Annotated in this window: 110 protein-coding genes, 2 tRNA genes, 2 pseudogenes and 2 riboswitches; of the genes and pseudogenes, 45 read left to right on the forward strand and 69 right to left on the reverse strand. The window is 43.4% G+C overall.

Translation table 11 applies throughout. The annotated features are described in order from the left end of the window. Positions 1–80: 80 nt before the first annotated feature. The 3 genes from KKZ03_RS06100 to rsxB form a co-directional block, all read right to left on the reverse strand. Positions 81–824 carry a DUF1566 domain-containing protein gene (locus tag KKZ03_RS06100; protein WP_243220632.1) on the reverse strand — a complete coding sequence of 248 codons (744 nt, stop codon included), beginning with the start codon at positions 822–824 and terminating at the stop codon, positions 81–83. A gap of 31 nt (positions 825–855) precedes the next feature. After that, a riboswitch (cyclic di-GMP riboswitch) is annotated at positions 856–931 on the reverse strand. Positions 932–1437: 506 nt separating this feature from the next. Then, complete coding sequence (locus tag KKZ03_RS06105; RefSeq protein WP_243220633.1) at positions 1438–2037, reverse strand: DUF1566 domain-containing protein; 600 nt, start codon at positions 2035–2037, stop codon at positions 1438–1440. Positions 2038–2068: 31 nt separating this feature from the next. After that, positions 2069–2143, reverse strand: a riboswitch (cyclic di-GMP riboswitch). Positions 2144–2509: 366 nt separating this feature from the next. Continuing rightward, positions 2510–3151, reverse strand: coding sequence for an electron transport complex subunit RsxB (gene rsxB / locus KKZ03_RS06110; RefSeq protein WP_371744887.1), 642 nt, complete (start codon positions 3149–3151; stop codon positions 2510–2512). A gap of 430 nt (positions 3152–3581) precedes the next feature. On the opposite strand from rsxB, the gene KKZ03_RS06115 reads away from it, so the two are divergent. Then, the gene (locus tag KKZ03_RS06115; protein WP_243220635.1) at positions 3582–4214 is read left to right on the forward strand and encodes a DUF6781 family protein; all 633 of its coding nucleotides are present in this window, start codon (positions 3582–3584) and stop codon (positions 4212–4214) included. 15 nt (positions 4215–4229) lie between these two features. Beyond that, the gene (locus tag KKZ03_RS06120; RefSeq protein WP_243220636.1) at positions 4230–5906 is read left to right on the forward strand and encodes an AarF/ABC1/UbiB kinase family protein; all 1677 of its coding nucleotides are present in this window, start codon (positions 4230–4232) and stop codon (positions 5904–5906) included. Between the two features lie 59 nt (positions 5907–5965). Here the strand turns inward: KKZ03_RS06120 and KKZ03_RS06125 are convergent, their stop codons facing one another. Continuing rightward, positions 5966–6487: a MarR family winged helix-turn-helix transcriptional regulator gene (locus KKZ03_RS06125; protein WP_243220637.1), complete on the reverse strand. Its 522-nt coding sequence runs from the start codon at positions 6485–6487 to the stop codon at positions 5966–5968. A 537-nt stretch (positions 6488–7024) separates the two neighbouring features. On the opposite strand from KKZ03_RS06125, the gene KKZ03_RS06130 reads away from it, so the two are divergent. The 3 genes from KKZ03_RS06130 (at position 7025) to KKZ03_RS06140 (ending at position 9142) form a co-directional block, all read left to right on the forward strand. Then, on the forward strand, positions 7025–7414 hold the full coding sequence (locus KKZ03_RS06130; protein ID WP_243220638.1) for a hypothetical protein: 390 nt from the start codon (positions 7025–7027) through the stop codon (positions 7412–7414). Between the two features lie 61 nt (positions 7415–7475). Continuing rightward, positions 7476–7970, forward strand: a complete 495-nt coding sequence (locus tag KKZ03_RS06135) for a carboxymuconolactone decarboxylase family protein (protein WP_243220639.1) — start codon at positions 7476–7478, stop codon at positions 7968–7970. A 185-nt stretch (positions 7971–8155) separates the two neighbouring features. Beyond that, positions 8156–9142, forward strand: a complete 987-nt coding sequence (locus tag KKZ03_RS06140; RefSeq protein ID WP_243220640.1) for an MDR family oxidoreductase — start codon at positions 8156–8158, stop codon at positions 9140–9142. A 100-nt stretch (positions 9143–9242) separates the two neighbouring features. Here KKZ03_RS06140 and KKZ03_RS06145 read toward each other — a convergent pair whose 3' ends face one another. From KKZ03_RS06145 to KKZ03_RS06155, 3 genes are all read right to left on the reverse strand, one after another. Continuing rightward, positions 9243–9944 (reverse strand): pirin family protein, encoded by a 702-nt coding sequence (locus KKZ03_RS06145; RefSeq protein WP_243220641.1) that lies wholly within the window; start codon positions 9942–9944, stop codon positions 9243–9245. Positions 9945–9957: 13 nt separating this feature from the next. Beyond that, entirely contained in the window at positions 9958–10515 is a 558-nt protein-coding gene (locus KKZ03_RS06150; protein WP_243220642.1) for a flavodoxin family protein, read from the reverse strand. A 118-nt stretch (positions 10516–10633) separates the two neighbouring features. Continuing rightward, positions 10634–11200, reverse strand: coding sequence for a YceI family protein (locus tag KKZ03_RS06155; RefSeq protein WP_243220643.1), 567 nt, complete (start codon positions 11198–11200; stop codon positions 10634–10636). A 163-nt stretch (positions 11201–11363) separates the two neighbouring features. Here KKZ03_RS06155 and KKZ03_RS06160 point away from each other — a divergent pair, with 163 nt between their 5' ends. After that, positions 11364–12275: a LysR family transcriptional regulator gene (locus KKZ03_RS06160; protein ID WP_243220644.1), complete on the forward strand. Its 912-nt coding sequence runs from the start codon at positions 11364–11366 to the stop codon at positions 12273–12275. Between the two features lie 220 nt (positions 12276–12495). On the opposite strand, the gene KKZ03_RS06165 is transcribed toward KKZ03_RS06160, so the two are convergent. Beyond that, positions 12496–14103 carry a hypothetical protein gene (locus tag KKZ03_RS06165; protein WP_243220645.1) on the reverse strand — a complete coding sequence of 536 codons (1608 nt, stop codon included), beginning with the start codon at positions 14101–14103 and terminating at the stop codon, positions 12496–12498. Between the two features lie 190 nt (positions 14104–14293). Further along, positions 14294–14830: a cob(I)yrinic acid a,c-diamide adenosyltransferase gene (cobO, locus tag KKZ03_RS06170; protein WP_243220646.1), complete on the reverse strand. Its 537-nt coding sequence runs from the start codon at positions 14828–14830 to the stop codon at positions 14294–14296. Between the two features lie 132 nt (positions 14831–14962). On the opposite strand from cobO, the gene hemL reads away from it, so the two are divergent. Beyond that, positions 14963–16243 (forward strand): glutamate-1-semialdehyde 2,1-aminomutase, encoded by a 1281-nt coding sequence (gene hemL / locus KKZ03_RS06175; protein ID WP_243220647.1) that lies wholly within the window; start codon positions 14963–14965, stop codon positions 16241–16243. A gap of 350 nt (positions 16244–16593) precedes the next feature. Here hemL and KKZ03_RS06180 read toward each other — a convergent pair whose 3' ends face one another. Next, complete coding sequence (locus KKZ03_RS06180; RefSeq protein ID WP_243220648.1) at positions 16594–17454, reverse strand: exosortase/archaeosortase family protein; 861 nt, start codon at positions 17452–17454, stop codon at positions 16594–16596. A gap of 91 nt (positions 17455–17545) precedes the next feature. Between KKZ03_RS06180 and KKZ03_RS06185 the strand changes: the two genes are divergently transcribed. Both KKZ03_RS06185 and tnpB read left to right on the forward strand, forming a co-directional pair. Then, entirely contained in the window at positions 17546–17704 is a 159-nt protein-coding gene (locus KKZ03_RS06185) for a hypothetical protein (RefSeq protein WP_243220649.1), read from the forward strand. Positions 17705–17837: 133 nt separating this feature from the next. Further along, complete coding sequence (tnpB, locus tag KKZ03_RS06190) at positions 17838–18056, forward strand: IS66 family insertion sequence element accessory protein TnpB (protein ID WP_243220650.1); 219 nt, start codon at positions 17838–17840, stop codon at positions 18054–18056. Here tnpB and KKZ03_RS06195 read toward each other — a convergent pair whose 3' ends face one another. The 9 genes from KKZ03_RS06195 to KKZ03_RS06235 form a co-directional block, all read right to left on the reverse strand. Continuing rightward, the gene (locus KKZ03_RS06195; RefSeq protein WP_243220651.1) at positions 18057–19010 is read right to left on the reverse strand and encodes an IS1595 family transposase; all 954 of its coding nucleotides are present in this window, start codon (positions 19008–19010) and stop codon (positions 18057–18059) included. It abuts the gene before it with no gap. Between the two features lie 160 nt (positions 19011–19170). Further along, on the reverse strand, positions 19171–19689 hold the full coding sequence (locus KKZ03_RS06200) for a transposase (protein WP_371744889.1): 519 nt from the start codon (positions 19687–19689) through the stop codon (positions 19171–19173). Between the two features lie 841 nt (positions 19690–20530). Continuing rightward, positions 20531–20604, reverse strand: a tRNA-Cys gene (locus KKZ03_RS06205). Positions 20605–20657: 53 nt separating this feature from the next. Next, positions 20658–20732: transfer RNA gene (locus tag KKZ03_RS06210), tRNA-Gly, on the reverse strand. A gap of 54 nt (positions 20733–20786) precedes the next feature. Then, positions 20787–21320 (reverse strand): hypothetical protein, encoded by a 534-nt coding sequence (locus KKZ03_RS06215; RefSeq protein ID WP_243220653.1) that lies wholly within the window; start codon positions 21318–21320, stop codon positions 20787–20789. A gap of 336 nt (positions 21321–21656) precedes the next feature. Further along, positions 21657–22433 (reverse strand): ABC transporter permease, encoded by a 777-nt coding sequence (locus KKZ03_RS06220; RefSeq protein ID WP_243221547.1) that lies wholly within the window; start codon positions 22431–22433, stop codon positions 21657–21659. 86 nt (positions 22434–22519) lie between these two features. After that, on the reverse strand, positions 22520–23260 hold the full coding sequence (locus KKZ03_RS06225) for an ABC transporter ATP-binding protein (RefSeq protein ID WP_243220654.1): 741 nt from the start codon (positions 23258–23260) through the stop codon (positions 22520–22522). Next, complete coding sequence (locus KKZ03_RS06230) at positions 23257–24219, reverse strand: PQQ-dependent catabolism-associated beta-propeller protein (protein WP_243220655.1); 963 nt, start codon at positions 24217–24219, stop codon at positions 23257–23259. Before KKZ03_RS06230 ends, KKZ03_RS06225 begins: the two co-directional genes overlap by 4 nt. Before the next feature lie 6 nt (positions 24220–24225). Beyond that, on the reverse strand, positions 24226–25422 hold the full coding sequence (locus tag KKZ03_RS06235) for an ABC transporter substrate-binding protein (RefSeq protein WP_243220656.1): 1197 nt from the start codon (positions 25420–25422) through the stop codon (positions 24226–24228). A gap of 199 nt (positions 25423–25621) precedes the next feature. On the opposite strand from KKZ03_RS06235, the gene KKZ03_RS06240 reads away from it, so the two are divergent. Further along, complete coding sequence (locus tag KKZ03_RS06240; RefSeq protein ID WP_243220657.1) at positions 25622–26446, forward strand: MOSC domain-containing protein; 825 nt, start codon at positions 25622–25624, stop codon at positions 26444–26446. A gap of 38 nt (positions 26447–26484) precedes the next feature. On the opposite strand, the gene KKZ03_RS06245 is transcribed toward KKZ03_RS06240, so the two are convergent. After that, the gene (locus tag KKZ03_RS06245; protein ID WP_243220658.1) at positions 26485–27000 is read right to left on the reverse strand and encodes a DUF2380 domain-containing protein; all 516 of its coding nucleotides are present in this window, start codon (positions 26998–27000) and stop codon (positions 26485–26487) included. 286 nt (positions 27001–27286) lie between these two features. Here KKZ03_RS06245 and KKZ03_RS06250 point away from each other — a divergent pair, with 286 nt between their 5' ends. The 3 genes from KKZ03_RS06250 to KKZ03_RS06260 all read left to right on the forward strand — a co-directional run bounded on the left by KKZ03_RS06250 (position 27287) and on the right by KKZ03_RS06260 (position 30704). Next, positions 27287–27982, forward strand: coding sequence for a VIT family protein (locus tag KKZ03_RS06250; RefSeq protein ID WP_243220659.1), 696 nt, complete (start codon positions 27287–27289; stop codon positions 27980–27982). Between the two features lie 179 nt (positions 27983–28161). Then, positions 28162–29868, forward strand: coding sequence for a BatD family protein (locus tag KKZ03_RS06255; RefSeq protein ID WP_371744866.1), 1707 nt, complete (start codon positions 28162–28164; stop codon positions 29866–29868). Positions 29869–29990: 122 nt separating this feature from the next. Continuing rightward, entirely contained in the window at positions 29991–30704 is a 714-nt protein-coding gene (locus tag KKZ03_RS06260; RefSeq protein WP_243220660.1) for a tRNA1(Val) (adenine(37)-N6)-methyltransferase, read from the forward strand. A 158-nt stretch (positions 30705–30862) separates the two neighbouring features. Here KKZ03_RS06260 and KKZ03_RS06265 read toward each other — a convergent pair whose 3' ends face one another. From KKZ03_RS06265 to KKZ03_RS06275, 3 genes are all read right to left on the reverse strand, one after another. Further along, positions 30863–31258, reverse strand: a complete 396-nt coding sequence (locus KKZ03_RS06265; protein ID WP_243220661.1) for a glycine zipper family protein — start codon at positions 31256–31258, stop codon at positions 30863–30865. 70 nt (positions 31259–31328) lie between these two features. Continuing rightward, positions 31329–33812: an ABC transporter permease gene (locus KKZ03_RS06270; protein WP_243220662.1), complete on the reverse strand. Its 2484-nt coding sequence runs from the start codon at positions 33810–33812 to the stop codon at positions 31329–31331. Then, positions 33809–34477 (reverse strand): ABC transporter ATP-binding protein, encoded by a 669-nt coding sequence (locus KKZ03_RS06275; RefSeq protein ID WP_305852379.1) that lies wholly within the window; start codon positions 34475–34477, stop codon positions 33809–33811. The genes KKZ03_RS06270 and KKZ03_RS06275 overlap by 4 nt, the downstream gene beginning before the upstream one ends. 22 nt (positions 34478–34499) lie before the next feature. On the opposite strand from KKZ03_RS06275, the gene KKZ03_RS06280 reads away from it, so the two are divergent. Together KKZ03_RS06280 and KKZ03_RS06285 are read left to right on the forward strand one after the other, a co-directional pair. Continuing rightward, entirely contained in the window at positions 34500–35108 is a 609-nt protein-coding gene (locus KKZ03_RS06280) for an arylesterase (protein ID WP_243220664.1), read from the forward strand. Between the two features lie 13 nt (positions 35109–35121). Beyond that, entirely contained in the window at positions 35122–35550 is a 429-nt protein-coding gene (locus KKZ03_RS06285; RefSeq protein WP_243220665.1) for a heme-binding protein, read from the forward strand. Positions 35551–35716: 166 nt separating this feature from the next. On the opposite strand, the gene tatC is transcribed toward KKZ03_RS06285, so the two are convergent. From tatC to KKZ03_RS06350, 13 genes are all read right to left on the reverse strand, one after another. Beyond that, positions 35717–36523 carry a twin-arginine translocase subunit TatC gene (tatC, locus tag KKZ03_RS06290; protein WP_243220666.1) on the reverse strand — a complete coding sequence of 269 codons (807 nt, stop codon included), beginning with the start codon at positions 36521–36523 and terminating at the stop codon, positions 35717–35719. Continuing rightward, positions 36510–36836 carry a Sec-independent protein translocase protein TatB gene (gene tatB, locus KKZ03_RS06295; RefSeq protein WP_243220667.1) on the reverse strand — a complete coding sequence of 109 codons (327 nt, stop codon included), beginning with the start codon at positions 36834–36836 and terminating at the stop codon, positions 36510–36512. The genes tatC and tatB overlap by 14 nt, the downstream gene beginning before the upstream one ends. Before the next feature lies 1 nt (position 36837). Continuing rightward, positions 36838–37059, reverse strand: coding sequence for a twin-arginine translocase TatA/TatE family subunit (gene tatA, locus KKZ03_RS06300; protein WP_243220668.1), 222 nt, complete (start codon positions 37057–37059; stop codon positions 36838–36840). Between the two features lie 421 nt (positions 37060–37480). After that, the gene (locus tag KKZ03_RS06305; RefSeq protein WP_243220669.1) at positions 37481–37810 is read right to left on the reverse strand and encodes a phosphoribosyl-ATP diphosphatase; all 330 of its coding nucleotides are present in this window, start codon (positions 37808–37810) and stop codon (positions 37481–37483) included. Continuing rightward, the gene (hisI, locus tag KKZ03_RS06310; protein WP_243220670.1) at positions 37803–38198 is read right to left on the reverse strand and encodes a phosphoribosyl-AMP cyclohydrolase; all 396 of its coding nucleotides are present in this window, start codon (positions 38196–38198) and stop codon (positions 37803–37805) included. The genes KKZ03_RS06305 and hisI overlap by 8 nt, the downstream gene beginning before the upstream one ends. Continuing rightward, positions 38195–38968: an imidazole glycerol phosphate synthase subunit HisF gene (gene hisF / locus KKZ03_RS06315; protein ID WP_243220671.1), complete on the reverse strand. Its 774-nt coding sequence runs from the start codon at positions 38966–38968 to the stop codon at positions 38195–38197. Before hisF ends, hisI begins: the two co-directional genes overlap by 4 nt. Further along, positions 38965–39705 carry a 1-(5-phosphoribosyl)-5-[(5-phosphoribosylamino)methylideneamino]imidazole-4-carboxamide isomerase gene (gene hisA, locus KKZ03_RS06320; RefSeq protein WP_243220672.1) on the reverse strand — a complete coding sequence of 247 codons (741 nt, stop codon included), beginning with the start codon at positions 39703–39705 and terminating at the stop codon, positions 38965–38967. The genes hisF and hisA overlap by 4 nt, the downstream gene beginning before the upstream one ends. Positions 39706–39734: 29 nt before the next feature. Beyond that, positions 39735–40376 (reverse strand): imidazole glycerol phosphate synthase subunit HisH, encoded by a 642-nt coding sequence (gene hisH, locus KKZ03_RS06325; RefSeq protein ID WP_243220673.1) that lies wholly within the window; start codon positions 40374–40376, stop codon positions 39735–39737. 29 nt (positions 40377–40405) lie between these two features. Then, a complete protein-coding gene (hisB, locus tag KKZ03_RS06330) occupies positions 40406–40999 on the reverse strand; it encodes an imidazoleglycerol-phosphate dehydratase HisB (protein WP_243220674.1) in 594 nt (197 codons plus the stop codon). A gap of 378 nt (positions 41000–41377) precedes the next feature. Next, positions 41378–43189, reverse strand: coding sequence for a translational GTPase TypA (gene typA / locus KKZ03_RS06335; protein ID WP_243220675.1), 1812 nt, complete (start codon positions 43187–43189; stop codon positions 41378–41380). Between the two features lie 128 nt (positions 43190–43317). Continuing rightward, positions 43318–43710, reverse strand: coding sequence for a rhodanese-like domain-containing protein (locus tag KKZ03_RS06340; protein ID WP_243220676.1), 393 nt, complete (start codon positions 43708–43710; stop codon positions 43318–43320). A gap of 10 nt (positions 43711–43720) precedes the next feature. Continuing rightward, the gene (locus tag KKZ03_RS06345) at positions 43721–44299 is read right to left on the reverse strand and encodes a bifunctional 2-polyprenyl-6-hydroxyphenol methylase/3-demethylubiquinol 3-O-methyltransferase UbiG (protein WP_243220677.1); all 579 of its coding nucleotides are present in this window, start codon (positions 44297–44299) and stop codon (positions 43721–43723) included. Beyond that, entirely contained in the window at positions 44299–45189 is an 891-nt protein-coding gene (locus KKZ03_RS06350) for a LysR family transcriptional regulator (RefSeq protein WP_371744867.1), read from the reverse strand. The genes KKZ03_RS06345 and KKZ03_RS06350 overlap by 1 nt, the downstream gene beginning before the upstream one ends. A 264-nt stretch (positions 45190–45453) precedes the next feature. Here KKZ03_RS06350 and KKZ03_RS06355 point away from each other — a divergent pair, with 264 nt between their 5' ends. Beyond that, positions 45454–45606 (forward strand): hypothetical protein, encoded by a 153-nt coding sequence (locus KKZ03_RS06355; RefSeq protein ID WP_243220679.1) that lies wholly within the window; start codon positions 45454–45456, stop codon positions 45604–45606. A 122-nt stretch (positions 45607–45728) separates the two neighbouring features. Here KKZ03_RS06355 and KKZ03_RS06360 read toward each other — a convergent pair whose 3' ends face one another. The 11 genes from KKZ03_RS06360 to KKZ03_RS06410 form a co-directional block, all read right to left on the reverse strand. Then, positions 45729–47738 (reverse strand): nucleoside-diphosphate sugar epimerase/dehydratase, encoded by a 2010-nt coding sequence (locus KKZ03_RS06360; RefSeq protein WP_243220680.1) that lies wholly within the window; start codon positions 47736–47738, stop codon positions 45729–45731. A 79-nt stretch (positions 47739–47817) separates the two neighbouring features. Beyond that, the gene (locus KKZ03_RS06365) at positions 47818–48843 is read right to left on the reverse strand and encodes a glycosyltransferase family 4 protein (RefSeq protein ID WP_243220681.1); all 1026 of its coding nucleotides are present in this window, start codon (positions 48841–48843) and stop codon (positions 47818–47820) included. Between the two features lie 101 nt (positions 48844–48944). Next, the gene (locus KKZ03_RS06370; protein WP_243220682.1) at positions 48945–49910 is read right to left on the reverse strand and encodes an SDR family oxidoreductase; all 966 of its coding nucleotides are present in this window, start codon (positions 49908–49910) and stop codon (positions 48945–48947) included. Then, the gene (locus KKZ03_RS06375; protein ID WP_243220683.1) at positions 49907–51052 is read right to left on the reverse strand and encodes a glycosyltransferase family 4 protein; all 1146 of its coding nucleotides are present in this window, start codon (positions 51050–51052) and stop codon (positions 49907–49909) included. The genes KKZ03_RS06370 and KKZ03_RS06375 overlap by 4 nt, the downstream gene beginning before the upstream one ends. Next, positions 51049–51954 (reverse strand): glycosyltransferase family A protein, encoded by a 906-nt coding sequence (locus KKZ03_RS06380; protein ID WP_243220684.1) that lies wholly within the window; start codon positions 51952–51954, stop codon positions 51049–51051. The genes KKZ03_RS06375 and KKZ03_RS06380 overlap by 4 nt, the downstream gene beginning before the upstream one ends. Before the next feature lie 317 nt (positions 51955–52271). Continuing rightward, the gene (locus KKZ03_RS06385) at positions 52272–53390 is read right to left on the reverse strand and encodes a glycosyltransferase family 4 protein (protein WP_243220685.1); all 1119 of its coding nucleotides are present in this window, start codon (positions 53388–53390) and stop codon (positions 52272–52274) included. Between the two features lie 14 nt (positions 53391–53404). Then, positions 53405–54391, reverse strand: coding sequence for a glycosyltransferase (locus tag KKZ03_RS06390; protein WP_243220686.1), 987 nt, complete (start codon positions 54389–54391; stop codon positions 53405–53407). After that, positions 54388–55275: an alpha-1,2-fucosyltransferase gene (locus KKZ03_RS06395; protein ID WP_243220687.1), complete on the reverse strand. Its 888-nt coding sequence runs from the start codon at positions 55273–55275 to the stop codon at positions 54388–54390. Before KKZ03_RS06395 ends, KKZ03_RS06390 begins: the two co-directional genes overlap by 4 nt. A 10-nt stretch (positions 55276–55285) precedes the next feature. Further along, positions 55286–56581 carry a polysaccharide biosynthesis C-terminal domain-containing protein gene (locus KKZ03_RS06400; RefSeq protein ID WP_243220688.1) on the reverse strand — a complete coding sequence of 432 codons (1296 nt, stop codon included), beginning with the start codon at positions 56579–56581 and terminating at the stop codon, positions 55286–55288. 66 nt (positions 56582–56647) lie between these two features. Next, on the reverse strand, positions 56648–58228 hold the full coding sequence (locus tag KKZ03_RS06405) for a hypothetical protein (RefSeq protein ID WP_243220689.1): 1581 nt from the start codon (positions 58226–58228) through the stop codon (positions 56648–56650). A gap of 258 nt (positions 58229–58486) precedes the next feature. Continuing rightward, entirely contained in the window at positions 58487–58684 is a 198-nt protein-coding gene (locus tag KKZ03_RS06410) for a hypothetical protein (protein ID WP_243220690.1), read from the reverse strand. A gap of 79 nt (positions 58685–58763) precedes the next feature. Here KKZ03_RS06410 and KKZ03_RS06415 point away from each other — a divergent pair, with 79 nt between their 5' ends. The 3 genes and pseudogenes from KKZ03_RS06415 to KKZ03_RS06425 all read left to right on the forward strand — a co-directional run bounded on the left by KKZ03_RS06415 (position 58764) and on the right by KKZ03_RS06425 (position 61325). Then, positions 58764–58931 (forward strand): hypothetical protein, encoded by a 168-nt coding sequence (locus KKZ03_RS06415; protein ID WP_243220691.1) that lies wholly within the window; start codon positions 58764–58766, stop codon positions 58929–58931. 285 nt (positions 58932–59216) lie between these two features. Continuing rightward, a pseudogene (locus KKZ03_RS06420) lies at positions 59217–59756 on the forward strand (IS630 family transposase). Positions 59757–60119: 363 nt separating this feature from the next. Beyond that, positions 60120–61325: a cyanate transporter gene (locus tag KKZ03_RS06425; protein WP_243220692.1), complete on the forward strand. Its 1206-nt coding sequence runs from the start codon at positions 60120–60122 to the stop codon at positions 61323–61325. Between the two features lie 145 nt (positions 61326–61470). On the opposite strand, the gene KKZ03_RS06430 is transcribed toward KKZ03_RS06425, so the two are convergent. Continuing rightward, entirely contained in the window at positions 61471–62028 is a 558-nt protein-coding gene (locus tag KKZ03_RS06430) for a D-alanyl-D-alanine carboxypeptidase family protein (protein ID WP_243220693.1), read from the reverse strand. Between the two features lie 145 nt (positions 62029–62173). Here KKZ03_RS06430 and KKZ03_RS06435 point away from each other — a divergent pair, with 145 nt between their 5' ends. The 4 genes from KKZ03_RS06435 (at position 62174) to KKZ03_RS06450 (ending at position 68227) form a co-directional block, all read left to right on the forward strand. Further along, positions 62174–63472 carry a transposase gene (locus KKZ03_RS06435; protein ID WP_243220694.1) on the forward strand — a complete coding sequence of 433 codons (1299 nt, stop codon included), beginning with the start codon at positions 62174–62176 and terminating at the stop codon, positions 63470–63472. A gap of 91 nt (positions 63473–63563) precedes the next feature. Further along, the gene (gene djlA, locus KKZ03_RS06440) at positions 63564–64361 is read left to right on the forward strand and encodes a co-chaperone DjlA (protein WP_243220695.1); all 798 of its coding nucleotides are present in this window, start codon (positions 63564–63566) and stop codon (positions 64359–64361) included. Between the two features lie 165 nt (positions 64362–64526). Continuing rightward, the gene (locus tag KKZ03_RS06445; protein WP_243220696.1) at positions 64527–67178 is read left to right on the forward strand and encodes a UPF0182 family protein; all 2652 of its coding nucleotides are present in this window, start codon (positions 64527–64529) and stop codon (positions 67176–67178) included. A 233-nt stretch (positions 67179–67411) separates the two neighbouring features. Further along, on the forward strand, positions 67412–68227 hold the full coding sequence (locus tag KKZ03_RS06450) for a glycosyltransferase family A protein (RefSeq protein ID WP_256452011.1): 816 nt from the start codon (positions 67412–67414) through the stop codon (positions 68225–68227). Here the strand turns inward: KKZ03_RS06450 and KKZ03_RS06455 are convergent. After that, positions 68217–68888, reverse strand: coding sequence for a TetR/AcrR family transcriptional regulator (locus KKZ03_RS06455; RefSeq protein ID WP_243220698.1), 672 nt, complete (start codon positions 68886–68888; stop codon positions 68217–68219). The two genes, KKZ03_RS06450 and KKZ03_RS06455, sit on opposite strands and share 11 nt — an antisense overlap. Positions 68889–69401: 513 nt before the next feature. Between KKZ03_RS06455 and KKZ03_RS06460 the strand changes: the two genes are divergently transcribed. Genes KKZ03_RS06460 through KKZ03_RS06470 form a run of 3 tightly spaced genes read left to right on the forward strand, consistent with a single transcriptional unit; the run spans position 69402 to position 75295 of the window. After that, positions 69402–70628, forward strand: a complete 1227-nt coding sequence (locus KKZ03_RS06460; protein ID WP_243220699.1) for an efflux RND transporter periplasmic adaptor subunit — start codon at positions 69402–69404, stop codon at positions 70626–70628. Between the two features lie 3 nt (positions 70629–70631). Then, a complete protein-coding gene (locus tag KKZ03_RS06465) occupies positions 70632–73832 on the forward strand; it encodes an efflux RND transporter permease subunit (RefSeq protein WP_243220700.1) in 3201 nt (1066 codons plus the stop codon). Next, positions 73829–75295 (forward strand): efflux transporter outer membrane subunit, encoded by a 1467-nt coding sequence (locus KKZ03_RS06470; RefSeq protein ID WP_243220701.1) that lies wholly within the window; start codon positions 73829–73831, stop codon positions 75293–75295. Before KKZ03_RS06465 ends, KKZ03_RS06470 begins: the two co-directional genes overlap by 4 nt. A gap of 303 nt (positions 75296–75598) precedes the next feature. Here the strand turns inward: KKZ03_RS06470 and KKZ03_RS06475 are convergent. From KKZ03_RS06475 to KKZ03_RS06485, 3 genes and pseudogenes are all read right to left on the reverse strand, one after another. Beyond that, positions 75599–76486 (reverse strand): annotated as a pseudogene (locus KKZ03_RS06475) (IS3 family transposase); the annotation flags it as partial. 21 nt (positions 76487–76507) lie between these two features. After that, positions 76508–76795 (reverse strand): transposase, encoded by a 288-nt coding sequence (locus tag KKZ03_RS06480; RefSeq protein ID WP_243220702.1) that lies wholly within the window; start codon positions 76793–76795, stop codon positions 76508–76510. Positions 76796–76983: 188 nt separating this feature from the next. Then, the gene (locus KKZ03_RS06485) at positions 76984–77850 is read right to left on the reverse strand and encodes a YicC/YloC family endoribonuclease (RefSeq protein ID WP_243220703.1); all 867 of its coding nucleotides are present in this window, start codon (positions 77848–77850) and stop codon (positions 76984–76986) included. A 165-nt stretch (positions 77851–78015) separates the two neighbouring features. Between KKZ03_RS06485 and rph the strand changes: the two genes are divergently transcribed. From rph to KKZ03_RS06515, 6 genes are all read left to right on the forward strand, one after another. Beyond that, positions 78016–78744, forward strand: coding sequence for a ribonuclease PH (gene rph / locus KKZ03_RS06490; RefSeq protein ID WP_243220704.1), 729 nt, complete (start codon positions 78016–78018; stop codon positions 78742–78744). A gap of 131 nt (positions 78745–78875) precedes the next feature. After that, positions 78876–79484, forward strand: coding sequence for an RdgB/HAM1 family non-canonical purine NTP pyrophosphatase (gene rdgB, locus KKZ03_RS06495; RefSeq protein ID WP_243220705.1), 609 nt, complete (start codon positions 78876–78878; stop codon positions 79482–79484). A gap of 38 nt (positions 79485–79522) precedes the next feature. Then, complete coding sequence (locus KKZ03_RS06500) at positions 79523–80578, forward strand: phosphotransferase enzyme family protein (RefSeq protein WP_243220706.1); 1056 nt, start codon at positions 79523–79525, stop codon at positions 80576–80578. Continuing rightward, on the forward strand, positions 80571–81086 hold the full coding sequence (locus KKZ03_RS06505; RefSeq protein ID WP_243220707.1) for an MOSC domain-containing protein: 516 nt from the start codon (positions 80571–80573) through the stop codon (positions 81084–81086). Before KKZ03_RS06500 ends, KKZ03_RS06505 begins: the two co-directional genes overlap by 8 nt. Next, a complete protein-coding gene (locus KKZ03_RS06510; protein ID WP_243220708.1) occupies positions 81065–82015 on the forward strand; it encodes a DMT family transporter in 951 nt (316 codons plus the stop codon). The genes KKZ03_RS06505 and KKZ03_RS06510 overlap by 22 nt, the downstream gene beginning before the upstream one ends. 120 nt (positions 82016–82135) lie before the next feature. Continuing rightward, the gene (locus KKZ03_RS06515) at positions 82136–82597 is read left to right on the forward strand and encodes a hypothetical protein (RefSeq protein ID WP_243220709.1); all 462 of its coding nucleotides are present in this window, start codon (positions 82136–82138) and stop codon (positions 82595–82597) included. A 78-nt stretch (positions 82598–82675) separates the two neighbouring features. On the opposite strand, the gene KKZ03_RS06520 is transcribed toward KKZ03_RS06515, so the two are convergent. The 3 genes from KKZ03_RS06520 to KKZ03_RS06530 all read right to left on the reverse strand — a co-directional run bounded on the left by KKZ03_RS06520 (position 82676) and on the right by KKZ03_RS06530 (position 86231). Continuing rightward, complete coding sequence (locus KKZ03_RS06520) at positions 82676–82948, reverse strand: oxidative damage protection protein (RefSeq protein WP_243220710.1); 273 nt, start codon at positions 82946–82948, stop codon at positions 82676–82678. 2 nt (positions 82949–82950) lie between these two features. After that, a complete protein-coding gene (gene mutY, locus KKZ03_RS06525; protein ID WP_243220711.1) occupies positions 82951–83994 on the reverse strand; it encodes an A/G-specific adenine glycosylase in 1044 nt (347 codons plus the stop codon). 86 nt (positions 83995–84080) lie between these two features. Next, on the reverse strand, positions 84081–86231 hold the full coding sequence (locus KKZ03_RS06530) for an AsmA family protein (RefSeq protein WP_243220712.1): 2151 nt from the start codon (positions 86229–86231) through the stop codon (positions 84081–84083). A 133-nt stretch (positions 86232–86364) separates the two neighbouring features. On the opposite strand from KKZ03_RS06530, the gene KKZ03_RS06535 reads away from it, so the two are divergent. Beyond that, the gene (locus KKZ03_RS06535; RefSeq protein WP_243220713.1) at positions 86365–86658 is read left to right on the forward strand and encodes a hypothetical protein; all 294 of its coding nucleotides are present in this window, start codon (positions 86365–86367) and stop codon (positions 86656–86658) included. 64 nt (positions 86659–86722) lie between these two features. On the opposite strand, the gene KKZ03_RS06540 is transcribed toward KKZ03_RS06535, so the two are convergent. Further along, complete coding sequence (locus tag KKZ03_RS06540) at positions 86723–87325, reverse strand: peroxiredoxin (protein WP_243220714.1); 603 nt, start codon at positions 87323–87325, stop codon at positions 86723–86725. A gap of 273 nt (positions 87326–87598) precedes the next feature. On the opposite strand from KKZ03_RS06540, the gene KKZ03_RS06545 reads away from it, so the two are divergent. Continuing rightward, a complete protein-coding gene (locus KKZ03_RS06545) occupies positions 87599–88111 on the forward strand; it encodes a hypothetical protein (protein WP_243220715.1) in 513 nt (170 codons plus the stop codon). A 101-nt stretch (positions 88112–88212) separates the two neighbouring features. On the opposite strand, the gene KKZ03_RS06550 is transcribed toward KKZ03_RS06545, so the two are convergent. From KKZ03_RS06550 to KKZ03_RS06605, 12 genes are all read right to left on the reverse strand, one after another. Further along, complete coding sequence (locus KKZ03_RS06550) at positions 88213–89067, reverse strand: ParB/RepB/Spo0J family partition protein (RefSeq protein WP_243220716.1); 855 nt, start codon at positions 89065–89067, stop codon at positions 88213–88215. A 100-nt stretch (positions 89068–89167) separates the two neighbouring features. Continuing rightward, positions 89168–89545 carry a hypothetical protein gene (locus tag KKZ03_RS06555; protein ID WP_243220717.1) on the reverse strand — a complete coding sequence of 126 codons (378 nt, stop codon included), beginning with the start codon at positions 89543–89545 and terminating at the stop codon, positions 89168–89170. Then, the gene (locus KKZ03_RS06560) at positions 89542–90309 is read right to left on the reverse strand and encodes a ParA family protein (protein ID WP_243220718.1); all 768 of its coding nucleotides are present in this window, start codon (positions 90307–90309) and stop codon (positions 89542–89544) included. The genes KKZ03_RS06555 and KKZ03_RS06560 overlap by 4 nt, the downstream gene beginning before the upstream one ends. Beyond that, a complete protein-coding gene (rsmG, locus tag KKZ03_RS06565; RefSeq protein ID WP_243220719.1) occupies positions 90309–90941 on the reverse strand; it encodes a 16S rRNA (guanine(527)-N(7))-methyltransferase RsmG in 633 nt (210 codons plus the stop codon). The genes KKZ03_RS06560 and rsmG overlap by 1 nt, the downstream gene beginning before the upstream one ends. Further along, positions 90941–92812 (reverse strand): tRNA uridine-5-carboxymethylaminomethyl(34) synthesis enzyme MnmG, encoded by a 1872-nt coding sequence (gene mnmG, locus KKZ03_RS06570; protein WP_243220720.1) that lies wholly within the window; start codon positions 92810–92812, stop codon positions 90941–90943. Before mnmG ends, rsmG begins: the two co-directional genes overlap by 1 nt. 477 nt (positions 92813–93289) lie before the next feature. Continuing rightward, a complete protein-coding gene (gene radC / locus KKZ03_RS06575; protein WP_243220721.1) occupies positions 93290–93964 on the reverse strand; it encodes a DNA repair protein RadC in 675 nt (224 codons plus the stop codon). Positions 93965–94047: 83 nt separating this feature from the next. Next, the gene (locus KKZ03_RS06580) at positions 94048–94527 is read right to left on the reverse strand and encodes a nuclear transport factor 2 family protein (RefSeq protein ID WP_243220722.1); all 480 of its coding nucleotides are present in this window, start codon (positions 94525–94527) and stop codon (positions 94048–94050) included. Between the two features lie 87 nt (positions 94528–94614). Further along, a complete protein-coding gene (locus KKZ03_RS06585; protein WP_243220723.1) occupies positions 94615–96159 on the reverse strand; it encodes a NuoM family protein in 1545 nt (514 codons plus the stop codon). Further along, positions 96152–97717 carry a NuoM family protein gene (locus KKZ03_RS06590; protein ID WP_243220724.1) on the reverse strand — a complete coding sequence of 522 codons (1566 nt, stop codon included), beginning with the start codon at positions 97715–97717 and terminating at the stop codon, positions 96152–96154. The genes KKZ03_RS06585 and KKZ03_RS06590 overlap by 8 nt, the downstream gene beginning before the upstream one ends. 7 nt (positions 97718–97724) lie before the next feature. Then, positions 97725–99287, reverse strand: coding sequence for an NADH-quinone oxidoreductase subunit L (locus KKZ03_RS06595; RefSeq protein WP_243220725.1), 1563 nt, complete (start codon positions 99285–99287; stop codon positions 97725–97727). Between the two features lies 1 nt (position 99288). Then, entirely contained in the window at positions 99289–102576 is a 3288-nt protein-coding gene (locus KKZ03_RS06600) for a DUF2309 domain-containing protein (protein WP_243220726.1), read from the reverse strand. Between the two features lie 8 nt (positions 102577–102584). Beyond that, positions 102585–104057: a NuoM family protein gene (locus KKZ03_RS06605; protein ID WP_243220727.1), complete on the reverse strand. Its 1473-nt coding sequence runs from the start codon at positions 104055–104057 to the stop codon at positions 102585–102587. Positions 104058–104330: 273 nt separating this feature from the next. Here KKZ03_RS06605 and KKZ03_RS06610 point away from each other — a divergent pair, with 273 nt between their 5' ends. The 8 genes from KKZ03_RS06610 to KKZ03_RS06645 all read left to right on the forward strand — a co-directional run bounded on the left by KKZ03_RS06610 (position 104331) and on the right by KKZ03_RS06645 (position 111263). Next, on the forward strand, positions 104331–104795 hold the full coding sequence (locus KKZ03_RS06610) for an SUF system Fe-S cluster assembly regulator (RefSeq protein WP_243220728.1): 465 nt from the start codon (positions 104331–104333) through the stop codon (positions 104793–104795). A 15-nt stretch (positions 104796–104810) separates the two neighbouring features. After that, entirely contained in the window at positions 104811–106259 is a 1449-nt protein-coding gene (gene sufB, locus KKZ03_RS06615) for a Fe-S cluster assembly protein SufB (protein ID WP_243220729.1), read from the forward strand. 128 nt (positions 106260–106387) lie between these two features. Then, positions 106388–107143: a Fe-S cluster assembly ATPase SufC gene (sufC, locus tag KKZ03_RS06620; RefSeq protein WP_243220730.1), complete on the forward strand. Its 756-nt coding sequence runs from the start codon at positions 106388–106390 to the stop codon at positions 107141–107143. Beyond that, positions 107143–108465 carry a Fe-S cluster assembly protein SufD gene (gene sufD / locus KKZ03_RS06625; protein ID WP_243220731.1) on the forward strand — a complete coding sequence of 441 codons (1323 nt, stop codon included), beginning with the start codon at positions 107143–107145 and terminating at the stop codon, positions 108463–108465. The genes sufC and sufD overlap by 1 nt, the downstream gene beginning before the upstream one ends. After that, positions 108462–109685 (forward strand): cysteine desulfurase, encoded by a 1224-nt coding sequence (locus KKZ03_RS06630; RefSeq protein WP_243220732.1) that lies wholly within the window; start codon positions 108462–108464, stop codon positions 109683–109685. The genes sufD and KKZ03_RS06630 overlap by 4 nt, the downstream gene beginning before the upstream one ends. After that, positions 109685–110137: a Fe-S cluster assembly sulfur transfer protein SufU gene (gene sufU, locus KKZ03_RS06635; protein ID WP_243220733.1), complete on the forward strand. Its 453-nt coding sequence runs from the start codon at positions 109685–109687 to the stop codon at positions 110135–110137. Before KKZ03_RS06630 ends, sufU begins: the two co-directional genes overlap by 1 nt. A 20-nt stretch (positions 110138–110157) precedes the next feature. Further along, positions 110158–110925: a class I SAM-dependent methyltransferase gene (locus tag KKZ03_RS06640; RefSeq protein ID WP_243220734.1), complete on the forward strand. Its 768-nt coding sequence runs from the start codon at positions 110158–110160 to the stop codon at positions 110923–110925. 17 nt (positions 110926–110942) lie between these two features. Then, positions 110943–111263, forward strand: coding sequence for a non-heme iron oxygenase ferredoxin subunit (locus tag KKZ03_RS06645; RefSeq protein ID WP_243220735.1), 321 nt, complete (start codon positions 110943–110945; stop codon positions 111261–111263). Between the two features lie 328 nt (positions 111264–111591). Here the strand turns inward: KKZ03_RS06645 and KKZ03_RS06650 are convergent, their stop codons facing one another. Further along, positions 111592–112011: a hypothetical protein gene (locus KKZ03_RS06650; RefSeq protein ID WP_243220736.1), complete on the reverse strand. Its 420-nt coding sequence runs from the start codon at positions 112009–112011 to the stop codon at positions 111592–111594. Positions 112012–112301: 290 nt separating this feature from the next. On the opposite strand from KKZ03_RS06650, the gene amoC reads away from it, so the two are divergent. From amoC to amoB, 3 genes are all read left to right on the forward strand, one after another. Then, a complete protein-coding gene (gene amoC / locus KKZ03_RS06655; protein WP_243220737.1) occupies positions 112302–113054 on the forward strand; it encodes a bacterial ammonia monooxygenase, subunit AmoC in 753 nt (250 codons plus the stop codon). Positions 113055–113176: 122 nt separating this feature from the next. Continuing rightward, entirely contained in the window at positions 113177–113920 is a 744-nt protein-coding gene (amoA, locus tag KKZ03_RS06660; protein ID WP_243221553.1) for a bacterial ammonia monooxygenase, subunit AmoA, read from the forward strand. Positions 113921–114025: 105 nt separating this feature from the next. Continuing rightward, positions 114026–115270 (forward strand): bacterial ammonia monooxygenase, subunit AmoB, encoded by a 1245-nt coding sequence (gene amoB / locus KKZ03_RS06665; protein WP_243220738.1) that lies wholly within the window; start codon positions 114026–114028, stop codon positions 115268–115270. Positions 115271–115343: the final 73 nt, after the last annotated feature.

Here is a 115343-nt window from a genome sequence, read left to right on the forward strand (position 1 = left end):
AACAACGTGGGAAGGTGTAATTTGTAGGGCGTTGTAAATCGGGTTAGGCGCTAGCCGTAACCCGACAAAGATACATCGAATTAAACGATGTTTTTACGACGCTTTAAACCGATTAAGCCTACCAAAGCACTACCGAATAACCAGACTGCGCCGGGTAATGGCACAGCGGCAACATCGCCAGATCGAACAGCCCATGCGAAGTTCTGGTTTAGCTTACCGATGTAGGACATAGTGCCATTTGTGGTAAGGAAGAGCCACGCTTCGCCTGGACTGCTCGCATATTCACTACCCAACCAGTACTCAGAGCTTTGGACGTTAGTGAATATATTATAACTGCCATTATTGGTCATACCTGTACCAGCACCTGCGCCATTACCGGCACCTGCTCCACCACTCGGTCCATTGGCAAACAAAGCTACCATTTCGCTGACGGGCGGGTTTCCACCAGAAGCTCCCTCGGTAATGATGGGTAGTCTCCAGTCAGTAAAGCCACCCAGTGTTAAATTGTTAACCCAGGCTTGTGCGCCAAACCAGGTCATTTTACCGGTGGAGGTATTAAAGTCAGCGGCGGTCAGTGTGTGACTGCCGTTAACTGCCGACGCATCATTAATAACCCCATTGTTATTTACGATAATCTCATTAACCAGATTCGAATCAGCTGCCGCTTGGGTTTTAAACAGATTGGCATCCGCAGCCCAAGTGATTTTATTGATTTTGTCATACACCATACCGCCGGTACGTGCCTCTAAGGAGGCTTGGGCTGTACTTGTTACTATGCTACTGGCCAGTAAAACCAATGCCAGCCTTATTTTTTTATGTCGCATGTTGTTACCTAAAAAAAACAACTATTTAATTTAACGCAACCCGGCTGGCCTCTAAAGGCTTCGTGGCTTTCCGTCCTTATCTTGCAATAAGTTTGGCTTTTTTATCCATAAATCATGCGCACTTGGATAAGTGAGACACGAGCGTGCAATTTCATTAAGCAAGCATTGGCATGTTTACAAATCACAAACAAATAATAATCGATAAAAATATAATGTCCAGTGCTAAATTGTGACAAAATTATGAAAGAATTAAATAATTATTTTAAATACACTAAAGCCATAAACTATACTGAGATATGAAATGCATCGCTCATGACTGGCAGGGTATTTTGGTGACGCTATTGAGTGGGGTTAATCAGGCAGGATGCGGGATAAAAAAATTGCGCCCATTACCTCTTACATCAGCGGTAATGCGGTTTGTCAACACGGTTGGAGTAATATGTAGGGCGTTAATAGCAAAGCGTCTTGCGCGAATGTTGGGCTTTGATCTTTTAGCGCATCAGGCTATCGCTAAGACCCACTACTTTTAATCTATCTTCGGCTCTGGCTCCCAAGCTGGAGCTTGGGAGCCAGAGCACTTGGGAGCCAAGGAGCCAGTCAGTCAAGCACCGAATTAAGCAGTGTTTTTACGACGATTTAAGCCCATTACACCAATCATGCCAGTCAAGAATAGCCAGACCGCACCGGGTAATGGCACAGTGGCAACATCGCCCGAGCGAACAGCCCATGCGTAGAGATCCTTATTATACTTTTCGTCGCTCTGCTTGCCACCCTTGATATCGAAGGCCCTCGTTTTATCTTTACCGGCATCCTCGCTCGACCAGTACTTGTCGTTCTTGACGTTAGTGAATAAATCATACTTGCTATCATCCTTATCGCCGCTATGATCCTTATCACCATTACCCCTTCCTATCTTACTCAAAACAGGGCCTAGCTGATTGGTAAATTGGTTAATGGTAGGCAGTACCCAATCCGTGTAACCGGCATAATCCAGACCGTTGGCCCAGGCTACAGCTGTTGACCACTCCATTTTACCATTGCGATCGTAGCCACTGGTTTTTGCCAGATTGGCATCGGCTACCCAAGTTATATTGTTGACATCGTCATAAACCAAATCCGTACCACGAGCAAAAAGCGATGCATGGGCAGTACCCGTTGTTGCTACGACGCCAATAATCAAGGCCAGTGCCAAACGTGTTTTTTTATGTTGCATATTATTACCTATAGAAAATCATCATTAAATGTAATGCAGCCTGACTGGCCATTAAGGCTCCGTGGCTTTCCGTCTTTATCTTGCAATAAGTTTTGCTTTTTTATCCGTAAATCATGCGCACTTAACTAAGTGGGACACGAGCATACAATTTTTTTAAGCAGGGAAGCTGACCTGATTATAAGTACTTAAATTTTTTGCTGTTTCAAAACCGTAAATATAGAATAACAGATAAAAATAGTGCGTCCAGCTTTGAATTGTAACCAAATGTAACAAACATTTTTACATATACTTAAAGTGGTGGGCATGCTGTAAAGAATGAAGCGCGTCGTTGGTGACTGGCGGGTATTTTGGTGACGCTATTAAGCGGGGTTAGTAAGGCAGAATGCGGGGTAACGGGATTACGCCTGTTACCTCTTGTGTATCAGCGGTAATGCGGTTTTTCGGTTACTGTATCTTATGCAGAAACAGTGTATTACTGTTGCTGCGAACTTTGTAATTGCATTTTTACCAATTGCGCTCTTTTTTGCTTCGCACGTTCCAGTTTTTCCGCCTGTTCTTTTTCTTTACGCAGACAGTGCGCATCATAACGGCGCTTTGCCAATTGAGTACGTGCGTATTTCTGCTCGTGACTTAGGGATTGTTCTTTATCGACAGGCAGTGGCACCATAATAATACAATCTACCGGACAAGGCGCTACACACAGCTCACAACCGGTGCATTCTGAAGCGATAACGGTATGCATAAATTTTGCCGCGCCTAAAATAGCGTCAACAGGGCAAGCAGCAATACATTTAACGCAACCGATACAGTCTTTCTCAATAATAAATGCCACACTTTTAGGTTTATGTTGGCCAAATTGCGGATTAAGCGGCTTGGGACTAACGCCTAACAAAAGCGCTAATTCGATAACACCCTCGTTACCACCCGGCGGACATTGATTAATGTCTGCAACCCCCGATGCAATGGCTTCAGCATAAGGACGACAGCCTTGAAAACCGCATTGTCTGCATTGGGTCTGCGGCAGAATGGCATTTATTTGATCAATCACAGTATGGACTTTACCCTTGAATATTGCTGGTATAAATAACCGGATATTGTTGCATTTATTTGCAATGAAGTTTTAAATAAATTCATTGTTGTTCAAAAGACGGCTATCCACTTTAAACGAGACAAGCAAAAAGGCTTAATCGTCCTTAATGATAAATCATCAAAAGGATCGTTCGCTGAGCAGAGTCGAAGCGGACAACTCGCTTCGACTCCGCTCAGCGAACGATTTAACCTTAAATTGTCCCGTTTTAAATGGGTAGCCAAAAATACCCAGCCGTTACCCTGTCAATAAAATAAAATCGGTGGCGCTTTCGGCAGGTTTTTTAATCATTGGATAATTGTTCCTTAAAGAGCGTAATGAAACCGGGAAAAAACCGACACTTATCTGTGGCTATGTTGAGTTTAATAAGATGATGCCTGCAATGCTGATCGGTGCTATTGTTAAGCCGTTAGAGTTAGTGGACTTTCTTTTTTTAAAATTAACAGGGAAAACTATTATGACTAAAATAAATCAACAACAGGTTAAAGATGCCGTCCGGACAGCCGTTAATTCGGGGACCAACGTGCATCAACAAGTTAAGGCGATTACCTTAACGGCACTGACATCAAGGCAACTGGATATGGATAATATCAATAGTGTCACTGAAGCAGTCGGCAAAGGTATTAATGAAGGTATAAGCACTCAGGGTGAGCAGGCCAAAGAGGTCTTTAAGCAGGCGGCCACGGCATTGGATGATGCGTTGGCAATTGCTGCGGAGGCGTCAAAACTGGCTATTGAAGAAGCAGCATCGCGAGTTACTGAATATTCTCAACATGACCTTAATGATGCCATAAAAGATTTACAAGCGATGGAAGGTTCATTTCTCGATACCTTGGCAAAAGTAGCCAAAGGCAGTAATCAGGTTATTGCTGATATTGTTAATGACTTTATTACCCATACTGCGCAAAGCGGAACCGCTGTTGGCAAACAAACCTTAATTGCTCTGGAAGCGCTGAAAGGCGTCACGCAACTAAGTAAAACCGTGCTGGTGTCCAGTACGGTTGCCACAGTATCGACCTTGGCACAGATAGGCAGCGGTATTTTATTGGGCATCGCTGAAAGTTTACAAGCAGCGCATTCCAAAAAATAAAGGTTGCAGCATAACATGTTGTGGGAAATGTTAAATGCCGCCAGGGATCTGGGTCGGGTTCATGCTATTGCCTCAGTTTTAATTCGCTACGGCTTTGGCGGCTTTGTTCGTAGCTTAGGTGTAGGCAAAGTCCTGGAGCGTGCAGGCAAGATACTGCATTGGCAGCAAGTGGAAGATTATGCAAAACTTGATACGCCACAACGAATGCGGCGCGTACTGGAAGATTTGGGGCCTACCTTTATTAAATTAGGGCAAATCCTGGCGACGCGTGTTGATTTATTTCCTCCCCAATATATTGCCGAATTTGAAAAGCTGCAGGATCAGGCACCTCCTGTGCCTTTTGAAGAGCTACTTTCCCAGCTTGAAGATGATCTTGGTGGCAGTATTGATGAATTTTTTTCGGCAGTCGAAAGACAACCGCTGGCAGCCGCTTCCATTGCACAGGTTCATAAAGCCGTACTCAAGGATGGAACAGCGGTTATTTTAAAAATTCGCAGGCCCGGCTTGCGTAAAATTATTGAAGCTGATTTACGACTTTTACAGCGTATTGTTGATATTGCCGAATCTGAATCCCCCGAATTTCGTCGCTTTCATCCGAAAGAAATCCTTCGTCAGTTTAACCAATCATTACGCCGTGAACTCGATCTTGCCGGTGAGTGTAGAAATGCAGAACGGGTAGCCGCCAATTTAGCCGATGATCCCGATATCATAATTCCTAATGTCTATTGGCAATGGACGGGGGAAAGACTCAACGTACAAGAGTATATTGAAGGCATTCAAGGACGTGATCTTACCGCCGTTGAAAAAGCCGGACTGGATAGAAAACTGCTGGCTGATCGCGGAACTAAAGCCGTTATTAAGATGATTATGGAAGACGGTTTTTTTCATGCCGATCCGCATCCCGGAAATGTCTTTTATCTGGCGGGCAATAAACTGGCATTTATAGACTTCGGTATGGTTGGCCGTTTAACGGAAGAACGCAGGGAGCAAGTTGTCAGCTTGTTGTATGGCATGATTAATCATCTGCCGATACAAGTCGCCGAGATACTTGAAGACTGGTCAGACAATATTTATACCGATGAGCAAGTGCTTACCGTTGACATAGAGGCCTTTGTTGATCAATACAGTTCGCTCTCGCTAAAAGATTTAAGCCTGACTGCAATGATGGGTGATCTGATGGCGTTATTAAGAGATCACAAATTAATGTTGCCTGCCGATCTTGCCTTGTTGATCAAAGCTTACATTACCTTGGATGGTCTTGGGAGACATCTTAATCCGGATTTTAATACCCTGGTTTTTGCTGCACCCTATATCCAAAAAATTATGCTGGAGCGCTACAAACCCGAGGCTATTGCCAAACGGGGATGGCGTAACCTGCTTAGCGTCGCCGATCTTTTGACCAGCTTACCAAAAGACCTGCGTAAATTGCTGCGGGCTTCCAGAAAAGGTGCCATTCAGATCGACATTACCGTCAAGCGCCTTGATCACTACGTTAACAACATTGATAATGCCATCAGCCGGTTGACTATGGGTATAGTCACAGCGGCACTTATTATTGGCTCGTCCATTATCATGACGGTAAAAGGCGGACCGGAATTATTCGGCTTGCCTGCATTTGGTTTTTTAGGCTACTCTTTCGCCACGATAGGCGGTATTTGGCTACTGCTTTCCATTTGGAAAAGCGGCCACTAATTATCACCAACCTGAAAACCCTATAAGCCAGTCATGCCTTGGAAGGGCTAAAAACTGACTTATTCAACTACGCCATGTTTACAAACATCCTGAACTTTGGCGCACCAGCCAGTAATGCCATTAGCTAATTCTCCACTGCCATTGCAACGGGCGGTAGTAACAGCTTTGTGCAAGCGGGTTAAAGCAGCTTCAAGAGTCACCACTTCCTCTGGGGAATAATCATTAAATATCTGGTCAATGAAGTCCAGGTGTTCGTTAAAAGTACTTTCATATACGGCTTCTCCTGCCATAGTCAATCGAACAATCTGACTGCGACCGTCGGTTTCCGAAGCAAGCCTTTGCACCAGTCCCTTATCCTCCAAGCGACTGATGACACCGGTTAAGGTACCTTTAGTAATTAAGGTTTCCTCGCCTAATTTTTTAAAAGTCATACCGGTAGTATTGCCTAAGGTGATGATAATATCGAATTGTGGCAGTGTCAGATCCAACGTATGCACATGACTTGCCGCATAGGCTAAAAAAGTCTGATGTGTCCGTAATAACTCACGAAGCACCGTTGGAAAAGTTGAGGGAGAAGTCATAGTATTTAAGCCTATATGGTTCTAATTAGAACTATATAATAGCCCTAATCACGAGTAGTCTCAATATTTTACGATAATTTGACTAAAAGTAGGTCTATTTAAATAGTTAAAACGCGCCAATTTCCCCTGTCTATCGGACCGATGTCAGCTATTTTATGCACAAGATAAGTCGGTTATCGGTTCATTGAATCGGCCATTAATACCGTTTGATGGGTTTTCCGGCAAGTCTTGCCGATAACATCGGCGACAATCGCACTAATTAAAAAACGAGGCAAGCGTACGATAAAAACAGGCCATAATCTATATAATATATTGATAATCAAAGGCAAATATTATGATAATAAATTAAAAAAGTAACCAGAAAATAAAGCGCACAAAAAAATATAGTCTGCACTAGGACAAATATAAAGTACTAATAAGAACTTGTTGTGCTAGTATTTACCCACCTTAGCAATTAACTTAACTCTTTCTTAACCCAAAGCGCCTGTTAATCGTTAGGTAGAAATACTTTATTTATTAACCTGTGAGGCTTATCCCATGAACACATTCAAAAAAATCCTGCTTTCTTCTGTTATGACTATATCAATAGTCACAATGTCATTTACTGCTGCTGCCGTAGAGAAAGTATCGCATGAAGACGTTAAATCGGCTATCGACAATACCCTTGCTAAAGTAGAAGAAGCAAATACGGGGCTGGCCAATGGCACTGACAACGAAAAGCTGATTGATATGGTGACCGATGCCCGCCAATTACAAAAAGATATTTCCAACAACATATTAGATCTGAAGCGTAATCAAGCCAGCACAGTATTAAAAAAAGCCCGTACTGCGCTTCTGAATAACGATATGGAAGCGGCTAAAGAATCATTGGCAGATGCGGTAAAACGCTATAAAACCATTCAAGACCTCTACGCCTCAAATCATTAAAATCAAAGGGTGACAAGCCCACAGGCGTGTCACCCGCAAACGATAACAACAGGAGAAAGACATGTCGTATCTTCCCTCAAGCCCGGACCTAAACTCGTTAGCCGGTGTATTATCGAAATACCCTCGTCGGGGTATTTTGCTGTTTAAATTATTGGAAGATATGGGCAGAAGTTTTTCACCGCTCAATAAAGACAGTCGTGACTTGATCATGACTTATTCCTCGGCACTGAATAACTGCTATTTCGGTGACAACGGCCATCAAGGAAAAACCTCAGGCAATCAGGCAGTGCTGATTAAGCAGTTGCAAACCGATATGGATAACGCCAGGGTTGATGAGCAACTAAAGCCTATTCTGCGCTTTGTAAAAAAATTAACGCTTAATCCGGGAGACATAACCGCTGAAGACGCACAAACCGTATTCGATGCCGGTTGGGACGAACAGGCTTTTCTTGAGTCGGTATGTTTATGCGCCATCGCCAATTGTATGAACCGTTTTGCCAAAGGCATAGGCACGCATACAGTAGGTACGCGTAATTTTTTAATGAATAATGCCTGATTACTGTTGCTCGTAAGCTAAAGCTCCTGACTTGGCGTGTATCTTTACTGGCTTGGTTGGCAGCCTTAATTCATATCGATCATACTTTTTTCTGTAAAATCCATATCAGTGATGCCGAATTGACTGATATCAAGGCCAATTTGTCGCATAATAATGTCTCTAACCGAGATAAAATTGGAGCTGAAATGACTTTCAAAGCACTATGGGCAACAAAGCCGGGAAACTCGATAGTAATCGAACTCAAAGAGCTTAATGACGAACAACTTATGCTAGGGGATGTGACCATCGCCGTCGAGTACTCTACCGTAAATTACAAAGACGGTCTGGCCATCAGTGGTCGGGCACCGATAATCCAGGCCTTTCCACTGATACCCGGTATTGACCTGGCCGGTATCGTAGAAGCCTCTTCAAATTCGGCGTTTCAGACTGGCGACCGCGTTGTGGTAAACGGGTGGGCGCTAAGCCAGACTCACCACGGCGGCTATGCGCAAAGGGCTCGTGTTTGCAGCGAGTGGCTGGTCAAACTACCCGATACATTTTCGACCAAACAGGCCATGGCCATCGGTACTGCAGGATACACAGCCATGCTAAGCGTACTGGCCCTGGAACAAGGCGGCATCACTCCTGACAAGGGTGATATTTTGGTCACTGGTGCCAGCGGTGGCGTTGGCTCCATCGCCATTGCGCTACTTTCCAAATTGGGCTACCGGGTTCTGGCCTCGACGGGACGTCTGGCAGAAGCAGCATATTTAAAAAGTCTCGGTGCTGCAGAAGTACTGGATCGCTCGATACTGTCCACCCCGGGAGCTCCGCTGGGGACTGAAAAATGGGCTGGAGCCGTTGATACGTGCGGTGGAAATACGCTGGTAAACGTTCTAGCACAGACCAGTTATCGAGGCACCGTAACCGCGTGTGGTCTGGCACAGAGTATGGACTTTCCCGCATCCATGCTTCCTTTCATCCTGCGCAACATTACACTGGCAGGCATCGATTCTGTCAATGCGCCACAACAAGCCCGCATAACTGCCTGGGAGCGGCTTGCCCAGGATCTTGATCTCGAAAAGCTTGGACTGACCACTCAAGAGATCACCCTCCAGCAAGTACCGGAAGTCGCGCAACAAATACTGGAAGGAAAAGTTCGCGGACGTACGCTGGTGAATGTAAACGCCTGATGTTCTAAGGTATAAAGACTTTTCACCCTAATCGCAGCAAGCTCATATAATTGAAAATCATAACATCCTGTTGATAAATTGGCGTTTGGATATTTTGGTCTCAGGCTGTCAAATCAAATACCAATACTTCTGCCTTATTGCCCTGCGTAATCCGGATTTGACTTTCATGCTCCAGCAATAGGGCATCGCCGGTGCTAATTTTTAGACCATTCACCTCAAGTTCTCCATAGATGAGATGAACATAAGTTTTTCGGGATGGATTTAACTTGAGGATGATTGTTTCATTACCATCAAATAATCCCGCATAAACCTTGGCATCGGCGTGAATGATTACGGATCCATTCTCGCCATGAGGGGATGCGACTAAACGTAATAAACCCCGTTTCTCTGCAGCAGGAATTGTCTTTTGTGCGTAACTTGGGGGAATTTCTTGCACATTGGGTTCAATCCAAATTTGCAGAAAATGCGTTTTTTGGCCTTCGGCATGATTAAACTCACTGTGCGTAACGCCTTTACCGGCACTCATCAGTTGTATATCTCCAGGAGGAATCCCTTTGATATTACCCATACTGTCCTGATGCGCAAGCTCACCCGAAAGAACATAGCTAATAATTTCCATATTACGATGACTGTGCTTACCAAAGCCGGTACCTGCTCCAATACGGTCTTCATTAATCACCCGTAAATTACCCCACCCCATATATTTGGGGTCGTAATAACCTGCAAATGAAAACGAGTGGTAGCTTTTTAGCCAACCATGATCGGCATAACCACGTTCTTTGGATTTTCTGAGCTTGACCATAGTAATAACCGGATCAGATACCTTTAAATTTGCTTGCAACTTCGGCAATACGAACACCATACAATCTGGCCGTTTCCAAATCGCCGGCATTGACTTCGTCAGCACTGGCATCAGATGGGGTTTGCATCATGGCACCGGCAAAAGATCCGACGTAGTTGACATCGTCACGCTTGGCAGCTTTTGCATTGGATGGCATGAGACCTGTTCCTGCCCAAATACCTGAATGTTGCATAGCCAAGGTAAAGAAGTAATGAAGAGTCGAATGCTTGTCACCGTTCATGGTGGCGGAATTGGTGAAACCGGCAAATACTTTATCTTTCCACTGTTGGCTAAACCAAGGCTTTGAAGATGCATCGGCAAATTTCTTAAATTGCCAGCTTACGGTTCCCATATAAGTCGGGGAACCAAAGACAATAGCGTCGGCTTCGGTTAATGTAGCCCATTGTGCTTCGGTAATATTGCCTTCTGCATCAATTGCTATTAACTCGGCATTGGCGCCTTGGGCGATGGCTTCGGCTTGTTTAACGGTGTGGCCGTAACCACTATGAAATACCACGGCGACTTTAGTCATAAAAGTTGTCCTGAAAAATATAAAGGTAATTATTTTATTTCTTTACTGCTGCTCTGGATAACCCTCAATCGGTAACTGAACTGCCAATTACCGTCGTGGTTATTTTTCGATAAGGAAATTATTTTTTAACGGCTTCAACCGAGATAGTCAAAGTTACATCGTCACCAACATTTGGTGCATATTTACCCATATTAAAGTCAGTACGTTTAACAACGGCTGTCGCATTCGCTCCACAAGCATCCTTGTTAAGCATTGGATGCAGCATGCACTGGAAAGATGTTACCGTCAAAGTCACCGGCTTGCTGATTCCTTTAAGCGTTAGCGTACCATCAACCGACGACACTTTATCACCATCAAAATTGACTTTGCTGGAAGTGAAGTTGGCGGTTGGATACTTGGTAGTATCCAAAAAGTCGGCACCCTGTATATGTTCGTTAAACAAGGCGTAACCGGTATCGACTGAAGTCGTGTCAATAATGACACTGACAGAACCCGTTTTCGCCTCACGATCAATAACGATATTGCCGGAGGTCTTGTCGAACCGACTTAACTGCGTAGAAAACCCAAAGTGGCTGTAAGAAAAACGCGGATAGGTATGAGTACCGTCGATGACATAAGTTTCGGATGCGGCGAGAACCGGAGTTGAAATAACTGCTGCGAGGATCAAAAAAGTAATACGTTTCATGGTAGGGCGCCTTATAAGAGTAAAATAAAAAATGACATTATTTCCTGGTACTGATCAGAAAATGGAACTTGATTAGTTAACGTAGTGCTATTTAACCGCGTACTAAAGTGATAAAAAAGTATAATAATTAACTAATAATGATCCAATTATTGGATAGGTATCAATGAGCCCACATATTACCCTGGAGCAATGGCGATCTTTGATCGAAGTTGTGGACGCTGGCGGTTACGCGCAAGCGGCGGAAAAACTTTGTAAAAGCCAATCGGCAGTCAGCTATGCCGTACAAAAGATAGAATCCTTACTAAATGTCAAAGCCTTTGAAATTCAGGGCCGCAAAGCCATCCTCACACCGACCGGACAAATGCTCTATCGGCGTGCACTGGCGCTGGTGGGTGAAGCCAATGATTTGGAACGGGCAGCACATAAGCTTTCCGCCGGATGGGAAGCCGTTATCACCATCGCTGCTGAAATCCTGTTTCCCTCTGATCTGCTATTGACCTGCCTTCAGAGCTTTGCTCAGGAAAGCCCTGCTACACGAATCGAATTGATTGAATCAGTATTAGGCGGAACCTCAGATGCGCTACTCAACGGGACGGTAGATTTGGCAATTTCGCCCCAGCTACCGCCAGGTTTTTTAGGTAACGTCTTAATGAGAATACGTTTGCAGGCTGTAGCTCATGCCGATCACCCGCTTCATCATCAAGGTCGGGAATTAAGTTATCGGGACTTACGGGCATATCGCCATATTGTGATTCGGGATTCAGGAGGCAAGCGCGACCAACGTGCGGTGTCTGTCGAGGTTGATCAGCGTTGGACAGTGAGCCAGGTTGCTACATCAATTCAGGCAGTCTCCATGGGGTACGGCTTTGCCTGGTTACCCGAAGAACATATTAGTGAAGAACTACGAACAGGGATACTAAAGCCGTTACCTTTGAGGGAAGGCTATACGCACGAAGTACCTCTCTACCTGATTTTGGCAAATCCTGACTTTGCAGGGCCCGGGGTAAGGCGACTGGCGGATATTCTAACGGAATCAGTAAGCGCTAAAAAAAACAAGACTAGCCATTACCAGTGATAAACCGCTGCCATGAAAAAATAGTGCCTGAAGACAGCTACCAGCCAAAGCAAAAGTGCCAGCTCGATAACTTTTAGAAGAGATAGTTTCTGTCGATCAAAAAAGCTGAAAAGGTGTCTGACGTTTCCGGTTTGTTGTAACTACGGCACTTGGTAATTTCTTTCAACAAGCAGCCCGGACTCGGCAAAACTTCATCCGGGCTACTTAACGTCATTAGCGGTTACTTGATTTTACCAAACAGGCTTTTAAGTTTTCCAAGTTGACCTTTAGCCGGAATCACTGGCGGTTGTTCGACAGCCAGTGGAGCAGGTGCTGGCTGAGTTTCTGCTTTAGCTTGTTTTGTCTCTTCAGGTTGCTGCTTTGAGCCAAACAGGCTTTTAAGTTTTCCAATTTGGGCTTTAGCGGGAGTCGCTGGCGGCTGTTCCAGTGTCGCTGAAGCAGGTTGAACTTTCGTTTCCTCTTGTTTTATCTCTTCGGCTGGCTGGCTTATATCACCAAAAAAATAATTTTTATTTCCAAATTGATTTTTAGTCGCACTAAACGGCAAACTTTCTGTAGCTACTGGAGCAGGTTGAATTTTTTCCTCGACCTGTTTTTTTTCAACGAAAACCGGGTCTACTTTAATCGGCTTTTGACTAGTGCTTCCAAACAGATTTTTAAGCTTTCCAATCCTGCTTTTAGCGGGACTCACTGGCTGTTGCTTCGCTGGTGCAGGCTCAACTTCCGGTTTATTCTGCTTTATTGCCATAACTTCCGGCTCTGCTTTAACAGGTTCCTGGACGGTTTTTCCAAACAAGCTGTTACTCTTTTCGGCTGTTTCACCCGCTGGTTGTTTAACCGGGCTAACTGGCGGTTGTTCGACGACAACTACTGTCGGTGCAGGTGAGATAACTTCATCGGTCTTTTTTAATTCAACCAATGTTTCTTTTTCGTCCGGCTTTACGAGCGCAGGCTGTGCTTGCCCTTTAACCGGATCAACTGACTTGGCTTTTTCCAACTGTGCAATCAAAGTGTCTTTAGTCGTTATTTTTTCTTCCAGGTGCGTTAACTGCTGCTTGGTATTAACCAAATCGAGGGCTTGCTGTTCCAGTTCGGTAAGACGCGCCAATTCAGACAGATGTTTTTCCAGGGTTTTGGATAAAACCTGTTGAGCCTGATCCTGTTGCTGTTGCAACAACAATTTTTGCTCTTCAAACGCCTGTTCCAGTTTGGAAATCTGACTGGTTTGGGCAGCAAGAATTGTTTGCAAGGTATCAATGAGGGCTTCCGTTCCAACACGTCTTGCCGTTTCAGCCTGAAAAGATTGCTGCAACTCGGCTTTCGTCTGCTGCTCGCTACGCAAACGTGTTGTTAACAGATTAATAACTCTATCGTGTTGTTGCCATAAGCCATCTGCTTTAATATCACCCATTAACGGTACCGGGCGCTCGCCAAGATCAAAACTGGTTGCCAAGGTTTGAATAACGCCGGCAATCTCCTTATTACGTTGTGAAAGCTGCTCTTCAATCTTTTCGGCTCGCTCAGCTTCATTTTGGGCAGACTGCCGGTCTTTTTGCATTTGCTCGGTATTGGCAGCCAATTCCTGCTGCATTTGCTGCGTTTGTTGTTGCGCGGCATTAATTGCAGAGTTGAGCTTATTTTGCTCTTCAAGATGCGAGTTTTCACTGACTATAATTTGGTTCTTTAAAGAACCAATCTTGATGCTATAAATAATCGCCGTCAGCAACCAGGCCAGTATCGCTATAGCCAGGGTGTACAAAGGATTGTTCTGGGCCAGTAGAATCCAGTCAGAAATAGTGGCTTTAATAATAGGTAAGTAAGTTTCCATAAATACGTTTCTCAATAAAAAATAACGGTAATATATTGATTTAGTGGTGATTTTATTTTTTTATTTACTGCCATATACCTTAATGGCGAGTCCACATTAACTTAAATATTTGTCTTTAAGAGCCCGTCCATAAACTCAACTTGTCAAAAATTTGAAATTTTTTGTACACTGCTGTTTAGTAAAAATCACCTTAAAACTCAATACCCTGTTCGGCTTTAATGCCCTGCTGAAAGGCATGTTTTATCATAGTCATTTCAGTCACCGTATCGGCAATTTCAATCACTTCGGGTGCAGCATTGCGACCGGTCATAATTAAATGTACCCAGGATGGTTTTTCATTGCGAATAAAATCCGCAATTTCCTGACCGGAAATCCACTGATAGCCGCAACAATAATTAATCTCGTCCAGTAAAACCACATCAAATTCTTCAGAAAGAATTTTCTGTTTGCTAAGCTCCCATATTTCCCGACTGGTTTTAATATCCTGTTCAGGATTTTTGGTATCCCAGGTAAAACCGTCACCCAAAGCATGCCATTCAATGTTATCAAAACGTTCTGCGGCTTTTTGTTCGCCCGTTTGCCATTGCCCTTTTATATACTGAATAACACAGACTTTCATATCCCAACCTGCGGCACGAAAAACCATGCCTAATGCACTGGATGATTTGCCCTTACCTTCACCGGTATTAACTACAACCAGTCCTCGTCGTCTATCTCTCGATTTCATAAACCATTCCGTAATTTGATTAAGTAGTAATAAGGTAAATACTTTATTAGTAGAGAACGCATTGAACGCTTTCAATCATGATAAAGTTACCCTATTCTTTACGCCATTCATTGTAACCTTAAAAAAGAAATTATGACCGAAGCAACTGTTTTATTTTCCAATGCCAAGCAAGTTATTCCCGGCGGCGTAAATTCGCCAGTACGCTCGTTTAACGGCGTAGGCGGCACACCAGTTTTTATTGACCATGCCCATGGCGCTTATGTCTACGATAGTTCGGGCAAGCGTTATATTGATTATGTCTGCTCCTGGGGGCCGATGATTTTAGGCCATGCGCATCCTGACGTTATTGCTGCGGTTAAGCAGGCTGCTGAAAAAGGCCTGAGTTTTGGCGCACCAACAGAAATTGAAACACAAATGGCCCGGCGGGTTTGTGATCTGATGCCATCGATTGAGTTGGTCAGAATGGTCAGTTCCGGCACCGAAGCGACCATGAGCGCCATTCGCTTGGCCAGAGGTTATACGGGGCGGGATAAAATTGTTAAATTTGAAGGCTGTTATCACGGCCATTCGGATTCCTTATTGGTTAAAGCAGGTTCTGGCGCCCTGACTTTTGGAGTCCCCAGCTCACCGGGCGTACCCGCATCGGTTGCTGCAGACACGCTAACCTTAACCTATAACGATAGTGAATCGGTTAAGGCTTTATTTACCGAATTAGGTGAACAAATCGCCTGTATTATTGTTGAACCGGTCGCCGGTAACATGAACTGCATTCCACCAGTACCGGGTTTTCTGGAAACCTTGCGTCAAGTCTGTGACCAATATGGCAGCATACTGATTTTTGATGAAGTGATGACCGGGTTTAGGGTCGGTCTACAGGGCGCACAAGGGGTTTACAACATCAAGCCGGATTTAACCACACTGGGTAAAATTATCGGCGGCGGTATGCCGGTCGGTGCTTTTGGCGGACAACGTAAAATCATGGAACATCTTGCTCCTCTGGGACCGGTGTATCAAGCGGGTACTTTGTCCGGCAATCCTGTTGCCATGGCGGCCGGACTAAAAACACTGGAATTAATCGCCCAACCCGGATTTTATGAAGCCTTATCTGCAAAAACCGAAACTCTGACTGCCGGCTTAAAAGAACGTGCTCATCAGGCCGGTATTGCCATGACTACCAACAGTGTTGGCGGTATGTTTGGTTTATTTTTTAGCCCGGAACAGCAAGTGACGACCTTTGCTCAGGTTATGCAATGTGATCAGGCTTTATTTAAACGCTTTTTTCATGCCATGCTTGAAGCTGGTATTTATTTGGCTCCTTCAGCCTATGAAGCCGGTTTTATTTCGGCAGCGCATACCGATGAAGATCTGAATAAGACGCTGGATAGCGCAGAAGCGCTGTTTAAAAGTTTATAATCCGGTCAGAAAACGACTTTTACCAATATTGTACTGGTTGGTTTTTACAGCTTGCGGGATAAAAAGAAGGCACTTGGTTAGCCAAGTGCCTTTTCGAGGGGAACACACAGGAGAGGTCAAGCATTTATAATACATATAGCAGTTACTATGCCAATAGCACCTAAGCCCTCGTTTCATATAGGTCGACTTACCAATTCAGGTATTCTTGTTTATCTGTTCAAACATTTTCTGCCCTATTTTTAAGCAGCAGTTGCTGTATTAGTGTCCTAATTTGGTGCAACTTTACGTTACTTTAAAAGTTGCAGGAAATTGCTCACAAAGCTTCAAATTTGATCGGTCATTTTTAAAATTCAATTACAAAACAATCTATCACAGACTTGTAGCGCTACTTTAGGCGAAAAGGATGACTCTATCGCAATTAGCATGGCGATACGCACAGTATTTGCTAACCAAATAATAATTATCCCGAAAGGAAAAAGCCAGAAGGCTTGCGGAAAACGTAGCTCCTTTTTGAACAGCCAAAGATAGATCTCGAGAAATATGGTAATCAGGGAAATACCTTCCAAACTCGAATAAGAGGAAAATATTTCAACCTGAAAAGAGGCTGTACCCAATAAGAAAATTTCCGGTTGAGAGACAAGTTCCGAATAAAACCAGCCGAGCAGTAAATAAACAAGCTGCATTGTGGGTTTAGCCAGATTGTTCCAGAATTCTTCTTGATCGAGGGGGTTTTCTTGTCGACCGAGCATTCCTAACAGCATCCAGGCGCAAATTCCCAGCACACAACCCATGAGTAATGCTATATACTCCTGGCGAATCAGTCCTAACCAAAAATGACCTGGAACCAATGCAAGCAACCATAGCATCAATGTTACTCTGGTCAGCGTAAACCAACCTGCAAACCAAGAGGCCGAGAGATGCTCAGGGTTGGTGGGGATGCCGAAAATGAGTTCAGTGACAACCGCGAATGCAGCAAAAGCGAGGAGGTGACATATCAGCCAATACATCCAGCGATGTTCACATGACTGCTCCTGTAAATCACTTAGAATCCCCTTAATCCGAGGGCTGAGAATAAGTAAAAAAGCGCTAATAATCCACAGGCCTGCCGGCCAAATCTCTTTCGAAAAATTAAATATCCACTTGGACCAATTGATATTATTCACCAAAAGAGGTGAGAGGAGTTGGGGTGCTTCATGCCGTGTGGTTATCACTATAAGTTCAATAGACTGTAATCGCGTAGCGCCACCATCTTAAAATATTCTAAATGCACTGGTATCCTTTAGTTTTTTTTGAGGATATCTTATGGCATTAACTGAACAGCAACTAAAAAATATAAAAACATGGCAAGCGCGTGGCTCTTCGCAAACAGCTTATTGCCAAGCACATGGATTGAATAAAAAAAGTTTTCAAGATGGTTTAGCAATTATTAAGCACTTTCCCAAGCAATGGCATCTTCGTTGATTGCAATTGACGTTACACAACCGATTATAACTCCGCCGGCGATAAATGAACCCTTGGGGCTACGGTTAGTCAATGGGCTCTCATTGGAGCTGCTTGTTAACACCTCGCCGCGCTGGCTTGCGGAGCTATTGCAATGCCCGGATTAATAACAGATCCTATCGCTATTTGGTTGGCGGTCGAGTCCGATGACATGCGGCGTGGCATTGACGGCTTGTCAATGATTGCTCAAGAAGCTTTGGGTAAGGTACCTTTCTCAGGTGTCGTCATCGTGTTCAGCAACCGCCCCGGTAATCGCATCAAAGTGTTGCTCTGGTATGCTACTGGCGTATGGCTGTGTCAACGTCGCTCCTGATTAGCAAGATGCTTCAGCTGACCGAAGCCATACCTCTGAACGAGGCCCAATGGCAATAGCCGCGACAAGAAGACGCGATGGAAGCTTATCGAGTTGGAAGCGGCGATTGAAGCGATAGGCAAATGCTGCCAAATAGCGCGAGGTGTATTTTGCGAAACCAAAGGCATGATAAGCACCACCCAAGCTAGTTTTTAGATTACCTAATATCGTATTAATCCAAAGAAAGTCCGGCATATCTTTGGGTTTTCGACCGCCGACTATAATAGCCCGATGCTGGCACCCAGCCTCGGATACCGCCGCAAAACAGCTCAAGCCATCAGAAAGCACGGAGCAGCCAGGTGCAAGGTTGGTTTTAGCCCAGTCAGCAATGGCTTTTTTAGTGAAGCCGGAGACCGGTGTTAATTTGATGCGTAAAGGATGACCATCGTCATCAAGTGATAACGCAGCAACAAAAGGTACCTTATTTTCGGAACCCCGCCCGGCTTTTCCACCACTGAGTTCGCCACCGAAATATGCGTCATCAATTTGAACTTGGCCACTGAGGGTATAACGTGTTTCACGCTCAGACATGGCTTCCATCAATTTATGATGAATGAGCCATGCCGTGGGATAACTGACCGCCAAATATCGTTTCAGAGCCAGCGCAGATAAACCAGTCTTGGTCTGGCTGATTAGGTAGATCGCCAGAAACCAAATAGTGAGTGGTAGCTTGGTGCTTTGGAAGAGAGTCCCTGCGATGAGCGACGTTTGGTGTCGACAAATCTGACACTGGAAAGTGTTGTGCGATCCGACTTTAAATACGCTGTGACCGGTATGACTACAATAACTGCAAACGAAACCTTGAGGCCATCGTGCTTGCTTTAACGCCGCTTCGCATTGTACTTCAGTACCAAATTGTTTGAGAAACTCAGGCATAGATAAGCCCGGTTGAAACTGGATACGATTCATTGACATGACACGACCCTCTTTTTAATGGGCTGAATTCAGAATACTCCAACTTTTGGCGCAATGAGTAGACTTGGCTGAAATACATTGCTAATCAAGAAAATTTATAACGCTTGGCCTATACGCCCCACCAAATCAAATTTTTTTTAAGTACTCTTAACGTAATCAATCAGACTCCCTTGACTAAAGGAAGTCTGGGTACAGAAAATCCCGCACGCCGTTGACGAATTACCGCAGCCAAATAAATCCACGGCGATTGTTGACGAATACAGCGGGTTTCAATAACGCTGATCAGAACCGCGAAAATTCTCGTGCCATCTTCGGTTCGTGTACCATGACAAATACTTCTTAAAATCACCCAATGACGTAATGCTTGCTCAGCCTCGTTGTTGGTCAGAGGTAAATGTGGATGTGCCAATACCTGAAAAATAGCCTCCCAGTCGTTGAGCATTTCTCTGGCTAATGCACGTGCCTTGGTATGTGTCACCGACGCACCCATTACTTCACAGGTACTCCGGTAATCTGATAGAGCGCTTTGATAAGTGATCGATAGCGCCTGATCTGGCGGCATTTCCCGAGCCGCATAAACTGCCTTAATCAGAGTGCCCAGCAGCAAGCCTGTCTGTTCGCCAAACAAGCGTGCCGCCATGTCCAGACTGTCTTTTAACCCTTCGGCCTTACGTATCAGGTGTGCCTAACAACGAAGGCGCTTGAGGTAATAGCGGTAAACTTGCCAACCGTCACTCATTAGCCAGCCTTGAAAATGGCTACTTAATACATTGGTCAGTAATTCTGAGTTTCGATTGGCGATTCAGTAAACGACTACATCAACTGTTTCAAAGGCGGTATAGGCTTTCCGGTATCTGGCTTCAATTCACGGTCACAGCGTACGCAATTTTCCGGATAATGATGCGCTTCTGCAGTAACTTCTATCTTTTGCTAGCGTCCATTACAGGGCGGTCCAAGTTGTTTGCCCGCTTTCCGTTTGTTGCCTCATCTGCCTCGGCCGGTGCTTTTTCTTCGGATTCGGTTTTCGATGCGTCTTCGGTGTCCAGGACGCGATCATCTTCGCCAGAAAATCCATCCTGCCCTTGTTGTTGCTCCTGACCTTCATCGCAGGTGTTAGTCTATCACTACTGGGTGGCCCGTGAGCTATTCCGCGATGTTTGTCTCAGCCGCTCCCTCGCTTCTTTTAAGTCGTAGAGTAGTTTGACGGATAATCGACGCAGAACTTCCTCTGGCAATTGCAGCAATTTTCTTCAGTTAATTGCAGTAGATTGTGGTCACTTAATCTCATGGGAAATAACACAGCACTTTTTTAACCAAATTTTTAGGTTTTTGACGTGGGGACTGAATAATTACGTCTGATATTGCCATCTGAGGGTATATTTATTTGTGGAAGTTAATATACCTGCCAAAAAAAATTGGATGTCAACCAACCCCGTTGAATCTTACGGACAATAAAAAACCCGCTAAGCCTTGCGACTTGCGGGTTTTTGTATTTCTTTGACTCTGTCTGAATTCACCAGTGGAGGTTGCGGGCGGAATCGAACCGCCGTAGATGGCTTTGCAGGCCACTGCATAACCATTTTGCTACGCAACCATAAAGGTGAAATAGAAAAGCCGCGATATTTCGCGGCTTTTCTATTTGTATATTGGAGCGGGAAACGAGATTCGAACTCGCGACCCCAACCTTGGCAAGGTTGTGCTCTACCACTGAGCTATTCCCGCTTTGAATTTATTCAGCTATTATAGGGATTATTAAAATACTGTCAAACTTTATTTTTATTGAATGTCAATTGCCAAAGCCCACGCTTCGTTACCTTTACATTCACCGTCTTCGATTCTGACTTTAGCATAGGTTTTTTGTTTGCCATAAGCATCTGCAAACTCAAGTACAGAAACAGGAGTGCCTTGAGCAATATGCTGACAAGCGCCGGATCTGTCTTTCTCTTCGGTATCATCATAAGCCGAAATTGCACCAGGCGTTACTACCAAACGAACGGTTGCTGCAGCATCATAAGCATTGGCGCTTTTCAATGTATAGCGTTGACCAATAGCGAGATCTTTAAGAGCGGGTCCGGAGATAGTGGGCTTTGAGCTGTCATCGCCCATTGTCATCAATAAAACAAGCAAAATGACTACTCCACCAATGCTGCCAAAAAATACTTTTGGATTGGTTTCTTTTAAACTTAAGAATGAAGAAACCAAGCTGCCTGCCGTATTTTTTGCAGAATCTGCAGGCTGTGTAACATTTTCATCTTGGGCTATTTCTTCTTGAACGATTTCTTCTTGTTTGGTGTTTTCTTCATTACTCATCTCTTATCCTCATAGTGGTGTAATTTTATTTATTATATTGATGAATCATTGGCCAATGCCTTATTTAAGTATTCCCGGGTAACAAGTAAGCACTCTTGATGTTATCAATCTACGACTATTCAAAAGCAGATTGATCACTTACTAATACCTATACTTAATAGGTCAACTTACCACGATCAAAAAAATTTTCAAGTGCTTTGTGACTATTGTCCATCAGATTTAACATTAAAAATGCTAGGGTATTTTTTTAAAGGATCATCATTTGTTATTTTTGCATGATGCGCTTCAGAGTCTTCAGCACATCCTACGAGTAAACTTTACTTATTACGAGTTGCCTTAGCCCCCGCCTTTTTTTACCATCATGCCTTTTGATGGATTATAGCCAATGATGGCTGCTGTCATAAAAACCAGAAAAGCGACCAAGGTAAAGATAAAAGCCTGTTCGTTAAATTGTCCGTACAGGGCAAAACGGATTAATTCAACGGCTTGTGAAAATGGGTTATATTGCGCCAGTTTACTCAGCAACACACTGGATTCTTGCATTTTCCATAAAGGATAGAGTGCTGTCGACATAAAAAACATTGGAAAAATGACAAAATTCATCACGCCGGCAAAATTTTCCAGTTGTTTTATAAAGGATGACAACAATAATCCCAGTGCTCCCAGCATTAATCCGGACAGTATTAAGGTTGGTAATACCCATAAATAGCCTTGCCACGGTGCATGGATGTCATAAAACCAGGCAATACCCAAAAATACATAAACCTGTAAGATGGACACGCCCGTTCCTGCCAACAATTTACTGAGTAATAAAAACCAACGCGGTAATGGACAGACCATCAGTATGCGCATACTGCCCATTTCCCGATCATAAACCATGGATAATGAACTCTGCATACCGTTAAATAACTGAATCATACCAATCAGCCCCGGCGTTATATAAACTTCATAAAGAATATAGGTTTCATAGGGAGGGGTGATGGCAAGGCCCAAGGCTGCCCTAAAGCCGGCCGCGAAGATAAACAACCAGACCAAAGGCCTGACCAGCGCGGAAATAAAGCGTTCACGTTGGGTAACAAAACGCCATAATTCCCGTCCGATAATGCCCCACATGGCTCGCCAATAATGCAGAATGTTTACGCTGGATGTTCCTGTCTTGCGTCCTTTGGGTGAAGGCAAATCCGCTTCCCGCTGATTAGTCATGCCTGATCTCCTTGCGTCAAGTTGTAAAAAGCATCTTTTATCGATGCCGTATTGGTTATTTTAAGAACTTCGTCTACGGTATCATTGGCTTTAATTTGGCCTTTATGGAGAACGATTAAATGATCATCGGGATAAATTTCATCAATTAAATGACTGGCCCATAAAACCGCCAGCTTTTCATCAGCCGCCAAATGATGTACATACTCAACAATAGCCAAGCGGCTAGGTACATCCAGACCGACAGTCGGTTCATCCAGCAACAATAACGCCGGTTTATGCAGTAATGCCCGGGCAATTTCTACGCGTCGTCGATGTCCGCCATTAAGCTGGCGTATTTTCTCAAAACGTCGGTCAAACATGTTCAGACGTTCCAATTCCTGTTGAATCCGTTGCATGGCCAGTTTACGTCCCAAGCCATGCAAGGCTGTGTGATAACGTAAATTTTGCATGACCGTTAAATCCATATCCAGGGTGGTTTGCTGAAAAACCACGCCCAGTTTTGTTAATGCTTGCCGAGTTTGCTGTTTAATATCAAAACCACATAACTCGATACGGCCTTCATGGCTATCGTACAAGCGCGTAATCAACGAAAATAACGTACTCTTTCCAGCGCCGTTAGGACCTAAAAGTAGCGTACATTCACCGGCATGAATTTTAAAGTTAACCTGATCAAGTGCCTTCTTGCCACTATAAGAGAAACTCAAATCCTCGATGGATAATGCGATGGGTGTCTTCATGGTTTTACCGCAACGCCCCAGGGATAATTACCGACGCCAATCGATTTAGTCACCGTTTGACTATCCAGATCAATAATCGAAATATCATTACTGGTACCGTTGGTGGTATAGAGACGCTTTTGATCGGGAGAAAAAGCCAGATTCCAAACCCGTTGACCAACCAATAGCGTTTTTTCTACAGCAAAGGTTTTGGCATTAACGACCGCCACACGGTTTGCCGGCCCCAAAGCTACATAGCCTCTATTGCTGTCTTTATCAATGATGACGCCCACCGGCTGAATTTTATCGGCAGTAACACCGGCAACTTCAAACTTGATCGTCTTGATGATTTGCTTGGTCTTTACATCCAGAATCATTAAGGTCCCAGCCATTTCTGAAGTTACCCATAATTGTTGGCTATCTGCTGTAAAACCAACCGCACGCGGACGGGGATCAACCAGAGTATTTTCGACGATAGTATTGGTTTTGGTATCAATCCAGTGCACCATATTGGTGGTTTCTGAAGCACTGATCAGCCACTTGTTATCGGGGCTAACGATAATTCCTTCAGGTTCGACGCCGACCTTGATTTGTTTGACGGCTTTTTTGCTGGCAATATCAATTACCGTGACCAAGCTGTCATCTTCGTTTGACACATAAATCTTGTCACCGGCAGGATTTAACGCAAAAGTCTCCGGATCATCGCCCGATGGCAATTGCCCGACTTCTTTCAGCGTCTCGGCATCAATAATTTTTATAGTATTGTCATCGCTGGTCGCGATATATAAAAATTTGTTATCCGGGCTGATAGTAATCCCTCGGGGACGTTGACCTATGGGTACTGTTTTGATTAATGTTCCCGTTATCGGATCAACCACGGCCAGCGCATTGTCTTTTTCCAGCGTGACAAAAACGCTTTCAGCCTGAACGGTTCCGGTTAATGCCAGCGCTAAAAATAACCCAAAGTTCTTCTTTTTCATTATCATTTATTTATCCCATTTGCATTGCGATTCAGGTTGATCATAACCCAAGGTATCCAGTTCGGTTTTTGGATGCAAAAAGCCTTCAATGGGTGCCACCGCCACCAATGACCTCGGTGCTGCCAGCAAAACCGGTTGCCGCAACTGACCGTCCCAAGAGCGAAAAGACAACGGATTGCCGGTGTAGCCATTTAAGGCAAACGCATCGCTTAACAGGTAAGCTTTAACGGGAATCAGATCAACGGACTGACTGCGGGTAGCTGCTTCACCAATCGCTCTAAGGGCTAAATAAGCGGCATAATCCTGCTCTTCCATCCAGCGTCCGGCTTTTTCTTTGAAGCGGTTTTGTATCTGTACAGCGCCCCATTGCTCATGCGTTCTATGCCATGATGTAGCAATCAATCCCTGAGTCCCTATCACCGGTCTTGGAATCCAGGTGCGATAGTCAAGATATTCGCCAAATTGGCCTTGTTCATCAGCGACTACCAAGACATCATAATCATCCTCTGCCTGGGTAAATACCGCTACATCCGATTGCGCGGTACGCCGTGCGTCATAAGTATGCTCCCAGGTTTTTTCTGCCACTATTTTCATGCCAAAACGCTTGGCTGCGCGTTTGACGGCATCGGCAAATAAACGATCTTCCTGGGTAGATCCAATGATTAGAAACCACTTGGTCCAGCGTTTCTTCATCATATATTGCGCCAAGGCATCGGCACGCATCGCTCTGCTGGGCAAAATATGCAAAACATTATGCCGGCACTGCTCATTGCGCAACGCATCATCGACCGTCGCCACATCAAATAACAGCATTTGCCGGGCAGCAGGCAAATCAGCGATCAGGTTTAATTGCTCAGCCGGCAAATTAACGACGACATACTGAAATTTTTTACTAATTTCTTTAGTAAAAGTATCGATAACATTACCGTCTACCGGCACAATAAATTTGCTTAATTGATAGTGCTGGCCGGTAAATTCACCAGTCGTATTATCATCATCAATACCCAGTTCTGCGCCGAACACACCTTTGTTTTTAATAAAGGCATCCAGATTGGATAATGGCGGCGGCACGTTTTGATCCTGGCTTAAATAAGCAATGGCAATGGTTTGTTTGGCTTTCGCAGAAACAACTCCTATGCCAACTAACTGAATAATTAATAAAACAGTCACCATTATCCGAACAGGCTGATTAATTGATCGCATTATTCCTCAACAATAAAAAATTCATTTTTTTCATTTTAACGGATTCATAAACTTTTTTTTGGTTTTTACAAAAGTTTATAGCGAGTGACCGGTTAACTAAAACTTGATAGCACAGCTTAATTCACGCAAACTTTGGTCATTATTATTTTTTCCAGTCCGGCTTTTTAAGTTGAGCCTGGTATGTACAGGCTGATCTAAAATGACATCAAGTATTTTAAGTGCAATAACTCTCTATCCGGTAAAGTCCTTGGCGGGCATTAGTGTAAGCAGTTGGCCGGTTGTTAAGACGGGACTTTTGTACGACAGAAAATGGATGTTGGTTGACGCCGCCGGACATTTTTTAAGTCAGCGCAAGTTACCAAAAATGGCTTTAATCAAAACAGCATTAACCGAGAGCCACTTAATCTTGTCTGCATCCGGAATGGCAAGCCTGTCATTACCGTTGATACCCACTGATGGCGATATTATTAGCAGCACGATATGGCATGACCAATGTGAGGCACGAAGCGTATCAAAAGAAGCGGATCAATGGTTAAGCTATTTTTTAAAGCTGGATTGTCGGTTGGTTTATCAGCCTGCCGAGATGGTAAGGCCGGTTGATCCGCGTTACGCCGATGCGACTGACAATGTATCTTTTGCTGACGGCTTTCCATTTTTGATTATTTCAGAAAACTCACTGACGTCATTAAATCAGGCAATGAACTTAAATTTATCCATGGCTCGCTTCAGACCCAATCTGGTTATTTCCGGTTGCGTTCCATATGCAGAAGATAGCTGGAGAGAAATCAGTATTGGCACTATTGATTTTAGGCTCACCAAGCCTTGCTCACGTTGCTCGGTTCCGGCCATTGATCCGGAAACTGCACAAACTGGAAAAGAACCGCTGACAACGCTCAACCGCATCAGAAAGTGGGAGAATAAGATCTACTTTGGACAAAATGCCCTGCATAATCAGCTTGGCACCTTAACCGTGGGCGATGCGCTACACGTTAAAGCAACCGGCGTAAAACAACCGCCGATTTAACTTGGCGAGATAAATTAACTGTTTACCGAAGGGCATGCTTATTTTACAGCACCCAAAGTTTTAGTGATTTTTTCAGTAATATCTTCTACGCCTTGTGTGACTATTTTTTTCTCGCCGCCCTTAACTTCATAAAGATATTCGCCAGAAAGCCCTTCTGTTTTAACATCAACCAAATGCGCCATCAGATAAAAAAACAAAAAACTGGGTTTGTGCAGTCTTCCTACTATCACATAATCGGCGGCAAATTTTTTGCCAAGTTGAGCTGCAACATCCGGATGATCAAAAAGATAGCCCACTCCGGCATTGGCTTGTTGTTGGGCATCTTGGGGTATGGAGACAATGTCGTAACCTGATTTTTTAAGCTCGTTTTCCATGAGCGGTTTAATTGAAGCAGTGCGGGTTACTTCTGCAGGTATGCCCGGGGCAAGTGTCATATCTTTTAATTCAAAATCCAGAACGGCTATACGCGGGTTGGCGGATACATTGGTAAACCCCATGCATAATAAGAGCGCAAAAATAAAGTAGTGCAATTTAACAATTTTATTCTTTTTCATAAGTTATAATCCCGATGAATTAAAGTGCTGAATGGATAAGCAGTGGACTGATAGCAATTATCCAAATTTGGCTTTGTCATTGTGCTGCAAAAAGACAGTATAACCTTTTAAGTGCCGATAAAAATTGCTCATTGGGGAAAATAAAAGCTGAAAGCTGATGGTGTCGCTGGTGTTTACTTTGTTGTGGTTGGTGTTTGCAAGTCTTTATCTTTGCCTGTTTTAAATGGATGAACTGAATAATTTGGTCTGAAGCGCTGTAACTTTAATTAACATCAAAGGAAAATCAATGTTGCCTCATCATTACGAAACTCACCGGACTCATCGCATTGGCTGGCTGCGTGCTGCTGTTTTAGGCGCAAATGATGGTATTGTTTCGACCGCCAGTTTAATTGTAGGTATTGCCGCCTCTCATGCCGCGCATAACGATATTGTCCTGGCGGGTGTGGCAGGACTGGTTGCCGGAGCCATGTCGATGGCCGCCGGTGAATATGTGTCAGTTAGTTCACAAGCCGATACCGAAAATGCGGATTTGGCGCGTGAACGTAAAGAGCTGGATGAAAATATTGATCATGAACAAAAAGAGTTACAAGCTATCTATATAGCGAGAGGGCTTGATGCTGTTCTTGCCGGACAAGTCGCACAGCAGTTGATGGCGCATGATGCGTTGGGTGCACATGCCCGTGATGAGTTGGGTATCTCGGCAACCGGAGCCGCTAGGCCCGTTCAAGCGGCATTGACTTCGGCAGCCACTTTTTCGATTGGTGCCGTGTTGCCGCTATTAATAGTTATGTTTGGCCCTAATGAGAACTTAATTATTTTGGTGTCATCGGCCTCTTTGCTGTTTTTGGCCTTGCTGGGCACGTTGGCGGCTTATACCGGTGGCTCTGGTATTATTAAGAGCGCTTTTCGGGTAACTTTCTGGGGCGCATTGGCGATGGGTTTAACCGCAGGTGTTGGTTCGGTTTTTGGTACAGTGGTTTAGCTTATAGTATGTGTCTGGTTTTAAAAACCAATGCCCACGAAAAGCACGAAAAATATCTGTTGGAAGCTTTATTCCGATGGGCTCTCTTTAGCCGACAACAGGCTTTATGGTAAAGTGGCGTTTGGGGTGGCTCTAAAAAGAATGACGGCACCTGCTGGCAGCATAACTAATATTATTAAATGATGAACACTATAAAACAATTACTGATACCTAAAATCGAGATGTGGTTAGGGCTTTTTTTGCTGTTATTACTCTTGGCTACTCAAAGTGCCTTTGCTGCAGAGATTAAGGTTTCTGTGGATCGTAATCCGGTTAGTTTGGATGAGTCTTTTCAGATTACCTTTACCGCAACCGAGTCACCTGACGATGATCCCAGTTTTGGCCCGTTGCAACAGGATTTTTCCATACTCAGCCAAAGTAGCGGTAGCAGTTCATCATGGGTTAATGGCAAATCCAGCAAGACGGTGCAGTGGAAGCTTAGCGTCATGGCTAAACAGGCGGGCGACCTGGTGATTCCTGCGGTGAAGTTTGGCAAGGATGTAAGTCAGTCGATTACTATTCGGGTGACTGACAAGACAGCCAATAAAGCCGTCAGTAACGATGAGGAATTGTTTATAGAAGTTGAGGCGATACCGGAAAACCCCTATGTACAATCTCAGGTTTTTTATACCTTGCGTTTATATACCAGAGTTGACATTTCTCAGGCCAGGCTCAACGAGCCTGAGCTTTCAGATGCGGTCATTGAACGGTTAGGCGAAGACAGTAATTATAATACTCAGGTTAATGGTGTTAACTATTCCGTGACCGAACGAAAATATGCTTTTTTCCCGCAAAAAAGCGGTAAATTAACCATTAAACCGTTGTTATTAACTGCGGAAGTGTTAACCGGTAGCCGCCCGGGTTTTAATGGTTTTTTTAATTCGCAGACCAGTAAAACCAAAAACGTTGAATCCAAAGCGATTACGCTGGATGTAAAACCGGTACCGGCATCTTTTACCGGAAAGCATTGGCTATCATCAGAACAACTGGTGCTAAAGCAGGACTGGTCGGGTGATATTCAACAAATGAAGGTTGGCGAGCCACTGACCAGAACTTTAACTTTAATTGCAAAAGGTACAACGGTTGGTCAACTTCCTGAATTAAATACCACCAATACCAATGATCAGTTAAAAGCTTATCCAGACCAACCGGTATTACAGGAGCAGAAAAAAGTCGATGGTCTGCTGGCTTTCAGGGAAGAAAAAATCGCTTTGATTCCTTCAAAGGCAGGCAGCTATACATTGCCGGCGATAGAAATCCCCTGGTTTAACACTCAAAGCCAAAAAATGGAAATCGCCAAAATTCCGGAAACAACATTGACTACGCTTGCGGTTGCTACGCAGACGGTCGCCATTGAACCGGCGGTTACCCCGGCAACACCACAAAAAGTTGCAACCGGCCCGGTTATTAATAGTCCGCAAGAAACGAATATCTGGTTATGGATTTCTGTATTTTTGGCCGCAGGTTGGCTAATAACGGTCGTTATTTTCTTAACCAAACGCACGGTTAAAAAACCGGTTATTGAAAATGATGATGCCGACATCAGTTTAAAGGCATGTATTAAGAACTTAAAAAAAGCTTGTGCCAATAACGATGCGCTGGCGGCTAAAGATGCCTTGCTTGAATGGGGACGGCAAAAGTTTAATGCGACCAATCTTGGTGCCATTGCCGGCTTTTGTGATGCCCGCTTAAGAGACGAAATTCTGCATTTAAACCATGCCTTATACGGTAAAGAAGTCGGCCAGTGGCAAGGCAAAAAACTGTTTCAGACTTTTACTGAAAATAAAGCCCTGGAAAGAATTACTACGTCTGTGGATAAAAGCCTGGAACCGCTTTATCGATTATAGGAGCTTTGTAAACTCGCATTAAATCTTAAACAGCATCACCACGAAGACACGAAGGACACGAAGAAAGAAAAAACTTCGTGTCTTCGTGGTGAATAAAATAGTTAAGTCAGCCGTACCGCACTATGTCAATCTTCCGCTTTCAGCAGTTTTCTATTATACAGCGACAATCAGCGATGAAGGTTTGCACGGATGCCGTTTTATTTGGCGCTATGGCTCCGGTCAGTCGTGGTGACAGGGTTTTGGATATTGGTGCGGGCACAGGAGTATTGTCCTTGATGGTAGCTCAATTGGGAGCTGCACAGGTAACGGCGGTAGAATTAACACAACCAGGTTATGAAGAAGCCAAGTTAAATTTCGATAACAGTCCCTGGGCTGATCAGCTCGAAGCCGTGCATCAGGATATTCAATGTTTTGCCCGTTCTGCCGGACGTGAATACGACCTGATTATTTGCAATCCGCCATTTTTTGAAAATCATAGCAAGACCACCGATGCGCTGAGAAAGGTCGCCAGACACAATGATAAGTTGCCGTTTACCGAGTTAATTAACAGTGCCGATCAATTACTCGCCAGTCAGGGTTTGTTTTACCTGTTACTGCCGATGCATGCCGTAGAAAAATTTGTTGAAGCGGCCTTAGTGGCGGGTTTTTATTTAAGCCATCAAACTGATTTTCGTGGCTATGTTCATAATAATGCCAAGGTTTCCGCGCTGACTTTTAGCCGTACAGTTAGTGTATTGGTTGGATCGTTAATGACAATTTACGAATCTCACCGGGTTTATTCGAAAGCAAGCGAGGCTTATTTGTCGCCCTTTCTGTTAAGATTTGCCAAGGATTAGCAGGGAATAACGAAGCTTAAGATCGAAGTGTGTGGAGGATAAGATGAGTAGTTATTTTTTGTGAGTTGCATTAACGGCATAGTTTTTGGGGTAGGGCAGTTGTTTTTTAAGTTGGATAGTTTTTGCAACACATCCCTGTGTTGCGACTATTCATTAAATTATCTGACGACTTTGTGTCCGCGATTACCCATACAATTGTTATAAGAACTTTTGTATTTTTCTTCAGTGCTTAGACCTTTATAGGCACCACCACCAAAGCCGCCACCGGCAGCGCCTATCGCTGCACCCATGCCCGGACTTCCGGTAAATGCACCAATAATGGCACCGCCAGCCGCACCAAGTAAAGCACCTGTTCCAGCGCCTATAGCGGTTTCTTTGGTAGTTCCACCCGATGCCTGATCTGCCAGCTGCTTACATTCAGCCATATCCTGGTTAATACGATAAGCATTAGGATCATTATATGAATCGACGGTGGGTTGGTATCCGCCATAGCTATAGCAACCCGAGAGCAATATGCTGCCGATAAAAACGCTACTGATTGTTAATTTTTTCATATCGATTACCTCATAAAATTTTTTCGAAGTTTATCAGCTAACTATGAACGAAGTATGAATATTTTCTCGCTCATAGTTCTCTTAAGATTCGTAGTGGAGATTTATTAAGCACATGCCTTACGCCCCAGCATCCTGCGATGCCAACGGATAGAGCCCCTGTAACAGGTATTATTGCCCATAAATATAAATCGGGATGATATTCTATAGCCATCACTTGCGTATATAAAACATAAATAATGGCTTCTGAAATAACCACAGCCAACACGCCGGAAATTAGTCCAAGTGTGCCAAATTCAATAATATGCGTTGTTCTTAATAAGGAACGGTTCGCGCCCAGCGTTCGCATTAAAGCGCCCTCATAAATTCGCTCGTCCAAGGTAGCATAAACAGCGGCAAACAACACGGTAAATCCAGCCATTAAGGCAAAGTAAAGCAAGTAGTTTATGGCTTGTGTTAATTGAGTCAAGATGGTTTTAAATTGCTTTAAAATTAAATCAACTTCCAGAATGGTGGTGCCGGGATATTTTTTTACCAGTGTATTTAAGGAATTTTTTTGTGATTCAGGTAAATAAAAGCTGGTGATAAAAGTGCTGGGATAGGCATCCAGAGTTCCTGGTGAGAAAACCATATAAAAATTAGGTTTCATTGTATCCCATCTCAGTTCACGAATACTGGTCACCGTCGCATTAATTTGTTGGCTGCCAACAGTAAATTTTAAAAGATCGCCGAGTTTTATTTTCAGGCTGCCAGCCAATTTTTGTTCAATAGATACTTGCCCCGGTTGTTGATTACTCCACCAGTTTCCGGCCACCAGTTTATTTTCTTCGGGTAGATCCTGGGTCCAGGTGAGGCTTAATTCTCTATGCGTGGCATTTTCGCCTTGCGAATCTTTGCTGACAATTTGCTGGACAGGCGTGTTGTTGATTTCTACCAGACGACCTTTAACCACAGGATAAAATTGGCTACCATTAATATTTTGCTGTTGCAGTTCTTGTTGAAAAGCCGCTTTTTGGTCGGGAAAAATATTCAGCGCAAAATGATTAGGTGCGTTATCTGGTAATTGCTTTTGCCAGTTATCGATTAAATCGGTACGTACCGTAAAACTGAGTACCATGGCAACCAAAGTAATACTAAAAGCCAAAATCTGGCTGACGCTGGCGCGACTATTTCTTAACAAGCCTTGCAGTCCAAAACGCCAGGTCAAGCTCATGGCTGGCAGCCATTTACTGGCGATATTTAACAAGGCAACAGTCAGCAAGCCCAACACCAACAAAGTCAGTAGGCCAACGCCTAAAATGCTTATCGTCATTTTTAGGTCATCGGTATATTTCCATATTAACAGACCAATAATACCAATGGACAAACCGTATATCAGCCATGCGCTGCTGGGTACAGGTTCCAATTCCCGGCGTAATACCCGTAGTGGAGACACTTGTTTAAGTCGCAACAGCGGTGGCAAGGCAAAGCCTAATAACGTGGCCATACCGATGATAAAGCCAAATAAGACGGCCAATAATCCGGGGCTGGCGACTTGTTGCGGGAGTAATTCTCTTAATAAATAGAATAAACCTTCTTGTGTAAACCAGCCCAACAAGCAACCTATGCCACTGGCTAATAATCCCAAAACAATAAATTGGCTGCTATAAAGCCAGAGAATTTCATTTTGCTTACAACCTAGACAGCGTAACAGGGCAATGGCATTAAAATGTCGCTCGGTATAACGGCGGGTCGCCATGGCAATGGCGACACCAGAAATTAAAATAACCAGGGTACTGGATAATCCCAGATAACGTTCTGCACGATTTAACGCTGAGCCCAGTTCAGGACGATCGTCATGAATATCCAGCAGGCGTTGCGAAGGATTTAATTGCGGTTTAAGCCATTGTTTGAATTCAGCCAGGGCTTTCGCTTCACCACTGAATTGAAAAAAGTAATGTACACGACTACCCGGCTGGACTATGTTGGTATCGTGTAAATCTGCCATATTAATCATGACGCGCGGTGAAAAGCTGTAAAGATCACCTTTTTTATCGGGTTCGTAGGTAATGATATGGGTGATGGTCAGTTGTTTTTCACCGACGGTTATCGGATCACCTAATTTGAGTTTAAGTGCCGAAAAAATACGTTTTTCAAGCCAGGCTGTGCCTTGCTCCGGGCCTTTATGACTAACGGTTTCGGTAGAATAATCTGCAGTTGTCGTTTTTAAAAAACCACGCAGGGGATAACTGGCGCTGACGGCTTTGATACCTGACAGTAACAGTTCATCATGTTCAATTAATACGCTGGAAAATTCTGCCGTTTGTGCTTGTGCCAAATCCAGTTGGGTTGCTTTGGCTAACCATTCAGTGGCTATCGGGGCAGGGCTGGAGATGACTAAATCGGCCGCCAAAAATTCGGCAGCTTGATTGGTCATGGTGCGTTGCAAACGATCAGAGAACAGGGCAATAGCGGTTGAACTGGTGACGGCAATAATTAATGCCAGTATTAATATGGTTAATTCACCCGAACGGCTATCACGCCATAACAACCGTAGCGCCAGATTAAAGCGGCTCATACCATACACCCGGCATCCAGTTGAATGCTGCGTTGACAGCGAGCAGCTAAAAGATGATCGTGTGTTACCAGAATCAGGGTGGTCAGATTTTCACTATTCAGTTCGAAAAGTAAATCGGTAATTGTCGCACCGGTTTTGCTGTCCAGGTTGCCGGTAGGTTCATCGGCAAAAAGAATCGCCGGTTTGGTAACAAAGGCTCTGGCCAGCGCAACGCGCTGCTGTTCGCCGCCAGAAAGTTGTCTTGGTGTATGCGATAAACGGTGCGACAAACCCACCCGATGTAATAAAGCCGTCGCCGCGGTTTTAGCCTGTTTATTACCGCTTAATTCCAGGGGTAGCATGACGTTTTCCAGTGCGGTGAGGCCATGCATTAATTGGAATGATTGAAAGACAAAGCCAATCAGCTCATTGCGTATGGCTGCCCTGCCATCTTCGTTCATGGCGGTTAATAGTTTACCGTTAAGGCTGATTGATCCCGAACTGGGGGTATCCAATCCCGCCAACAAGCTTATTAAGGTAGATTTTCCTGAGCCGGATTCGCCAACAATGGCAATGCTTTCACCAGATTTGATTATCAAATCTATCGATGACAATATATGCAATGTTCCTTCGGAAGTGATTACCGATTTACTCAGGTCTTGGGTTACTATAATGTTGTTTGATATTTGCTTAATTTGAGTTTGCATAATGCCTAGTTTTTTATTTGCTGTAATAGTTTCATTAATATCCCTGTCTGCTATGGCCAAGCCACCTATAATAGTAGTTTTAGGTGATAGTATTAGTGCTGGTTATGGAATTGAAGTTGAGGAAGGTTGGGTTGCTTTACTACAAAAAAAACTGCTTGAAATTAACAGTCGTTACCGTATCAGCAATGCCAGTATCAGTGGCGATACCAGCGCAGGTGGGCTGGCGCGTATCGACCAAATTTTAACCACACATAAGCCCGGTTTTGTATTACTGCAACTGGGCGCGAATGATGGCTTGCGTGGTTTGTCACCCGTACAAATGAAAAGTAATCTTGCCGAAATTGTTCATCGTGCCCAAAAATCCGGATCAAAAGTGATTTTGCTGGGGATGAAAATTCCACCTAATTACGGTAAGCGTTATGTTGATATGTTTTACAATGTTTATCCGCAATTGGCTAAAGAGCTGGATATTCCTATTGTCCCTTTTATTCTCGAAGACGTGGCGTTGAAAAAAGACTTGATGCAAGCTGATGGATTGCATCCAAATGCCAAAGCACAGCCAGTCCTTGCAAAAAAAATTGAGCCTTATCTTTTTCCTTTACTTAAATAAACGAGAGCTACTGATGTCAGTATTAACATTGAAACATGCAAATCTTATTATAAACACCGCTGTCCATATAGCGAGAGAATTAAATCTGGCACCCTTGACAGTTGTCGTGCTGGATGCCGCAGGTCATGTAAAAGCCCTGCAAAGAGAAGATGGTGCCAGTATGATCAGGCAACAAATTGCCACGGCAAAAGCTTGGGGTGCGGTTAGCATGGGTGTATCATCTCGCAGTTTGGCAGGCGTAGCTGCACAACGACCTGATTTTATAAATGCTTTAATCAATATTTCTGATGGAAAAATAATGCCGGTTCCTGGTGGCGTTCTTATTCGTGATTCTGAAAATAATCTTATTGGTGCTGTCGGTATCAGTGGCGATGTGTCTGATCAGGATGAGCGCTGTGCCATCGAAGGGATAGAGGCGGTGGGCTTTTTTGCTGTGGTTTGAGATTAATCTATAGATTGGCAATTGTGACTACTCAGTTATTAAAAAATGAGGGCTGAGATGCCACAAACTCACAGAGTATCAAATAAATTTCCCTGTCATTTGATACTCTGTGTAGTAACGGATGCAGATAGTGAAGATTGTTGCTGAGGACGGATTCATTAGAGATTTAATCTTTTTGCTTTCCTATCTTGTTTAACTTGGATTTCGGTTCGCTATCTTCAGGGTAGTTAACATCAGTGCTTTCTTTAGGCACAAATAAACGTGAACATAACAAACCTACTTCAAATAATATCCACATTGGTAAGGCGAGCAAGGTCTGCGAAATAGGATCAGGCGGCGTTAAAAATGCAGCAATAACAAACGCTGCAACAATGACATAAGGACGTTTTTCAGCAAGACTGGCTTGGGTTACCAAACCTGTCCAAACCATGACAATGGTAAATATGGGTACTTCAAAACAGATGCCAAAGGCAAAAAACAAGGTTAAAACAAAATCCAGATACTTGGTAATATCCGTCATTATTGCAACACCCTCAGGCGCGGCAGCTGTTAAGAAGCCAAATACCAACGGAAAAACGACAAAGTAAGCAAAGGCCATACCCAGATAAAACAGAAATGTACTGGCAATCAATAGCGGAAAAATCATCCGCCGTTCCCGCTTATACAGGCCGGGTGCTACAAATGCCCAAAATTGGTAAAGAATAACAGGGATTGAAATAAAAACTGCGACAACCAGTGCCAACTTAAACGGCGTAAAAAAAGGCGATGCCACATCAATAGCAATCATCGTGCTATTTTTTGGCATGTGTTTCATTAACGGTCCGGCGAGGATACTGTAGATTTGGTTAGCGTAAGCCGATAAACCCAAAAACACCACTAATACGAATACGACGACTTTTAACAGGCGATTACGCAATTCAATCAGGTGACTGATAAAAGGCTGCGCAGCCTCTTCGAAACTATTCTGGCTCATGGGGTGGCTTAACTTTTTCTAAAGATTCTTCCGGCAAGGCGGCAAGTGAGTCTTTAATAGACTTTGCGGCATCAGTAGTCTCGTTGATTGCGGCATGAAATTCCTCCAGCTCCAACTGTTCTTTAAATATCTGGCGGATTTCTTCTTCGTGTAGTTCCTGTTTTATTTCTGCCTTGACAGACGCCACCATCGCGCGTGATTTACCTATCCAGAAACCGACAATTCGCGCCACTTTGGGTAATCGTTCGGGACCTATAACCAATAAACTGACCAAACCGATCATAATAAGCTCGGAAAATCCTACATCAAACATATCAGACTTTTTCGTTTTTCTTTGAAGTGATTTCACCTTCTATGGTTTCACTTTCATCTTCAGTTTCAGCGTGTTTTTTTTCTTCTTCACCTTCTTTAACGGAGGCACGAAAACTTTTAATAGCTCCACCCAGATCTGCGCCTATATTGCGCAGTTTTTTTGTACCAAAAAGTATAATAACAATAACCAATATAACTAATAATTCTTTAATACCGATGCCCATTTCTTACTCCAGTGATCTGTAAATATTATCGAATGTTGCCTTTCATCCCATGCTCTTGGCGGGATATGGGAGTATTTTGTATAACGATGAGTTTACCAAAATTATAATGCACATTTTTAAGCAACGACTATTAAGTTATCTTAATAAACTGATTACGCCACTGCGTTTGCCCTACCGGATATTTTAGAATACTTGTTAAGTATAATAAAACGCTATTATTAGATTACACCATCTTTAAAATTGATGGGCAAGATGTTTCAGTCAGTGCTGTATGGGCGCGTCTGTGCTTGGCACTCAGGGCAACCACATGGAATCGCCGTTACGGTCATTGATATCCATGTCGATACTGGTTGAGGTTTCTTGCCAATCAGGTCCAATGTTGGGGTTTCAGCGAAATACGTGACAAAGAGTAAGTCGCTAATTATTGAGTCTTTACCGTATTACGTTGTGCTTTCTCATCCAGACCGGACAAGCCAAAACGGCGTTGCAGTTCTTGCAGTACATCATCCGGGCCCAAGCCTTGGTCGGCAAGTAATACCATGCAATGAAACCACAAATCGGCCATTTCATAAATAATCTGTTGTTTATCGCCATCTTTAGCAGCGATAACGGTTTCTGTCGCTTCTTCGCCTATTTTTTTCAGGATAGTATTTAGGCCTTTTGCATAGAGACTGGCTACATAAGACTTATCTGCTGACTCCAGCTTACGCTGTTCCAGAATACCGGCTAATTGTTGTAATGCTTCATTCATTTTTTTTATACATGGTTTTAGGATCTTTCAACACCGGTTCAACAGCTTGCCATTGGCCGTCAATCAGGCGACGATAAAAACAGCTTTCGCGTCCTGTGTGGCAAGCAATGCCGCCTTCCTGTTCAATTTTAAGCAGGATAACATCCTCATCACAATCCAGAAACAATTCCATAATTTTCTGTCTGTTACCTGATTCTTCGCCCTTGCGCCATAATTTGTTGCGTGATCTTGACCAGTAAACCGCATAACCTTCCGAGGCGGTTAACGCTAAGGATTCACGATTCATCCAGGCAAACATGAGTATTTTTCCGGTGTCAGCTTGTTGCGCAATAACCGGACAAAGACCGTCTTCAGTCCAGCGTATGGCATCCAGCCACGAAATACTCATAAGCGCATCTCTATGCCGCGTGCAGCCATATGTTCTTTGGCTTGTTGAATAGTGTATTCGGCAAAGTGAAAAATACTGGCTGCCAAAACGGCATCGGCTTTACCTTTAATTACACCATCAGCCAGATGATCCAGATTACCGACACCGCCTGAGGCAATAACAGGTACAGCGACCGCTTCACTAATCGATCGGGTTAGAGGCAAATCAAAGCCCTCTCGGGTACCGTCTCTGTCCATACTGGTTAACAGAATTTCACCAGCACCATAGGTAACCATTTTTTGCGCCCAGCCAATGGCTTCTATGCCGGTAGATTTACGTCCGCCATGAGTAAAAATTTCCCAACGATCAACTTCGCCTGGTTGACTGACTTTCTTGGCATCTATGGCGACAACAATACATTGCGAACCGAAACGATCTGCGGCTTCGCGAACAAATTCAGGATTAAATACGGCAGCGCTGTTAATGCCGACTTTATCCGCTCCTGCATTGAGCATACGGCGAATGTCGTCCAAGGTTCTGATACCACCGCCGACTGTCAACGGAATAAATACTTCACTGGCAACCTGCTCAACGACATGCACAATCGTGTCTCGGTTATCATGAGTGGCAGTAATATCCAAAAAAGTAATTTCGTCTGCACCTTCGCGGTCATAGCGTCTGGCGATTTCTACAGGATCGCCGGCATCACGAATATCAACAAACTTGACACCTTTAACCACACGGCCGTCAGCGACATCCAGGCAGGGAATAATACGTTTGGCCAGGCTCATGAGGCACTAAAAGATTCGGCCAGTTTTTCCGCTTCGGCAAAATCCAGGGTGCCTTCATAAATCGCACGTCCGGTAATTGCGCCCATAATGCCTTGGTAAGCTACTGCGCCCAAAGCTTTAATATCATCAATGTTGGTAATGCCACCCGAAGCAATGACCGGGATTTTAATGGCTCTGGCCAAGCGTGCTGTGGCTTCAACGTTGACGCCTTGCATCATGCCGTCTCTGGAAATGTCGGTATAAATAATAGCCTCTACACCATCTGCTTCAAAGTGTTGTGCCAAATCAATGACATCATGTTTTGACAGTTTTGACCAGCCGTCAATCGCCACTTTACCATCTTTTGCATCCAGTCCAACGATGATGCGGCGCGGATATTCCATAGCCATATCCCTGACAAAATGGGGTTCATTAACGGCCTTGGTGCCAATAATGACATATTCCACGCCGGCATTTAGATAAGCCTGAATAGTCTCTTCATCACGAATACCGCCACCAATTTGAACCGGAACATGAGGGTAAGCGGCGACTATGGCATGGATGATATCGGCATTAACGGGTTTGCCCGCAAAGGCGCCATCCAAATCGACCAAATGAATTCTTTTGGCGCCAGCGGCAACCCATCGACCGGCAACAGCCACGGGATCATCAGAAAAAACCGTATTATCGTCCATACGTCCCTGACGTAAACGGACACATTTGCCTTCTTTCAAATCAATAGCGGGAATTAACAACATAGATACTGAATCCTTAACGACGGGTAATTTTAAACTTGGCCATTCCAATGCAAAAAGTTGTTAAGCAGTTGTAAACCAACCGCTTGACTTTTTTCCGGGTGAAATTGTACGGCAAAAACATTATCTTTAGCCAAAGCACAGGCAAAAGCATCGGGATATTCGGTAGTCGCCGCAATCTCTGCGCTGTCATCAGGTATTGCATAATAACTATGCACAAAATAAAAACGACTGTTTTGCGGGATATTGTCCCATAACGGGTGAGGCAGAAAATGTACCTGATTCCAGCCCATGTGGGGGATTTTTAGCTTATTTGCTTGGCTATCCTGTAACCCCTCTGAAAAACGCACGACATGCCCGGGAAGAATATCCAGGCATTTCGTGTTACCGTTTTCTTCGTTATCGGTCAATAACGCCTGCATGCCCAAGCAAATGCCCAGAAACGGTTTCGTTTTGGCGACGCTTTGGATAACTGCAGATAAGCCGGATTGATTAAGCGCTTGCATACAATCGCGTATTGCCCCGACACCAGGAAAAACTACGCGATCGGCTTGTAAAATTAGCTCTGGATCGGCAACAATTTGTACGTCCACATCCGGTGCGGCGTGTTGAAGGGCTTTTGCAATTGAATGCAAATTACCCATTCCATAATCAATAACAGCGACAGAAGACATAAGACAAATTCAAGTTTCAGGATTTAAGGCTAAAGACTGCCTTTGGTGGATGGCATTATACCTGCCATTCGCGTATCGGCGGTAATCGCCATGCGTATGGCTCGGCCCAGAGCTTTAAATATGGTTTCTGCAACATGATGCGCATTGGCACCTTTCAAGTTGTCAATGTGCAAAGTAACGCCGGCATGATTGACAAAACCCTGAAAAAATTCTCTGAACAAATCCACGTCAAAACGGCCTATCATGGCTTTTGGGTATTTAACGTCATAGAACAGGCCGGGGCGACCGGAAAAATCAATAACCACTCTGGACAAGGCTTCATCCAAAGGAACATATGCATGTCCATAACGATAAATACCTTTTTTATCGCCAATTGCCAGAGCAAATGCCTGACCTAAGGTAATGCCGATATCTTCAACCGTGTGATGGGCATCAATTTCCAAATCGCCTTTGGCATTAATGTCCATATCAATCAAACCATGCCGGGCGACTTGATCAAGCATGTGATCAAGGAATGGTACGCCAGTTACAAATGAGGCTTTACCCGTTCCATCCAGATTGATGCTAATTTTAATTTGAGTTTCGAGCGTATTGCGCTCGACTTCAGCGATTCTTTGAGTCATGGATTTTCAATTATAGGGGAGAGTATATAGCCATTTTTTGCTTATCAATGGTTGATAAAACAGCTGGCAGAAAAGAGTTGCACTGGGTATCCATTCTACCTGTTAACGGGGTAAAAAAGTATCCATAAGTTGAAAGGAATTTCAGGAAAAATTGCCTGGAAAAGCATTGATGTCTTGGCTTTTTTGTTCGTTCTGCTCTAAAAGTCTTTTTGATAATTGCTTATTATTTCGTCTCTCTATAAAAGACTCATCGACTTATGCTGATGCTAACGTGATACTTGGTCATATCAGCATCAGCATAAATGGACACATCAAAAGTATTGCAGGTTGGATTACACTAGCATGTAACCCAACCTACAAAAGATAAGCGCTACAAAATTAGTTCTTGCCGGCTCTTTTACGTTCGTTTTCAGTCAACAATTTTTTGCGTAAGCGAATGGACTTGGGCGTAACTTCAACCAGTTCATCTTCAGCAATAAATTCCAGCGCTTGTTCCAGTGTCATTTTCTGAATCCGGGCCAATACCAAACTTTCATCAGTACCTGAAGCACGAACGTTGGTTAATTGCTTCGGTTTGCAAGGATTAACACATAAATCATTGCTACGTGAATGTAAGCCTACCAACATGCCTTCATAGATTTCATCGCCATTAACCAATAACAATTCACCACGTTCCTGTAACGGATGTAATGAATAAGTTACCGCTTTACCGGCAACCATTGAAATCATAACGCCACGTTGACGATTACCAACTTCACCAGGTTTCATCGGGCCGTAATGGTCAAATACATGATAAAGCAGACCGGACCCTGAAGTTGCTGTCATAAATTCGGTTTGGAAGCCAATCAGGCCACGTGAGGGCATCATATATTCCAAACGAATACGACCTTTGCCATCGGGCACCATATTGGTTAAATCGCCTTTACGCTCGCCCAGTTTTTCCATGATGGAACCTTGGTGCTCTTCTTCAACTTCAATGGTAACCATTTCGAATGGTTCGCATTTTTTACCATCAATTTCTTTAATGATAACTTCCGGACGCGACACGCCCATTTCAAAACCTTCGCGGCGCATGTTCTCAATCAGAACAGACAAATGCAATTCACCACGGCCTGATACTTTAAATTTATCAGGGTCGGCTGTATCTTCAACTTTTAAGGCAACGTTATGTTGTAATTCCTTGTCCAGTCGGTCACGAATTTGACGGGTAGTAACAAATTTACCTTCTTTACCGGCAAAAGGTGAGTTGTTAACCTGAAATGTCATGGTTACGGTAGGTTCATCAACCGTTAACGGAGTCATCGCTTCTACCAAATCAGGATGGCAGACAGTGTCAGATATTTCCAGTTTTTCAATACCGGCAAAGGCAATAATGTCGCCAGCACGAGCTTCAGCCACTTCAACACGTTCCAGACCATGAAAGCCGAAAATTTGCAACATGCGACCTTTACGCTCAACACCTTCGCGATTAACAATAATCAAGGGTTGATTGGGTTTAATACTGCCGCGTTGGATACGACCAATACCAATAACACCGACATAGGTATTGTAATCCAGACTGGAAACCTGCATTTGGAAAGGACCATCCATGTCAACTGGCGGCGGACTTACTTTTGCCACGATTGTTTCAAATAACGGAGTCATATCGCCACCCGTTATTGTGTGTTCCAGACCCGCATAGCCGTTAATGGCTGAGGCATAAACAATAGGGAAATCCAGTTGTTCATCAGTTGCACCCAAACGATCAAACAAATCAAATGTTTGATCGACAACCCAATCAGGGCGTGCACCAGGACGGTCAATTTTATTGATAACAACAATCGGCTTCAAACCTAAAGCAAAGGCTTTTTGAGTAACAAAACGGGTTTGTGGCATCGGGCCATCAACCGCATCAACCAGCAGAAGAACGGAGTCAACCATTGATAAAACACGTTCTACTTCGCCACCAAAGTCAGCATGGCCTGGTGTGTCAACGATATTGATATGGTAACCGTTCCAATCCAAGGCCGTGTTTTTTGCCAGAATGGTAATGCCACGTTCTTTTTCAATATCGTTGGAATCCATCATCCGTTCGGTCACTTTGGTATGTGCCGCAAACGTGCCTGACTGTTGTAGTAATTTATCAACAAGGGTAGTTTTACCATGGTCAACGTGGGCAATAATGGCGATGTTTCTTAATTTCTCGATCACTTTTTGTGTACTCTAATGGGTTTAATAAAATAAGTGTTGGGTAGATTTTACGTACCCTGTGTAGCATGGTGTGTTTATGGGTTGAAACCTACCTGGCCGGTTTTTTAGCCTGTGCAAAAGGGTAGAGGTTAACTCTGTACCCACGGCAAATTGTTGAAACGCCAGCCACCCAAGTTACCTCGATGATTATGTTGATCCAGTGGACCTTCAAAACCATCGATTATATTGATAAGATGCTGATATCCGGTTTCTTCAAGTGCTTTTGCTGCATCCAGTGAGCGCTGCCCGCTTCGACACATCAATAAAACAGGTCTGCTTTTATCAGGAACAAGCTTTTCGACTTCAGCAACAAACGTTAAGTTAACCTGCCAGTCAGGAGCTTCTTTCCAGGCAATATGAATGGCATCCAAAGGATGACCGACAAAAGCATGTTCAACTTTTGTTCGCACATCCACCAATACGGCATCCATATCTTGTTGCAACAAATCCCATGACTGTTGCGGAGTTAAATTTTCTATCATGGCATTCCAATTATTTGCGTTTTTGGCCGACAAACTGGGCCTCGTTTCTTAATCCCCGAAGTTGTTGGCCGATTAAAGCATTTTCTCGGTAAAAAACGACCTTTAACGGTGAAAATAGTTTCAATAGCTCACTACAGCCAAGAAGATAATCGGGATTGTTGGGAGGGTTTTGACTGGTTTTTTCTCGTGTAAAAGTCTGATAAAAAAGCAACCCATCCGGTTTAAGTGCCCCTATTATCGCATCACTTAGAGTACGGTCAAGAAATCGGCTCACAACAATGACATCAAAAGAGCATTCTGTAAGGCTATTGGTGACGATTTTTTCTTGGCATGCATTGATATTTAGCCCTTGTTGGGCTGCATAAGTCGTTAATTTTTCTATGGCGACAAAAGAAATATCCCAGGCAGTCACCGCCAAGCCATTTTGTGCCAAAAAAATGGCGTTAGCCCCCAAACCACAAGCCAAATCCAGAGCTGTCCCGGTTATTGGCAGCAAAAAATCATTTTCAGTCAGTATCTGTGTTGGCTTATAACTCGGCTGCCCGGGCTGGCTATAAAGATGATTCGATTTGTTAATTACAGCGTCCATTATTCGGTTCCCGGCATGCTCACGCGATGCTCAAGCCAGTCCTGTAAAAAGTCCATAAAACTTTTAACTTTAGCAGATAAATATTTTCTATGCGGATAAACTGCATGTATATCTAAAGGGGGTAAAGGGTAGTTTCCCAAGACTATTTTTAGTGTGCCATTTTCAATATCCTTGCCGACAATATAAGTAGGCAACATTACCAAACCCAAGCCATTAATTGCCGCAATACGGATCGGATGAGCTGCATTAGCCTGCATTCTTCCTGTAACAGTCACTACTTTAAATCCTGTTTCACATCTAAATTGCCATTTATTCCGTGGCGAAATAGCCCAATTAACCAGGCAGCTATGACCTGCCAAATCTTCCGGTGTTTGTGGAATGCCGTAACGCTCCAAATAATCAGGTGACCCGCAAACAACCAACGATGAACTAGCTAATTTTCTGGCCACCATACTTGTATCATCCAGTGCACCAAGAAAAATGGCAACATCAATACCTTCATCAATCAAATCCCCAGGACTGCCCTGTAAAATCATCTCAACTGTTAAATCGGTATGTATTTTTAAAAACTCAGCTACTGCTCGGGCAATATGAGTCGCACCAATAGCCGGTGGCGCACTAATTTTTAATACTCCCCGGGGCTCTGTCTGTAAATGCGTTACTGCAGATTCCATTTCTTCTACATCCAGCAGCACTTGCTGACAGCGTTCAAGATAAGACATGCCGACCTCGGTCAGGCTTAAACTTCGGGTAGTACGATTAATTAATCGCGTTCCCAGACTCCCTTCAAGTTGCATAATATGCTTGGTTGCCATCGCCCTGGAAATTCCCAGATCTCGAGCGCCACCCGCAAAACTTCCGGCTTTGGCGACACGAACGAAAACAGTCATGCTCGTTAATTTATCCAATTAAACCTCGTTAATAAGGCGCGGGCTGTTATCTGCAGTTTTTAGATTGCAAATGGCCTCCCGCGCTTTTTACATCAATAAAAGTCTTGACATTACACACTATTTCTAAACAAGAAACAATCAATTTATTATTTAGCATATTGTATACAATAAATATCTCTGTATAGTAGTAACCAAGTAACAAGATTTGTAAAACAGCAACAAAGCTGAATAAAAAATTTTTTAAACTTTCAAAGGATCAATCTAATGAGCAACGTTAACAAAGACATAATTATTGGCTTAATTTTTATTGCCGGTATCTGGAGCTTTATTTCCGGTCAATTCATTATTTCGACCGTACTTTTCGCCAGCGCCGCTATTTATAGCAATATTGTAATGAGAACAAAACTAAGCAATTAAGCGCTAACAATTTAACTACCTCCTGGTGTTATACCTCCAAGCAGTCCTCCTCATAACGCTCTGCTTGAATTTCCACCTCCCTTTGCGGTAACGCATTGGGAGGTTTTTTTTGCCTGTAGTTTTTAATTAGCGATTTTATTAATGGCGTCGCCAGGTTGTTTTGATAGCAAATCCTCAATTTTGCATTGCGGCACAAAACCGCAAACAGCCAGCTTAAATATTTCTCTGGCACGCTCAAAATCATCATCCTTGGATGCCTGTTCCAGGATGTTCAGCATTTTTTCAAGTTCAGTCCAGGGAATAATCTGCTCTTTGGCACGCATAATTCTTGGGTGACTGGTTTCCGAGACGTTGTTGCCAATTAATAGCTCTTCATAGAGCTTTTCCCCATGTCTCAATCCGGTAAAACTAATTTCTATGTCACCCAACGGATAATCTTCATCTTTTATTTCCAGGCCGCTCAAATGAATCATCCTTTTTGCCAAATCAAGAATGCGGATAGGTGCGCCCATATCCAGCACAAATACATCGCCCCCTTTCGCTAAAGCTCCTGCCTGAATAACCAACTGTGACGCTTCGGGTATCGTCATAAAATAACGAATAATTCTTGCATCAGTAACGGTTACCGGGCCACCCCTGGCTATTTGTTCTCTAAACAACGGAACCACAGACCCGGACGAACCTAAAACATTACCAAATCTGACCATTGTAAAACGGGTTTTTGCAATCGCTTCCGTTATGGTTCCTTCTTTTGCATCCCTACTGATCTGATGCTCCGCTTCCAGGCTCAGTGCCTGCAAAATCAGCTCGGCAAAACGCTTGGTTGCCCCCATTGTATTGGTTGGTCTTACCGCTTTGTCTGTTGAAATTAACACAAATAGTTCAACTTCTGAATTTATTGCTGCCTGGGCCGCATATAATGTTCCAAAAATATTATTCCGGATAGCTTCGCCAGGATTTTTCTCTACCATCGGCACATGCTTATAAGCTGCGGCATGATAAATTGTTTGAATCTTAAAAGTCTTACAAACTTTTTCAATGCGCTGAGCGTTGGTTACTGAGCCAAGAATGGTAATAATTTCTATGGATTTGGAAGCTTTGGTTTTGGTTAGCAGGTGATGAAGTTCTTTCTCTATGGCATAAAGAGCGAATTCACTAACCTCAAAAAGAATCAGTACAAGTGGCTGTAACTGAATGATTTGCCGACATAGCTCTGATCCTATAGACCCTCCCGCACCAGTCACCATAACTACTTTATCAGTAATTGGGGCCTTAAGCAGTGCTTGATCAGGGACTACTGGAGGGCGGCCTAAAAGATCGGCAATATCAACTTCCTGAAGGGCATCAACAGTGACTCTGCCTTGGGCAATATCAGATAATCCCGGCATTGACATCACATGAATCGCATAAGGCTCCAGTAAACGGATAAGTTCACTGATACGTGCCCGTTTTGCTGAAGGCATGGCCAATAAAACATCTGAAACCTGATAGCGCTCTATTAAATAACCCAAAGAACTTAGCGGATATATTCGTAAGCCATTTACTTTTCTTTTGTGTAGTGATTTATCATCATCGATAAAAGCGACCGATTTAAAATCACGTCCGTAGGCAAGCGCAGAAGCCAGTTGTACGCCTGCACTGCCGGCACCATAAATCACCACATTTTTTTTAGTCGATTCAGTTGTACGTCGACTACCTCCCAAGCGAAAATAAGTTTCTCCTAACCACCAGTGGGCAAAAAAACGACTACTACCTACCAACATCATAATAAGTAGCCAATTTAGCGGCGATACTGTTCGGGGGATTACCTGGATACCTGATTCATACAAGATAAATGCAAAAACAAGTGCATAAAGTGTCGTTGCCTGAATGATGGTCCATAAGGCGCTAATTTCAATATAGCGAATAATCGTACGGTATAAACCTAGTTTGGCAAAAACAGGTATGGCAATAACTGGTGCAGCAGCAAACAAATACCACTCATCGCCTTTAGGAATATACAACTCGCCCCAACGTAAAGAAAAAGCTGACCACAGTGCAATCACGACAAAAAACACATCAGTGCTGATTAGAATAATTGCTTTATTTTGCCGTGAAAGATCAATAAGCCAGTGTGCTAATCGTGACATCATAAATTATCCCTGATTTTTCTATCCTGACTCTTAATTAATAACTGAATATATTATACGCGATTCAAAAACTACATCGGCGCTATCTGTCTTGGGCTTGCCGATCCCCCGCTTTATAATGATACGCCAATAAAAATAACGGTAAATAAGACACTGCCATACCTGCCATACCATCCAGTTTTTCTAATGCAACCAGTGAGGCAACAGGCAGTAACCAGAAAATATTAATAGCACAGACAGCCAGTGTAACGGAGCGATGAGTACCCAGAATACGAGAGGCAAACTGATAGGCATGACTACAATGGGCTTTATAAAACTTTTCACCACGGTATACACGGCGGCATAAAGTAATGGTTGCATCAACAATAAATACACCTAACAAAATCAGCCAGACCCAGATTAACTGAGGCGTAAGCCATGCCGCTTGTATTGAAAGCAGCGCCAAGGTTATACCTAAAAATCCGCTACCCGCGTCTCCCATAAAAATACGTGCAGGAGGAAAGTTCCATAAAAGAAAGCCAAACACCGATGTAGCCAGCAGGGCAGGCAACATCCAGGCCGTTAAATCCGGCCTTACAAGCCATATCATCAACGCACCCCCTGCACAGACTGTAACCGCTTCAATGCTTGCCAGGCCATCAATACCATCCATAAAATTATATAAATTAAGTAGCCAGACTATATAAATAACAGCAAGCACATAACCAAGCCAGCCTAATTCGATCAAATATCCAAAAACGGTAAGTGCAGGAAAACCGCCCAGCCAATAAAGCCCCCAAACCGCTGCGCCAAAATGCACCAATAAGCGCCAGCGTGCGGCAATATGTCCGTGATCATCCAGAAAGCCGGTTACTGCAACAGCGAATCCAGCGCCCCATAAGGCTATCAATACATTAGTAGCCAGTAAATCAAGCCCGTTTAAAATAGGTAGGGCAGTCAGCAATGATATTACAATGGCAACGCCTCCGCCTCTAGGTGTAGGTATCGAGTGTGAGCTGCGCTCATTAGGAATATCGATTAAGTTCTGTGCCAAAGCATACTGGCGTAAAAATCCGGTAAGCGCCCAAGATATTGCACTGGTTAGCAAAAGAAACCACCCAAAAATCATCTCTACCTCGTTAATTAATTGTTGGTTAAGTATTGATCTGAAAAACAGGGTCAGTATGGCAAGTCTTAAAACCGGATTCTGCGAAGCTTGGATTAAACGGCTTATAGTTTTTGTAAAAAATCGGCGGCTGTTTTCTTTAAAGCATCATCTACGCTCACCGGCGGTTGCCAATCTAAAAGTTTACATGTTTTGCCAGTGTCGACCTGAAGTGAATTACACAAACGCTGCGCCATATTAGGCTTGCCTAATAATATAGCGGCAGTATTTAAGAGCCATACCGGTATTGGCATTAATCTCGCCGGCTTGCCCAAGGCCTTGCCGAGGCGTTGTAACAATTCGGTTGTTGACAGATCTTCACCATCTGCGGCCAGAAATGTTTGGTTGGCTGCTGAGGGGTGAGTTGTGCAAGTGACGATTAAATCAACCAGGTTATCCAGGGCAATAAAACTGCGTTTATTATTAATCGCACCCAGAGGTAACGGAATACCTTTCTCCAGCCAGCGCATCATACTGTGAAAATTGGCTTTAACACCGGGCCCATAAACTAATGGTGGGCGAATGATCACAATTTCCAGTCCGGTTTCCTTGGCTAATTGTTGTAATTCTTGTTCTGCTTCACACTTGGAAATACCGTAAGAGTCAATTGGTGCGGACTGATCTTCAGCTGTATAAGGATGGCCAAAGCGGGTATTTTCTCCGTTCACTTTAATTGAGCTTATGAAGATAAATCGCTTTACACCAGCGGCAATTGCCTGCCTGGCCAGATTTAAAGTACCCTCAACATTTACTTTGCGAAATTCGAATAAAGCATCAATACTATCGTCTTTCATCACATGTACCCGGGCAGCGAGATGAATGACTACCTTGACGTGAGACAAGGCATCCGTCCAATCCGTTTCACGGTTTATCTCTCCGATTGATACGGTCTCGCTATTTGCAACAGGAATATTTGCACTGCGCACAGCAGTACGAACAGCTTGTCCTTGCCGAAGTAACTCAATACACAGCGATTTGCCAACAAAACCGTTAGCTCCGCTAACAAGTATTATTTTTGGCATTGAGCTCATGATTTACTACAGCGCTGTGCCAAGAGCTCGTTATAAAGAGCAAGTATTCTCTCAGTAATTTTGTGGCTTGCAAATAATAGTAGCGCACGTACTCGCGCAGCCTCACCCATTTCGTACCGTAAATGCTGATTATCTATCAACGTTAGCAACGATTGCGTAAGAGCTTTGATATCTCCAGCTGAGAACAATAATCCTGTCTTGCCATCTTCTACTGCATCGGTAATACCATAAATACAGGATGCCACGGCAGGTAAGCCACAGGCAGCTGCTTCAAGTATAGTCATCGGAAGCCCTTCACGGTAACTTGGCAGACAAAAAATATCTGCTGCCATCATGTAATGTTCTGGTGCAGCTGTAAAACTGACATAGTGTAGACGATTACGTTCGGCATGGCAGATTTCGTGAATTCGATTGAATGGAATGTCTTCTTCTGCACCGACCAGCAATAGGACTACATTCTTTTGATATCTGGCAATTTCATTGAAAGCGAAAGCCAAATCCAGTATCCCCTTATCATGGGTTAATCGTCCAACAAATAAAATCACCTTAGCATTTTGAGCAATTTTTAAGTGGTCCCGAATTTTCCATCTGGTACTTAAGTTGGGATGAAAGCGTAATGGATCGACACCACAAATAGAGCCTGCGCCAATTACTTTTGCTTTGCCATAGGGTAATACCCCTTCACTCACCAAAAAATCTTGCTGGGAAGGGCTAACTGCTAAAACATCTGTTGCCAGTAATCCAACTAATTGATCAACTAATTTAAGTGCTTTTCGATGCAAACCACTTCGTGTTGCCCATACCTCTCCATGAAATGTGTGGATTCGTATAGGTATACGAACCAACCAAGCTGCCAGCATTCCTAAAAGCCCGGTTTTTGGCATGTGGGAATGAGCAATATCAAATTGCTCATGGCGAAATAGTTTGATTAGTTTAATTAGAGTGAGTATATCTTTCCATGGTGATGGCTTGCGTTCAATAGGCACCAGAACAAGATGTGCATTAAGACCATCAAGAAAAAATTTATCTTCAGAGTTACAGACAACAGTTACTTCATAATTTTCCGATGCAGCCTGGATGTGGTCACGTAAAAAGGAATTGATAACGGCGGGAATAGTCGCAATGAAGCAGATTTTCTTCATGGCACTTTAACGGTCATTATAAGTTCGCCGAAAATTTTATTCCATTTGAATATTACAGCATCGTCAGAGAAGTAATGTTTTGATTGAAAAGTACCTGCACTTATTCTGCTCAAAAAATCGTTAGTCATCTTACCAATAAAAGCCACTGTTGACAGTAACAAGCAATGCCATAGGTGCAATTTGGAAAAATGTTGTAACTGGGTAATAAAAACAGTGCTCCGGGTTCTCGCCAATTTTTTCCAGTCTGTTTTACTCCTGATGCGATAGGCGAACAGGATTTCATCCAAGGTAACCAATCTACTATCATGATAACTTCTTAACAATAACTCTTGATCTTCACAACAGAAGGGACTGGGGACAGTGTAACGATAGTTGCGAAACCATTTTGTTTTACCCATCCAGGTAGGATGTGGAAAATGGAACCCCCGCCAAGGTCGCGCGCATATTTCGTTATGAGAAATTGCAAACGGAAATAATCCTGTTGCTTTATTACTCTCATCAATCGTAAGAGCACGAGTAGCAACCAAATCAAGCTCAGGATCATTTTGTAAAGTGGTGATTTGCCGCGCAAAGCGCTCGGGATAGGAGATATCATCCCCATCCATACGCGCAAAATATTGGCCTCTGGCCATATCGGCTGATTCGTTGAGACGGGCGGCTAAACCGCGATTCATACCATCGCGGAAAATTTTAATTCGCACATCTTTGATATCTGCAATATCCTGCAACGCATTGTCCGTTGACCCATCGTCAATAATCAATAGCTCCCAATTGGTAAAGGTCTGATTGACGATAGAAAGTACAGCAAATCTTAAATATTTGCCTGCATTATATATGGGCATGGCGACTGTTATTAAGGGTAACTCATTTTCCTGAGATTTATCCGACAATCGCTCAGCCATCTTGGTTTGTTTGACCAGTGTGGTATCTCTTTATTAAAAGTGGCATAAAATTAAACTATAGACTTTCAGATAAATGATTTCTTAAGCAAAAAAACGTTTTTGATGATGGATTTATTTCTGCGGAAAAAACCTTCGAAGGTGTACAAGAATGATAACACTTAAGTTTTCAAAATCAATCCTGAAAAACTGAAAGACTGCTTACCAAGCACCTTAAGGTTAAGTAATATATGATTATGTCGATTAGCAATCGCTTTAATCAACTACGCTGAAGGTGGTGACCTGGAAATTATTGATCCAGGAAGCTACATTCAAAAAAGCTAGTTTGTTAGGCCTAATATAGATGACAATTTATGAGTAATCGCTTTCCAATTGTATTGCATGCTCACTTCATCTATACCTAATTGAGAATATCGCACATACTGACTTTTGTCTTTCAATAAATTAGTAATAGCTTGTGCCATTTCACTTTCATTATGAATGATTTTACCACCTTTTAAGTTTTTAACGTTGCCGACATTAGTACAAACAAAAGGCGTGCCAGTCGCCATAGCCTCAAGAATAACAATTGGAAAAGCTTCCAGTTTACTGCCGTGTAAAAATAAAGCAGATGCTTTTAAGTAATCCTCAGTCTCTTTACGAGATATTCCATAAAGAAACTCAACATCTTTCCAACCGTATTGTTTATCCAGTGACTGCTTAAGTGCCTTCAATTGAGCCAAGTAATCATGAAGCTGAGCTGCACCGATGAAAATCAATTTTGCAGACACATCGGACTGGTAATAAGCTCTCAATACGAACTCCTGATTCTTCATCGGATAATAATTGGATATCGACAATAAATAAGGCTTGTCTCCAATTATTTTAGATGATTTCGCAATTAAATGTTCAGGTACTCCATTAGGCAAAATATCGTAATTTATAAATTGTTGTCTTTTAAAAAAAGGTAATTCGGAAGCATTGTTACTTAATATTAATACATGGTTATATTTTTTTAAATATTTAGTGAGAGAGCCGTAGTAAATCTTTGCTTTGAGATTCGCCCATGGATTTCGACTTTCAAATGCCAGAAGTGAAAAACCGTGAGAATGTAAAACTTTGACTGCATGAATCTGATCCAAATACGGCAATAGCAAGTCAGTATTCCATGTTTGCGTACATTCATTAATAATGACATCAGCATCAGAACTTAATACAAAATCAATATACGCTTTAGTCTCACCACGATAAAACGATCCAAAATTACCTTGGATATTGAATTCCACAATCCTTATATTTGAGCTGGCAACAGATTCACGACCTGTTATCTTTTTGGTTGCGATAGTGATCGAATGGCCTTGTCGTGATAAAGCATTGGCAAGCTCTGATACCACTGTCGCGACACCCGATAAAATTGGCGGGTATTGCTCAGTAGTAATAAGTATCTTCAGCGGGTTCATCCTTTCCATGTTATTTAGTGCGCACGCGACTTGGCGATCCAGGATCGAATATTACGGAGTAAAGGCTTGGCCCATAAAGTATGGGTGCGAAACATTAAAAATTTATACCGCAGCATAGCGGCACGCTTTTCTGCCAAATGAACAACATATGGCGCATTATTATCTTTGGCAATTCTGTTGCCGGCCAAAATAACGGTTTCGCAAATTTGTTTGATGCTTGGTTGATGCGACAAGCGATGAAAAGCTGAATGATGAATCGCTGCAACATCAAAACATAGCTTGTCTGGCTGACTCAAGCCGATAGCATACGCCAGGTTTTCAGCCGCTATGGTGACTACATTTTCCAAGATACGACTATGCTGGCTACGCGATATACTTTGTGCTACTTCCCTATAAATAACCAATCGTTCTGGAAGATTTGCCACTCTATAGTGTCGTGCCAACCGTGACCATAGTTCATAATCCTCTGGGGGATAGCGTAACGTGTCAGAACTATAACCGCCAACACAATTTATATTATGGCGACGCATCATGATTGAGCTATGTACAAATGGATTGTCGAAAAGCAACGCAAAAAGAATAGGGCCATATTCTGTAGGGTGATCATGCATTCTGTTCTGTTTTATGTCACTCGTCCGAATCTCTGCGCAAGTGCCAAGTAAAGCGCAATCCGGATTGTTTTCCATATATTCCCATTGTTTTTCCAATCGGGTAGGGAGTGACAGATCATCGTGATCCTGGCGGGCAATATAGTGTCCTTGAGATAAACTAATGCCATAATTTAATGTTGTGGCCAAGCCCATATTCTCTTGATGTACCAACCGGATTCTAGGGTCATGACATCGTGCCAGAATCTCTGCTGTGTTATCTGTAGAACCATCATTAATAACAAGTAATTCAAAATCTGTAAATGTCTGCGCCAGAATAGATAAGATTGCTTGCTCAACAAATTCTGCACCGTTATATACGGGTAAAAGTACGGTGATTTTAGGTGAACTCACAGTTTAATCCAACTATCCGGCAATAAATCACGGGTGTCATATAACGGTTGATTAAACCAACGCTTGGGTGCGATAACCATTTTTTCAGGATACTGGTTTAACCAGGCTCCCCACCAACTAAAGGAGCTGTTCGCAATAATATTATGCTTGCACAAGCTCATGAGTCGCATATCTTCAAAGGCATCTTTACCCTGATTATGGTTAATAAACAGGGTTGGATAAGTGATATCAAGATTTCGCTTCGCCCACTCTATATCATCAGAAAATACATAAACCCGTAAATTGTCCTGTCTTGAACTGATTTTTGCCAAGCCTTTGTAGTAATAATCAAGACTACATGACTCATAGAAATTAATGTTTTTGGTATTATTGACATAGTCACCTCGACGAATATGAAGACTCACGGAATTATGTTCAAGCATTTCTTCGGCAATACGTTTATTTTCCCCAGTCAATGGCTGGTTAAACGTAAAGTCATGACGCAATGTATTGGTAAAGTCAGAAAAATATTTTGCACTATGCCAATAGCCGCTTAAATAAGCATCATGTTTGATAGATAAAATCGTTAGATCAAAATGAAAATATTTTTCTTGAATATGTGATTGCCATGACGTGGGTATCAACCGACTTACAATAGGTCGAAGTTTTTTGACAATCCTGTGTTCATAACCTTTTAATTGCTTTAGCTCTTTAAGCGTTGCGATATTTTCAATAACAGCAAAATGAGGCAATTCATAAGGTCTGCTAATTTCACCATACGTTTCACTGGCAAACCAACTTAAATCAAGTTTTAGCTCTGTATTTGTTCGTAATGAGAGCGCACGTGCCATTGCATATTGAAACATTTGGTTGCCCAAACCACCCATTAACTTAACGATAACCATTTTCTGTCGTTTATAAAAAATTATTATTATGCTGCATGGCAAAACGGGTTTTTGCAATAAAAACCAGTCCCATATAAACAAATCCCGTAAATATTAAACTAATAACGGCTCCAATAATATTCCATTGGGGTATCAATAGGTAACTTAATAATAACGTTATTAAGGACGGTGCAATATTAGCCACCAGTAATTTTTTTGTTTGATGATAAGCAAATAGTTCAAGCGTCCAAAGCTGACCAATTCCCAAAAATACCGCTCCCAGAAAAGCATAAGGCAAAAGCCAGCTACTGGAAACATACTGTGCACTGGTAAGCAGTAACATAATACGATCATGAAATAAAAATAACATCACTAAAGCTAATAAAAAAGCCAATCCCAGATATCTGATTACCTGATTAATTGTTGCTTTGGCATAGCCGGGTTGTTCCGGTTCTTTTTGGTAAATAATAGGCGCAATATACATGCTAATAACACCGACTAGTTGAGCAGGAATCAATGCTCCTATGGTATTAAGCATGGCAAAGTGACCAACCAGATATGTCGAAGTATCTGCGCTATAGAATTTAAGAAACCAAACAGGCAAAAAAGACTGGCACCAGCCAAATCCGGACCAAATGAGCAGTGGTGCAGAGAATTTAATATAGCATGCAAGATTCTTTTTAGTTGTTGATAAGCTTATGCCTGTCAAAGTCAATGCTAATCTATTTCTGTAAAGCAAATAAATGATGTTTAGAATAAAGACAATCGCTGTTAAATAGAGTAAATCTGCTGCATTAGGCGTCGCGTAATAATGAATTATCAGTAATAATAAAATAATGCGGGCACTACCTTCAAAAATCTTTGAGCCCGCAAATACATGACGATTTCTAGTAGAGTTTTCAATATTTAGTAAGGTAATACGTATTGTGTTAAATACCGTATATAAAATTAAAGCCCAAAAAATAGTTAATATATCGCGGGGAATAGCGGTCTGAATAAAATCTTTTACGGAAATGATAAATAATAAATAAATAACAATTAAGCTGATATATATCAACAAGATATTGGTGTAATTCTTTGCATATTGATTTTCTGATTGGTAAACAGGAATATATCGACTGACAGCTTGATCAAATACAGAAAAAGGAAACAAGCCTATAAACCCGGCTATGGTAAGTGCAAGTGCATAAAGTCCATATTCAGCGACTGATGCATAATGACTGACCAACTTGAGAAATATAAAACTACTCAATACAGAAAAAAATTGCCCAAAACCAACAAGCATCAATTCTTTATTTTTTGATAACGATAACAATAATTGGATCACGGCTTTTCTATAAATATTGGCATTATTAATTCATGGCTCTTTAGCTGTCCAATACGTAACATCACATTAGTTACAGGTAGCCGCAGTCCGAATTAAATCAGGTAGCAGTGAAATATTGTTTAGGCCTAGCAGCCTAACTTTAAGATAATGCCAAAACGAAATTTTATGCCTCAGGCAAGTCTTTTTTAACCTAGCAAAAATATCTCGACACCTTCGTCCTGCTTCACTGCGTGTGCTGCCGTTTATTTTTCGTTTTTTGATGTAATCCCGAATATCGCGTTCACTCAGATTGTTGCCCATACGTTTTAAGGCAAGATTCAGTGTCAGGTAAGCTGTTTTGGTGCTGCACATCGATTGGAATTGAGGTTTGATGTCTTCCGTTGAGCCCAGCTTGTAGGCTTTCAAATCTGGGTAAATTTGCCAAAGTTGTTCGCGCGTATCGGCAACGGCTTTAACATGCTCGGAATTTAAGGGGATCAGACGATTGATGATGCGTTCGGCATGAATCCAACACAACGCATGGTCAAAAACATTAAACTGTCCGGCATCATCGCTGACAATACTCAGGCTAGAATAGATGCCCTGGGCTAACAGGCCCTCCATTAAAGCCCCCTCGCTGATAATTCTCCGATGCTGCTGGTTCTTGATGCCCTGCTGATCCAGCCATTTCTGCCAATTGAGAGCGGTTTCAACACGCACTACCTTATCGGCAGGATCGGCTAATGGCAGGCTACAGACCACTTCACTCGCAAATTCAAGCTCAAGACGTGCTAACAGAGCACGCGGTAATCCTTGTTGCTCCATATACACGAAGCCGCCGGCATTCAGCACATAGAAAGAGTCGCTGCCTTGGCCTAAACAGCTTAGAAAATTAATGCGGTTTTTGCTTGCCGTGCTACTAAACCAGGCAAACAGCTCATTGCCGATATGGGTGCAATAGCCATTTTTACCATCATGACGCGGCCCGGTATCATCGGTATGGATATACTGCGATACGGACAGTCCCGCTTGGAGTAATTGGTCTTTTTCATCCTGGAATAGATCGAAATCAACGGTGATAAACTGGCTTAACCGACCGCTGGAGATATCAATTCCCAAATCCAGTAACTGCTTCAACAGCAGCGGTTGGGTGACATGTTGATGATGGTATTGATAGAGGATGAAGCTGATCAAATTGTTGCCAAAGTGGCAACCGTTGAGATCCTCGGGTAGTTGTCCTGAAACATAGCTACCATCAAGCGTTTGATATTCAGCTAAACGATAGCAGGTGTTGAAGGTCTCGAATTTAATATCTTGAATGACTACTTTCCGATACCCCTTAAAAATTGAACCTTCTGGAATGTTATCGGGTTGGGTATCAATAGTGGCATCAATTTTAAGGTGCTCGGTTTTACTGCGTTTCGGCCCTTTGTTCTTTTTTGACTTGTCGCTGTCGTTACCATTCTCATCTTTACCCTTGGCTGGATCGTCGTCCATCTTACTGGGTTTTATTTTTGGCTTGATCGTTTCGCCCTTGAGCTTGAGTATTTTTTGCTCCAGTCCGTCGATCTGTTTTTGCTGCCACTCAAGCAATTCCAACAACACATCGACTAGCGGCGTGCGATCTTCTTCGCTTATTTTAGGTAATTGTGACTTGAGTGAATCCATGCGCCTATTTTAACCTGAATCTTAGGTTTTACTTGTAACTAATGAGAAGTTATTCCAATATTTCGGATAGTTTTGATTTGATTAAAAATAGTCTGGAAGCATCCCGCGTATGAAGATGTGGCCAACGACGATAACAGTCTGCCATCCTAAAGGCTCCATGCCTTAACAGGACTCATCCTATAACAAATGTCCAGCGTGGCGAAGACGTACTATCAACTTAAACAGGGGCAATTGAATTGTTACAATATTTCGGACAGTTTATGCGGCGATAGCGCAATAATTACAGAGGGCTGCAAAGCCCGGGCTGGATTTTATGGCAGCAAAGTCCAGCCCTAAGTGGCAAGAAAACCTTTCCAATAAATGCACATTGAATTTACGGGTTTTCCAACTGGCGATGGAAATGACGTCGCGGCCCGCAGCTTCCAAAGCTTGCTGCTGAAGTCGCTTGGCAACCACACTAGTACTTAGTCAGCGTTGATATGTCGGATGATAACCCCCAAATATAATGCCTTTACATTGACATGAATAAACACCATTGAAAAAGAAATACATAGTACGACTAACGGAAGATGAACGCGCTTATTTGGGAAGTTTGATTCATACCGGAAAAGTGGCCGCTCATAAAAGGCTACACGCTGAAATACTGCTCAAAGCGGATATTAGCGAGTTAGGAGAAAAATGGCTGGAAAAGCCGTACTATTGATGGAGAGAATGAAGCCCGTTTGATCGCGTTAAGTTGTGGCGATGCACCTGAAGGGCTTAGCCGCTGGACATTACGTTTACTTGGACAGAAGATGGTTGAGCTGGGTTATATTGAAAGTGTATCGCATGAAACTATCAGGCTAACTTTAAAAAAAACGAGTTAAAATCTTGGCAAAATAAAGAGTGGTGTATTCCGGCTAAAAAAAATGCTGAGTTTGTTTGCGCTATGGAAGATACCCTTGAGGTTTACAAGCGACCTTATAATGAAGCGCAACCACTGATTTGCATGGATGAAAGCAGTAAGCAACAGATTAAAGACACGCGAACACCAATACCTGCAAAGCCGGGTACTATCGCTCGGTACGACACCGAATATGAACGTAATGGCGTAAGTAATGTTTTTATGTTTTTTGACCTCTTGCAGGGCAAACGAATTGTTGAAGTAACCGATCAAAGAACGGCTATTGGTTGGGCGCATCAAATTCGTAACCTGTTTGATGTCCGTTACCGGCAGGCTAAACGTATTACCCTGGTTATGGATGATCTGAATACCCATACTGGTGCCTCTTAATATAAGGCATTTGAGCCAAAAAAAGCGAGAAGGATTCTTGAAAAACTGGAAATACACTACACGCCCAAGCATGGCAGTTGGTTAAATATGGCCGAGATAGAATTAAGCATTCTGTCGCGGCAATCTATGGATCGCCGCATTCCAGATCAAGAAACTTTAAAAACAGAAATTTCCGCGTGGCAAGAAAAAAGAAATACTATTGCTTGCCCTTATATCTTGATTCTGATCCCTCAAAAGACCAGAATCTCCGATTGATCACTGGGAGAGTGGCGAGGAAGTCTTGCCCATCCTTAGGCTTAGAGCCTGTATTTATAAGGTTGAAGTCTCAATAGAAATCGGTCTGCCATTTTAAGTGATTAACGTCATAATGAGAATTGCTGTGTCACGTTTCGGTTTTATGATACTTATTATGCATGTGATAGTATTGAAGACAATAAAAACTGACCTCCTCCATTCCATTTTACTCCATCGAGGCTACTTGCTGGTGTTGCGTTTTTTTATTTGAGGAGTGCTTAACTATGGTTTGTTGTGTAGATTTATTCATGAAAAACAAATCGCTGTGAAAAGCTTCTTTATCTTCGTTTCATCATTCACAGATATACCTACCAAATAATTGCTATGAAAAAAAATTTACATGCAGAACTAAGACAAAATAATCCTTTGTTTATAACTATTATTTGTATCGTGCTTGTTGCTTTGAACCTTAGGCCCAGTATGGCCTCTTTCGGGCCACTACTGACGCAGATTACTAATTCTATCGGCATCACTTACACACAAACTTCATTACTGACAATGTTACCTGTGATTGCCATGGGTATTGGAATGTTTTTTGGCGGAAAAATTAAGTCGACGATTGGCTTGGTTCCCGCAATATTTATCGCCTTGATTCTGATTGGAGTAGCAACGGCAGCCAGGTATTTTTACTTTGATGTCACTAGCCTGATTACGACGGCTATCATTTCAGGACTCGGAATTGCGATCATCCAAGCCCTTATGCCAGCTTTTATCAAGAGTAATTTTACGAATACGCCGCTGTTAATGGGCTTTTATGCAACGGCAATTATGGGTGGTGCGGCTATTTCAGCCTCTTTATCGGCATTGCTGGCAAATAAACTAAATAGTTGGCAGCTATCTTTAGCAATTTGGGCTATTTTTGCACTTGTTGGTTTAATTGCATGGAGAAAGATTAGTCTTATTACCAAAAATCTTGTTAACCAACCGACGAAGAGTGAGAAAACTCAGGATAATTTTTTTACGAACCGAAGAGCTTGGCTATTAGCATTGTTCTTTGGTTTTGGCACCGCGACTTACACTTGTGTTTTGGCTTGGCTAGCTCCTTTTTATCTGGACCTTGGTTTTACGGATCAAGAGGCAGGGATGATATTGGGTTTATTAACGCTATTCGAAGTTGTTTCCGGACTGATTATTCCTATGCTATCCGCAAAAAAGATTGATCGAAGAGGGTATTTATTATTACTTTTGTTGTTCGTAGCTATAGGTTTTATTGGCCTTGCATTCTCCCCGCTAAAATTAGTAATTCTTTGGCCTGCGTTGCTAGGTATTGGCATTGGCGGGTTATTTCCTATGAGCCTTATTGTGTCTATGGACCACATTCACAGCCCTAAACGAAGCGGTAATCTGACAGCCTTTACTCAAGGTGTTGGTTACATCATCGCCGGCCTTTCACCGCTGATTGCGGGCTTTATTCGTAGTGAAACTAATAGTTTTCAGTATTCATGGTTATTATTAGCGCTCGTTATGGTCATAATGATACCTATGGCGCTGAGTTTCAATCCGACTGGATATAGTGAAAAATTTGATTGAAAATAACTGCTGTCAGATTAAAGCCCTAACCCCGCTTTTTCAAAGCGGGGTTAGGGCTAATTGCATAAAATTTAATGCAGTACCTTCAATACACTCTAATTTTTGGCGCAATGAATGGGTGCCTTACTAATTAGGTAAATTAAAACTAAGGGGGTGGCGTAGCGAGCCCCTCTTGAGCGAAAGGCTGAACATCGTTAAAACACCAATGCCATGGTTCATATTGGTAACCGCAGTGGTTGCCAATGGGATAAGAAAGATAATAGCCAAATTTAACGGCATGTGCATTAAGCCAAGCAAATGCAGCTGTTTGTTCGAATTCGACTTCAAGCGGACGACTACCTGGAGTTGTTATATCTACAGCGCGTCCGGTATGGTGCTCGCTGAAACCAGGTGGAGCAGATACGGTGAGAATTTCTTCAACAGCCATTCCAGCTGCGATCTTTCGACGAATAATCTCGGTTTGGCGGTTTACACTACGGAAAGCCGAGACAATGAAAAGTTCGATTCCGTCATTGTGGGCCGCGATCTTGAGATTGCGCCAAGTCTCTGCAGCGGCGGCGACAAGCAGATGATATCTTCCATCGGCTCCGATTTCTGCAACTTCGAAGCTGCTGGCTTCTTCGTAAACATGCAGGCCACGCGCCACTATCAATTCACTTTTAATTCCAAGTGCTGTGTTTAGAGAGGCGAGATGTGGATTCATGATCAAGTAAGATACTCAACGATAAGTAGACGTCTATTAAACCAATACTTCGGACAGTTTTGCTTTGATTAAAAATAGTCTGGAAGCCTGCAGCGTGGGAAGATGTAGTCAACGACGATAACAGCCCAACACGCCAAAGGCTTCCATGTACTTAATAGAACCCATTCTGCAGCAAATGTCCAGTGTAGCAAAACCGCAACGTAAGTTTATGTTCATCTTGCTAACAACCCTGACGTATCTGCCGGGACGGGTAAATTTCCGAAACCTTGGCCGTTATAGTCCTCTGAATGAAAAAACCTTTTCGAGATGGTTTCGTCGCTCGTTCGATTTTGTTACCTTCAATTTATTGAGCTTGAAGGATTTAACAGATAAGGGTGAATGGTTAGCAGCAATTGATGCCAGCTTTTTACCTAAAAGCGGTCGCAGCAGTTACGGCCTGGACTGGTTTTGGAACGGTTCACAGGGACAGGCTGAACGCGGACTGGAAATTTCACTACTGGCCTTGGTGGATGTGACACACAACACAGCCTATACGCTGTCGGCTTATCAAACGCCCGCTTTGCCCAAAGCACCGAAGGTACCTGAAGTCGTCAAAGAGTCGACCTTAAATAGCGAAACCAAGGTGGCTCAAGATGTCGAGAAGACACCGAAGAGCAAAGCCGAGAAAACGCCCAAAGAAACCCGGATCACCCGGGTAGATAGCTACCTTGATCACGTCAAACGCGATACCAAGGGACTGTTAGGGAAAATCCGTTATCTGGTCGCGGACAGCTTTTACGCGAAGACCAAGTTTATTAATGGCGTGGTGGAACATGGCCTGTACGTGGCCAGTAAGTTACGGCATGATGCCGATCTGCTCTGGTTATATACCGGTGAACAAAAAGCCAAAGGTCGACCTCGCAAGTTTGCAGGCAAAGTGTGTTTTGATGATTTATCACGCTTTGAACTGGCCGGAGAAATCGATGGCCAGCACGTCTATACCGCTATCGTCAATTCGCCAACGTTCAAACGTACTCTGCGGATTGTCTATATCGTGCGAGAAGAAAAAGGCAAAACCTATACGGCATTATTATTTTGCACTGACACTGACTGTGCGGCGCTGGACATCCTGCGCTATTACAAAGCAAGATTTCAGATTGAGTTCGTGTTTCGCGATGCCAAGCAATACACTGGACTATGCGATTGCCAAGCGACTTCCGAAGCAAAGTTGGACTTCCATTTCAATGCTTCACTGGCCGCACTGAATTTGCTGCGTCTGGAAGACCGGCAACAGGCCGTGGAAGGCTCAGGTCGCCATGTTATTTCGATCGCCAGTTGGAAGACCCGTAAATTCAACGCCCATTTATTGGAAAGGTTTTCTTGCCACTTAGGGATCGACTTTACTGCCATAAAATCCAGTCAAGGCTTTACAGACCTCTGTAACTATGGGGCTATCGCCGCGTAAACTGTCCGAAGTATTGGGGTATATTCATGGTTTGATAGCCCCTGATGCTATAATTCTAACATTATTCTTTGATGAAACAGGATTGATAGCAATGAGTTGGTTTGGCACAGTTGTAGGTGGAGCATTCGGATTTTTGCTTGGTGGACCTTTAGGTGCCATTTTAGGTGCCTCCGTTGGCCATCAGTTTAGCAAAGGCTTAACCGGTATAGAAACCGGTGAAACGCTCAACTCCGGCGATCAACACCGAGTCCAAACGGCTTTTTTTACGGCCACTTTTTCAGTGATGGGCCACATTGCCAAAGCAGATGGCCATGTCTCTCCAGAAGAAATTTCGCTCGCCAACCACGTCATGAGCGAAATGGCTCTGACCAGCGATATGCGGGTAACCGCGATCAACCTTTTTCAACAGGGTAAACAAGCAGATTTTCCACTGGATGAAGTGTTGGCTCAATTTTATAAAGAATGTCATCGCCGTACCGATTTACTACGCATGTTTCTGGAAATCCAGTTACAAGAAGCTTTTGCCGATGGTACCTTGGCGGTTAGCGAAGAAAAACTGCTTTTACATATTTGTAGTCACTTAAGAATTTCCCGGTTTGACTATGAACGCTTGAAAATACAACTACTAGCTCAACAGCGCTTCCAGGGTAGCAGCTCTTATAGCCCAAAAATGCCATCAAAAAGCAGCCTGCAAGATGCTTATGGGGTTTTAGGCTTAACACCTCACGCCAGTAAGGTCGAAGTCAAAAAAGCCTATCGCCGCTTAATGAACCAAAATCATCCGGATAAATTGGTCGCGAAAGGATTACCTGAAGAAATGATGCGCCTGGCTAAAGAAAAAACCCAAAAAATCAGCAAAGCCTACCAAATTATTCAAAAAATTGGTTAATAACCCTAAATTATCTGACACGAGCCTAATCGTCTAAATCACAACTATCCCGTTATTGGGTGTTAGAATATGTGACGATATTTCTACTGAACTTAGATACCTATTGACTCATTAAAATGAAGACAACCCCATCATCGTTAATAATACTATCTATTTGAGGACACTATGCGGAACCTGAAGCTTTTAACCGCGATAATTGGTACGACACTGGCCATCGCTATTGTTTTATTTGTCACCTTCCACTTTATATTTCTTGATCTGTTTGTGGATTTATGGTGGTACCAATCAATAAAACTTGAAGCTTACTTCTGGCTAAGACTGCTCTACAAATTCTTTCTTTCCGGTGGAGTAACGCTGGCATTTTTTACCATTTTCTTTTTCCATTTCTGGATTGCCTCGCGTTATCTGGGTTTAAATCCGCCCGATGAAATTTTTAATAATATAGATAAACGCAAACGTTTCCAGCGCTTTGCCGGCACTTTTATGAGCGGTTCGGCAAAGATATACACCCCTATATCGCTGATACTGGCTATATTTGTAGCTATTCCGTTTTATAATCAATGGGAAACGACACTGCTATACTTTTTTGGCAGTAATTCGGGCGTAAATGAAACCGTTTACGGCAATGATGTCAGCTTTTATATGCTGTTCTATCCGACTTACATGTTGATTCAGCAAGAACTCCTGGAAACTGCCGCACTGATTTTCTGCATGGTTGGTATTTTATATTGGCTGGAACATGTTTTTATACCCAATCAAAGCCTCGAATTTCCGGTAGGGGCCAAGATTCACCTAAGTATTTTAATCAGCTTTGTTGTTGGTTTTGTCATCTGGGGTTTCATGCTGGATCGTTTTACCCTGCTTTTTACAGATATTCACGAACCCATATTTTATGGCCCCGGTTTTGTAGAAATGCGCTATTTATTACCACTCATCTGGCTGGAAATTTTTACTTTCCTGGTAATGGCAATAGCGGCAGGCCTGTTTATTTTTTCAGAAAAACACCGGGTTAAAGCACCATTTTTAATATCTCTGACTATTTTTCTCTGCGTCGCAGGCTTACCAAAAATTCAATTTATCCCCAATTTAATCCAAAAGTATATCGTCGATCCGAATCCCGTTAAAACCAATAAATCGCTTATCCAGCACAATATTGATTCGACACTGGCAGCTTACGATTTAAATAATATCAAAATCGTTAATACAACTATTAAGCTTAATGCTACAGAAGATATAGATACTTGGGGCACTCAAAAACGCTTTGAAAATATTCCGGTATGGGATAGAGAATTTATTATTGACAGCTACAAGCAACTACAGGAAATCAGGCCTTATTACAATATACTATCTGTTGATGAAGATCGTTATTTTGCCCTTGGTCATACCCGACAGGTTAATCTGGCCGCCAGAGAAGTTAATACCTCCAAATTGCCACCTGAGGCGCAAAACTGGGAAAACATCCACTTGCGCTACACGCATGGCTACGGTGCTGTAGTTACCCCGGCAGCGCAGGACGCCGATAAACCTCTGGATTGGTATTTACGTGATTTAAACATGAGCTCCAATGTCGGATTTAATGTCGAACACCCGGACATTTACTATGGCGAGGAACAGTATGACTATGCCATCGTTCCCAATAAACTTGATATTGTTGGAATTGCCGGCACTGATCCAGGTGTAGCATTAACTTATCACGGTGACGGCGGAATTCCGATTGCCTCCCTGTTCAGAAAAGCCTTGTTTTCTTTTTATCTTAAGGATGAAAAAATATTTTTTTCATCCAATATATCTACAGAAAGTAAAGTCAAAATACGCAGAAATATAACCGAGCGCATTAGTCGACTAACTCCTTTCCTGCACCTGGATAAAGACCCTTATCTGGTTATCAATAAAGATCGGTTTTACTGGATACAGGATGCCTATACCTTATCCGATAAATATCCGGTTTCACAACCGGCAGCTGATGACTTTCTGGGAGGTAAACAGAATTTTAACTACATCCGTAATTCCGTCAAGATTGTTGTCGATGCCTATGATGGCGATGTGGATTTTTATATTTCAGATCCCTCTGATGCTATTATTAAGGCATACAGCAATGCGTATCCGGGATTATTTAAACATCTGGACGAAATGCCTGTCGAATTAAAGAAACATTTACGCTATCCTCGTGATCTTTATTATATGCAGATGAAAGTGTATGCCAAATATCATCAGCTAAGTCCTGAATTATTCTACGAGCAGGCCGAAACCTGGGCGCAAGCGAATGTCCGTGGAGAACCGGTACAACCTTATTATCAGACCATGGACTTTGGAAACTGTAAAGATATTGAAGAATTTGTCTTAATTGAACCAATGACACCAGTCAATAGAACCAACCTCAGTATGATTGGCGTTGCCGGGATACTGGATAAAGCCAACTGTAATCAAAATTACAAGCCAGGCATTACCATTTACAAATTTGAAAAAGATGTTCAGGTTAATGGCCCGGCTCAAATTGAAGCATTGACTCAGCAGAAACCTGAAATTTCGGAACAATTTACCCTATGGAATCAGGGCGGTTCACGGATTGAAATGGGCCGCATGATTATTCTGCCAATGGGAAATACCGTGCTTTATGTTCAACCCATCTATATAGCCTCACTCAAAGATAAAATGCCCCAACTAACCCGAGTGATTGTTTCCATTGGCAACGAAACGATTATGGATACAACCTTATCGTCAGCCTTTAACCGCTTAAAACAAATTTTCATTAAAAATGCCTCGGAAAGTGAGCAAACAGCGACTTTTAACAACATTCTGGGACAGATGGAAAAGTAAGTAATAAAGCCGGCGGACTCATTTCGCCGGCTATTTTAGTGCACAGAATAGCTCGCAATAAATAATCTGCCAAAAAGTCATACCATAAACCCTGTTTATAATGGGAATCCATGGCACTTTTGCAGCGGATATTTTTACGAATTACTCGGCATCAAACTTCCCGGTTAACACACCAACTCAACAAGCCGGTCTTCCCATCTAATTAAGGTGCTTTTATAAATATTTCAGTTATTATTCCCACCTACAATCGCTGTGAGTTATTAAAACGAGCATTGCTGTCAGTCCTTTCCCAAACCTTACTTCCCACTGAGGTAATGGTGATTGATGATGGCTCTACCGACGAGACCAGCGTCATGATTGACAAAGAATTTCCAGCGGTAAATTATTACTATCAGGAAAATCGGGGCGTTAGCAGTGCACGAAATTTGGGAATACAGCAATCAACAGGGGACTGGCTTGCCTTTCTGGACTCCGATGATGAATGGTTGCCTGACAAACTAAGCCTGCAAGCAGGCGCTTTATTGGCTGATCCGGCAAGCAAAATTTGTCACACTGAAGAGCAATGGATACGTAACGGCATCCGTGTCAATCCGCCAAAAAAATACGCCAAAAAGAGCGGCTGGATATTTACCGAGTGTTTGCCACATTGTGCGATATCACCGTCTACCACTCTGATACATCGCTCCATATTTGAAAACGTAGGGTTATTTGATATCACGCTGCCAGCCTGTGAGGACTATGATTTGTGGCTTAGAATTACCGCAAACTATCCCGTTTTATTGATAGAAGAGCCACAAATCAAAAAATACGGTGGACATGAAGATCAACTATCACAAAAGTTTTGGGGCATGGACAGGTTTCGAATCAACGCACTGGAAAAAATTCTTGCTACCGGTCAATTATCTAACGATAACCGGTATGCAGCAATCGATATGCTATTAAAAAAAGCCGAAATTCACTTTAATGGTGTCACAAAACGCGGAAAAAAAGAGGATATCTATTACTACCAGCAGCTTATTAAACACTACCAGGAAGCTGTCAGAGATTAGCAACCGCAGTCTGTTTTCTATTCTCGGACAGCCCCTTGTCTGCCAAACACCCATATAAGAACAACGAAGCTGCTTGCCGTACCCAAGTATCAATTTCAGCCTCGTCGGGAGCTTGCTCCAAGCCGAGTTGCAACTTCTGAAAGCGTTCACTGCGTATAACACTTAAGAATTGATCAGCAAGTACACCCGGGTCTATTGCAATAAAATAACCGGCTTGCTGCTGTCTGGCGAAAAACTGTGCCAGATAGAACGAATTGCGCTGTGGACCTTGCTCATAAAATTGCAGCGCAAGATCAGGGAATCGTATCGATTCGCCAATTAATATGGCACGTATACGTACCGCATCCGGATGGATAATTCCTCTTAGAAACTGCTTTGCAAAAGCGATCAACGCCTCCTCCGGCCGACCTTCCAACGTACTGTCCTCGGATAAACCAGTAACAAACGAATCCGTATAACGCTTTATAACCGCACCAAACAGTCCGGCTTTACCGCCAAACTCATTATAAATAGTACGCATTGACACGCGCGCATCCTTGGCAATAATTTCCAGACTCAGGTTGCCGTAACCATTTTCAAGAAAAAGCTGGAGAGCAGCATCCAGTAATCTGTCACGACTTAAAGACTCCTGACCCTTACGTGGTCGTCCACATTTAATCATAGATATACTTATAAAATTTAGTTGACTTAGGCCTATATCATAGACTAAATTAAACGGTAAGATCAATTACCATTTAACGGTGCTTCGAACAGTTTTACTTTAATTAAAATCAATTATCGTAATGTAAATCAGGAACTAATTCCTAATCTGTTCGTTATCGCACAGACCAAGTTCGGTCTCGTTTGTAAAATCTGCAAAAAATGATCGAAAATAGTATTCCTTAGCTTACTCATGACTAACTTATCAGGATATTCTCATGAACAATACTTCGGACAGTTTTGATAATTGGTACTTCACGACTAACAAGCCTTATGGCGATTTGTGAGTGATTAAATCAAACTTATGCAAGATACAGAGTCACATAAAACGCTAACTAATTAAAAATTAAAGAGTTATTTGTCAGCATTACAATCAGATTTTTGAGATTATTTGTTAAAAAAAATATCATTTCAATAGATTAAAACTGACCAAAGTATTGATTTTATTTATAAAAAAAACAAAGGTATAAAAGGAATGATAAAAAACACACGCATGCCAGTGCAACCTCTCCATCGCTCAAGTCAACGCCGGGGATTATTGCAACACATGCAGCCAAGTCTGTTGGCATTTATCACCCTGATAGCGATGAGTGGCTGTGCAAACAAAACCGAACCTGATGCTAAAGCGGCTCAAGCTAAATTGCCCGGCGTCAAAGTTGCCCAAGCCTTAATACAAGACGTCACTGAATGGGATGAATACATCGGTCGTATTGAAGCGATAAGCTCAGTAGACGTAAGAGCCAGGGTCGGCGGCTATTTGGAAAAAGTAAATTTCAAAGCCGGAGAAATGGTAAAAAAAGACGATCTTTTATTCTTGATTGATCCCAAACCGTTCAAGGCCCAACTGAATTACGCAGAAGCGGAACTTGAACAAGCCAAAGCCAAACGTGAATTAGCCAAAAATGATATGGCCCGAGCCGAAGGCCTGTTCCGTGGTAAAGCCATTTCAGCAGAAGAATACGATGCCCGCAGTAAAGGCTTGCGCGAGACTGCTGCTGCGGTTCAATCGGGAGAAGCTAATGTTGCCACCGCCAAACTAAATCTGGATTTTACCAACATACGCGCACCAATAACCGGACGAATTGGCCGCGAGCTGATCACTGAGGGTAATTTGGTCGGTGGCGGTGGCGCTGATGCAACCCGACTGACTTTTATTGTCTCTACCGATCCGGTCTATGTCTATGTCGATGCCGATGAACGATCAGTATTGAAATACCGGCGTCAATCCCAGCAAGATGGCAGTGATAATATCGGCGCGAGAAAAACTCCTGCCCAACTGGCTCTAACTGACGAGACTGACTTCCCTCATCCGGGCACTCTCGATTACATATCGCCACGTGAAGATGCAGGCACTGGCACAGTATCATTAAGAGGTGTATTTGCCAATCCTGACGGCTTGTTAAGCCCCGGATTTTTCGCTCGTATGCGCGTTGGCGGTATTGCACCTTATCCGGGTATTCTTTTACCTGATCAGGCCATAGCAACGGATCAGTCACAACGGTTTGTGTGGGTAGTTAATCAGGACAACCAGGTCGAATATCGGAAGGTTGTTTTGGGTGCTCATATTGGCCAGTCACGTGTCATCACAGAAGGCTTAAAGCCTGAAGAATGGATCGTTATTGAAGGTCTGCAAAAACTCAAACCAGGCATTAAGGTTGAGCCGGAACGGATTTCGCTCACCGAACCTCATAACGAGAAATAAGCCATGAATAAATTTGCCCATTTTTTCATTGACCGGCCAATTTTCGCGTCAGTATTATCTATTCTGATCGTTTTAATTGGCGGCATTGCACTAATTACCCTGCCTATCGCCCAATACCCGGAAATTGCACCGCCCACAGTTACTATCAGCGCAACCTATTCGGGTGCCAATGCCCAAATTGTTGCCGACACAGTAGCAACACCAATCGAGCAGGAGGTTAACGGTGTCGAAGATATGCTGTACATGTCTTCCCAGTCAACCAATAGCGGCACCATGACGCTCACCATTACCTTTAAGCCCGGGACTGATCTGGACAAGGCTCAGGTGCTGGTACAAAATCGGGTCGCACTGGCCGAACCCAAGCTACCTGAAGAAGTCAGGAAACAGGGTATCAGCGTCAGAAAACGCAGTCCGGATCTGAGTCTGATCGTTAGTTTAAACTCACCCGATAAACGTTACGACAGCATTTATATGAGTAACTATGCGCTACTACAAATAAAAGATACCTTGGCTCGACTGCCCGGTGTCGGTGAAATTGTGGTTTTTGGTGCCCGTGACTACAGTATGCGTCTCTGGCTTAATCCTGAACAAATTGCCTCGCGTAATATGACCGCCAGCGACATCGTCAAGGCCATCCAGGAACAAAATATCCAGGTAGCAGCTGGTGTAGTCGGCCAACAACCCACAAAAGAAAACACTGATTTTCAATACACTATCAGTACACTGGGGCGGCTTATGAATGCCGATCAATTTGCCGAGATTGTTATCAAACAAGGTGCGGATGGTCAGGTGACCCGACTCAAGGATGTAGCCCGCATCGAACTAGGTGCCAAAGATTATAATTCTGACCTGGTTCTGGACGGAGAACCCTCTGTCGGCCTCGCTGTCTTTCAGTTACCCGGCTCCAACGCGATAGACACCAAGAAGGCTGTCGTCGAGACTATGCTAAAGCTAAAGCCCAGTTTTCCGGACGGCCTTGATTACAACATGATTTATGATACCGTTGTATTCGTACAACAATCTATTGATGCGGTAGTCAAGACGTTGTTCGAAGCCATATTATTGGTCGTGATAGTCGTGATGTTATTCCTGCAAAACTGGCGGGCCACCATCATTCCAGTGCTCGCAGTGCCCGTCTCGTTGGTTGGCACTTTCGCGGTAATGTCAGCCATGGGCTTGTCACTTAATACCTTATCTTTATTTGGTCTGGTACTGGCTATCGGTATTGTTGTGGATGATGCCATCGTTGTCGTGGAAAATGTAGAACGTCATATGGCCTTGGGATTATCCGCCAGGGATGCAACCCGAAAAGCCATGGACGAAGTTATAGGCCCTATCATAGCCACAACGTTGGTTTTGATCGCTGTATTTATACCTACCGCTTTTATCCCGGGCGTCTCGGGTGCCTTTTACAAACAGTTTGCACTGACTATCGCTGTTTCCACCCTGATTTCTACCTTCAATTCGTTAACTCTGAGCCCTGCATTATGTGCATTACTGTTGGATCGGGCACATCATGACAAAGATAAATTTACGCGGGTTGTAGATCGTCTGTTTGGCTGGTTCTTTAATGCCTTTAACCGGTTTTTTGACCGATTTAGTGAAGGCTACGCACGTCTGATCGGCAGACTTATCCGCATGACCGTAGTGGTAGTCATATTCTATGTCGGACTTAACGGCCTTAACTTCCTGGCTTTTGAAAAAGTTCCCACCGGCTTTATTCCCCAGCAAGATCAGGGCTATCTGATTATGTATGCGCAACTACCTGATGCTGCCTCACTGGGACGTTCTCAGGCTGTAGTCCAGGAAGCAACACGGCTGATTTTGGAAACAAAAGGCGTAGCACATGTGAACGCCTACGCCGGATATTCGGTTTTGAGCGGGGCTAACCAGTCTAACGTTTCGACTCTTTTTGCAACACTTGAGAGTTTCGACAAACGTGCCGGCCACCCGGAATTGCACGCCAACGCTATTATTACCGAGCTTCAGAAGAAACTGGGCCAGGTCGGTGATGCCAAAATTGCCGTGTTTGCACCGCCGCCTATCCGTGGCATGAGCTCGGTCGGCGGCTTTAAACTACTCATACAAGATCGAACCAACACCGGTATTAACGCACTGGAAAAAACCAATGCTGAAATGATTGATTTAGGCAACAAGCAACCCGGCCTGACAGGCTTATTCACGACTTTGCGGACTGGCGTACCTCAACTGTTCCTGGATGTCGATCGTACCCGTGTCAAATCTATGGACGTCCCGTTAAAAGAAGTATTCGATACCTTGCAGATCTATTTGGGATCGCTCTATATCAACGACTTTAATATCTTCGGGCGGACTTATCAGGTTGTGGCACAGGCAGATTCTCAATTTCGCATGAAGCCTGCGGATATTGCCAAGTTAAAAACGCGTAATCTTCAAGGCGGTATGGTGCCTCTCGGCTCGCTTGTCGATGTACAGGAAATTACCGGACCAGACAAAATTACCCGCTACAACATGTATCCGGCGGCTGAAATCAATGGCAGCACGCTTCCCGGAATCAGTTCCGGTCAGGCCATTAATACCATGACTGATCTGCTGCATAAGGAGTTACCACGAGGCTTTGGCTTTGAATGGACCGAACTTAGCCTGCAACAAGTTCTGGCCGGAAATGTAGCCATGCTGGTTTTCCCGTTAAGTGTTATTTTCGTGTTTTTGGCGCTGGCAGCTCAATATGAGAGCTGGTCATTACCGTTTGCGATAATCCTGATCGTACCGATGTGTATTCTGTCCTCAATGACCGGAGTTTGGTTAAGTAATATGGATAATAATATCTTCACACAGATCGGCTTTATCGTACTGGTGGGCTTGGCCAGCAAAAATGCCATTCTGATCGTGGAATTTGCGAAGCAGCGGGAAGAAAGCGGCCTTAACCGCTTCGATGCTGCCATAGAGGCATGTCGAATCCGGTTACGTCCCATTTTAATGACCTCGCTTGCTTTTATTTTTGGTGTTTTTCCACTGGTTATCGCAGAAGGTGCCGGTGCAGAATCACGGCAAATATTAGGTACAGCCGTGTTCAGCGGCATGCTGGGCGTAACCTTTTTTGGTCTGCTGTTAACGCCGGTCTTTTATGTAATCGTACAGGGATTTTCGCAACGCTTGCGGCCGCAAGGGCCCAAGACCGGTAAATTATCACCTCAAGAATCTGCTACCGGCAAAGACCTATGATCCAGTACAAAATAAAAGCCAATAAAGTCATAACGTTTCTGAGCGCTACACTACTAGGTGCCTGTGCGGTAGGTCCAGACTACAAGTTGCCTGCAACCGAGACGCCTAAAGCGTTCACCCATGAAGTTAACCCTGAGTTCTCGACAAAAGGCATAGAAGTGGCTTGGTGGAAGCTTTTTAAAGATAAAGAATTGACTGTTTTGGTTGATCAGACTGTGCAGCATAATTATGATCTTCAGACCGCACGGGCCAATCTCAAAGAAGCCAGAGCTCTGTATATGGAGGCCGGGCTGAATATGGCTCCGATTGTCAGCTCACATGCCAATTACACCGACCAGCAACGCAGCCTTGGTGCCATGAATAATCTGACCTTTGCGCCACGTCCTCTGAAACTTTACAATGCCGGTTTTGATGCAGCGTGGGAAATTGATTTGTTTGGTCGCGTGCGCCGTAATGTGGAAGCAAGTAGTGATGAGGTTGAGGCGCAAGAAGCCAGTCTTCGCGACCTCAGCGTCAGTCTAATTGCCGAGGTCGCCAGAAATTACTTTGAATTGCGTGGCCTTCAAAATCAGTTGTCGGTAGCCCAAAAGAACGCCAAGAATCAAACCCAAACATTAAACATAACTAATGTCAGGCTTGAAAATGGACGTGGTACAGAACTTGATACCTCAAGAGCCATAGCGCAACTTGACTCTACAAAAGCCACCATTCCGCTCATACAGGGTAGTATTTACCGGGCCATTCATCGACTCGGCATTCTGACCGGACAACTACCGGGCGCCCTGATTAAAAAACTGGAGCAGTCTGCCCCGCTACCCATCATTGTCGAGACCATCAATATCGGTAATCCTGCAGATCTACTGCGCCGCCGCTCCGATATACGTATGGCCGAGCGCACGCTGGCTGCTGCTACGGCCCGTATCGGCGTTGCTACTGCCGACCTTTTTCCTCGGGTTAATTTTGTCGGCACGCTCTCCATGGAAGCCAGCACCCTTACAGGACTGGGCGCTACCGGCTCACAAGCCTATGCTTTCGGCCCAAAAATCAGTTGGGCATTCCTCGATTTGGGCCGTGTATACGCCCGTATTAAGGCTGCTGATGCGAGTACCGAAGCCAGTTTGGCTCAGTACCAGCAAACGGTGCTCAATGCGTTGGAAGAAACTGAAAACGCTCTGGTCAACTACAATCAAGAGCGAGCACGACAAGTATTACTGGCCTCTGCCGCTCAAGCCAGTATAAAAGCCGATGAATTGGCTCACCTGCGCTTCAATGAGGGTGTCAGCGATTTTCTGACCGTTCTGGATACTGAGTTACGCCTGTTGCAAGACGAGGAACGTCTTGCGCAAAGCGAAACTGCCACGGCGACATCACTGGCAGCACTTTATAAGGCACTAGGTGGTGGCTGGGAAGTCACGGTACCCATCAAGCACTACTCATTATTAGAAAATATGGTAAATCAATAGGCTATAGAAATATCTTCTCTTTATAGATTCTCGGATAAATAAATTCGACGCTAACGGATACCATCTCTAGAAGCTATGGTATCCGTTCGAGCATGTGCGACGTAAATTGAAAATTTAATTTCTGAAAGACTATAACGCTTATAATTGATACCTATTGAATTAACCCTGCCTGCTTTCCTGCTCTTGATAATATCGGAAAGTTATTTTTAGCACCATCTTGGCCAAGGCGTTAAAAATAGTGTACCTGTATTGTGAATATCCTCTTGGCGAACTTGTAATGGTCAAGTAAAACCGGACACTTTCTTAAGCAGTCTTCTTGTAAAATTCCCGTTCAAATTCCAGCGGGGATTGGTAGCCTAATGTTGAATGCAATCGTTTGCCATTATAAAACGCCAAATAATCAATAATACTCAGCTTTGCCGCCTCTTTAGCTTTGAATTTTTCGTAGTTTAGTTGCTCATGTTTTAAGCTTCGAAAAAATCGCTCGGTCGGCGCATTATCCCAATAATCACCTTTACGGCTCATGCTCTGCTGCATCTTCATTATTCCTAAATGACTTCGGTATTCATGGCTAGCATACTGGCTACCCCGATCCGAATGATGCACCAAGCCTGGTTCAGGTTTTCGCCGCCAAAACGCCATTTGTAAGGCATTAACACACAGTGAGGTACGCATGTTATTGGCAATGGACCAGCCCACTACTTGCCTGGAAAATAAATCAACGACAATCGCGACGTACAGCCAGCCTTCAAGAGTCCAGACGTAAGTAATATCGGTCGTCCAAACCTTATTGGGCGCAGCAACATCAAATTGCCTGTTTAACAGATTGGGAGCAATCGTCTCATTATGATCGCTATCTGTAGTCACTTGGAAACGTTTTGGGGAGCGTGGTTTTAAGCCCCATTTTTTCATCAATTGCCTTGCTTTATAGCGCCCGACCTGAATATCTTCTTTTATAAAAGCTTCCGATAAACGGCGAGAACCGTAAACGTTCTTGTTTTCTCCAAATAGCTCAATCGCCTTAGCTTCAAGCTGTTTTTGCCGTATTTTTTTGTCAGTATCTTTAGGCCTTTTCGCCCACGCATAAAAGGCGCTGGTACTAACCTGCATTACTTTACATAGCACGGTAACTGGAAAAGTCTTCTGTTGCTCTCGAATAAAACCGTATTTTATTGGAGTTCTTTCGCAAAGAAGACTGCGGCCTTTTTCACCCTAAAGGGCACCTTGTAATATCTCGCGCTCCATTCGCAATTGTTCAACTTCTTTGCGTAAGCGCGTTAACTCATCTTGATCGATTAAGTTCAAAACGCTTTTCTTGATCGCCGATGGTGACGGCGATCCTTGTTCGGCTCTCACCCATCGCCCAATGGCGCTAAGGGAAATACCTAGATTATCGGCTGCTTGCTTTTGTGTATAGCCTTTTTCATTAACTAACTTGGCCGCATCTTGTTTAAATTCAATCGTGTAATTGGGTCGTTTTTGCTTAGTTTTATTACTCATATTCACCTCTGTTGACATTATAAAGCTGTCTTTAGAAGTGTCCTGTTTAATTAAACCATTTCAGATTAAAAAGTTTAAAGGTCGAGTATTAGCAATTTTGTGGGCCAACAAAAGCCATCAGGCACAAAAAAGCCTCAATTTATGAGGCTTTAAACGTGGAGCAATATTTGGAGTGACAGTTTTAAAATCTATTCAATATTTTGAATCTGCTCGCGCATTTGTTCAATCAGCACTTTAAGCTCAATGGCGATTTGGGTCATTTCCTTGTCGGTTGATTTAGAGCCTAAGGTGTTGGCTTCACGATTGAGTTCCTGCATTAAAAAATCCAGGCGTCTGCCAACGGGGTCTTTTTCTTTTAATACGCGCAACACTTCAGTGATATGAGTATCCAGTCGATCCAGTTCTTCGGTAATATCCAGTTTTTGCGCCATAAAAACCAGTTCCTGTTCCAGACGATCAAAGTCGGGTTGTGCAACCAGTTCGTTAATTTTGTCGGTTAATTTATTGCGGATCAGTAATAGGACTACAGGTATTCGTTTGCTGGCCAAGACCACAAACCCCTGCATTTTTATACAGCGCTCTTCGATCAAGACTTTAAGTTGAGCGCCTTCGCGTTCCCGTACTTCCAGAAATTTTGCCAGTGTTTGCTTGACCAGATGGGTTATTTCTTCATTAAGGTGGGTTTTGTCAGTAGCAGGTTCTTGCTGAATGCCGGGGAAAGCCAAAATATCCAGCGCTGAAAATGATAAAGGTGCGAGCATGTGCTCTTCAATGGCATCGGTGGCGGCAAGTAAGGCGCGCACCGCATCGCTATTAACGTTAAAGCTTTGTCCGTCTTTGGCCTGTTTTTTAATACTCAATGAACATTCAACCTTGCCCCGATTAACTTTTGCAGCAATAAGTGTGCGCAAATCCGTTTCAATAAAGCGTAAGTTATCAGGGAGTTTTAAGGTGATATCACAGTAACGGTGGTTGACCGAACGTAATTCACAATGTAGGGTTGAGTCTCCAATACGCGCCTCATTCCCGGCATAAGCGGTCATACTTCTAATCATTAATCACCTGTGAAAGTTAAAGAGTCAAAAATGTAAGTATAGCATTCTAATACCCTGATATTTGAGTCTTGCTTATTGCCACTCTTTGGCAAGAATTTATAAATTGAAAACTTAACGGCTTACAGATCAGGTATACTTGGCAGTTTTAATTTTATCGGAACAGACATGAGACCTAGCGGACGTAATCCAGATCAACTCAGAGAAATAAAATTTACCTGCGGTTATACCAAACATGCAGAAGGCTCTGTGCTGGTTGAGTTTGGCGATACCCGAGTGCTTTGTACTGCCAGCGTTGACAGAAGTGTCCCGCGTTTTCTTAAAGGCAAAGGTGAAGGCTGGGTTACCGCTGAATATGGTATGTTACCCCGTTCAACACATAGCCGGATGAGTCGTGAAGCGGCTTATGGTAAACAGGGTGGTCGCACTTTGGAAATTCAGCGCTTAATCGGTCGCTCTTTAAGAGCAGCGGTTGATTTGAAAGCGTTGGGTGAGCATAGTGTTACTATTGATTGCGATGTTTTGCAGGCCGATGGTGGTACGCGTACAGCGGCAATTACCGGTGGTTTTGTTGCCTTGTCGATTGCGATAGAAAAAATGCTTAAACGCAAACAGATTAAAACCAACCCGCTACATGGACAAGTGGCATCAGTATCGGTGGGTATTTTTAATGGTATACCGGTGCTGGATTTGGATTATGCCGAAGATAGCAATGCCGAAACCGATATGAATGTGGTGATGAATGATGCCGGTGCATTTATTGAGATTCAGGGGACTGCCGAAGGTCATGCCTTTAGAAAAGAAGAGCTGGATGCGATGCTTGAGTTGGCAGGTCTTGGTATTAAGCAATTGTTGGAAAAGCAACAGGAAGCTTTGGAACAATATTTATTAAAATAAGACTTTCAGCTTAAAACATCACCACGAAGACACGAAGGACACGAAGAAAAAGCCAAGAGTAAAAATTCGTGTCTTCCTGGTGCTTGCTGTTTTTAAGATTTTTTACTTGCATCTTGACCTTTGAAATCTCTATGACTTTTCTCTCATCACAACAGATCGTTCTGGCCAGCAGCAATCCCGGTAAAATTAAAGAAATCCAGACGATTCTTGCCAATCACCTCATTGTCCCACAGTCAGCGTTTAAGGTGACAGACGCCGAGGAAACCGGTTCGACTTTTATAGAAAATGCCATTATCAAAGCCAGAAATGCCGCTCTGCATTGCAATTTGCCGTCTATAGCCGATGATTCCGGACTGGTTGTCGATGCTTTAAACGGTGCGCCGGGTGTTATTTCGGCGCGTTATGCGGGTGTTGGTGCCAGTGATCAGGATAATGTACTTAAATTACTACAGGAACTGGAAGGTGTTCCTGATGAGCAGCGTAGCGCACGTTTTATTTGCGTGATGGTATTTATGGAGCACGCCAATGATCCTTTTCCGGTTATTGCTCAAGGCGTTTGGGAAGGCAGAATTTTAGACCATGCTATCGGTGCCAATGGTTTTGGCTATGATCCGGTGTTTTGGGTGCCGGAACATCATTGCGCCTCGGCTGAATTATCGGCTGACGTTAAAAATTCAATAAGCCACAGAGGTCAGGCATTGCAAAGTTTAACGGCTTTAATTAAGGCGAGGGAGCTCTAGATGCGACCAATTGGCATTTGCTATTAATTCGATAAAGTATGAATACACTGTTTGCCATCGCTCACCAGTTTGCCAATGATGTTACCGCGTTATCTCCGTTAGGCAACGGCCTGATTAATGATACGTTTCTGGTGACTACGCAATCAGCACCATTTGTTCTGCAACGTATTAATCGCAGTGTTTTTCCTGCACCGGATCAGATTATGGCTAACCTGATCCGGCTTAACCGGCATCTTGAGCAAAAATCCGCTACTGACGTAAAACTGAAAATTCCGGGTTTGGTAAAAACTATCGCTAACGAGGACTTTTATCAGGATGAACAGGGTGATTACTGGCGTGCACTGTCCTTTATAGCGAATACAGAAAGTCTGGAGACTCTGACTAATTTAAATCAGGCGCAACAGACAGGCTTTGCATTGGGGCATTTTCATCGTTTAGTGAGTGATCTTGAGCCTTTGCTACTGTACGATACGTTGCCCGGATTTCATATTTCCCCTGATTACTTACGCCATTATCATCAGGTTTTAACCCAATCGACCCGGCAACTTGAGCCTGAAAGTCTTTATTGCACAGAGTTTATTGCCAACAATCAGCATTTTGCTAATGATCTGGAAGCCGCCAAACAGCAAGGCTTGCTGGTCTTGCGGATTATTCATGGCGACCCTAAATTAAATAATTTTCTTTTTGATAAGGATAGTAAAAAAGTCGTCAGTATTATTGATCTCGATACCGTTAAGCCGGGCCTGGTGCATTATGATATTGGTGATTGTTTGCGATCTTGCTGTCATGATTTGGCAACTAATACTTTTGATCTGACTATTTCCACGGCCATATTAACAAGCTACTTAGCCGAAGCGGGTGCATTTTTTACCGATGATGATTACCGGCTTTTGTACGCGGCTATCCGCTTAATTCCGTTTGAACTGGGGCTGCGTTTTTATACGGATTATCTGCAGGGTAACCGTTATTTTAAAGTCACTGAGCATAAACAAAACCTGAAGCGTGCAGCTGACCAATTCCGGTTGTGTGAGAACATCATGGCGCAGGAATTTGCCATTAAGGCATTAATAGAGCAGTTAAAAAACCATGAATAATTTAAGCCTCGCCGAGTTAATGCAGCTATTTCCACAATCCGGAGAACTGGTGTGGATAGGCGTAAGACCTGCGCGAGGTGAGCCCATGATTACCGTGAACAAAGTGCTGGCCGATCAACGTTCGGGTTTGATAGGCGATCGTTATAACGGCAGTAGCGGTAAACGGCAGGTGACGTTAATGCAGTGGGAACATTTATCGGTGCTTGAATCGATTATGGGCAAAGCCATTGTTCCTGAATTATTGCGCCGTAATCTGGTGATTAAAGGTATTAACTTGCTGGCGTTAAAAAATCAGCAATTTCGTATCGGCGAGGTTGTTTTTCAAACAAGCGGATATTGCCACCCCTGTTCAAAAATGGAAAAATTATTAGGTTTCGGCGGCTATAACGCCATGCGCGGACATGGCGGATTAACGGCTCAAGTGTTAAGCGGTGGTGTACTGCGAGTTGGTGATGATTTGACAGTCTTGCCGCATAGAGAGATACCTTGCGTAAACAATATTCTGTAGAACAACGCAATCTTGTTATAGGTTATGCTCTGGTAATGCTTGGTGCCTTGGGTTTTTCAGCCAAAGCCATTTTGGTAAAGCTGGCTTATGCCGCCAATCCTGAAGTTGATGCCATTTCCCTGATGGCTTTGCGTATGTTGTTTGCGTTGCCGTTTTTTTTGCTGGTTGCCGTTTGGCACAATAAAAAAACACAGGCATTGCCGCTGGATAAAAAACAATGGGCAGTGGTGATTGTTTTGGGCTTAATGGGTTATTACCTGGCAAGCTATCTGGATTTTATCGGGCTGCAATACATATCAGCGGGACTGGAGCGGGTTATTATTTTCTTGTATCCTACCTTTGTCGTTTTGTTTTCTGCGCTTGTTTACCGGCGGAAAATTACCGCTCGTGTTGGTATCGCGCTGGGTTTGAGCTATATCGGCACTCTGCTGGTTTTTATGGAACATTTATCGGTAGCTTCATCCGGGCTTTTGTTGGGTTCAGGTTTTGTGCTTAGTAGTGCCGTTATTTTTGCCTGGTTTGTTATGGGCAGTGGCGTTATGACGTTACGCATAGGTTCAGCACGTTTTACCGTTTATACGATGACCGTTGCCAGCATCGCAACCTTGGTACATTTTGCTGTTCAGCATGGCGATAATTTTAGTCGATTGCTCTCGCTGCCTTATAGCGAATGGCAGCGTGTTTATTATCTGGCATTACTCATGGCAATTTTTTCTACCGTGTTGCCGGCATTTTTCATGAATGCCGGTATACGTAGAATTGGTGCAGGATCAGCAGCCATTATCAGCACAACCGGTCCGATAGTGACTCTGGTTTTGGCTTATTTGCTATTGGATGAGGCGATTACTTGGCTTCAGTTGATGGGGACTTTGTTTGTGTTGGCTGGAGTTTATGTGGTCGGTCGGGTTAAGGTGCTTTCCTCCAAATAATAGTCCCGACTTGCTGGCCTTTTTATGCATTTACTGCGCTAATCCTGCTTGTCTTTCTGGACAATAACCAAAAAGTAGACTAGATTCACCTCTCATCACCCCATTACACAGCCAGGAATTATGAAAAAACTAATCAGCCTTTATATTTTATTATCGGTAATCTGTGGTTCGGCAATTGCACAGCCGCAAAGCATCGATAAAACCGGTCCGGGCTTTATATTATTGGATGTTTTGCTTTATCGGCCGGTGGGTTTGGTTGCAACTGTCATTGGTTCGGTAGTATTTGTCGGGGTAAGTCCATTGATTGGACTGGCATCCATACCTGAACCACATGATGCGTTTGCTAAAATGAGTGAAATTTTGGTTCTCGCACCTGCCGGCTATACTTTTGTTCGGCCTATAGGTGACCGTGATTTTCCTTATCATGCCTCACCGAATAAGCATCATTTGATGGTAGCACCCAATAAGGCCGAAGTGCAGAAGGATGCCGTGTTACCAAAGCCAGTCCCAGTCGAGGCGCCAGAAGTATTACCTGAAATACCCCCCCAGCAGAGCTATCCTGACGTTGGTAAAGGTTTGTAGCAATATATGTTGAGCGTTTAGCGACCTTTGCCGCTAGCGCTCAAAATGTCTTATTTACAGTATTATTAAAATACAGTTTCAGGCTTTGGGTGGAACATAACCTTCAGGCATCTCGTTACTTCCTTCAAACAGGAATTTGGTTCTTTCTTCTGCCAAATAAGCACGAGCTTTCGGATCAAAACTGGCCAATTTATTTTCATTAATTAGCATGGTTTGCCTTGTTAACCATTCTTTCCAGGCAGTTTTAGATATTTTTTCATATATTTCTTGGCCTTTAGGTCCCGGAAATGGCGGTTCGTCAAAGCCTTCAGCTTCTATACCCAATTTTACGCACTTAACCATTCTAGTCATTATCATTCTCTTGTATGTTGCTGCAACAGCAGTTTAATAGGTGCCGGTAATCCCAGCAGGTTAATTTGTTTAGCGTTATACCAGACAGTTTGATTGGCTTCCATCACAAAATTTATAAGGTTATCTGTTTGGATAAGTACCGGTGTGTAATCCAAATGGTAATGGGAAAAGGTATGCCGGCGGGTTGCCAGTGTTTCAGAATCGATAACAGGCCGGTTATTTGTTAAGCACCAGTTATGCGCAGATTCAATACTGTCAAATTCCGGCAGACTCCATAAGCCCCCCCAGATGCCGGTCGGCGGTCTTTTTTCCAGTAATGTCTGCTTGTTGTTATTACTCAGTAACAAGAACACAAGTTGTTTAACCGGCAAAATTTTAGAAGGTTTACGGGTTGGCAACAGGGATACCGTTTCGGTACTTCTGGCCAAACAATGCTTTTCAAGAGGACAGTCAGCGCATTTTGGTTTACTGCGGGTACAAACGGTCGCACCTAAATCCATCATTGCCTGAGTGTAATCAGCAACGCGATCTATGGGAGTTAAATGGGTGCTGATAGCCCATAATTCTTTATTAACCAGACTGGTGCCGGGCCAGCCGGAAACGGCTTTAAATCGTGCCAAGACTCTTTTTACATTGCCATCGAGTATGGGATGGCTTTTTTGAAAGGCAATACTTAAGATAGCTCCGGCGGTGGATAATCCTATACCGGGTAATGCGTTAAGCTCCGCCAATGTATCAGGAAAATAACCTTGTTCTGCTATAAGTTGTGCAGTTTTATGTAAGTTGCGGGCGCGAGCGTAATATCCCAAACCGGACCAACGATGTAAAATTTCATCAGCAGGTGCTTGCGCCAAAGACTCCAGAGTAGGGAATTGTTCGATGAAGGCATTAAAGTACGGAATAACCGTACTAACCTGGGTTTGTTGCAGCATTGTTTCAGAAAGCCATACCCGATAAGGACTAATGTCTTTTTGCCAGGGCAGATCTTTTCGACCTTTTTGATCGAACCAAGCGAGGATATGTTGTTGGAAATCTGATGGATTCATAAAAGCGTTATCATGTTGCGGGGGGGCGGCTGAAGTTATCCCTCACCAAGTTAAGGATTAAAGTCCTGTTTATTGACATTAAGTTGTTAGTGTTTTTTGAACAGACCTTTTAATAAATTACCAATGCCGGGGCCTACTTTCTTGTCAATTTTATCTGCGATGTTGTCTATTTTTTCCTGGTTTTTATCGATAAATTTTTCTATTTTGGCTTTGTTTTTATCAGTTAACAGTGCGGCTACATCAAGTGTATAAGTCGGTTTACTAAAGGTGCCGGCAATAGCGATATTGATAGGCGTATCATGAAGCTGTTCCGGTTCCGTTGCCGTCGCCCCGGTTTTAATGAGTCGGGTATTAAGCTTGTAATCGAGTTTTTCTGTGTTCAGATCGGCGTTACCTTTGCCATTGATACGCATTTTGGCAGAGGAGGCAACCAAATCGTTATTTTGGAGCAGGCCCTTATTAATGGTTGCAGTTCCTGTAATGTTGGTAAACAGCGTTTGATCATTTTTATTATTGACGGTTACCGCAGGTTCTTTAATTAAGGCTTTGGCATCATCAATAATTTTTTGCAGATTAAAACCTTTGATTACGCTATCTTTAAACAAAAAACTGATGTTGCCATTGAGTGATGATTTAAGCTCATGAGTATTGTTACCTTGTCCTTGTAATTGTGCCGAGGCGTCAACGATTCCACTCATTTTGGCTTCGCCTTTAAAGTCCTTAAGTAAGGGCTCTATTTGTACGCGGGTTATTTTCTCGTTTAAAGTCAAGGCTGGGATTTTGTTGCGCATATCGATAGCAAGGCTGCCGTTATAGGAACCTTGATAAAACGTTTTAGCAGACTGTTCAGTGCTAATAAGGCCATTTTTCGCCTGTAGGTTTAATTGAATGTCTTGCATAACCAAGCCGTTAATTTTAAGTTTACCCAGAGATAATTGACCATCAATATTCAATTTTCTTAAAGTTTCTACAGGTAAAGCAGAAGCGCCAGTTGCCAAGGCAACTGCGGGGCTGGTGACCGGTCTGGACGATTTGTCGGTAACCGGTGGTAAATAACGATCAACATCGCAAGCATCGGCTATCAGGTTAAAAGTGATAGCGGGTTGGGTAAAGTCGCTAAAACGGGTTGAGCCTTTAATTTGCGTCTCATCCAGAGTCATTATTAAATTTTGCAAATCGACCGAGTTTTCCGTTGCCACCAGAGTAAAAGTTGCTGCTGAATTGGTCAAGGCCTTGGGATCTTGCATAACCGGAATGGCGATGCCCAGTTGCTTTAATACCTCTGATGGATTAAAGGCAGCAATGCTGACAGGGCCCTGAAAAGAAGGCTTGTCATCAAGTGAACTGCCGGTAATTTCCGCAGCGAGGGTGACATCCTTGGATTTAAGTACCAAGCCGGATACATTAATGGTCTGCTTCGCCAGGTCAAGCGCAGTTGCTGTGACGTTAAGCGTAGCCGTTAGGGATTTTCCGGGTATGCTTTCTCCTGTCAGGATTATTTGTAAATCACTATGACTTAATATCAATGTATCGAGTCTTTCATTAATCGTGAACCCCGTAGTTAATTTGATAGACTCGGTGAGTTTTGTTTCAGGATTTAAAACGACCAAAGAAAGATCAATGGCAACAGGCTGGTCATAGCTAAACTGATCGCTATTAAGGTTAACATCTTTTATAAGCAGGTGTTTTTCCGAGTGCTGATCATCCCAGTTAATTTGGGCACTTTCTACGGCAATACCACCGATAGTTAAAGCTAACGAAGTATTGCTGTCGTCAGTTTTTGCGCCATTATTGATAGTGTTTATAGTGGGTGAGGTGGTTTTTATCGTAGCTGATGTGCTTAAATCACTCCAGTTGTTCACGCCTTGTGAATTTTTTGTAAGATTCAGTACCAAGCCTTTGACGATGATCCGGCTGATTTCAATTTTCTTCGCTAATAAAGGTAATAATTTAACCTTGATAGTGCTTTCTTCGAGAGTCGCGAAGGGACGTTCCTGAAAGCCTGCGGCATTGCCCAAGACCATTTGGCCGGTTGAAATGCCTAGCCATGGGAAAATTGACAGTGTTAATTCGCCTGTCAAGGTCAGGTCGCGGCCGATCTTTTCTTTAACAGCGGCGGTAATCTCGGGTTTAAAGTTATTTGGATCAATGACAAAAGGCAAGGTAATGAGCGTAATCGCTACCACAAAGAACATTGCCGCAATGATTGATAGTATGATTTTAAACGGTTTTCCCACAATACTTTCCTGGTTTTAAATAAAGTGTAATGATTGTCTATTATGGAATATCATGCAGCACTGACGCCAGTTAAATTCTGGCGGGAATCAATGATGTTGTATTGCATATAATAATTAAGAAGGAAGTGAAAAGATGTCGATTTTAGCTGTATTTGCAGGAATTGCTGTGCTGGTGTGGTTTTATTTAACGGCAAAAGAGAAAGGTGAGGAGCGATTTAAATGGGCTATTACAGGAATAATAGGCTATTGGCTTGCCTGGGGAGGAGTTAAGCTGGCTATAGCAGCTGTCTTATCCGGATTTGTTGCCAAAAGTACGATACTTGCACTTATACTTAACCAGATTCCGGTTCTTTGTGCCATTGGAGCCGCTTTTTTGATCAGAAAGAAATTGTTGGCAGATGCGGCCAAAAACAATAATCAAGGCTAATTCAAAAGGCCCAAGCTTCAAGCGTTAAATGTCTTAACCTTAAATCTCGGGCCTTAACTTTTAATTACAGTTTATCTGCATTTTTATCCAGGTATTCTGCAACGCCCGCAGGACTTGCATTCATACCGGTATCGCCTTTATTCCAGCCAGCCGGGCAAACTTCGCCATGCTCTTCGAAAAATTGTAACGCATCAATCATGCGCAACAATTCATCCATATTACGACCTAAAGGCAGGTCGTTAACAACTTGGTGACGGACAAGACCGCTACGGTCTATCAGGAAAGTTCCACGATACGCAACGCCGCCATCTGCCTCAACATCATAATCTTTAACGATAGAATGTGTTAAATCAGCAGCCATTGTATAATGAACCGGGCCGATACCACCTTTGTTGATTGGCGTGTTGCGCCATGCATTGTGGGTGAAATGAGAGTCTATAGATACTGCAATAACTTCAACGCCACGGCTTTTAAATTCATCCATACGATGATCCAAAGCGATCAGTTCACTGGGGCATACAAACGTAAAGTCTAAAGGGTAGAAAAATACGACTGCATATTTACCGCTAGTGGTATCAGAAAAGCTGAATGAATCAACTATTTGACCATCGCCTAAGACGGCAGGAACTGTAAAATCAGGGGCTTGTTTACCGACTAATACGCTCATTAATTATCTCCAAAATGTTGAAAAGGCAAAAGGTTATAGACTTATTATCAGCCACTATCTCAGTGGTATGTTCCTATTCTACACCGTACTAGTAGGTAATTGTCCAGTGTTGAAATTTATAACTTGCTTTTACGCCAGCTTGAGGGATAATTTGTAGCTAATAGACTACAGTCATTCCTGTTTTAGATTTTCAAAGCGGTTCTAAAATATTGGCGATATAGCCTTTCTGTTAAATCCAAATAATATATAGTTCTTGTCGAGGGAGATTATTCTGTGGCAAAAAATAAGCATATAACCGAGCCGGATGTATTTGGCTTTCAAGTTCGTATCGTAAGACGCGGCAAAGAGAGTAGCCGTTATTTCTCTCACAAATTGTGGGGTAACAAAAATAAATCTTTGAATGCGGCAATTACCTGGCGAGACCAGATGCTGGTCGTTTTAAAAGGTAGTAAAACACGCTTTCTCAAGCCACCCAAAAATAAAACCACTACCGGTGTTACGGGTGTATCGAGAACCATTAAGTATGATCATAGAAAAGATAAAAATTATCTGTGTTATACGGTTTTTTGGGTCAGCAATGGCAAATCCAGAAATAAAACCTTTCAGGTTGGTAATGTAGACAAAGTCACTGCTGATGATGAGTTGCATGCGTTTCGGACAGCCAAGTTATTCAGGATTTGTTATGAGGTTTCAATAGATAACGATATTGAATTTTATGATGACAAATTTGTTGGCTGGAAGAAAACCCGGCTTTATGATGATGAGAATTTAAACGCTGTATTATAAGCGGCTTTTATTGATGTCTTTAAGCGGGTCAACTGATTTGGGGAAATAGTGTCGAAGACTGACTGTGAATGCGAGTGAAATATCCCTGGAGAATTTTATTTTCATTCATGCACGCCAAGTTGCCCAATAATACCATCCAGTTCATCCAGACTGGAATAGGCAATAACCAGTTTTCCTGAGCCATTTTCTTTATGGTCAATGACAACTTTTGCGCCCAATTTAGCCGTTAAATTGTCCTGTAATCGTAAGGTGTCGTTATCGACAACCTTAATTTTTTGAATCTTTGGTTCGGCGTGGCTTTCTTTAACCAAACGTTCTGTTGCCCTTACCGTTAAACCGTCTTTAACTACTTTATTGGCTATGGCGACTTGTTTAGACCCATCTAATGACAACAGAGCGCGCGCATGCCCCATTTCCAGTTGATTATTAAGTAATAATATTTTTACCTCGGGTTGCAAGTCTATCAGTCTCAATAAATTAGTAACCGTAGTTCGCGACTTGCCAATAGCTTCTGCTATGTGTTGATGAGTCATCTCAAACTCATCCAGTAACCGTTTTAACGCTTCGGCTTCCTCCAAAGCATTAAGGTCTTCCCGTTGGATATTTTCAATCAGCGCTATAGCCATTGCGGCGCGATCATCTATTTCTTTTATAACTACAGGTACTTGTGTCAAGCCGGCTATTTGTGCGGCACGCCAGCGACGCTCTCCAGCCACTATTTCATATTTTTCATAAGCAAGTTGGCGCACAACGATAGGCTGAATTATGCCTTGCGCCTTGATGGAGTCTGCCAGTTCCTGAAGTTTTTCCGGATTGATATCTTTGCGTGGCTGATACTTGCCTCGTTGCAAATATTCTATGGGCAGCGTGTGCAAGTGGTGCTGCTCATCTTTAACAGAAATATCGCCTAATAAGGCATCAAGACCCCGACCTAATCCGCGTTTATTTAAAGACATTTTTTCTCTTTATTAATCATTGTATCCGCCAGTGCAATAGTGCTGTAATCCCGCAATGTTTTATTGTAATAATACGGTCTGTTAGACAAATCAGTTTAATTTAAAGATGGCGAACCATCGCTTCAAACTCATCAATCAACTTTCTTAAGTCTTCGGTTTCTTGCAAAAGATGACGGTTTTCTTGTTGGATAATTTCGATTAATGCCGATGCCATCGCTTCCCGCTCATCTATTGCCTTGTTGATTATCGGTACTTCCGGTAATCTTGGGGCTATTTCAGCGTTGTTTTCGGCAATTTTTTGGACAACAACCGGTTCAGCTATTAATTCATCTGAATTGATATCGTCTGGTGATGGATGACGGTTTTTATGAGGGCTGTTAAGCGGTGAAGTTTGCGGCCGAGTTATTGCCTCTTTAGCAGAAACATTTGCCAATAAAGCTTCAAGACCCCTACCCAAGCCACGTTTTTTTATAGTCATGCCTGGTCTTTTTTGATCATTTCATCTGCCAGAGCCAGATATGCCAAGGTTCCCCGTGATGATTTATCATAACTTAGTGCCGGCAAACCATGGCTTGGTGCTTCGGCCAAGCGAATATTTCTTGGAATACAGGTTCTAAATACTTTATCGCCAAAATACCGGATCAACTGCTCGGAAACATCTTTGGTCAGGCGATTTCTATCGTCATACATCGTCCTTAAAATACCTTCCAGATGTAAATCCGGATTGACGGAGCTTTGGATATTATGCAGTGTACCCATTAATGCTGATAAGCCTTCCAGGGCGTAGTACTCGCATTGCATGGGGATTAATAAACTATTTGCCGCCACCATTGCATTTAACGTCAGCATGTTTAAAGACGGTGGACAATCTATCAGAATGTAATCGTAGTCGGATTTTATCGGACTTAATGCATCAGCCAGTCGCAGTTCTTTGCGGTCAGCATGAATTAATTTTACTTCAGCAGCAGTCAGGTCAGCATTTCCGGGAATCACCGAGAAGCCGATGTTGGGGCGATAAATAACGGCTTCTGCGGCAGGCACATCCTCCATTAATAAATCATAACTGGAATATTTTACTTCCTGTTTATCTACGCCACAGCCCATCGCTGCATTGCCTTGTGGATCAAGATCTACCAGCAATACTCGCTGTTTAGCGGCTGCCAAGGAAGCTGCCAGATTAACACTGGTTGTCGTTTTTCCTACGCCGCCCTTTTGATTGGATATGGCAATTATTTTTCCCACTAACTTACCTCGGATTCTTTAGTCAATTGTATTCTAACCAGACATCTTTCTGCGGTTATTCCTGGAACGTTGACAGGGATCAGGGTAGTTATTGCTGATTCCAGTTCCGAAACATCAGGTGCTTGTCCTTTCATTGCCAACAGTACGCCATTCTTGTTGAGTAAATGCGCCGTTAATTTCACTATATCAGATAAACTGGCAAACGCTCGGGTAATGGCTGTATCAAAACTTGTTTCGGGATGATATTGTTCAACACGATTATGACAGACAGTGACATTTTTCAGTTTTAACTCAAGGATTGCCTGTTGCACAAACCGTGTTTTTTTGGCATTACTATCCAATAAAGTAAACTCGATATCGGGTAAATAAATCGCCAGCGGAATACCCGGCAGGCCGGCTCCCGTACCGATATCAATAACCCGTTTACCTTCAATAAAGGGCAAAATGGCCAGGCTATCCAGCAAATGCAGGCGCACCATCTCTTCCTTGTCCCGTATGGCGGTCAGATTATAAGCTTTATTCCATTTTTCAAGCAGCTTTATAAAGCCTAGCAATTGCTCAACTTTATCTTCAGCAGTCGATAAATTTAGGGATTCAAGACCGGAAATCAGAATTTTTTTACACGTTTCCATTAGGCACTTTTCTTTTTTAAATAAACTAACAGCAGGGAAATGGCGGCGGGAGTCATACCGGGTATTCGTGATGCCTGACCTAACGTTTCTGGCCGCTGCGCTTTAAGTTTTTGGCTTACTTCGTTGGACAGCCCTGATACGCCGTTATAATCAAGGGCATCTGGAAGTCGTAAATGATCGTAGCGCAGTGCTTTGTCAATTTCAGTTTGCTGCCTGACAATATAGCCTGCATATTTAGCCTGAATTTCAACTTGCTCGCCCACCTGTTCAGTAACCGCTTCGCCGCCCTCCATAAATGACAGTAAACGTTCTATATCCACCTCGGGTCGTCGCAGTAACTCCATCAAATTAGCTTCTTTTAGCAAGGGCTTGCCCCAGATTTCTGCCACCTGAAGTGCTTCTTCTGTATCTGCCCTGACCCATTTTTTTTTCAAATCATCCTGCAATCCGGAAATCGCGGCACGTTTAATCTCAAAAGCTTGCCAGCGTTCATCATCAACCAAGCCCAATTCACGACCTTTTTCTGTTAAGCGCAAATCGGCATTATCTTCTCTTAACAATAAACGATATTCAGCACGACTGGTAAACATACGATACGGCTCTTGTGTGCCGCGGGTAATCAGGTCGTCAATCATCACGCCCATATAAGCTTCATCACGGCCAGGGCACCAGCTTTCAAGGCCCATAACCAAACGTGCCGCGTTTAGCCCTGCAATCAAACCTTGTGCGGCAGCTTCTTCATAACCAGTGGTGCCATTAACTTGTCCTGCAAAAAACAAAGCGTCCATATGCTTGGTTTCCAACGACATTTTTAAATCTCTGGGATCAAAAAAATCATATTCAATGGCATAGCCAGGACGGATTATTTCGGCATTTTCAAAGCCCAGCATTGAGCGTACAAACTCATACTGCACATCAAACGGTAAGCTCGTGGAAATGCCATTGGGATAAATTTCATTGGTATCCAGACCTTCAGGCTCGACAAAAATCTGGTGGGTATCTTTATCGGCAAAACGGACGATTTTATCTTCAATAGACGGACAATAACGTGGCCCTATGCCCTCAATAATCCCTGAATACAGCGGCGATCTATCCAGTCCGGCACGGATAATATCGTGAGTTTTACTATTAGTGCGGGTGATATGGCAAGGGATTTGGCGGGGATGCTGTTCGCGTTTACCCATAAAAGAAAACACGGGTACAGGACTATCGCCGTGTTGCTCTTCCAACTTACTGAAATCGATGGTTCTGCCGTCAATACGCGGCGGTGTTCCGGTTTTTAAGCGGTCAATGCGAAACGGCAATTCGCGTAATCGGTCAGCCAAGGCAATAGAGGCAGAGTCACCGGCTCGGCCACCGCTATAATTTTCCAGGCCGATATGGATTTTTCCACCCAAAAAGGTACCGGTTGTTAATACCACGGCTTTCGCCATGAAATTTAAGCCCATTTGGGTTTTAACACCGACGACTTTATTGCCGACGACGATTAAATCAGCAACTGTTTGCTGAAATAGCGCCAGATTAGGTTGGTTTTCCAGTGTACTTCTGACCGCCTGCTTATACAGCATTCGATCTGCCTGCGCGCGAGTTGCCCTGACCGCAGGACCCTTGCTGGCATTTAATATACGAAACTGAATGCCGCCCAGATCAATAGCTTTGGCCATAATTCCGCCCAAGGCATCAATCTCTTTAACCAAGTGACCTTTGCCAATTCCGCCAATCGCAGGATTACAGCTCATTTGCCCCAAGGTCTCTATGTTTTGCGTTAACAATAATGTTTTCGCTCCACAACGAGCGGATGCCAGAGCGGCTTCAGTACCTGCATGGCCGCCGCCGACCACAATTACGTCAAAATCTTTTTTAAATTTCACAAGCTTTTTTTACTCAGAGTCGCTATATTAATGTGTGTCAATTAGACATACTTTTTACTATTATAAGAGGTAAACCATGAAAAAACGTAACAATCCTGACAAAATAGATTGTGTTCCTGTTCAAAACCCGGTTGCAAAGTTCGCACACCAGTTTAATAAGGCACATGTCTTTGAAGATAAAAACAAATATCATCGCAATGCAAAGCACAGGAAGCAGGAGGCTTCACTAATAACTCTGGTTAGAATTATTAGCGAAGCCTCCTGCTTCTTTCAACCTCTGCATTCCACCAGAAGTCTTTAGTAAAATTATTATCTGCGCTTATCGCTGCGGACTTGTTGTCGCTCTTTTATCTTAGCGACCCAAGACTGCGATGCTTGTCAACATTCCCGACAGAACTTTTTAAAGGTGTCTCATAGAGCTGATTCTGGTAGAGTTTTACCGATTTAATAGCAGGTAAGCATTCTTGAATGATTGCTTTACAGCAAACCATGCTCCGCAAAGGAGTAAGGGTTGCCATCACCAATAATAAAATGATCGAGTACGCGGATATCGAATAAGGTTAACGCTTGTTTGAGCTTATCGGTGATTTGTTTGTCAGCCTGGCTGGGTTCGGTAATGCCGGAAGGATGATTGTGGGCAAAAATGACTGCCGCTGCATTGTGATATAGCGCCTGTTTGACAACCTCTCGAGGATAAACGCTGGCACCGTCTATGGTTCCCCTGAATAATTCCTCCAGTTTGATAACCCGGTGTTGGTTATCAAGAAATAAACAGGCAAATACTTCGTAACTATAACCGCGTAATTGTGCGCTGAGATAGGCTTGGGTAGTTTCCGGACTGGTTAAGGCGCTGCCCCGTTCGAGTATCTCTTTAAAATGGCGCTTGGCCATTTCCAGTACCGCCTGGAGTTGGGCATATTTGGCGCCTCCCAAGCCGTAACCCATGCAAAAGCGCTGTTGGTCTGCATTGAGTAAGCCTTTTAAAGAGCCAAATTCTGCGAGCAAGTCACGGGCTAAATCCACTGCCGACTTGCCGCGTGTGCCGGTTCGTAAAAAAATAGCCAGCAGCTCGATATCGGTTAAGGCGGCCGAGCCCCGTTGTAGCAGTTTTTCTCTGGGCCTGTCTTCTGCGGGCCAATCTTTAATAGCCATGAGACATTCCTTAAAGCAAGTTAAGATGGCCAATCATAAAATAATTTTGCTGCTCTTGCCATAAAAACGCCTGATTTTAGCGCTTAAAGCCCCAGGTCGCTTAAGTTTGGATGATCATCAGGACGCGGGCCTTGTGGCCAGTGGAATTTGCGGTCGGCTTCTTTAATGGGTAAATCATTGATGCTTGCGTAGCGACGTTGCATTAAACCATATTGATCAAACTCCCAGTTTTCATTGCCATAAGAACGAAACCATTGATCGCTATCATTACGCCACTCGTAAGCAAAGCGAACTGCGATCTGGTTGCCGTTAAAGGCCCAGAGTTCTTTTATTAAACGGTATTCCCGCTCTTTTGCCCATTTGTGTGTAAGAAACGCTATGATTTGTTCACGACCTACGGGAAATTCAGCACGGTTTCGCCATTGACTGTCAATGGTATAGGCCAGGGCAACGCGTTGTGGATCCTGATTATTCCAGGCATCTTCAGCCAAGCGAACTTTTTGGATTGCCGTTTCAAGGGTGAAGGGCGGAAAAGGCGGGCGTGCTTCCTGGATTGCGTTCATTGAATACTCTTGGGTTAGTGATGCAAAATTAGGTGGTCGACAAAAAATCTTAAAAGATTGTCGGCTTTTGGTCATGAGAAGTTACTTTTAACGTTTTACCACTCCCGCAAGTCTGCTGTTTCCCTGCATGGATTGATCCAGTAAATGCGATAACCACGCTTCTGCAGCGACCTGATTGGTTTTAAGGATACTATTTGGCAAAAAACCAAATCCTAAAATTAACAGCGCGGGTACGCATAACAGCGCCAATTCACGCGGACGTAAATCCTGTATCTGACTAACGGCGGATTGAGTGATGGGACCTAAAAATGCCTTACGGGTGAAAGACAGCATATAAGCGGCGCTGAGTACTGCACCCGCCAATGCGGTAATGCCCAATCCGGGGTGAGCAATTAAGGCACCAAAAATCAATAATAATTCAGCGGGAAAACCGCTGGTGCCGGGTATTCCGATACTGGCCAATACAAACAAAAAATAAAAGCCGGTTAAGCGTGGCATTACTTTAGCCAAGCCGCCGAGGTGGATAACTTCAGTACTCGCCAGTCGATGTTGAATAAAACCGGCAATGAGCATTAAAGAACTGGCAATTAGCGTAAAATTAAACAACTGAAAAATGGCACCTTGAACACCCTGTATCGTTAAGGAGGCTATACCAATTATTACCAGACCAACATGACTGATACTGGCATAAGCCAGTAAGCGTCGTAAATTGGTTTGTTGCAGTGCAATCAGTGCGCCATAAATAAGTGTGATTGCACCTAATATACCTAATACCCAACTGTATTCAACAGCGGCAGAAGGCGCTAAAGGCATGGTAAAGCGCAGTATGCCGTAGACGCCCAGTTTCAGGCCGATTAATAACGCAGTTATTTGCGTTGGCCCTTCCATGGCGGCAGTTGGTAGCCAGGTATGAAAAGGTATTAACGGCGCTTTAACGGCAAAACCTGCCAGGAGTAATAAAAAAACAATAGTCTGTAAGTTATCGGGTAATGGCGTGTCCAGAAGTACCGGCAAGCTGAAGGAGAGATCTTGAGGAATAAGACCCTTCACAGCAGTCGCGTGATTAATGGCCAGGATGATAATGGCAAACAATAACGGAACGCCGCCAAACAGCATAAACAGTGTATATTTTAGCGCTGCACTACGCCGCTGTGGGCCTATGCCCCATAAGCCGATTAAAAAGAAGATCGGCGGTAAAGTCAGTTCCCAAAATAAAAAGAACAGCACCATATCCAGTGCTGAAAATACACCGATAGTGATACCTTCCAGCGCCATTAATAATGCAAAATGAAAGGGTTGCAGGTGTTGTACCGAATTCCATGAAGCAATAATTGCCATCAGCGTTAACAGGGCTGACATGGGTAAAAATAATACCGAAATGCCATCAATACCGATCAGGAATTCAATCTTCAGGCTGGGTATCCAGGCATATTGTTCAACGAGTTGAAAATCTCCACCTTTATCCGCATTAAACAACAGCATCACAGCAATAGTCAGCATCAGTTCGAGACTTGCAATAACCAGTGCGATTTTTTTAGCCAGTTTTATATTGCCGGTAATGCCGGTTGCAACAGCTCCCAGTAACGGCAACAGAATAATAAGGCTTAGTAGCGGGAAATCAGCTTCACTCATGTTGCTTGTCCTCTGAGGGCCAGATCATCCGTTCAGTTTTCTGGGAGCCGTGCATAGGGTAATGCGCGCCTATATCGGTGGCTTCCTGATCTATAAAGTTTAGCCATGGTGTTGTGTAAAAGCCGGTAACAATCAGTAATAAGCTAATCACTACAGTGATAATACGCTCTGTTCTGACGGGGTGATGAGTACTGCTATAGGGTTGGTGAACCCGCCTGGGAGTTGCTATAAATATCTGTTGAAAAGCCCGAAGTAAAAAAGCCGCAGCAAGCACATTACCCAGTAATATTGCAATCGCCAGTAACCAACCATCTTCTTCAATAACGCCTTCAATGAGTAAATGAGCGGCATCATATCCGGGGGTACCTGGCATGACCATCGTACTGAGTGCCGAGATTAAAAACAGCAATGCCATGGCCGAATTGGTATCAAACAGCCCACCCAGACGCGGGATAAAAGCCGTGCGAGTGCGCTCATAAATCAAACCGACACTATATAACATGCCGGCTGTCGCAAGGCCGTAAGCAATGGAAAGCAAAAGACTACCTTCCAGACCGTATTCGTTAAAGCAAAAAATACCTATTACCAGCATTCCGGTATGGCTAACGACGGCAAAAGCCAGTAATCTGCGAATATTAATTTGTATCAGGGCGAGTAGCGCACCATAAAAAATACTGAATAGACTTAATGTTAAGACAAATTCTGACCATTGTTCGGCGACGCCTGGAACCAGGGGTAAAACAAAACGAATCATGGCATAAATACCCAGTTTTAAACCGACTATAAAGATAGTGCCGCTGGCGACCGTGCCTTGTTCCGCGAGTAATGGCAGCCAGCCATGAAACGGAAACAAGGGCATACGAATGGCAAAACCAAAAAACAGGAGTACAAAAACCAATACTTCGTCATGTAAATAAGCGTTATTTTGTTTTAGCGTCAGCCAGTCAAATGTTAGTGCATGCTCTGAATCGATTAAGCCAAAAGCAAGAAACATAAAACCGGCCAAGGTTAGCAGTAAGCCGCTACCCCAGTATTGCAGTAGCAATGTGACCACCCAGCGCCGGTTTAGCCCGGTTCCGGCATGAAGCGTTAACACCACTACAGGGATAAGTTCGAGCATACACCACAGCCAGAACTGCATCAGGTTAAGCGCTGCAAAAGCACCGATCAATATGCCTTCATAACCCAGCAAACAGGCCATGAACAGCCGATCCATGGCATGCCGGGTAATTAAGGCATAGGTCAGTGTTAGTAGTGTTAAAATAGCAGTCAATGGAATAAATAAAATATTTGCGCCATCAACGCCGACACTATAACTAAACCACCCAAAATGAACTTGTTCGGCCAGATGAATGCCAGGATTGCCGGAATCGAAAATAGCCAACAGGTAGGTGCCGAGTAAAGCTGTCAACAGGGTTCCCAAAAAACCCAAACGCAGGGCAACAGTCGATGAGCGTGAACACAGGATAGCGACCATGGTCGCAAGTGGAGTCAGTGTCAGCGTCGTGAGTAGTGGAAAGGCAGCAGATTCTGACCAAAAAGTAATAAGCGTATCCATCAGCGTCTCAAAATACAACCAACAATGTTATAAAGACAAACAGTACCAGATAACGTGGTCTTAGTATTAATTGCTCAAATTTATTGGCAGCGTGTCCCAGTTTTCGGCCATAGCGGTTGGTGTCCTTACCTATGCTGCGTAAAACGAAGCGGGCTTCAAACCAGTGCATCAGGGCAGCAAACCATTCAGTGAGTTTACCTGCCAGGCCGCTACCGTGAGCAAATTCATCCGTCTCATTATCGAGTCGTGCGCCAAGTATTTTTTCTTCCAGTTGCGCCAGTGACGATATGGTGTGGATGGCCGGAGCAGGGGCACCCATAACCTGGTCAATAATATGATCATCAAAATAGTTAAGGTCGTGTGCCAGTCGGCGAATCGGTCTTACCAATGTCCAGTCCGTTATTTGATCCAGCCAGAAGCGCTGTACTGAAGCAACGTAAGCCCAGCGAAGTTTCGCGATTGCAGGAGTTACTAATCTTACGGGATTATCCTGTACATTGTGCATCAGTGAGGGCGCTGTTAAAAACAGATAGCCGCGCACGACAGCATGAGAGCAAAGATGCCAACTGACCAGTTCCCAAAAGCCCAGGCCACATTCCATAAACATCAGGCCGAGTTGGCCCGAGGTGGAAAAAATCAACGAACTTTTCACATCCGTCTGGGTTAAGCCAACGATAAAACTATAGATTGCCGTAGCGCAACCTGCTATTGCCAGTACTACCATAGCGAACGGTGCCTGTTCAAAAACGGGTTTTAACAAACAGACCAGATAAACACCGGCATGTACCATAACCGCGCCATAAAATACCGCACTTGATGGTGTTGGCCCTTCCAGTGCGCGCGCCAACCAAGGGGTAAAAGGCAGTTGCGCTGATTTTGCGAACGCCGCTACAGTAAAACACAAGGCAATTCCGGTGGCTTCACTGGTGCTCAGTTGTGCCAAGGCGGCATTTAAATCGTTCCAGAGAATACTATCTGCCCAGGCGTAACTTAATCCTGTTCCCAGAATAAATCCGGCATCGCCGATACGGTTAGTAACAAACACCCGTGTTGCATTAATGGCGGCAATCGGGCGATTATAGGCATAGGCTATCAACAAATAAGAACAGAGTCCGGCAATTTCCCAGCCAAAAAACGTACCCACGGCATTACCTGATAACACTAGTAACAACATACCTGAAGCAAACAGGCTTAAGATAAAGAAAAAGCGATGGAAGCCGGCTTCCCTATGCATATAATTAACGGAAAAATGCATGATAATAACTAACAGCAAGGAAAACAGGGTTGCCAATACGACGCTAAAACCTGTCGTGATAAAGTTCACTGAAATATGTAAAGTATCACTGTCCAGCCATTGACCTATATTTAACGCGCCGGTATTTTTTCCCAGTAAATCAGCGCCCAGTAATGCCAAGGCAAGTAGACAGGACATACTGATAGCCCAGGTAGCGATAATTGCCGTGGTGCTTTCGCCGGCTTCGCCACTTAGAAGCTGCGCTATCTGACCGACGCCAATCAGAACGGCGGCAATAAAGGGCAGTAAAGGAATCAGAACTACTAATGCATCCATTTTAAGATCCCGAGAGTTCAGGCCTGTCCTGAGCCTGTCGAAGTGGCTGTTTAATCAGCGCAGGTGGAACGGGGAGGGTTTGGTCGCGATAGCAATCCGCTGAATTGTCGTAGAGTGCCAAAGCTTTTACTTCTGCTTGCCAAAGCACAAATCCTGTATCGGGCTCAAAAATAAAAATTTCACCGCTGTCAGGATCTTTTGCGCTCAAATGAATCCAGCCACCCCCAATTAATTCGCGTAGATCTTTCTGGTCGGCGTAAATACGTTCTAGCACCGATGTTTTTGCTTCTACCAGAAGCTGTAAACGCATTGCTTCGTGAATTTCAATCATTTGCTGCGGCAGACCAGTGCGTAAGTCACCGCTGGTGCCTTCCATGACACCAAAAAAACCGGTGACATTATGGGGTACTTTGGAACCGCAACCTAAGCGCTCGTTATTAACGGTGGAAAAGTAATACTCAAGATTGATGCCTGCACCTACTGGCCCAACCGCCAGCAAAATGCCTTCAAGTAATTTTCCGTCAGGATCTTGAGTGGGATCATAAGAAATTAGAAATACACGACGGTCAAAAAATACACCTTGTGTCAATGAGCGGCGACCCACTACAGCAGAGGCATTAGTGGCATGGCCCAATTCAGGTCTGGTCTGGGAAAAATCAGTCGCACGTTCCTGTATATGCGCCAAGGCTTCTTTACGCGTCGGTTTGCGCGGTGCAGAAGCAAGACGGCGGCAGCGTTCGTGTGCCGACATCTGTTGGGCATGGCTCAAGGCCAGTTGTAATGTGTTTAAACTGGCCAGTTGTTCGGCAGGGACGTCAGCCAGATCGTGCCAAATGATGGATTCATTGCAGGTATTGTGTTCAGCACCGATAAACCAGGTATCAGAAGGAATGGTAATGCCACGATCAAGCAATAGTTTGCGTATTTCAGGGCGGTTCGCCATTGCTGCGAATACTCGTCCATTAGGTCCGCCATGACGTCCACTACAAGCACCACAATCATAAGCTGCCAGATGCGGATTGTTTTGACTGATAGAGCCGTGTCCCATCAGAACAATCAGTTCCGAAAATCCGTAAGTTAAGCCGGTATTACGCAGTAAGCCGGCAACACGATCTGCCTGTTCGCCGTCAGTAAATCCGGATTTTGGCTGATTGGATGAGGCAACGGTTATGTTATCGGTTGAGGTGAAATTTAATTGAGTCTTAACGGATGGCGATATCCACTGTGCCATACTTGCCAGTAAGCCGTATTGAGTTTTTGGCAGCAGTGATTTTGCCAGCAACGCCATTAGAGTCAGCGGTGCAATTGCATCAATAATCGGGTGGGACAACAACAGATTGCGACGCAGACTATGATGCAGGCAATTGGCAAGCCACTGATTGAATTTTCGTCCCCGGTTATGGCAAGCTAAAGCCTTATCGTTGGCGGTACGCGGCACTTCCTGAACTTCATGGGCAGGTGTCACGACCACTGGACATAAAGGTGTCACTTTGCGGTCATCAAGACCTTTGTAATTCATGGCGACCCCGAAAAATCCGGCGGTACCCAAGGTTTCAATTGCTGGGTTAAATTCTTCAAGGTGGCGGCGAAAAGCTTCTTCGCGGTCATCCATGCAGAATATAAGTTGTGAGTCAGGACGGCTTTCGCGATTAGCCCAGCGACCCCGATGATGATTGGCACGCAACGCCTGAAAAAAGCTTTCCCGGTAATTATTTTCGTAAGCGTACAGCCAGATTTTACTGCGTTGAGTGATGGTGAATTCATCCACTAAAGCCAACATTGCCAGCAGGTCTGTGCTTTGTAGCGCCTCAATATCCGTAGCATTGAGTCCCAAATGTTGACATAACCGAAACAAGCGCCAGCCGCTATTGTGCAGGGTATGCTGGGTGCTGTTTTCAGCTAACGGGCTACACTGCCAGGTCCGGATTAGATCCGCAAGTTGTTGCCAATCATCGCGATTGTGGCGATCGGGATCTGTTTGGATAAGTAGTGCTTCGGCTCGTTGAGTCAGATATTCCGGCAAGTCGCCCTGATAAACCGATTTGCGTACTGTGAATTCTGACAGATTTTTGCGAAAATGGGCACGAAGCGTGCTGATTTTTGCTGCACATTTCCAAGTGTCCCGACAGACTTGATTTAGCCAAAGTCTATCCAATGTTAGCCGAATGGCAAGGTAATCGGCAAGTTGGGGGAGCGTATCATTTGGTGTCTGGTAGTTAGGGTGGTGTTGGCGCCAGTTAATAAGTCCTGACCAGCCGGGTAATTCAAGTGCCAGTCTGCGCAAATAACCGTGCCACTGTTTTGATGGTATTTCTAACTGAGTCAGTTGCAGGATAATGGTATCGACTGCATCCTCAGGTAATTCTGACATTATCTGTTGCCAGTCAGGCAGCTCATGTAAAAAAGGGTTGGCATCATAAATGACGGTTGCCCGCCAGGCAGCATAAAGCCCTAAATGACACCGTTCAGGGGTTTGCCAGGATGCAACACCTTCGTCCATCGCTGATGCACAGATGCGGATCAGTTGTGGATGCACGTCATCAAGGATATCTACTCCACTTAATGCAAGAATAAAACCGCGTAAAGTGATGCTCTCGCCTATTTGGGATAATAATTCATCCAGTGGGGTAAAGTCGTTACGATGCAGCGTTTCCAAAGGTTTTTTTGCGCTCTGGTAGGCTATCAGCCATTCTTCAGCGTGCTCCAGTGACAAATCAAGGAGTGCTTCCGGGTGCAAGGTGGCTTGTTGTAAATGAAGTTTGTTTAAAATACTTTCCCAAAGCGTTTTTATAATGCTGCCTTGATGGCCGTCATCGGTAAATAACCGACTACGAATTGGCGGCGGTACATCTATTTGTACCGTATTCAAAGCCCCTAATTCTTCTATCTGCCAATTTAACTGACTAACGGTAATGCCGGTTAAATCAAATAATAGCGCGATGCGGTAAATATCTTTTCTCGTGATGACACGATTTTTTAACGTGCAAACAATTTGCTCGGTCTTTAAGTCAGGACTCTTTGCCAATGCGGTGGTCAAGTCACTGTCGTTAATACGTCCTTGCTGATAAAAAAGGCGACTTTGTGCTTCAGGAAGGTAAGCGCTAATGCCGGTTAATGTTGTAAATGTTGCCAGTGCGTCTTCAAACGGTAAATGTTGAAAGCCATGTAAGGTATTGTGATGAACAAAATCAATAATCGGTGCCTGTCCGGGCAGGACATGATCCAAATCATTCAGCGCGGCTATGATCTGTTCTCGAGAGTTGGCAGAGTTTAAAGATGATTCGTGCATGGTCAACGTCATAAAAGCCGCAGACTGATTTGTTGGTTTATCTGCGCAATGGTTGCCGCTGACAGCTCAATCAATGGCGCAGGGAGCAAGCCGAACAGGACAATACCGGCAACCAATAATCCTGCAGCCAATATTTCGGAGGTATTAAGGTCGGCAATTTGTTGCATTTGCGGTTTGACCGGGCCGGTAAACAAAAGCCCGATAGTACGCATGGCATAAGCTGCACTAATCAAAATGCTGATGCTGAAAAATATCATTAAGCCACCCCATTGCTGAAAGCCTGCGATAAGTGCATGCAACTCGGCAATAAAGCCAACTGAGCCGGGCAAGCCCATCGCAGCAAGTAACGTTAAGGTCATGAATAAGGTAAAGCGTGGCATTACCTGAACCAGAGAGCTGTAATCCTGAATGTTACGGGTATGAGTACGTTCATAAAGTAGTCCCACCAGCAGAAACATGGCAGCGGCAATCAGGCCGTGAGCGGTCATTTGCAAGACTGCACCGGTCATTCCGACTTCATTTAAGGTCGCAATGCCTAATAAAACAATACCCATATGACTCACTGAAGAATAAGCGACCATGGCTTTAAGATCACTTTGCCGCCAAGCCAGCAAGCCGCCATAAAGCATTCCGAACAGCGCCAGAAAAACCAGAAATGGCTGCAAGATATGCGCCGCCTCAGGGAGCATGGTTACCGCTCTTATCAAGCCATAAGCGCCCATTTTTAGTAAAATTCCTGATAGCAAAATACTTACCGGGCTGGGTGCTTCAACATGGGCCAGGGGCAGCCAGCCGTGCAGTGGGAAAATCGGCATTTTAACGCCAAAACCGATTAAAAAGCCAAGCAGTACCAAAATTTGCTCATAGCGGGGCATGTCTTGTGCAGCCTGATGCATCGTCGTCATTAAAGAGCCGCTGTGCTCAAGATCATACTGGCTAATGGCCAGTAGACTGACAAGCATAAAAACCGAGCCGCCCATCGTGTAGAGTACAAAGTTAAGGCTGGCGGTATGTCGACGCTTACCGCCCCAGCGACCGATAAGAAAAAATAGCGGGATTAGCGTGACTTCCCAAAATATATAAAATAGTGCCCAATCTTGTGCCAGAAAGACGCCTAACATACCAAATTCAAGCAACAAAATACAAATATGATAACCCTTGATGCTGCTGGAAACAGTAAAAGAAGCCAGTAAGGCAATAGAGGTAAGCAGGGTTGCCAAAATCAGCATTGGCATGGATAGTCCGTCAATACCTAATGCGTATGCACTACCCAGGTTGGGATTGAGTGGAAAATATTCACCAAATTGCAGTGCTGCGTTGTGCTGGTCGTATAGGGTAAGTAACCAACAGCTCAGCAAAAATGCGAGAGTAGTAAACAGATTCGCAAGTATGCGTATGATGTGGGTATTCTGCCCTGGAGTAAAAGCCAGTAGTAAGACTCCAGCTGCCGGAGTCCAGAGCAGTAGGCTGAGAATCCCCATGAATTGTATCTTCCTTAAGGCTAAATGCTGTCTAGCCGTTTACAGTAGCTTGCAATTATACGTTCAAGCGTTTAATTGGCAAGTTTTAGAGCCTAAAGTAAACAATCAGTCCGCGAGCTTCGTTGCGACCTAAAATAAAAGCATCCCTGTTCTGGACGATTTTCCTTTGTAAATTTAAGTGGGAAAGTTAGGCTTTATTCACGCGTCAATTACCTAGTGCTTTACTGCGAATTTAAATAGGACTAGAATAGTACACAATCAATTGGAGCAGGTATGTTACGGTTAAGTAAATTAACGGATTATGCAACAGTCATTTTAAGCTTTATGGCCAGAGATAAAACACAGTTGCATGCAGCAATGGAAATAGCTTCTGCTACGGGTATTGCCTTGCCTACCGTGAGTAAAATTCTTAAGCTTTTGGTTAACGCCAATTTGCTGATTTCAACACGAGGGGCCAAAGGAGGTTATGCCTTGGCCAGGGCGCCGGAAAAAATTAGCATAGCCGCCGTTATTAGTGTTTTGGAAGGGCCTATTGCGTTAACTGAATGCAGTATTTCTCATAAGGGTTGTGAGCAGGCTGCCGGTTGTGATATTCGTGACAATTGGAGTTTAATTAATCAGACTATCCATAATGCGTTAGAGGCATTAACGTTAGCCGACATGATTAAGCCTGTTCAATCGCAAAATCCAGCCTGGAAACAAGAAATCCTGATCCCCATCGCCAGTTTATATCGTTAGTATAGAGAGTTTTTTATGTCAGCAAGTACACAAGAAATCAACAATCTGATCAATAAGGAATACAAACAAGGGTTTGTTACTGAATTGGAAACCAACACCTTTCCGCCCGGACTGGATGAGTCGGTTATTTATAATTTGTCGAAGATTAAAAATGAACCTGAATTTATGTTGGAATATCGCTTAAAAGCTTTCCGACATTGGCAAACCATGAAATCTCCGGAATGGGCATTTGTTAAGTTCCCCCCTATAGATTATCAAGCTATCAGTTATTATTCCGCGCCTAAACGTAAAGAGGATGGCCCACAAAGTCTGGATGAAATTGATCCGCAAGTTTTGGAGGCTTATAAAAAACTGGGTATTCCGCTGGACGAGCAAGAGCGTTTGGCTGGTATTGCGGTTGATGCTGTTTTTGATAGCGTCTCCGTGGCAACGACTTTTAAAGGCAAACTAAACGATGCCGGAGTTATTTTTTGCCCCATTTCTGAAGCCTTGCGTGATCATCCTGACTTGATCAAGCAATATTTGGGGTCAGTGGTGCCGCATACCGATAATTATTTTGCGGCTTTAAATGCGGCAGTATTTACGGATGGTTCTTTTGTTTATATCCCTAAAGGTGTGCGTTGCCCAATGGAATTATCAACGTACTTTAGAATCAACGCGGCCAATACCGGACAATTTGAAAGGACTCTGATTATTGCGGATGAAGGCAGTCATGTCAGTTATCTTGAAGGTTGTACTGCGCCTATGCGTGATGAAAATCAGCTGCATGCGGCGGTCGTAGAATTAATCGTGATGAAAGATGCCGTAATTAAATACTCGACTGTGCAAAACTGGTATCCAGGTGATAAAAACGGCTTGGGTGGCATTTACAATTTTGTTACCAAACGCGCTGATTGCCGTGGAGACAATTCCAAAGTGTCCTGGACTCAGGTAGAAACCGGTTCGGCAATTACTTGGAAATATCCCAGTTGTATTTTGACGGGTGATAATTCTGTCGGTGAATTTTATTCAGTCGCACTGACCAATAATTATCAGCAAGCCGATACCGGCACCAAGATGATTCATATTGGCAAGAACACCCGTAGCACGATTGTTGCCAAGGGCATTTCTGCAGGTAAAGCACAAAATACTTACCGTGGTTTGGTAAAGGTATTGAAAAGTGCCGAAAATGCCCGCAATTATACCCAGTGTGATTCTTTATTGGTTGGTGATAAATGCGGTGCGCACACGTTTCCGTATATTGAGGTTAAACAGCCTTCTGCACAGGTTGAGCATGAGGCGACCACTTCAAAAATCAGTGAAGACCAGTTGTTCTTTTGTCAGCAACGTGGACTTTCAGCAGAAGATGCGGTGTCAATGATCGTTAATGGTTTTTGTAAAGAAGTGTTCAAGGAATTACCAATGGAATTTGCAGTAGAAGCACAGGCTTTGTTGGGATTGAGTCTGGAAGGTTCTGTAGGATAAAAGGACGCAATGATAGGGTTATAAAACCGGTCAGTCATCCAGTAAATGCAAAAATTAAAAACACCCGGTAATTAAAACTGGCAACAGTCCCGGTGTAAAATCCATTAAATAACTCAGGTAAAAACAACATGCTTAGCATAAAAAATCTTCACGTTAGCGTTGGCGACAAACCCATTCTAAAAGGTATTAACCTTGAAATAAAAGCTGGTGAAATCCACGCGATCATGGGACCCAACGGTTCCGGTAAAAGTACTTTGTCTCATATATTATCCGGTAAGAGTGGTTATACTGTCACCGCCGGAACTGCGACTTATCAGGGTAAAGACTTATTGGCAATGGCACCTGAAATAAGGGCGCGCGAAGGTGTGTTTCTGGCGTTTCAATATCCGGTAGAAATTCCTGGCGTCAGTAATATTTATTTATTAAAAGCTGCGCTTAATTCTATTCGTAAACATCATGGGCAACCGGAAGTGGATGCAATGGATTTTTTAACGTTGGTAAAAGGCAAAATACGTTTACTGGAAATGGATGAGAAATTTCTTTATCGCGCAGTAAACGAAGGCTTTTCCGGCGGCGAAAAGAAACGTAATGAAATTCTGCAAATGGCCATTCTTGAACCCAAGTTGTGCATTCTGGATGAAACGGATTCAGGTCTGGATATTGATGCGTTAAAAGTGGTTGCAGAAGGCGTCAATTCTTTACGGTCTGCTGATCGTTCTTTTGTGATGGTAACGCATTACCAACGCTTGCTGGATTATATTAAGCCTGATTTTGTGCATGTTTTGGCGCAAGGTAAAATTGTTAAATCAGGCGGTGCAGAGCTGGCTCTGGAGCTTGAAGAAAAAGGCTATAGTTGGCTTGAAGATACTCAGGCGGCAGCATAATGATAACGGCATTGGCAAGCCGTTATACGGCAGAATATCCAGCAATAGCGCCGGTATTGTGCGGGCAATCCTTGTCGTGGTTGCAGCAATTACGCGCCCAAGCCTTAAGCCAGTTTTCTGTACAAGGCTTTCCTTCTCCAAGAGAAGAAGAGTGGCGTTACACTAATGTGTCAGCAATCGAGAAAAAGTTGTTTTCGCCGGCAACAAGCATAGCGACAAGTGCTATTGATAAAGATTGGCTTAAATCACATCAATCAACAGATGCGTGGTCGGTCGTGTTGATTGATGGACATTTTTCAGACGAGTATTCGGTTTTAGACGGTTTGCCTGAAGCGGTTTCTGTTCTGAGTATGAGCGACGCTTTGGAAAAACAGCCGGAAACACTGGAAAAATATATTAATCAGGCAGTTAATAACGATAAGCACGGTTTTATCGCTTTTAACACCGCCTGGTTTAGCGATGGATTATTCATTCATATTGATGCCAAACAGGTGCTGGAAAAGCCGGTGCAAATCTTGCATCTGGCTACTCGCGCTGATGTTTTGACTGTCACGCGCACGGTTATCGTGGCTGAGCAAATGGCAGAAGCCAGTATTATAGAAACCTTTGTCGGTTTGGATAATGCCTATTTATCGGCTGCTGTCACTGAAGTTTTTGTCGGTGCAAATGCTGATGTAACATTATATAAGCTGCAATGTGAGTCTGAAAAAGCCTATCACTTTGGCGGGACTTACGTTAAACAAGCCAGAGATGCGCGCTTTACCCATCATAATTTTGCTTTTGGCGGTTTGTTGGCGCGTTGCGATATTCATGTCGATTTGGATCATGCTTCCGAGTGTGAATTAAACGGTTTGTATTTAGGTGTCAAACGTCAACATATCGACAACCATACCCGCATTAATCATTTAAAGCCGCACGGCGTCAGTCGCGAACTTTACAAAGGTGTACTGGATGATAGAGCCAGAGGTGTTTTTCAGGGGCGGGTGATTGTGGCTGAAGATGCGCAAAAAACTGATTCACAAATGAATAATCGCAATCTGCTATTATCAAACGATGCCGAAGCCGATACCAAGCCACAGTTGGAAATTTATGCCGATGATGTTAAATGTGGGCATGGTGTTACTGTCGGGCAACTGGATGAAAAGTCGATATTCTATTTGCAATCACGTTGCGTTGATGAAGAAACGGCGCGTAACATGCTGACGTTTGCTTTTGCCAACGAAATGGTCGATAAGATTAAAATTAAAGATTTACATGATAAAGTGTTGGAGCAAGTGTTGGTCCGTTTCCCGCAGGAAGGCGTTAATAAGGAGTGGTTATGACCGTGTTTGATGTACAGAAAATACGCCAGGATTTCCCTATTCTTAAGGAGAAAATTCGTGGCAAGGATCTTGTTTATTTGGATAATGCGGCTACCTGTCAAAAACCACAAGCCGTTATTGACAGCATCGTGCATTTGTACAGCCATGATTATGCCAACGTGCATCGTGGCGTACATACGTTAAGTGTTCGCTCTACCGATAAATTTGAAGGCGCACGTACCAAAGTTAAAGACTTTATTAATGCGGCCAGCGAAAAAGAAATTATTTTTGTTAAAGGCGCTACCGATGCCATTAATCTGGTTGCGCAAACTTACGGTAAAGCCAACGTAAAGCCCGGTGATGAAATTATCATCACCGCGATGGAGCATCATTCCAATATTGTGCCCTGGCAAATGCTCTGTGAGCAAACCGGTGCAGTATTGAAGGTTGCGCCCATAAACTTGCAGGGTGAATTGATATTTGAAGCGTTTGAAAAACTGATCAATGATAAAACCAAGCTGGTTTCCGTGGTCCACATGTCTAATGCGTTGGGCACGATTAATCCTGTTAAGCAAATTATCGCTGTAGCGCATGAAAAAAGTATACCTGTTTTACTTGATGGTGCGCAGGCGATTCCTCACATGCCAGTCGATGTGCAGGATCTGGATTGCGACTTTTATGTTTTTTCCGGACATAAGCTTTATGCCCCGACAGGTGTTGGTGTGCTTTACGGCAAACAAGCGCTGTTGGAAGCTATGCCACCTTATCAAGGCGGTGGTGACATGATTCGCAAAGTCACTTTTGAAGAAACCGAATACAATGTATTGCCGTATAAATTTGAAGCCGGTACGCCGAATATTGCCGATGTTGTCGGTTTGGGCGCAGCTATTGATTACCTAAATGCTATCGGTATGGATAAGATTGCAGCTTACGAGGCTGAGTTACTGGTTTATGCGACCGAAAAGGCGCAGCAAATTAAAGGCCTGCGAATTATTGGTGAAGCTGGCCATAAAGGTGCTATCTTGTCTTTTGTTCTGGATAAAATACACCCACACGATATTGGCACCATGCTTGATAGTTTAGGAATAGCCATCAGGGCGGGTCATCATTGTGCCATGCCGGTAATGGATTTTTTTCAGGTGCCTGCGACAGCAAGAGCCTCATTTGCCATGTATAATACTAAGCAAGAAATTGATGTGTTAATGAAGGGTATAGAATCTTTAATAGAGGTATTTGGCTAATGTTTGATGATTTACGTGACCTTTATCAAGAGGTTATTTTTGACCATAATCGTAACCCACGAAATTTTCGTATCATTGAAAATGCCGATAGAAAAGTCGAAGGATTTAATCCGCTGTGCGGTGATCGCCTGACTTTATATTTGCAAATGGATGGCGACGTGATTACCGACGCCAGTTTTCAGGGTTCAGGTTGTGCTATTTCTACCGCATCTGTTTCGTTAATGACTGAAGTTGTTAAGGGAAAAACCGGGCAGGAAGCTGAAGCGTTATTTAAAAAGTTTCACGAAATGACGACAGGTAAAGATGAAAATTTTAATCTTGAAGCCATAGGTAAGTTGGCAGTACTAGCTGGTGTGCGTGAATATCCGGCACGGGTTAAATGTGCGACACTGGCTTGGCATACCCTTGACGCTGCATTGAAAAATGAACAACAAGCCATTTCTACAGAATAAGTATTATCACTAATAATTCAGTGCAAAAATACACCGGAAAACTGGCCGTACTCTATCAGGGGCAGGGCGATAGCCTGCCGTTTCAAGAGCTTGCACAAAGGCTAGGTGTTCCTTTATATCAATCCATTAATAATGACAGTCCGGAGAGTTTCTTTTTAACCTGGCGCGATGGTTGTTTAAAGCTACTGGATAAAGAACTACTTAAAAAAGGCGGACTGGTTGTCGATATAGAGCCGCGCAATGGTGAGCAGCGATCATGGCCAGCGCCCAAAGATGGTGCTTTGGCACATGCGCTCGGGCGAAAAACGAGAACGGTTGTTGATGCAACGACAGGATGGGGGCAAGATAGCTTACATATCTTTCGTATGGGCTATGAGGTGCTTTGCATGGAGCGTTCGCCTGTGATGGTCGAGTTGCTGCTTGATGGTTTTAAACGCCTGGCTGACTTGGAGTGGATGCAGAGTCTTAATCTTCAGTCGCCACGATTACTCATCGGTAATGCCATAGATCTGTTGGCAACTTTAGAATCTCAGCCAGACTGTATTTATCTTGATCCGATGTTCCCGCCCAAGCGTAAAAAGTCCGCTCTGCCCAAGAAAGCAATGATGGTTTTACGTGATTTGTTGGGGGATGATCAAGATAAAGAGCAGCTTTTTGCGTCCGCTTTAATGGCTGCCGGAAAGCGGGTGGTAGTAAAAAGTCCGGATTACGCAGAGCCTTTAGGTGGTAAGCCTAATGAAAGTTTTCATGGGAAATTATTACGTTATGATGTTTATTTTAAAAGCTAAAGATTCGGGAATAAAGAATGTCTGATTGGGTAGATGTGATAGATCAAAATGCACTCGCAGATGGCGAAAATATGGTTGTTGATGTTGATGGAACTGATGTGGCGGTCTTTAAAATAAAGGGTGCTTTTTATGCCATTGAAGATGTTTGTTCACATGACGGTGCGGAAATTGCCAGTGGACAACTGGACGGCGATGAGATTGTCTGTCCTCGGCATGGTGCGCGCTTTTGCGTTAAAACGGGTGAAGTTAAATCGCCTCCCGCTTATGAAAACATCACCTGTTTTCCGGTACAAATTAAAAACGACAGAGTTCAGGTCAGAGATAACCGCTGGGACTAATGATTTTACAGTCAAATTCAATTTAGAAGCCTGTCTTTTTATAGGTAACTTGCCTATAAAAAGACAGGCTTCCCCCGCTTAATGTATAGTTTTTACTCGTATTGTGTAGTTCAAAAAGAATCCCCCCATTTACAAAAATCAAAAAAAACAGGTGTTTCAGGTTAAAGTGACAGGGTTTGTAAAATTAGTAAGATCGGTATATAGATTTAACTGCTATACCAATTTTACTTAATAGGCTGTTGTTATCGGGGAATGAACAATTCCTGACAATGCAGGATTGTTCATTTAGCCGGAATTTAATCAATTGTTGAATACTGCTGGGTATTTATCAGTCAGTCACGCCTGACACACCAATAATTGACCAGTTGTCAAAATCAAGAGCACCTTCTTCATTGTCACCGTTATTATAAGTGATGCGACAAGCATATTTTTTGCTGTTGTTACTCACTGTAACATCAGCGCTAATAAGATACTGATAATTTCCAAGAGTCCAGGCGTTTAAAGGTTTTTCAGGAAAGATAATGTTCGCATCAGGCCCAAGTTCGGATTTAATGTAATTATTGCAATGCATAAAAGCAATGCCGGACAGTGGGGTTGAAATTGCTATTTGACTGGCTTGATCCTTACTGTCCACCAGAAACAAATCTGATGCAACAATTTCGTATATAAATGGCATAACAATTTTATATTGACTGAAAAAAAGAACAGCTAATCCTGCTACAAGAAATAATATTCGGTATTTTTTCATAAAATTCAAGTATTTAATTAAGGTTAATTAATGATATGTTGTGGGTGATTTTAACAGAACCAAGCTATTTAAGTGCAGTAAATTTAATGCGGATGCGAATAATTACAGAAAAATTAAATTGAGAATGTTTTTGACTTGACAAGGTTACTTGAGCTGGTAGACTGACTGCTCACTAAATTGACTTGGTGGCATTCCCTCTTAATTCGTTTAAGTAAGGAATGGGAAAATGGAGTTATACTATAGAGCCCTGGTCAAGAGACTTGGGATTTGTTAATTTTTAGGAGGTAGAAATGGCAGCTACAACTGAATCAGTTAAAACTGATGCTGCGGAAGCACCGCTGTTAAACAAAAGAAATATGTTCCTAGGCGCTGCGCTCTATGTCGTATTTTATGGTTGGGTTCGTTGGTACGAAGGTGTCTATGGCTGGTCAGCCGGTCTTGACTCATTTGCACCTGAATTCGAAACATACTGGATGAACTTCCTGTATATCGAATTTGTGTTGGAAGTAATCACTGCAGGCCTGTTATGGGGCTACCTGTGGAAATCTCGTGATCGTAAAGTGATGTCAATCACTCCAAGAGAAGAGTTAAGAAGACATTTCACACATTGGACTTGGTTAGTAATGTACGGTATCGCTATTTATTACGGCGCTAGCTACTTTACAGAGCAAGATGGTACATGGCATCAAACTATTGTTCGTGATACTGACTTTACACCAAGTCACATCATTGAATTCTACTTGAGCTATCCTATCTACATCATCACTGGTGGTGCTTCTTTCTTATATGCTAAAACTAGATTGCCAACCTACCATAAAGGCTTGTCACTTATGTATTTAGTAACAGTAGTTGGTCCTTTCATGATCTTGCCAAATGTTGGCTTGAACGAATGGGGTCACACTTTCTGGTTTATGGAAGAATTGTTTGTTGCACCTTTACACTACGGTTTCGTATTCTTCGGATGGGCTGCTTTAGGTGTAATGGGTATTGTAAACATAGAAATTGGAGCTATCTCCAAGCTTCTGAAAAAAGACTTAGCTTAAATCAAGTCTAGGTTGTAATGTAAATAACTATCTCCTCGCTGTTTCGTTATTTTTCACAACGAAACAGCAAAATGGAAGATAGTCTTAATAAAAATAATTTAAATCCTTTAGGAGGTAAGCTTATGAGCGCATCTCAATCAGCTGTACGTTCTCGCGCCGAAGCAGTAAAAGCTTCTCGCACGTTCGATTGGCTAATTTTGTTTACATTGTTCTTCGTTGTACTTGGTGGTTATCACATTCACTATATGCTAACCGGTGGTGACTGGGATTTCTGGACTGACTGGAAAGATAGACGTCTATGGGTAACCGTAGCTCCAATCGTTTCAATTACATTCCCGGCTGCTGTTCAATCTATGCTTTGGTATCGTTACCGTTTACCTTTCGGTGCGGTAGTTTGTATTTTAGGTCTGCTCTTAGGTGAGTGGGTCAACAGATATTTAAACTTCTGGGGTTGGACTTATTTCCCAGTAAACTTCTGTTTCCCATCAAACTTAATGCCAGGTGCTATCGTTCTTGACGTTGTATTGATGTTGACAGGTAGTATGACAGCAACTGCAGTTATTGGTGGTTTGGCTTGGGGTCTTTTGTTCTACCCAGGTAACTGGCCAATCATAGCTCCATTACATGTTCCTGTTGAATATAACGGCATGATGATGACACTAGCTGATTTACAAGGTTACCATTACGTAAGAACTGGTACACCTGAGTACATCAGAATGGTTGAAAAAGGTACACTAAGAACATTCGGTAAAGACGTAGCTCCAGTATCAGCGTTCTTCTCTGGTTTCGTTAGTATCTTAATTTACTTCTTGTGGCACTTCTTCGGCAAATGGTTCAATTCGACTTCATTCGTAGAGTCTGTATAAGAACTGTTACAACGAAAATAAAAAAAGACTGGCGGCAGCTAAATAATTGTTATGTTGCCGTTAGATACTCACAAACTATAGATTCTCTATTATAGAGGAGGATATATGAAAATATTAAAAGACAAGGTTGCTAAGTTATCCTTTGTCGCACTGCTGATTACTGTTACAGCAGCGATGTTTTACGTACCAACTGCATCTGCTCATGGTGAAAAATCTCAAGCCGCATTTATGCGTATGCGGACTATTCACTGGTTTGACCTTAACTGGTCAAAAGAAGAAGTAGCTGTTAATGATACAATGACAATTTCAGGTAAATTCTTTGTATTTACTGGATGGCCTGAAACTGTTGATAAACCAGAAATCTCTTTCTTGAACATTGGTATTCCTGGACCTGTATTTATTCGTGCAGGATCTTGGATCGGTGGTCAATTAGTTCCACGTTCAGTTTCTTTGGAACTGGGTGAGACTTATGAGTTTAAAGTATTATTAAAAGCACGTCGTCCAGGTGACTGGCACGTTCACACTATGTTGAACGTTAAAGGCGGTGGTCCAATTATCGGTCCAGGTAAATGGGTAACTATTACTGGTTCTATGGCCTCTTTTGTAAACCCAGTTACTACTTTGACAGGCGAAACTGTTGATTTGGAAACTTATAACTTGGGTAATACTTACTTCTGGCATGGTTTGTGGTACGCTATTGGTCTAGTTTGGATGGCATACTGGATTCGTAAACCATTGTTTGTTCCACGTTCAATCGCTGTTGAAGCTGGTAAAGCTGATTCATTGATTAGTGGCGCTGACAGAAAAGTTGCGATGGGTTTTGCTGCTGGTACTATCATAATTGTTGCTATGTCTATGGCTAGCACCAATGAGAAGTTCCCAATCACAACTCCTTTGCAAGCTGGTTTGTTACGTGGTATTAAATCAATTGATATGCCTGCTACAACTGTAAAGGTTAAGATTGAAGATGCTACTTACCGTGTACCAGGTCGTGCAATGCAAATGACCATGACTATCACTAACAATGGTGACTCATCTATTCGTTTAGGTGAATTTAACACTGCTGGTGTACGTTTCATGGATGCTGATGTATCTGTTGATGAATCAGGTTATCCTGATGACTTGTTGGCTGAAGAAGGTTTGACTGTTAGTGATAACAGCCCAATCGCTCCAGGTCAATCAAGAACAGTTCAAGTTACTGCTTCTGATGCTGCATGGGAAGTTTATCGTTTAGCTGACTTGATCTATGATCCAGACAGCCGTTTTGCTGGTTTGTTATTCTTCTATGATGAAGCTGGCAACCGTCAAATGATAACAATTGACGCTCCATTAATTCCATCTTTCATCTAATGAAATAATTAACTGACACTTCGGTGTTAGTTAAGGAATTGAAAACCCCGTTGCTTATTTAGGTAACGGGGTT

Origin of the sequence: Methylobacter sp. S3L5C (assembly GCF_022788635.1) — a bacterium.
Taxonomy (GTDB): domain Bacteria; phylum Pseudomonadota; class Gammaproteobacteria; order Methylococcales; family Methylomonadaceae; genus Methylobacter_C.

Excerpts from the sequence above, each read along its gene's own strand:
- KKZ03_RS06100 (WP_243220632.1), bottom strand. The coding sequence starts at position 824 with ATGCGACATAAAAAAATAAGGCTGGCATTGGTTTTACTGGCCAGTAGC.
- KKZ03_RS06105 (WP_243220633.1), bottom strand. The coding sequence starts at position 2,037 with ATGCAACATAAAAAAACACGTTTGGCACTGGCCTTGATTATTGGCGTC.
- KKZ03_RS06115 (WP_243220635.1), top strand. The coding sequence starts at position 3,582 with ATGACTAAAATAAATCAACAACAGGTTAAAGATGCCGTCCGGACAGCC.
- KKZ03_RS06120 (WP_243220636.1), top strand. The coding sequence starts at position 4,230 with ATGTTGTGGGAAATGTTAAATGCCGCCAGGGATCTGGGTCGGGTTCAT.
- KKZ03_RS06125 (WP_243220637.1), bottom strand. The coding sequence starts at position 6,487 with ATGACTTCTCCCTCAACTTTTCCAACGGTGCTTCGTGAGTTATTACGG.
- KKZ03_RS06130 (WP_243220638.1), top strand. The coding sequence starts at position 7,025 with ATGAACACATTCAAAAAAATCCTGCTTTCTTCTGTTATGACTATATCA.
- KKZ03_RS06135 (WP_243220639.1), top strand. The coding sequence starts at position 7,476 with ATGTCGTATCTTCCCTCAAGCCCGGACCTAAACTCGTTAGCCGGTGTA.
- KKZ03_RS06140 (WP_243220640.1), top strand. The coding sequence starts at position 8,156 with ATGACTTTCAAAGCACTATGGGCAACAAAGCCGGGAAACTCGATAGTA.
- KKZ03_RS06145 (WP_243220641.1), bottom strand. The coding sequence starts at position 9,944 with ATGGTCAAGCTCAGAAAATCCAAAGAACGTGGTTATGCCGATCATGGT.
- KKZ03_RS06150 (WP_243220642.1), bottom strand. The coding sequence starts at position 10,515 with ATGACTAAAGTCGCCGTGGTATTTCATAGTGGTTACGGCCACACCGTT.
- KKZ03_RS06155 (WP_243220643.1), bottom strand. The coding sequence starts at position 11,200 with ATGAAACGTATTACTTTTTTGATCCTCGCAGCAGTTATTTCAACTCCG.
- KKZ03_RS06160 (WP_243220644.1), top strand. The coding sequence starts at position 11,364 with ATGAGCCCACATATTACCCTGGAGCAATGGCGATCTTTGATCGAAGTT.
- KKZ03_RS06165 (WP_243220645.1), bottom strand. The coding sequence starts at position 14,103 with ATGGAAACTTACTTACCTATTATTAAAGCCACTATTTCTGACTGGATT.
- cobO (WP_243220646.1), bottom strand. The coding sequence starts at position 14,830 with ATGAAATCGAGAGATAGACGACGAGGACTGGTTGTAGTTAATACCGGT.
- hemL (WP_243220647.1), top strand. The coding sequence starts at position 14,963 with ATGACCGAAGCAACTGTTTTATTTTCCAATGCCAAGCAAGTTATTCCC.
- KKZ03_RS06185 (WP_243220649.1), top strand. The coding sequence starts at position 17,546 with ATGGCATTAACTGAACAGCAACTAAAAAATATAAAAACATGGCAAGCG.
- tnpB (WP_243220650.1), top strand. The coding sequence starts at position 17,838 with ATGCCCGGATTAATAACAGATCCTATCGCTATTTGGTTGGCGGTCGAG.
- KKZ03_RS06195 (WP_243220651.1), bottom strand. The coding sequence starts at position 19,010 with ATGTCAATGAATCGTATCCAGTTTCAACCGGGCTTATCTATGCCTGAG.
- KKZ03_RS06215 (WP_243220653.1), bottom strand. The coding sequence starts at position 21,320 with ATGAGTAATGAAGAAAACACCAAACAAGAAGAAATCGTTCAAGAAGAA.
- KKZ03_RS06220 (WP_243221547.1), bottom strand. The coding sequence starts at position 22,433 with ATGTGGGGCATTATCGGACGGGAATTATGGCGTTTTGTTACCCAACGT.
- KKZ03_RS06225 (WP_243220654.1), bottom strand. The coding sequence starts at position 23,260 with ATGAAGACACCCATCGCATTATCCATCGAGGATTTGAGTTTCTCTTAT.
- KKZ03_RS06230 (WP_243220655.1), bottom strand. The coding sequence starts at position 24,219 with ATGAAAAAGAAGAACTTTGGGTTATTTTTAGCGCTGGCATTAACCGGA.
- KKZ03_RS06235 (WP_243220656.1), bottom strand. The coding sequence starts at position 25,422 with ATGCGATCAATTAATCAGCCTGTTCGGATAATGGTGACTGTTTTATTA.
- KKZ03_RS06240 (WP_243220657.1), top strand. The coding sequence starts at position 25,622 with ATGACATCAAGTATTTTAAGTGCAATAACTCTCTATCCGGTAAAGTCC.
- KKZ03_RS06245 (WP_243220658.1), bottom strand. The coding sequence starts at position 27,000 with ATGAAAAAGAATAAAATTGTTAAATTGCACTACTTTATTTTTGCGCTC.
- KKZ03_RS06250 (WP_243220659.1), top strand. The coding sequence starts at position 27,287 with ATGTTGCCTCATCATTACGAAACTCACCGGACTCATCGCATTGGCTGG.
- KKZ03_RS06255 (WP_371744866.1), top strand. The coding sequence starts at position 28,162 with ATGATGAACACTATAAAACAATTACTGATACCTAAAATCGAGATGTGG.
- KKZ03_RS06260 (WP_243220660.1), top strand. The coding sequence starts at position 29,991 with ATGTCAATCTTCCGCTTTCAGCAGTTTTCTATTATACAGCGACAATCA.
- KKZ03_RS06265 (WP_243220661.1), bottom strand. The coding sequence starts at position 31,258 with ATGAAAAAATTAACAATCAGTAGCGTTTTTATCGGCAGCATATTGCTC.
- KKZ03_RS06270 (WP_243220662.1), bottom strand. The coding sequence starts at position 33,812 with ATGAGCCGCTTTAATCTGGCGCTACGGTTGTTATGGCGTGATAGCCGT.
- KKZ03_RS06280 (WP_243220664.1), top strand. The coding sequence starts at position 34,500 with ATGCCTAGTTTTTTATTTGCTGTAATAGTTTCATTAATATCCCTGTCT.
- KKZ03_RS06285 (WP_243220665.1), top strand. The coding sequence starts at position 35,122 with ATGTCAGTATTAACATTGAAACATGCAAATCTTATTATAAACACCGCT.
- tatC (WP_243220666.1), bottom strand. The coding sequence starts at position 36,523 with ATGAGCCAGAATAGTTTCGAAGAGGCTGCGCAGCCTTTTATCAGTCAC.
- tatB (WP_243220667.1), bottom strand. The coding sequence starts at position 36,836 with ATGTTTGATGTAGGATTTTCCGAGCTTATTATGATCGGTTTGGTCAGT.
- tatA (WP_243220668.1), bottom strand. The coding sequence starts at position 37,059 with ATGGGCATCGGTATTAAAGAATTATTAGTTATATTGGTTATTGTTATT.
- KKZ03_RS06305 (WP_243220669.1), bottom strand. The coding sequence starts at position 37,810 with ATGAATGAAGCATTACAACAATTAGCCGGTATTCTGGAACAGCGTAAG.
- hisI (WP_243220670.1), bottom strand. The coding sequence starts at position 38,198 with ATGAGTATTTCGTGGCTGGATGCCATACGCTGGACTGAAGACGGTCTT.
- hisF (WP_243220671.1), bottom strand. The coding sequence starts at position 38,968 with ATGAGCCTGGCCAAACGTATTATTCCCTGCCTGGATGTCGCTGACGGC.
- hisA (WP_243220672.1), bottom strand. The coding sequence starts at position 39,705 with ATGTTGTTAATTCCCGCTATTGATTTGAAAGAAGGCAAATGTGTCCGT.
- hisH (WP_243220673.1), bottom strand. The coding sequence starts at position 40,376 with ATGTCTTCTGTCGCTGTTATTGATTATGGAATGGGTAATTTGCATTCA.
- hisB (WP_243220674.1), bottom strand. The coding sequence starts at position 40,999 with ATGACTCAAAGAATCGCTGAAGTCGAGCGCAATACGCTCGAAACTCAA.
- KKZ03_RS06340 (WP_243220676.1), bottom strand. The coding sequence starts at position 43,710 with ATGATAGAAAATTTAACTCCGCAACAGTCATGGGATTTGTTGCAACAA.
- KKZ03_RS06345 (WP_243220677.1), bottom strand. The coding sequence starts at position 44,299 with ATGGACGCTGTAATTAACAAATCGAATCATCTTTATAGCCAGCCCGGG.
- KKZ03_RS06350 (WP_371744867.1), bottom strand. The coding sequence starts at position 45,189 with ATGACTGTTTTCGTTCGTGTCGCCAAAGCCGGAAGTTTTGCGGGTGGC.
- KKZ03_RS06355 (WP_243220679.1), top strand. The coding sequence starts at position 45,454 with ATGAGCAACGTTAACAAAGACATAATTATTGGCTTAATTTTTATTGCC.
- KKZ03_RS06360 (WP_243220680.1), bottom strand. The coding sequence starts at position 47,738 with ATGATGTCACGATTAGCACACTGGCTTATTGATCTTTCACGGCAAAAT.
- KKZ03_RS06365 (WP_243220681.1), bottom strand. The coding sequence starts at position 48,843 with ATGATTTTTGGGTGGTTTCTTTTGCTAACCAGTGCAATATCTTGGGCG.
- KKZ03_RS06370 (WP_243220682.1), bottom strand. The coding sequence starts at position 49,910 with ATGAGCTCAATGCCAAAAATAATACTTGTTAGCGGAGCTAACGGTTTT.
- KKZ03_RS06375 (WP_243220683.1), bottom strand. The coding sequence starts at position 51,052 with ATGAAGAAAATCTGCTTCATTGCGACTATTCCCGCCGTTATCAATTCC.
- KKZ03_RS06380 (WP_243220684.1), bottom strand. The coding sequence starts at position 51,954 with ATGGCTGAGCGATTGTCGGATAAATCTCAGGAAAATGAGTTACCCTTA.
- KKZ03_RS06385 (WP_243220685.1), bottom strand. The coding sequence starts at position 53,390 with ATGAACCCGCTGAAGATACTTATTACTACTGAGCAATACCCGCCAATT.
- KKZ03_RS06395 (WP_243220687.1), bottom strand. The coding sequence starts at position 55,275 with ATGGTTATCGTTAAGTTAATGGGTGGTTTGGGCAACCAAATGTTTCAA.
- KKZ03_RS06405 (WP_243220689.1), bottom strand. The coding sequence starts at position 58,228 with ATGGATTCACTCAAGTCACAATTACCTAAAATAAGCGAAGAAGATCGC.
- KKZ03_RS06425 (WP_243220692.1), top strand. The coding sequence starts at position 60,120 with ATGAAAAAAAATTTACATGCAGAACTAAGACAAAATAATCCTTTGTTT.
- KKZ03_RS06430 (WP_243220693.1), bottom strand. The coding sequence starts at position 62,028 with ATGAATCCACATCTCGCCTCTCTAAACACAGCACTTGGAATTAAAAGT.
- KKZ03_RS06435 (WP_243220694.1), top strand. The coding sequence starts at position 62,174 with ATGTACTTAATAGAACCCATTCTGCAGCAAATGTCCAGTGTAGCAAAA.
- djlA (WP_243220695.1), top strand. The coding sequence starts at position 63,564 with ATGAGTTGGTTTGGCACAGTTGTAGGTGGAGCATTCGGATTTTTGCTT.
- KKZ03_RS06445 (WP_243220696.1), top strand. The coding sequence starts at position 64,527 with ATGCGGAACCTGAAGCTTTTAACCGCGATAATTGGTACGACACTGGCC.
- KKZ03_RS06455 (WP_243220698.1), bottom strand. The coding sequence starts at position 68,888 with ATGATTAAATGTGGACGACCACGTAAGGGTCAGGAGTCTTTAAGTCGT.
- KKZ03_RS06460 (WP_243220699.1), top strand. The coding sequence starts at position 69,402 with ATGATAAAAAACACACGCATGCCAGTGCAACCTCTCCATCGCTCAAGT.
- KKZ03_RS06465 (WP_243220700.1), top strand. The coding sequence starts at position 70,632 with ATGAATAAATTTGCCCATTTTTTCATTGACCGGCCAATTTTCGCGTCA.
- KKZ03_RS06470 (WP_243220701.1), top strand. The coding sequence starts at position 73,829 with ATGATCCAGTACAAAATAAAAGCCAATAAAGTCATAACGTTTCTGAGC.
- KKZ03_RS06480 (WP_243220702.1), bottom strand. The coding sequence starts at position 76,795 with ATGAGTAATAAAACTAAGCAAAAACGACCCAATTACACGATTGAATTT.
- KKZ03_RS06485 (WP_243220703.1), bottom strand. The coding sequence starts at position 77,850 with ATGATTAGAAGTATGACCGCTTATGCCGGGAATGAGGCGCGTATTGGA.
- rph (WP_243220704.1), top strand. The coding sequence starts at position 78,016 with ATGAGACCTAGCGGACGTAATCCAGATCAACTCAGAGAAATAAAATTT.
- rdgB (WP_243220705.1), top strand. The coding sequence starts at position 78,876 with ATGACTTTTCTCTCATCACAACAGATCGTTCTGGCCAGCAGCAATCCC.
- KKZ03_RS06500 (WP_243220706.1), top strand. The coding sequence starts at position 79,523 with ATGAATACACTGTTTGCCATCGCTCACCAGTTTGCCAATGATGTTACC.
- KKZ03_RS06505 (WP_243220707.1), top strand. The coding sequence starts at position 80,571 with ATGAATAATTTAAGCCTCGCCGAGTTAATGCAGCTATTTCCACAATCC.
- KKZ03_RS06515 (WP_243220709.1), top strand. The coding sequence starts at position 82,136 with ATGAAAAAACTAATCAGCCTTTATATTTTATTATCGGTAATCTGTGGT.
- KKZ03_RS06520 (WP_243220710.1), bottom strand. The coding sequence starts at position 82,948 with ATGACTAGAATGGTTAAGTGCGTAAAATTGGGTATAGAAGCTGAAGGC.
- mutY (WP_243220711.1), bottom strand. The coding sequence starts at position 83,994 with ATGAATCCATCAGATTTCCAACAACATATCCTCGCTTGGTTCGATCAA.
- KKZ03_RS06535 (WP_243220713.1), top strand. The coding sequence starts at position 86,365 with ATGTCGATTTTAGCTGTATTTGCAGGAATTGCTGTGCTGGTGTGGTTT.
- KKZ03_RS06540 (WP_243220714.1), bottom strand. The coding sequence starts at position 87,325 with ATGAGCGTATTAGTCGGTAAACAAGCCCCTGATTTTACAGTTCCTGCC.
- KKZ03_RS06550 (WP_243220716.1), bottom strand. The coding sequence starts at position 89,067 with ATGTCTTTAAATAAACGCGGATTAGGTCGGGGTCTTGATGCCTTATTA.
- KKZ03_RS06555 (WP_243220717.1), bottom strand. The coding sequence starts at position 89,545 with ATGACTATAAAAAAACGTGGCTTGGGTAGGGGTCTTGAAGCTTTATTG.
- rsmG (WP_243220719.1), bottom strand. The coding sequence starts at position 90,941 with ATGGAAACGTGTAAAAAAATTCTGATTTCCGGTCTTGAATCCCTAAAT.
- radC (WP_243220721.1), bottom strand. The coding sequence starts at position 93,964 with ATGGCTATTAAAGATTGGCCCGCAGAAGACAGGCCCAGAGAAAAACTG.
- KKZ03_RS06580 (WP_243220722.1), bottom strand. The coding sequence starts at position 94,527 with ATGAACGCAATCCAGGAAGCACGCCCGCCTTTTCCGCCCTTCACCCTT.
- KKZ03_RS06585 (WP_243220723.1), bottom strand. The coding sequence starts at position 96,159 with ATGAGTGAAGCTGATTTCCCGCTACTAAGCCTTATTATTCTGTTGCCG.
- KKZ03_RS06590 (WP_243220724.1), bottom strand. The coding sequence starts at position 97,717 with ATGGATACGCTTATTACTTTTTGGTCAGAATCTGCTGCCTTTCCACTA.
- KKZ03_RS06595 (WP_243220725.1), bottom strand. The coding sequence starts at position 99,287 with ATGGATGCATTAGTAGTTCTGATTCCTTTACTGCCCTTTATTGCCGCC.
- KKZ03_RS06600 (WP_243220726.1), bottom strand. The coding sequence starts at position 102,576 with ATGCACGAATCATCTTTAAACTCTGCCAACTCTCGAGAACAGATCATA.
- KKZ03_RS06605 (WP_243220727.1), bottom strand. The coding sequence starts at position 104,057 with ATGGGGATTCTCAGCCTACTGCTCTGGACTCCGGCAGCTGGAGTCTTA.
- KKZ03_RS06610 (WP_243220728.1), top strand. The coding sequence starts at position 104,331 with ATGTTACGGTTAAGTAAATTAACGGATTATGCAACAGTCATTTTAAGC.
- sufB (WP_243220729.1), top strand. The coding sequence starts at position 104,811 with ATGTCAGCAAGTACACAAGAAATCAACAATCTGATCAATAAGGAATAC.
- sufC (WP_243220730.1), top strand. The coding sequence starts at position 106,388 with ATGCTTAGCATAAAAAATCTTCACGTTAGCGTTGGCGACAAACCCATT.
- sufD (WP_243220731.1), top strand. The coding sequence starts at position 107,143 with ATGATAACGGCATTGGCAAGCCGTTATACGGCAGAATATCCAGCAATA.
- KKZ03_RS06630 (WP_243220732.1), top strand. The coding sequence starts at position 108,462 with ATGACCGTGTTTGATGTACAGAAAATACGCCAGGATTTCCCTATTCTT.
- sufU (WP_243220733.1), top strand. The coding sequence starts at position 109,685 with ATGTTTGATGATTTACGTGACCTTTATCAAGAGGTTATTTTTGACCAT.
- KKZ03_RS06645 (WP_243220735.1), top strand. The coding sequence starts at position 110,943 with ATGTCTGATTGGGTAGATGTGATAGATCAAAATGCACTCGCAGATGGC.
- KKZ03_RS06650 (WP_243220736.1), bottom strand. The coding sequence starts at position 112,011 with ATGAAAAAATACCGAATATTATTTCTTGTAGCAGGATTAGCTGTTCTT.
- amoC (WP_243220737.1), top strand. The coding sequence starts at position 112,302 with ATGGCAGCTACAACTGAATCAGTTAAAACTGATGCTGCGGAAGCACCG.
- amoA (WP_243221553.1), top strand. The coding sequence starts at position 113,177 with ATGAGCGCATCTCAATCAGCTGTACGTTCTCGCGCCGAAGCAGTAAAA.
- amoB (WP_243220738.1), top strand. The coding sequence starts at position 114,026 with ATGAAAATATTAAAAGACAAGGTTGCTAAGTTATCCTTTGTCGCACTG.